The organism is Micromonospora sp. KLBMP9576, assembly GCF_050941805.1.
GTDB lineage: Bacteria > Actinomycetota > Actinomycetes > Mycobacteriales > Micromonosporaceae > Micromonospora.
This window is the reverse complement of the sequence record NZ_CP194567.1, coordinates 4,916,429-5,031,437: the sequence shown is the minus strand read 5'-3', so window position 1 is coordinate 5,031,437 and position 115,009 is coordinate 4,916,429. Positions and strand designations below refer to the sequence as shown.

Here is a 115,009-nt window from a genome sequence, read left to right as displayed (position 1 = left end):
GCAGCGGCCCGGCGTGCCGCCGATGTCATGCGGTGTCACGCCGGGCCGGCACAGGGGCGGCCCGCCACGGGGTGGGCCGCGCGCCACTGCCACGGGGAGGACCAATGCGCGACAACAGACCGCCGTACTGGCGGCAGCGGCAGGCCGTGGAGGCGCTCGGCGCGGCGCGGGGGACCCCCGCGCCGTTGATCACCGCGCCCGGCCGTCCGACCCGGCCGGACCGGTTCTTCACGGTGCATCTCGGCTTCACCGCACCCGACCTGCTGTCGGCCCGGGAGTTCGCCGTCGGATACGCGGAGGCGCTGAGCCTGCTGCGGGCGGAGCTGGCGCTGGGCGCGTCGGCGCTGTCGCCGGCGGACGCGTGGCAGCAGGCCGAGCGGCTCTTCTGCGGCGCGGGCGGCCCCGACGGCGACCGCTGCGTGGACGTCGCCGGCCATCCCGGTTTCCACCATGCCCCGGGGCCCGGCGGGCTCGGCTGGGGCGGCGGCGACTGACCCGGCCCCGGTGCCACCACGACCCCTTTTCGGAGGGTTTTAGCGGTAATGCTCGCCGTGCTGGTCACCGAAAGTCAGCCCCCAATCACCAATGCCGGAAGTGCGTCGTTTGTTCACCGGGGCAGTCGGCCGGGCGCCGAACGGGTTCACTGCGCGTGAAGGCGTGACTCCGTCGCGCTGGAAACATGGGGGAACAAACACATGCACGTGATGTTGGCCTGGTTCGCCGACGACAACCTGCCGGAGGGCGCCCGGCGAGCCGCGAGGAAGCGCTTCGAGACGGCCGTCGCCGACGTGGTGCCCGAAAGTTACATACGACACGAGTTCGGGGCCGACGACTGGGGCGTGACGGTCCTGCACCGCAGTGACGTGGGCGCCTACCGGTGGCCGACCGTCGGCACGGCCGGGCCGGTCACCGCCGTCTCGCTCGGACTGCCCGTCGGGGTGGACGTCACGGGCGGCCCGGCGGGGCTGGCCGCACGCCTGCTGGCGGGCGACGAGGTGCACCGCGAGGTGGTGCCACCGTTCGGTCTGCTGGCCCTCGACGCGGCCGGGAGCTTCGCCCTGCAGCAGGACTGGGTCGGCATGTGCCGGATCTTCACCGGCGGTGCGGGCGGCCTGACGGCCTTCTGCACCCGGCCCGGCCTGCTCGCCGCGTTCCTGCACGGCGAGCCACGGCCCGACCTGGACGGCTGGATGTCCTACACCCTCTGTGGGCACTTCGGCGGCGAGAGCTCCCCCCTGCAGGGCGCCCGACTGCTCCGTCCGGGTGAGCGGGTGACCGGCCGGCGGCGCGACGGCGGCGGGTGGGCGCTCACCAGCACGACGAAATACTCCACCGACGACGTGGTGCGCGAGGGGCTGGCGGCGCAGGAACGGCCCTTGACGGAACTGCTGGAACGGGCCGCGAGCGCCATCACGACCACCGCCGCCAGCATCCACGGCCTGTACGACGAGGACATCACCCTCGGGCTGTCCGGCGGCAAGGACTCGCGGCTCATCGCCGCGTCGCTGATCGCGGCCGGCCGGACCCCCCGGTTCCTGACCAACGAGGACACCCGGGCCGAGGGCGAGGTCGCCCGGGAGCTGGTCAGGATCCTGCGTGACAAGCGGGGACTGCGCCCGGAACACACGCTTCGGCTCGCCGGGGCGCAGGCCAACGTGCTCGAGTTCGGCCTGCACGAGCGCACCCGCCGGCTGCAACTGCGCACCGACTACCAGTTCCCCTCCAGCTATCTGGTGCGCCCCGCCGGCCCGGCACGTCTGGCGGACCATGCCACCCCGGCGACCTTCACCGGCGCCGCCGGTGAACTCGCCAACGAATACTGGTACCCGCCGACGGACGACGAAAGCGAGCCGTCCGCGCGGGAGACCGCCCTGACGCGCCTGCTCAACGCCGTGCCGGCGGGCGTGGCCGAGGCGGACGTCATCGCCGCGGAACGCGAACGGATCGGCGGGCTGCTCGACCACGGCACCCGGCTCGGCCTGCACGACCTGCGCCTGGTCGACTACATCTACCTGGTGGAGCGGGTCCGCCGCTGGTACACGTCCGCCTACGCGATCGGAATGGTCACCCCGTTCCTCGCCCCCGGTTTCGTCACCGCCACCTTCGCGCTGACTCCACAGCAGAAGCGCGAGCGGCTGCTGCACACCGGGCTGATCGCCCGCCTGGTGCCCGAGTGGGCGGACATCCCGTTCGTCAGCGTCTCCACCGGCCCGTCCACCGCCACCCGGGTGTGGGAGGGCGACGGCCTGCGGACCATGGCCGGCCTGCTGGACACCGCGCACGGCCCGCTGACCCGGCTCGTGCGCCGGCCCGTCGTGGAGAAGGCGCTGCGCACCGCGGCCCGAGGTGGCCGCCCCGACCAGCGGACGCTGCAACAGTTCACCTGGCTGGCGCTCGCCTCCGAACAGTTCGAAGCGGGCGCCACGCGCCCCGCCACCGGCGCCACGTACGCCCGGATCACCGCGCCCCCGCAGCAGCGCCAGCCGGCCGGCGGCGCGATCTCCCGCCTTCGGTGGATCAAACGGACCAGGCTCGGTGGCCAGCTCTGGTCGGCGGTGGCCCGGCGGGTGCGCCCACAGCGACCGGGCGCCTGAGAAGACCACCCCCGGTGCGCCGCCGATCGTCCGGCGGCGCACCGGGGGTGGCCGGGTCTCGCAGGCGGTCGCCGTCAGTCCAGGTCGAACTCGCCGTCCTGGGCGCCGGCGACGAAGGCGTCCCACTCCGCCTGCGTGAAGACCAGGACGGGGCCGTCGGGCTCCGCGGAGTTGCGCATGCCGATGAGGTCGTCCACGAAGGCGACCTCGACGGCGCTCTCGGAGGTGTCGCCCTCGGCCCGCTGCCAGACCGCCCGGGAGAGGTCGAAATCGCCCTTGGGGTGCGTAGCCATCGTTCATTCCTCCAGTGCCACGGGGTCATGGGGGAGACACGTACGGTTCCCCATCGGGCAGGATAAGCGGATGCCGAGCCTGACCCGTGTAGAGGCGACCGCGCGTGGCGCGGCGATCACCGTCGAGTCCTACCACGTGGACCTCGACCTGAGCGGCGACGGCGAGCACTTCCGCTCCGACGTCACCATCCGCTTCCGGGCTACCCCCGGGTCGGCCACCTTCGTCGAGGTCCGGCCCGCGAGCCTGCTGGCGGTACGCCTCAACGACCGCGACGTCGCACCGTCCGGGCTGGCGGGCGGCCGGCTGCCGCTGACCGGGCTGGCCGCGGCCAACACGCTCACCGTGCACGCCGAGATGGCGTACTCGAACACGGGTGAGGGGATGCACCGCTTCATCGACCCGGCCGACGGCGAGACCTACGTCTACGCGATGTCCTTCCTGGACAACGCGCAGCGCATCTTCGCCGCCTTCGACCAGCCCGACCTGAAGGCCCCGGTCACCCTGTCGGTCACCGCCCCGCCGCACTGGCTGGTGGCGGCCAACGGCACCCCCGCCGCCACCCCGCGCCCCGGGCGCTGGGAGTTCGCCCCGACGGCGCCGCTGGCCACGTACCTCGTCTCGGTGATCGCCGGTCCCTGGCACGTGCGGCGCGACGAGCACGACGGCATCCCGCTCGGCCTCTACTGCCGGCGCTCACAGGCGGCCCACCTGGACGCCGACGCGCAGGAGATCCTCACCGTCACGAAGCAGTGCCTGGACCGGTTCCACCAGCTCTTCGCCGAGCGCTACCCGTTCGGCAAGTACGACCAGGCGTTCGTGCCGGAGTTCAACCCCGGCGCGATGGAGAACCCCGGCCTCGTCACCCTGCGCGACGACTACGTCTTCCGCTCGGCCGTCACCGACACGGAGCGGGAACAGCGCGCCACCACCATCGCCCACGAGATGGCGCACATGTGGTTCGGCGACCTGGTCACCATGCGCTGGTGGGACGACCTGTGGCTGAACGAGTCCTTCGCGGAGTACCTCGGCACCCGGGTGACGGCGGAGGCGACCCGGTTCGACCGGGCCTGGACGACCTTCGCCCTGCGGCGCAAGGCGTGGGGCTACGCGGCCGACCAGCGCCCCTCGACGCACCCCGTGGCCCCACGGGAGGTCGCCGACGCCGCCGAGGGGCTGCTCAACTTCGACGGCATCTCGTACGCCAAGGGCGCCAGCGTGCTGCGGCAGCTCGTCGCCTGGCTGGGCGACGACGCCTTCCTCGCCGGGCTCAACGCCCACTTCGCGAAGCACCGGTTCGGCAACGCCACCCTGGCCGACCTGCTCGACAGCCTCGCCACCGCCAGCGGGCGCGACCTGTCCGACTGGGCGGCGCGCTGGCTGCGCTCGGCGCAGGTCAACACGCTGCGCGCGGAGGTCACCGTCGACGCCGACGGCCGCTACCGCGAGGTGGCTGTCGTGCAGACCGCCCCCGGGTCGCATCCGGTGCTGCGCCCGCACCGCATCGGTGTCGGCCGGTACGCCGCCGACGGCGCGGCCGTCCGGACGGAGGTCGACCTCGACCCGGATGCCGACGGCGGCCGGACGGTGCTCTCCGGGCTGGCCGGCGAGCCGGCGGCCCGGCTGCTGCTGCCCAACGACGGCGACCTGACGTTCGCGAAGGTCCGCCTCGATCCCGCGTCCGCCGACGCCGTGCCGCTGGTGCTGCCCGGCCTGGGCGACCCCCTGGCCCGGGCGCTGCTCTGGGGCGCGGTGCTGGACGCCGCCATCGACGGCGAACGGCCGGTCTCCGGGTTGGTCGCCCTGATCGCCACCGCCCTGCCCGCCGAGACGGAAGTGATCATCGCCGAGGACGTGCTCGTGCTCAGCCGCTCGTTGATCGACCGCTACCTCGACCCGCTCGCCCGCGAGGCCGCCCTGGCGCAGGTCGCCGCTGCCTGCCGGACGTCGCTCGACCGCGCCCCGGCCGGCGGGTCGTTGCAGCTCGCGGCGGCCCGGGGCTGGATCGCCGCCAGCACCGACGCGGACCGGTTGGCCGGCTGGCTCGCCGGCCGGGACGTCCCGCCGGGGTTGGCGGTCGACGCCGAGCTGCGCTGGTCGTCGCTGTTGCGGCTGGTGGTGCTCGGCGCGGCCGGGGCCGCGGAGATCGACACGGCGGCCGCGGCCGACCCGAGCGCCGCCGGTGCCGAGTGGGCCGCCCGGTGCCGGGGCGCGCTGCCCGACCCGGATGCCAAGCGGGCCGCGTGGGAGATCGTCGTGTCGAACACCACGCTGTCGAACCGGCTCGTCGAGGCGACCGCGGAGGGGTTCTGGCAGCCCGAGCAGGCGGCACTGACCGCCGGCTACGTGCCCCGCTACTTCGCCGACATGCCGGCCGCCGCGCGGTCGCGTACGCCCTCGGTGGCGGACCAGGTGGCGAAGCGGGCCTTTCCCCGGTACGCCGTGGCGCAGCCCACCCGGGAGGCGGCCGCGGCGCTGCTGGCCCGCGACGACGTGACGCCCGGCCTGCGGCGGGTGGTGACCGACGCCGACGACGATCTGCGCCGCGCACTGGTGGCCCGCACGGCGGTCGCCGCCGCCTCGGCGTGATCGCGGCGGCGGCCGGCCCCGCGCTCCGGGCGTGCCGCCGTGCGCCGTCCGGGGCGCAACCGGTGGCCCCGGGCGGTGGCCGGTTGCGCCCGGCCTAGGATCGCGGGGTGGCGGAAGACGCGAGGCGGGTCGGCATCATGGGTGGCACCTTCGACCCGATCCACCACGGGCACCTCGTCGCGGCCAGCGAGGTGGCGGACCGCTTCGGGCTGGACGAGGTGGTCTTCGTTCCGACCGGTCAGCCGTGGCAGAAGGCGGACGAGCCGGTCACCCCGGCGGAGGACCGCTACCTGATGACGGTCATCGCCACCGCCTCCAACCCCCGTTTCCAGGTGAGCCGGGTCGACATCGACCGGGGTGGGCCCACCTACACCGTCGACACGCTGCGTGACCTGCACGCCGAGTACGGGTCGAAGGTGCAGCTCTTCTTCATCACCGGTGCGGACGCGCTGGAGCGGATCCTCTCCTGGAAGGACCTGGACGAGATCTTCGAGTTGGCCCACTTCATCGGGGTGACCCGGCCGGGCTTCGAGCTGACCGCCGCGCACCTGCCGGCCGACACGGTGAGCCTGGTGCAGGTCCCGGCGATGGCCATCTCGTCGACGGACTGCCGCGCCCGGGTCGCCCGGGGGGAGCCGGTCTGGTACCTGGTGCCGGACGGTGTGGTGCAGTACATCGCCAAGCGGCGCCTCTACCAGCCGTGATTTTGGCCCGGTAAGGGGTTGTCTGGGTGGGTAACGGGCCAGAACTGACGAGTCGGGATTCCAGCGGGTGTGAGACGCTTGGTGGATCGCACGGCTGATCGAAGGAGAACGGTGACAATTTCCGAACGCGCTCACGAGTTGGCTATCGCCGCCGCCCAGGCCGCGGCCGACAAGAAGGCGCAGGACATCGTCATCATCGACGTGGGCGACCAGCTCGCCATCACCGACGCGTTCGTGCTCGCCGCGGCTCCCAACGAGCGTCAGGTGCTAGCCATCGTCGATGCCATCGAGGAGCGGCTGCTGGAGCTGCCGGAGAAGGTCAAGCCGCTCCGGCGCGAAGGCGAGCGGGGCGGCCGCTGGGTGCTGCTCGACTACGTCGACATCGTGGTGCACGTCCAGCACACCGAGGAGCGCGAGTTCTACGCCCTCGACCGGCTCTGGAAGGACTGCCCGACGATCCCGTTCGTCGACCGGGACCTCGTCGACGCCGAGCCCGGCACCGGCTCCACCGCCGCGGAATGACCCGTCTGATCATCTGGCGGCACGGCAACACCGACTGGAACGCCGCCAGCCGGGTCCAGGGGCAGACCGACGTACCCCTCAACGACCTCGGCCGTGACCAGGCCCGCGGTGCCGCGCCACTGCTCGCGGCGCTGCGGCCGGACGCCATCGTGGCCAGTGACCTGAGCCGCGCCGCGGACACCGCCGACGCGCTGGCCGCGCTGACCGGGCTGCCGGTGCGCACCGACGCGCGGCTGCGCGAGCGGCACTTCGGATCCTGGCAGGGGCTGGCCCTCACCGAGGCCGCCGAACGGTACCCCGCCGAGTTCGCCCGCTGGCGGGCCGGCGACCCGGACCCGGGCGCCGGCATCGAACCCCTCGACGACCTCGGCAAGCGGGTAGGCGCGGCACTGGCCGCCGCCGCCGACACCGTGCCCGGCGGCACCGTGGTGGTGGCCACCCACGGCGGCGCCGCCCGGCAGGGCTGCGGCCACCTGCTCGGCTGGCAGCACACCGTCCTGCGCACCATCGGCTCCCTGCAGAACTGCCACTGGACCGAGCTGCGCCACGACGACACCCGGGGCTGGCAGCTACGCGCCCACAACGCCGGCCTGACCGGTGTGCCGGCCACCACCGAGGCGGTCTGAGCCCGGTGTCGCCCGGCGGCATCGGCTAGCGTGCCGGGCATGCCCGTCGCGGTCGTCACCGACTCCACCGCCTACCTCCCACCCGAGCTGCTGCGCGCCCACCGGCTGACGGTGGTGCCGTTGGCGGTCGTGCTCAACGGCGCCGAGGGCCTGGAGGGGGTGGAGACCACCCCGGCCGACGCCACCCGTGCGCTCGGTGGGCGGCGCGTCGCGGTGAGCACCTCGCGGCCCGCGCCGGAACAGTTCGCCCGGACGTACCGGGAGCTTCTCGACGCCGGCACCGACGGCGTCGTCTCGGTGCACCTGTCGGCCGAGCTCAGCGGCACGGTGGAGGCCGCCCGGCTGGCCGCCGCCGAATTCGACGGCCGGGTCACCGTGGTCGACAGCCGCTCGACCGGAATGGGCCTCGGCTTCCCGGCGGTCGCCGCCGCGGCGGCCGCCGAGCGGGGCGCGGACCTGTCCGGGGTACGCGACGCCGCGGCGGACGCCATCGCCCGCACCAGCATCTGGTTCTACGTCGACACACTGGAGTTCCTCCGCCGGGGCGGCCGGATCGGCGCCGCCGAGGCGCTGTTCGGCACGGCCCTGTCGGTCAAGCCGATCATGCACATGCCGGACGGCGCGATCGTGCTCAGGGACAGGGTGCGCACCGCCAGCCGGGGCGTGGCGCGCCTCGTCGACCTGGCCGTCGAGGCCGCCGGGGACGCCGAGGTCGACCTGGCCGTGCACCACCTCGCCGCGCCGCAGCGGGCCGAGGCGCTCCTGGAGACGCTGAAGGCCCGGTTGGGTGACCGCCTGCGCGACTCGTACGTCTCCGAGGCCGGGGCGGTGGTCGCCGCGCACGCCGGGCCCGGCCTGGCCTGCGTCGTGGTGCACCGCCGGCCCCCGGTCACCGGCCAGGGTGCGTCCTGTCGATCATGCGGGGGAGCGCCGGCACCCGACCGGATGCCATCGTGACACCATGAAGGACGACCTGCACGGTTACCTGAAGGGCGGCCGCGACGCGCTGCTCTGGAAGCTCGACGGGCTCAGCGAGTACGATGTCCGGCGCCCGCTGACCCGGACCGCAACCAACCTGCTCGGTCTGGTGAAACACGCGGCGGCCATGGAGATCCTCTACTTCGGCGTCGTATTCGGCCGCCCGTTCGAGCAGGAGCTGCCGTACGTCGGCGACGCGGCCGAGACCAATGCCGACATGTGGGCGACCGCGGACGAGACCCGCGGAGAGATCGTCGCCCTGTACCGTCGCGCCAGCTCCCACGCCGACACCACAATCGAAGCCCTCGCGCTCGACCACGTCGGCAGGGTGCCGTGGTGGGGCGATGCGGCGGTCACGCTGCACCATGTCCTGGTCCACATCGTCGCGGAGACACAACGGCACGCCGGCCACGCGGACATCGTGCGCGAGCTGATCGACGGCGCGGCCGGGCTGCTGCCCAGGAACGACAACCTGCCACCCGCTGACGAGCCGTGGTGGCGTGACCACCGCCAGCGGGTGGAGCAGGCTGCCCTCGACGCCGGCAACCGCAGGACCTAGGTTTCCGTCGATCATGCAGCTGCGGCTTTTCGCCGCCCTAGCACATCGCTCGCATGATCAGGCGGTTGTCCACAGGCGCCAGCGTCGTCCACAGCCGGACCCCGGCCGGCCGCGCGCGCCGGGCTCGCGGACCTAGCTTCGCGTCGTGTCAGCAGACGAGGAGACGGTGGTCCGGGAACGACTGCGCCGGCTGGAGGCGGGCCGGCCGCCGAGCGCCGCACGGCCGCACCCGGGCGGGCCCGCCGATCCCCTGGAATGGCCCGGCGGAGCCGTCGGGCCGTCCGACGACCGTCAGGGGTCGGCCGGGCTGTCCGGCCATCATCGGCGGCCCGCCGGGCCTTCCGTCGACCGTCCGGGCCCGGTCGGGGTGCCGGAGCCGGTCGTGGCGCTGCCGCCCCGCACACCGGCGTCGTCGGCCGGCGCGGCGGTGCTGTCGGAGCCCGACCCACCGGCCCGCGTCCCGGGGCCGGTGTCCCGGTTGCCGGGGCCGGGGGCGTTCGACCCCGGGCGGCGGGGGACGCGCGCGTTGGCCGTCGTCGCCGTACTGGTGGTGCTGGGGGCCGGATTCTGGGCCTGGCGGTCCCGGCCGCAGGCCGAGCCGGTCCGCCCGGTGGCCGGCGCCGAGGCGTCGGGCGCGGTTGGCACCGGCCTCGCGGAGCCGACGGCGACCGCGGCCGGGGAACTGGTGGTCGCGGTAGCCGGCAAGGTGCGCCGGCCCGGGCTGGTCCGGGTGCCGGCCGGCGCGCGCGTCGCCGACGCCCTCGCGGCGGCCGGCGGGCCACTGCCCGGGGTGGACGTGGCCCTGCTCAACCCGGCCCGCAAGGTCACCGACGGTGAGCTGATCCTCGTCGGCGTCGCGGCACCGCCGGGCGCGGCGCCACCGCCGGGCGCGGCCGGCGGTGGCGTGCCGGGGGCGCCCGGCGCGGGCGGCCGGGTCAACCTCAACACCGCGACGCTCGCGCAGCTCGACGCGCTGCCCGGCGTGGGTCCGGTGCTCGCCCAGCGCATCCTCGCCCACCGTGACCAGCACGGCGGCTTCCGCTCCGTCGGCGACCTACGCCAGGTGGATGGCATCGGCGACGCCCGCTACGAGCAGCTCAAGGACCTGGTGACGGTGTGACGGGCAGCGGCGGGCTCGGCTCGTTCGGGTCCGGGTCGTCCGACGGCGAGGGCCGGGGCGAGCGGGTCGCGCCGCCAGTCGACCTGCGGCTGGCCGGCCTGGCCGTCGCCACCTGGCTCGCCGCGCTGGCCGGGTTGCACCTGACCGCCGGCGCGAGCGTGCTGCTGGCCGCTGTGGCGGCCGGAGCGGCCGGCGTCGCCGCCTTGCACCTGCTCGGCGTCCTCGGCCGTCCCTGCGGTCCGGCCCGGCGCTACGGCTGGATCGCCGTCGCCGTGCTGCTCGGCGTGGTCTGCGGCGCGGCGGCGACCGCCGCACGACTCTCCGTCCGCGACGCCGGGCCGGTTCGCGCCCTGGTCGAGGAACGGGCGGTCGTCACCGCCGAACTCGTCGTACGCGACGATCCCCGTCCCGTACGCGGCGGCACGGGACGACCGGCCACCGTGCTCGTGGCGGCCGAGCTGACCCGGTTCACCGGTCCCGACGGGCGGCGGGTCGCCGCGCCGGCGCGCGTGCTGGTCCTCGCCAGCGATCCGGGCTGGCGAGGACTGCTGCCGGGGCAGCGGCTGACCGCCGAGGGGCGGCTGACCGCCCCGCGCGGCGGCGACCTGACGGCGGCGGTGCTGAGTGCGGCCGGCCCGCCGTCGCCACAGGGGGTGGCACCGTCACCGCAGCGGGCCGCCGGATCGCTGCGCGCCGGCCTGCAACGCGCCTGCTCACCGCTCCCAGACGAGCAGGGTGGGCTGCTGCCCGGGCTGGTGGTCGGCGACACCAGCCGCCTGCCACCCGCCGTCGAGCAGGACTTCCTCGCCACGGGCATGACCCACCTCAACGCCGTATCGGGTTCCAACGTGGCCATCGTCGTCGGCGCGGTGCTGCTGCTGGCGAGGTGGGCTCGGGCCGGGCCCTGGCTGGCCGTGGGGCTCTGCGGGCTGGCCCTGGTGGGCTTCGTCATCCTGGTCCGTCCGTCGCCCAGCGTGGTGCGGGCCGCCACGATGGGCGCCATCGGGCTGGTCGGGCTGGCGGCCGGGCGCCCCCGGGCGGCACTGCCCGCCCTCTCCGCCGGGGTGACCGTGCTGGTGCTGTCCGATCCGGAGCTGGCCGGGGACGCCGGCTTCGCGCTCTCCGTACTGGCCACCGGCGGTCTGCTGCTGCTCGCCCCGAGGTGGCGCGACGGGCTGCGCAACCGGGGGGTGCCGGCCGGGTTCGCCGAGGCGCTGGCCGTTCCGGCGGCCGCGCAGCTCGCCTGCGCCCCGGTGGTGGCCGGCATCTCGGGCACGGTGAGCCTGGTCGCCGTGCCGGCGAACCTCCTCGCGGTGCCGGCCATCGCGCCCGCCACGGTGCTCGGCGTCCTGGCGGCGGCGGTGTCGCCCTGGTGGTCCGCGGGGGCGGAGTTCATCGCGTGGCTGGCGAGCTGGCCGGCCTGGTGGCTGGTCATGGTGGCTCGGCACGGGGCGCGGCTGCCGGCGGGCACGCTGCCGTGGCCGGGCGGGGTGACGGGTGCCCTGCTGCTGGCCGGGCTGACCGTCGCGTTGCTGGTGGCCGCCCGGCACCCGGTGGTCCGCCGGCTGGTGGCCGTCGTCGTGGTCGCCGTGTTGGTCGGCACCCTGCCGGTACGCCTGGCCGCCCCCGGCTGGCCCCCCGCCGGCTGGGTGGTCGCGGCCTGCGCGGTGGGGCAGGGCGACACCGTCGTGCTGCCGGTGGCGGCCGGCCGTGCGGTGGTGGTCGACGCCGGGCCGGACCCGGCAGCGGCGGACGGCTGCCTGCGCCGGCTGGGCGTACGGGAGGTCGCGCTGTTGGTGGTCAGCCACTTCCACGTCGACCACATCGGCGGCGTCGCGGGCGTGTTCCGGGGCCGGCGGGTGGGCGCGGTGCTCACCCCGCGCTGGTCGGAGCCGGCCGCCGGGCGGGAGCAGGTCCACTCCGAGGCCGCTGCGCACTCCGTGCGCGTGGTGGCGGGCGAGGCCGGTTGGCGCTACCGGGAGGGCGGGGTCGAGTTCACCATCATCGGCCCGCCCCAACCTCTGCGCGGCACCCGCTCGGATCCCAACAACAACTCCCTGATCCTGCTCGCCACCGTCGCCGGCGTGCGGATCCTGCTCGCCGGGGACGCCGAGACCGAGGAGCAGCGCGCGCTGCTGGACAGCACGCCCCGGGGAGGTCTGCGGGCCGAGGTGTTGAAGGTCGCCCACCATGGGTCGGCCTACCAGGACCCCGCCTTCCTGGACGCGGTCCGTCCCCTGGTCGCCCTCGTGCCGGTGGGGGCGGGAAACGCCTACGGGCATCCCAATCCGGCGGTGCTCGAACGGCTGTCCCGGGGTGGGGCGCGGGTGCTGCGCACCGACACGCAGGGGGACGCCGCCGCGGTGCTGCTCGGCCGGGCCGGTCTCGCGGTGGCCACCCGGGGCACCGGACCCGGCCGACAACCGTAGAAATCGATGCCGATTATCGGCTTTAGCGGTGCACTGAGGTAAATGTCTGGATTTGCACTGAGTGCGGGCTCCGCACCCGTAGTGCCGATGAGCAGGCTGGATCCGGCCGCCGGCCGTGCGAACATGGGCGACGTGACCGCCGCCAGCTTCGCCCCCATTCTGCTCGTCCTCGGCGACGAGGAGTTGCTCGCCACGCGCGCGGTCACCGAAGCCGTCGCGAAGGCCCGCAGCGTCGAGCCCGGCGTTGACGTCCGCGAGTACCAGGCAGGCACCCTGGCCGTCGGCGAGATTGCCGAGATGCTCAGCCCGTCCCTCTTCGGAGGGCGGCGGGTGCTGGTGCTGCGCGCCGGTCAGGACGCCCGCAAGGACCTGGTGGCGGCCCTGCTGGCGTACGCGAAGAACCCCGACCCGGACGTGCAGCTGATCGTGCTGCACCTGGGTGCGGCCAAGGGCAAGGCGTTCGCCGAGGGGCTGAAGGCCGCTGGCGCGACGGTGGTGCCGGCCGCCAAGCTCAAGGGGCACCGCGACCGGGTGGCCTTCGTCCGGGACGAGATCCGCCGGTCGGGCGGCAAGTGCACCGACGACGCCGCCGAGGCGCTCATCGCGGCGGTCGGTAACGACCTGCGTGAGCTGGCCGCCGCCTGCTCCCAGCTGATGGCCGACACCGACGGTCGGATCGGTGCCGACACGGTGGCCCGCTACTACCGGGGGCGGGTCGAGGTGACCGGCTTCACCGTCGCCGACGCCGTGATGGTGGGCGACGTGCCGGGGGCGCTGGAGGCGCTGCGCTGGGCGCTGCACGTGGGGGTCGACCCGGTGCCGATCGCCGACGCGATCGCCGACGGCGTCCGCACGGTGGCCCGGGTCGCCGCCGCCGGCCGGGGCGACCCCTACCAGCTGGCGAGCACCCTCGGCATGCCGGCCTGGAAGATCAGGTCGGCCCAGCAGCGGGCCCGTGGCTGGACGCCCGAGGGGCTGGTCCAGGCCATGCGGGTCGCCGCGGAGTGCAACGCGGCCGTCAAGGGCGGCGCGGACGACCGCGCGTACGCGCTGGAGCGGGCCGTCTTCTCGGTCGCCGCCGCCAGACAGGGCGGCGGCCGGTGAGCAGCGGACCGCCCCGCGTCTCCTGGGCGACGATCCCGGCCGACGAGGAGCGCTACCGGCCGTTGTACGCGCGGGTGCTCGGGCTGCGTTTCGTCAACCCGGGCGGGGTGCTCTGCTTCCTCTTCTTCGAGGGCGCCGTCGCGCTCGCCGCGCTGCTCGCCCTCGCCGAGTTGGTCACCTGGTGGGCGGTGCTCGTTCTACCCCTCACGGTGGCCGCGATGGTCAAGCTCAACGACGTGGTGGCCGCGATGGTGGTCCGCTCCGCCGCTCTCGTGCCCGAGCAGGAGCGGGACCGTTTCCGGCAGCAGGTGGAGTCCGTGGTCGGGCGGGCCCGGGTCGACCGGACCACGCACGGGGTGCCGGGCGTCGTCGTCGCGGTGTCGCCGGTGCCGCAGGCCATCCGGGCCGTACGCGAGCGGCAGGGGCGCCCGGATCCGCGCCACCGGGCGGGAGACCGGAACACCGGCCCGCAGCCCACCCGCCGTGACCCCCGAGCTGACGACTCCCGCCCCTGACCCCGCTCCCTGACCCCGGCCACCTGGTCTCCGGTCCAATGGTCTCCGGCCCCTGACCCGCAGGCGGGTCTTGGGAAACGAGCGCCCCCCCCGGGGGCCGTTTCTCGCCAAGATCGATCTGGGTCGCCTGCCTCAGGCGACCCGGAGCCGCGTCCACGACGAGATCCCGGCGGGGGATGTGCCCCGGCCGGGTGGTGATACGGAATGCGAAGGCAATGCCAGACAGCCGGAAGCCCCGGGTGGTGCCCCGGGGCTTCCGGTCAGGTCTGGGTCCGCCGCGTCAGGCGGAGAGCGACACCACGCGCTTGGCGATCGCGGACTTGCGGTTCGCGGCCTGGTTCGAGTGGATCACGCCCTTGCTGGCCGCCTTGTCCAGCTTGCGCGAGGCGTCCAGCATGAGGGTGGTGGCCTTCTCGACGTCACCAGCCTCGGCGGCCTCCTGGAACTTCCGGACGGCGGTCTTCAGCGACGACTTGACCGACTTGTTACGCAGCCGGCGCTTCTCGTTCTGCCGGTTGCGCTTGATCTGGGACTTGATGTTCGCCACGCGACAGCCTCGTCTTGATAGCTCGGGTTGGTCTGCTTCCGCACGCGAAGAGAATGCGTCATCGCTGCGCGAAGAGCCAGGCTACCAGGTCGGCCGGGACGAGCCAAAACGGCCCGATCCCGCCGCGGTGAGGTCGCCCCGGCGGTGGACGCGACCGCGCCTTGAACTTCCGCGCGCAGCCAGACCCGGCGATGCGCGGGGGATGACCGCCGCACTGCCGCTCCGGTCAGAACCCCGTCACCGAACGTGCCCTTACTCCGGGTAGTCGAATTTTCTCCTGCGGCGAGCGCTCGCCGGCTCGGCTGGCTGCGGTAAGGGCTGTCACCAGGAGTTTCACCGAAACTCGTCCCCCAGCCCGAGGCCACTCCGCCCCCTTTGCTCTGCATCCGCATGCGCACCGCTGACGCAGCGTGCCTGGTGCCGATATGGATGCAGAGCAAAGGGGGGCGGGGTGGAGAGGCGGGACAGCCGGAATCGGACACGCTCCGTAGCCGGGCGGCGTGGGGCATCGTCGGGCGGTCCGCGCTGGCCAGCGCGCGGGGTCGAGCGCAGGCCGGCGTGGGCGGACGCCCCGGTCAGGCCCAGCCCTGCCGGCGGGCCAGCCAGCCGAGGCATGCCTCGCCGCTCCACCGCTGGTGTGCGGGGAGGTGCGGCGAGGCGGTCGTGGGTGCCGAGGCGGCGGTGGTGAGGAAGTAGCCGGACAGGGCGGCGAGGGTGGCGTCGAGCGCGTCGGGGGGCGCGCCCCCCGACGCCGGGTGCCGGGCGAAGAGCGCGTCGGCGTCCAGGCCGTCGGCGTACGCGGTGAGCAGCAGGGTCGCCAGGTCGAACCAGGCCGGCCCCTGGCACAGCCACGTCCAGTCGCAGAACCAGGCCCGCCCCGCCCCGTCGATCAGCACGTTGTCCAGCCGCAGGTCGCCGTGGATCAGGCCGGTCGCGCCGGCTGCGTACGCCGGGAGCCGGGACTCCAGCGTGACCAGGTCGGGCAGGCGGTGCGCGAGTGGCGCGGGCAGCGGCGGCGCCGGCTCGCGGCCGGCGGCCACCTCGCCCCACCAGAGGATGTCGTCGCGGGCCAGGTCGGCGAGGTGGGGCAGCGCCAGCCCGAGCAGGGCGGGCGGGGCGGTGGCCAGCGCGGCGGCGACGTCGGCGTACCCGGTCAGGGTGGCGGCCAGCTCCGCCGGATCCCAGGGCAGCCGGGGGGTGTGCCCGTCGACGGCGTCGAGGCAGAGCGCGAACCAGCCGGCCTCGTGCAGCGTCCAGCGGGGCCGGGGTGCCCGCAAGCCGTCGGGGAGCCGGTCGAGGATGGCGGCCTCGCGGGCGTACCAGTCGACCAGTCGGGGTTGCTCGGCGGTGGCGGCGGCCTTGACGAAGGCCCGGCCCCCGGCGGCGGTGTGCAGCACGGCGGCGAAGCCCCGGGTGAAGCCGGCGGTGGCGGTCCTGGTCGCGACCACGGGCGCCCCGAGCCGGTCGCCGATGGCGGTGCGCAGCGCCGCCGGGAGAGTCGCCCACCGCGGCCGGCGGGCAGTCGCGTGGTACGGCACGGGCGGCGGGGACGTCGAGGTCACGCCCCCCATGCTGCCGGGCCGCGCGTCGCGACGGCGCCCGGCCCCGGGAGGTCGCCGCGGCGGGGGCGCGGGGGCGGCCCGGTCTGCCAGACTGCCAGGCCATGAGGACCGAGGACTTCTGGCAGTTGATCGACCGGGCGCGGGCGGGCGGCGGGGGAGAACCGCACGCGGTCGCCGCGCGGGCCGTCGCCCTGCTCGCCGAGCGGGACCCGGAGGACATCGTCGGGTACGCCCACCACCAGGCCCGGGTGCTGTCCGCCTCGCACCGGGTCGACCTGTGGGGTGCCGCCTACCTGATCAACGGCGGCGTGTCGGACGAGGGTTTCCACCACTTCCGGGGCTGGTTGATGACCCAGGGCCGGGAGGTGTTCGCGCGTGCGGTCGCCGAGCCGGACTCGCTGGCCGCGCTGCCGCAGGTCCGGGCGGCCTCGCTGAGCGGGGAGGAGTTCTCGGCCCCCGGGATGCTCGCGGTGCCGTGGGACGCGTACCGCCAGGCCACCGCCGCCGAGCTGCCGGCCGACCGGGAGCCGGCCCCGGTGCCCGACCTCAACGACTTCTGGGACTTCGACGACGAGGACGAGGCGAGGCGGCGGCTGCCGAAGCTCGCCGCGCTCTTCGTCGAGCCCCCCGCCGAGTAGCACCCGGGGCCGAGCCATCCGCCGGCCGGGGCGGCGCTCACGAGGCCGTCCCGGGCGGAGGGATCGCCCGCACAGCGGACGCGCGGCGGCGACGTGGGAGCATAGAGGGGGTCGGCGTCACGCCGGCCCGCTCACGTCAGCCGACCAGAACGGACCGCTGTGCCACCGACGCTCGATTCCGGCGCGAACGCTCCCGGTGCCACCGACCCGGCGCGCATCCGGAACTTCTGCATCATCGCCCACATCGACCACGGGAAGTCGACCCTGGCCGACCGGATGTTGCAGCTCACCGGCGTGGTCGACCCCCGGCAGATGCGTGCGCAGTACCTCGACCGGATGGACATCGAGCGCGAGCGCGGCATCACGATCAAGAGCCAGGCCGTCCGGATGCCCTGGACCATCAGGGAGGGCGACCGGGCCGGCGAGTCCGCCGTGCTCAACATGATCGACACTCCGGGCCATGTCGACTTCACCTACGAGGTGTCCCGGTCGCTGGCCGCCTGCGAGGGCGCGGTGCTGCTGGTCGACGCCGCGCAGGGCATCGAGGCGCAGACCCTGGCGAACCTCTACCTGGCGCTCGAGAACGACCTGCACGTCATCCCGGTGCTCAACAAGATCGACCTGCCGGCCGCCCAGCCCGAGAAGTACGCCGAGGAGTTGGCGCACCTCATCGGTGGTGACCCGGCGGACTGCATCAGGGTCTCCGGCAAGACGGGCGACGGCGTGCCGTACCTGCTCGACGAGATCGTCCGGCAGTTCAAGCCCCCGATCGGCGACGCGGAGGCGCCCGCCCGCGCCATGATCTTCGATTCGGTCTACGACGTCTACCGGGGCGTGGTGACCTACGTCCGGGTCATCGACGGGCGGATCAGCGCCCGCGACCGGATCAAGATGATGTCCACGGCCGCCGTGCACGAGCTGCTGGAGATCGGCGTCATCTCGCCGGAGATGGTGAAGGCCGGCGCGCTCGGCGTCGGCGAGGTGGGTTACCTGATCACCGGCGTGAAGGACGTCCGTCAGTCCCGGGTCGGCGACACGATCACCATCAACACCCGGCCCGCGACCGAGGCCCTGGGCGGCTACAAGGACCCGAAGCCGATGGTCTACTCGGGGCTCTACCCGATCGACGGCTCCGACTACCCCAACCTGCGCGAGGCGCTGGACAAGCTCAAGCTCAACGACGCGGCGCTCGACTACGAGCCGGAGACGTCGGGGGCGCTCGGCTTCGGTTTCCGCTGCGGCTTCCTCGGCCTGCTGCACATGGAGATCATCCGGGAGCGGCTGGAGCGCGAGTACAACCTCGACCTGATCTCCACCGCCCCGAACGTGGTCTACCGGGCCATCACCGAGGACGGCGAGGAGATCGTCGTGACGAACCCGAGCGAGTACCCCACGGGCCGGATCGCCGAGGTGTACGAGCCGGTCGTACGCGCCACGGTGCTCACGCCCAACGACTACGTCGGCGCCGTGATGGAGCTCTGCCAGGGCCGCCGGGGCAGCCTGCGCGGCATGGACTACCTCTCGGCCGACCGGGTGGAACTGCGTTACACGCTGCCCCTCGCGGAGATCATCTTTGACTTCTTCGACCAGTTGAAGAGCCGCACCAAGGGCTACGCCTCGCTGGACTACGAGCCCTCCGGCGAGCAGGCGTCCGAGCTGGTGAAGGTCGACATCCTGCTGCACGGCGAGCCGGTGGACGCGTTCAGCGCGATCGTGCACAAGGACAAGGCGTACAACTACGGCGTCACGATCGCGGCGAAGCTGCGCAAGCTGATCCCGCGCCAGCAGTTCGAGGTGCCGATCCAGGCGGCGATCGGCAGCCGGGTCATCGCCCGGGAGACAATCCGGGCGATCCGCAAGGACGTGCTCGCCAAGTGCTACGGCGGCGACATCAGCCGCAAGCGCAAGCTGCTGGAGAAGCAGAAGGAGGGCAAGAAGCGGATGAAGATGGTGGGCCGGGTGGAGGTCCCCCAGGAGGCCTTCATCGTCGCGCTCTCCTCCGACTCCGCCGAGCCGAAGGCCCCCGGCAAGAAGTGACGCGCCGCCGGCCCGCCGGCGGACGACGACGTACGACGGCCGGCGCCCCGGCCGGGTGCGGACCGCGTGTGGTCCGCACCCGACCGGCGCGCCGGCCGCTCGCGTTGAAGGAATTTTTCGGCCCGCCGCACCCCGCCCCCGCCCGTCCGGCCGGCGGGCGTCACCTGCGCCGACGACCGTCGGGGCGGCAGTCGCGGCGCGGGCCGACATTGACGCACGACGTGGTCTTGCCGGTCGAACCGGTTTGGATTTTTGGTGGGTCGGGAACTTAGCGGTCACGACAGCAACACCACAGACCGTGGTACTGATTCTTTTTGAAGGAGGAGGGCGACGTGGAGCTCACCGTTTGGGGCATCGTCACCGCGCTCATCGTTGGTCTTATTGTCGGCGCTCTGGGTCGCCTGCTCGTTCCGGGCCGCCAGAACATGCCGATGTGGCTGCACATGCTGATCGGTGTGGGCGCCGCGCTGCTGGGTACCGTGCTGGCCCGGGCGATGGGTATCGCCACCCAGACCGCCGGGATCGACTGGACCGAGCTGCTGGTGCAGGTCGTGCTGGCGGCGATCGCGGTGGCCCTGGTCGCCGGTGTGGGTCGTCGTCGCAGCGTCACTCACCGGTAGTCCCCTGTACCGCGTTCGCGGGCGTCCGACCGACAGGTCGGGCGCCCGTTTCGCGTACCCCGATCATCGCGCCTCGGCCGTGCCCCGGGCCGGGCGGCGTGCGGCGGCGGGCCGCCCGGGGGCCGTCCGCCTTCGCCGACCGAGTGCGCCGGAACGTGCGCAATGGTGCCGGCCGGGGCCGCTCGGCCCGTCCGGGCGAGGTGTCCCGAGAAAGTCGGTTTGGATTTTTGGTGGGTCGGGAACTTAGCGGTCACGACAGCAACACCACAGACCGTGGTACTGATTCTTTTTGAAGGAGGAGGGCGACGTGGAGCTCACCGTTTGGGGCATCGTCACCGCGCTCATCGTTGGTCTTATTGTCGGCGCTCTGGGTCGCCTGCTCGTTCCGGGCCGCCAGAACATGCCGATGTGGCTGCACATGCTGATCGGTGTGGGCGCCGCGCTGCTGGGTACCGTGCTGGCCCGGGCGATGGGTATCGCCACCCAGACCGCCGGGATCGACTGGACCGAGCTGCTGGTGCAGGTCGTGCTGGCGGCGATCGCGGTGGCCCTGGTCGCCGGTGTGGGTCGTCGTCGCAGCGTCACTCACCGGTAGTCCCCTGTACCGCGTTCGCGGGCGTCCGACCGACAGGTCGGGCGCCCGTTTCGCGTACCCCGATCATCCTGGTGCGTCCCGTTTCCGTCTCCACGCGCCGACGCTGCGTGATCCCTCCCCGCGGTAGGGTCGCCTCTCTTTCGCCGGACTGTCCACTGTCGTAAAGGAATTTTTCCCACTAGGGTGCCGCGCAGAAGGTAAGTGCCAGTGGCGCGAGGGAGATGTGGCGTGAACAGGTGGAAGCGGCTGGCCCCGGTCACCGCCGTCGTGGCCTCGGCCGCGATGGTCCTGGCCGGTTGTGGCGGCTCCGACGACGACAAGGCCGCCGACGACAGCAAGCTCACGGTCTGGATGATGGGCGAGGGCAGCGAGGCCCAGACGAAGTTCCTCGACGGCATCGAGACCGAGTTCCGGCAGAAGCACCCGGACACCGACGTGGTGGTCCAGTACATCCCGTGGCTCGAGGCGCCGAAGAAGTTCCAGGCCGCGCTCGCCGGCGGCGAGGGCCCGGACGTGACCGAGCTGGGCAACACCGAGACGCAGGGCTGGGCGGCGCAGGAGGCGTTGGCCGACGTGAGCGGCCGGATGGCCACCTGGACCGAGGGCAAGGACATCCTTCCCGACCTGGTGAAGAACGCCCAGCTCGACGGCAAGCAGTACGGCGTGCCGTGGTACGCGGGCGTGCGGGGGATGTACTACCGCACCGACTGGTTCGCCGAGGCGGGCGTCAAGCCGCCGACCAACTGGGACGAGCTGGTCTCCGTCGCCAAGACCGTGCAGGCCAAGAAGCCGGGCACGTACGGCATCGCCCTGCCCGGCAACTCCGAGCTGCCCTTCTACTCGTTCCTGTGGGGCGCGGGCGCGGAGATCGCGACCCAGCAGGGCGGCTCCTGGAAGTCCGGGTACAACACGCCCGAGGCGCAGAAGGCCGTCAAGTTCTGGACCGACATGGTGACCGTGCACAAGGTGGCCCCGCCGGCCGCCGCGGGCTGGAACGAGATCGACGCCCGGACCCAGTTCGCCACCGGCAAGGCGGCGATGGCCTTCGGCGGGAGCTGGCAGCAGGGCTCCATCAAGAAGGACAACCCGGAGATCGAGAAGGTCTGGGGCACGTTCCCCATCCCCGGCCCGGACGGCAAGGCGGCGCCCGGCTTCGCCGGCGGCTCCGACGTCGCGCTCTGGAAGGACAGTGAGCGGCAGGACCTCGCCTGGGACTACCTGACCGTGCTGCTGAACAAGAAGAACGACCAGGCATTCGCCGACAGTCTCGGCTTCTTCCCGGTCTACACGGACCTGGTCGGCGGCGACAAGTACGCCAGCGACAAGATCATGTCGGCGTTCGCCACCACGATGCAGAACACCAAGCTCACGCCGCTCACCCCCAAGTGGGTGGAGGTCAGCCGGACCAAGACGGTGACCCAGGCGATGAACAGCTCGGTCATGAAGGGTCAGAAGACGGTCGAGAAGGCTACCGCCGACGCGGCCGCGGAGATGGAAAGCATCCTCAACGCGCCGTGACCACGCTGACCGAGGCGCCGGAGACGGCCGCCGCGCGGGAGACCCCCGCGCGGCGGCGTCGCCGGGTGGACCGCCTGCCGTACCTGCTGCTCCTGCCCTGCCTGGTGATCATCAGCGTGCTGCTGCTCTGGCCGCTCGGCCAGGTGGTGGTGATGTCCTTCCACCAGCTCAACAACGTCCGCCAGTTGCGCGGCGACCGCGAGTGGCCGTGGGTGGGCCTGGGCAACTACGCCGAGATCCTCGGCGATCCGTTCTTCCTGACGGTGCTGCGCAACACCGTTCTCTTCGCCGTTGCCAACGTCGCGCTCACGATGATCCTCGGCACCCTGGTCGGTCTGCTGCTCAACCGGCTGGGCAGGCGGATGGCGACCTTCGTGGCGAGCTGCGTGATGCTCGCCTGGGCCACCCCGGCGCTGACCGGCACGATCGTCTGGAAGTGGATCTTCGATGACACCAGCGGCCTGGTCACCTGGCTGTTCAACGCGCTGCCCGACGGGCTGTCGCAGGGCCTCTTCGGGCGCAGCGACTGGACCGGCTACGGCTGGTTCAACTCGCCCCTGCTGTTCTTCTCGATCCTGACCCTGGTGGTGGTCTGGCACTCGTTCCCGTTCATCGCCGTCAGCGTGCTGGCCGGCCTGAAGAGCGTGCCGAGCGAGCTGCACGAGGCGGCCCGGGTCGACGGGGCCGGCCCGTGGAGGGTGTTCTGGCGGATCACCTTCCCGCTGCTGCGGCCGGTCTTCGGCATCCTCGTCGTGCTCTCCACCATCTGGGACTTCAAGGTCTTCACCCAGCAGTTCGTGCTGTCCGGCGGCACCCAGGACCGGCCGACGTTCATGCTCTCCATCTACTCGTACGCGGAGGCCTTCTCGCCCCCGCCCAAGTACGGTCTCGGCGCCGCGATCGCGGTGATCCTCACCCTGATCCTGCTGGTGGTGACCGGTCTCTACGTCCGCATGGTGCTCAAGCAGGAGGAGGACGCGTGACGCGACGCGGAGCCGGCGCGGGCGCGCGGCGGATCGCCCTCAACGGCGCGGGACTGCTGGTGGCGGCCTTCGCCGCGTTCCCGGTGTACTGGATGATCTCCACCTCGCTGAAGCCGAGCTCGGAGATCTTCTCGAGCACCCCCCGGCCGGTGCCCACCGAGCCGACCCTGGAGCACTACCGGCAGATCCTCACCGGCAACCTGATCCCGGGCGTGACCTTCGGCGACTTCTTCCTCAACAGCGCCCTGGTCGCGGTCTCCACCGTGCTGCTCAGCGGCCTGGTCGCGCTGCTGGCGGCGACCGCGGTGGCCCGGTTCCGGTTCAAGCTGCGCACCACCTTCCTGATCATGTTGCTGGTGGTGCAGATGATCCCCCTGGAGGCGCTGGTCATCCCGCTGTTCCTGATGATCCAGCGGCTCGGGCTCTACAACACCCTGCCCAGCCTGATCCTCACCTACCTCGGCTTCTCGCTGCCGTTCGCGGTGTGGATGCTGCGCGGCTTCGTCGCCGCGGTGCCCAAGGAACTGGAGGAGGCCGCGGCCATCGACGGGGCCACCCGGGCGCAGACCTTCCGGAAGATCCTCTTTCCGCTGGTGGCGCCGGGCCTCGTGGCCACCAGCATCTTCTCGTTCATCACCGCCTGGAACGAACTGATCTTCGCGCTGACCTTCATCAACGACCAGGAGAGCTACACCCTGCCGGTCGCGATGACGTTCTTCTTCGGCCGCGACGACACCGCCTGGGGACCGGTGATGGCGGCCTCCACGCTGTTCACCCTGCCGGTGATCGTCTTCTTCCTGCTGGTGCAGCGGCGGATGGTCTCCGGGCTGGTGGCCGGGGCCGTCAAGGGCTGAGCGGGCAGGCTCCCGGTGCCCCGTCGTTCCCCGTCCGGCTGTGCCGGGGCGACGGCCTGCCGGACGGGCGCGGGCGCCGGTCTCGGGGCCGGGTGGCGCCGGTCGCGCCGCTAGGCTGACCGCCATGACGGGCAGGCTGGCATCGGTGAACCTCGGCGGCGTGACCGAGGCGCAGTGGGCGGGTGACGCGAGCGGTCGCACCGGCATCGACAAACGGCCGGTCGACGTCGCGGTGCTGCTGAGCACGGACGGGGTGGCCGGCGACTTCATCGGCGAGCGCGCCCACCACGGCGGGCCGGACCAGGCGGTCTACGCGTACGCCGAGGAGGACGCCGCGTGGTGGGCGGCGGAGTTGGGCCGCAGCGTCCGCCCCGGCGGCTTCGGCGAGAACCTGACGACGTACGCCGTGGACGTGACGGGCGCGGTGGTCGGTGAGCGGTGGGCGGTCGGGTCGGCGCTGCTGCAGGTGACGAAGCCCCGGACCCCGTGCACCACCTTCGCCGGCTTCTGGGGCGTGCCCGACCTGATCAAGCGGTTCACGGCGCGGGCGATGCCCGGGGCGTACCTGCGGGTGCTGCGGGCGGGAGAGGTGGGCGCGGGCGACCCGGTCGAGGTGGTGGACCGACCCGCGCACGGGGTCACGATCGGCGAGGTGTTCCGCGCCCTGAGCCTGGAGCCGGAACTGCTGCCCCGGCTGCTCGACGTGCCGGAGCTGCCGGATGCGGTCCGGGAGAAGGCGCTCTGCCGCATCGCCGGCCGGTGCTGACCCGCCCGGCCGTCCGGGAACGCGCGACGGGCCCCGTCCCGTGGGGGAGGGGGCCCGTCCTGCGTCGCGGCCGTGGCGCCGGGTGACCGGCTCAGCGCAGCCAGGGCACGCTGCGGTCGAGCAGACCGCGCTGCTTGAGCTCCTTGCGCAGCGGGATCTCGTCGTCGACGTAGCCGTCCCAGTTGATGCCCCAGTAGTTGGCGGTGTGGGTGCCCTCACCGCAGAGCTGGCGCTGCACCGGCGTCCGGTTGGCCCACCACTCGCCGTCGGTGTCGACGTGCAGCTCGTCCAGCGGGCGGATCCACCGGTAGGTGTAACCGACGAAGAGCATCTTGCGGGTGATGGTCGACAGGTTGGTCGACCGGGAGTGCCACTGGCGGCGGTCGAAGATGAAGGCGTCACCGGGGTTGGCGGTGATCTCCACCGTGCCCTCCGGGTCCGGGTTGTGCACGGAGGTGTCGGCCGGGCGGGGCAGCGAGTTCCACAGGTGGCTGCCCGGGATCACCTTGGTGGCGCCCCGGCCCTTCTCCGACAGGTCGGACAGGACGTAGGCCACCTTCAGCGAGAACATCGGCCGGGGCAGGTTCGGGTCCATCGTCTCCGGGTCGGAGTTCTGCCGGTACCCGTCCTGGTGCCACCCCCAGTACGGCTTCTCCGGCTCCGCCGCCGGCGGGGTGACGTCCAGGTGGTTGTGGTGGCTGTAGATGTTCCAGCCGGCCAGGCCCCACATGTACGGGAAGGCGATCGGGTGGGTCAGCAGGTTACCGAAGAGCTCGTCCCGGTCCAGGAAGCCCAGCAGGTGCAGGGTGCCGTCCTTGGTGGTGCCGCCCTTCGCCTGCTCCTCGGCGTAGACGCGGTCCACCGCCGCCTCCAGCGCCGCCCGGTGGTCATCCGTCAGGACGTTGCGCAGCAGCAGGAAACCCTGCTCGTGGAATTCCTTGCGGTCGATGTCACTGATCGGTTCGTAACCGGTCCGGTCGCCGTAGTCGAACACCTCGACGTACCCCTCCCCATGACGTGAAACCATTTCTGGCACAGCGCCGCCGATCGTAACGCGCCCGTGCCGGGGCGGGGCACCGCCCGACGCCGGTCCCGCCGATGCCCCGACCGTGCGGAGTGGGACGATGGCGTGACGTAACGGGCGCGGGGGCTTATGGGGTCAACCCGGGGGAAATGCCGGTTTGTGCGGTCACTGTCGGTAGGAAGATCGAGGTCACTACGCCTCGGCGAAGACCTCCGCGACGACCCGCCCGCTCGCCGCTACGTCGCCCGTCCGGTTCCAGGTGCCGCCGCGGGCCGTCCACTCCAGGTCGCCGAAGCGCACCCGCTTCACGCCGTGGTCCTGGGCGTGGGAGACCAGCCAGTGTGCGTACCGCCAGCCCCGGCGCTCGTCGACGGCCGGAACGGTCAGGCCCGTCAGGTCCGTCGCGGCGGTCGTGCCGGCCAGGCCCCAGTCCAGCGACAGCCCACGGGTCAGCGCGTCCGCCGCCGCCGCGCCGCGCATCACCGGATCGCGACCCACCGTGCAGGCCACCGCGCCGGTGGCGTGCCCGAGCAGGGCCCGGGTCAGCACCTCGGACTCGTCCGCCCACTTCTGGTACGCCTCCGGAAAGGCCGAGCGCTGCACCTTCTGCGCCGCGTCGGTGATGCGCATCTGCTCCCAGCCGCGCACCTTCTTCAGCCCGGCGTAGAACTTCCCGGCCGCGTACCGGGGGTCGCGGATCTGCTCCGGGGTGCCCCAGCCCTGGCTCGGCCGCTGCTGGAAGAGCCCCACCGAGTCGCGGTCACCGCCCGCGAGGTTGCGCAGGCCGGATTCCTGGTATGCGGTGGCCAGCGCGACGACGACGGCCCGCTCCGGCATCTTGCGTTGGATGCCGATCGCCGAGATCGTCGCCGCGTTGGCCATCTGGTCGGCGTCCAGGCTCACCCGGCCGTCGGCCTGCACCGTGCACATCCGGCTGGCCAGGGGAAGCCGCAACTGGCCCCCCACCTTCCGGGCGACGATCCAGATGCCGACCGCGGCGAGCACGACGAGGACGACGCCGCTCGCGACTACTGCCCGAGTACGCACCCACACCCCCCTGATCGACAGTTCGACAAGCGTACGTCCCCCGTGGCGCCTTCCGGGCCGTCCCGACCGGGTTCCTCCCGACCGGCCGGGCCGGCACCGCGCCGGGCCGCCCGCGACGGCTACCGGTCGGCGCCCGCCGCGTCGTCCCCGCCGGCCGCCGGTACCCAGCGCGCCGGCCGCTTCTCCCGGAACGCCAGGACGCCCTCGCGGCCCTCCTCCGACAGGAAGTACCCCGTCGAGAGCGACGAAAGCCCGGCGATCTCCGCCCGCAGGTCCGCGGCGGAGGGCCGACGCAGCAGTTGCTTCGCCCCCGCCAGCGCGCCCGGCGCCCCCCGCACCAGAGAGTCGCAGTACCCGGCAACCGCCGCGTCCAGTCCGTCCGCCGGCACGGCGGCGGTCACCAGGCCCACCTCCGCCGCGCGCCGGCCGTCGAAGGTGTCGCCGGTCAGGTAGAGCTCGGCCGCCGCGCGGGGACGCAGCCGGGGCAGCACGGTCGCGGAGATCACCGCCGGCACCACACCGATGCGCACCTCCGTGAAGGCGAACGTCGCCTCCGACGCGCACACCGCCAGGTCGGCCGCCGCGATGAGGCCGAGTCCGCCGGCCCGCGCCGGACCGGCCACCTTCGCCACCACCGGCTTCGGGCACTCCCACAGCGCCGCGAGCACGTCGCCGAGCATCCCGGCCGGCACGGTGCCGCTGGCGTACGCGGCGGCGGTCTCCTTCAGGTCCGCCCCGGAACAGAAGACCGGGCCGGTGTGGTCGAGCACGATCACGCGTACGGCGTCGTCGGCGACCGCCTCGGCGAGGCCGGCCAGCAGCTGGGTCATCAGCGGCGTGGAGAGCGCGTTGCGGTTGTGCGGGCTGTCCAGGGTGAGGGTGGTCACCCCGCGGGCCGTGGCGGCCCGCACGAGCACGTCGGCAGAGGTCATGCCGGGCACACTAGTGGCCATGCCCGGCGTCCTTCCAGAAGGCGAAACCGTCCCCGTCGACGGGTCGCTGCCCGCCACCGCCACCCGAGCCGTCGGCGCGCGCGGCTTCGGCGTGTACGTGCACGTGCCGTTCTGCGCCAGCCGCTGCGGCTACTGCGACTTCAACACCTACACGGCCGCCGAGTTGGGCGGTGGGGCGAGCCGCGAGGACTACGCCGACACGGTGCTCGCCGAGCTGGCGCTCGCCGGCCGCGTGCTGGGCGACACGCCGCCGCCCCGGGTCGACACCGTCTTCGTCGGCGGTGGCACCCCGACCCTGCTCCCCGCCGACGACCTGGCCCGGATCCTCGACGGCATCGACCGCACCTGGGGGCTCGCGCCCGACGCCGAGGTGAGCACCGAGGCCAACCCGGAATCGGTCACGCCGGCGTCGCTGCGGGCGCTGCGGGCCGCCGGCTACACCCGGATCTCGCTGGGCATGCAGTCCGCCGCGCCGGGGGTGCTGGCGATCCTCGACCGCACGCACAGCGCCGGCCGGGCCGTCGCCGCCGCCCGCGAGGCGCGTGACGCCGGGTTCGACCACGTCAACCTGGACCTGATCTACGGCACGCCGGGGGAGACCGAGACGGACTTCGCCGCCTCCCTCGACCAGGTCGTCGCCGCCGGGGTGGACCACGTCAGCGCGTACGCCCTGATCGTCGAGGACGGCACCCGGCTGGCCGCCCGGATGCGCCGCGGCGAGCTGCCGTACCCCTCCGACGACGTCGCCGCGGACCGCTACCTCGCCGCGGAGGCCGCCCTCGACGCGGCCGGGCTGTCCTGGTACGAGGTGTCGAACTGGGCCCGCGACGAGGCGGCCCGGTGCCGGCACAACCTGCTCTACTGGACCGGCGCGGACTGGTGGGGCCTCGGCCCGGGGGCGCACAGCCACGTCGGCGGCGTGCGCTGGTGGAACGTCAAGCACCCCACGACGTACGCGAAGCGGCTGGCGGCCGGCGGGTCGCCCGGCCTGGCCCGGGAGGTGCTCACCGCCGAGGAGACGCACACGGAGGACGTCATGCTCCGGTTGCGCCTCGCGTCCGGGCTGCCGCTGGGCGCCCTCGACGACACCGGGCGGGCCGGTGCCGCGCGGGCCCTCGCCGGCGGGCTGCTGGCCCCCGGCGAGTACGCGGCCGGCCGCGCCGTGCTGACCCTGCGGGGCCGGCTGCTCGCCGACGCGGTGGTGCGCGACCTGCTGCCCTGAGCCGGTTGCCGGCGCTGCCAGCCGGGCCGGCGTGGCGGGCCGGCCGGGGGAGCGGCCGGCCCGGGTCACCGGGTGAAGCTGTAGGTCATCGGGTAGCGGTAGAGCACGCCCTCGTTGGCCTTGACCCCGCCGACGATGCCGAAGATCAGCGGTACCAGCCAGACGAGCATCGGCACGAAGAACAGCACCCCGCAGGTGATCAGCGTGAGCACCCAGCTCAGCACCCCGACGATCGTCCAGGTGAGCTGGAAGTTCAGCGCCGCGACGGCGTGCGCCCGGGCGGTCGGTGACTGCTGCCCCCGAACCATCAGCGCGATGAGCGGCGCCAGCCAGCCGAGCAGGCCGCCGCCGACGATCACGCCGGCCGCGCCGCCGAAGTGGGCGATCAGGGCCCAGTTCTTGTCGTCGTTGCTGGCGTAGCCGCCCGTCGGCGGCCCGTAGCCGCCCCCGGCCGGGTAGCCGCCCCCGGTCGGGTAGCCGCCACCGGGCGGGGGATAGCCGCCGGCCGGATAGCCGCCGGGCGGGGGATAGCCGCCACCGGGTGGTGGGTGACCGCCGTCCGGGTAGCCACCGCCCGGTTCGGGGTGACCGCCGGCTGGGTAGCCGCCGCCGGGCGGGGGGTAGCCCCCGGGCGGGGGGTAGCCGGCCGGCGGCGGTTGTTCGCCGGTGGGCGGCGGATAGCCACCGGGCGGAGGATGGCTGCCCGGGCCCGGTGCCCCGGACAGTGGTGCGGTGGGTTCCTCGGAGCCGAACGGACCGGGAACCCCCGACGAGGGGGCCGGATCCGGCGGAGAACCGGGGTCACCCGCTCCGGGAGGACGAGGTGGTTCAGTCATGCAGGTCACCGTAGGGGCACCGGGCAAGGCGGCACCAGCGTGACACCGGCCAGGACGTGCGGGAGCCCGCCGTTGACGTGCGCCGCCGGGCCGGCCCGGCCGCCGCCGGGCGATCGTCCGAGGTCGATCGTCGCGTGGGCGGCCCCGCCGACGTAGACTGGCACTCGCTACAGTCGAGTGCCAGCAGCCCACCCCGGCCCCCGCGGATGCCGGGGCCGACGTGCGACAGGAGGTGGGGAGATGGGTCTCGACGACCGCAAGCTCGCCGTGCTGCGCGCCATCGTCGAGGACTACGTCGCCACGCAGGAGCCCGTCGGCAGCAGGGCGTTGGTCGAGCGGCACCAGCTCGGGGTCTCCCCGGCGACCGTCCGCAACGACATGGCCGTGCTGGAGGAGGAGGGCTACATCCGCCAGCCGCACACCAGTGCCGGGCGGGTGCCCACCGACCGGGGCTACCGGCTCTTCGTGGACCGGCTGTCCCGGGTGAAGCCGCTCAGTCCGGCCGAGCGCCGGGCGATCGAGCGTTTCCTGGTCGGCGCCGTCGACCTCGACGACGTCGTGCACCGCACCGTCCGGCTGCTGGCGCAACTCACCCGGCAGGTCGCCGTCGTGCAGTACCCGAGCCTGGCCCGTTCCTCGGTGCGGCACCTGGAACTGGTGCCGATCTCCACCACCCGGCTGATGCTGGTCATGATCGCCGACACCGGCCGGGTCGAGCAGCGGCTGGTCGAGCTGCCCGGGCCGGTGCCCGCCGACGACGTCATGGCCCTACGCCGGCTCGTCAACGAGAAGCTGGTCGGCAGCCGGCTGTCGGAGACCCCGCCGTTGGTGCAGGCGCTGGTCGAGGAGTCGTCGCCGCACCTGCGTCCGGCCATGACCACCCTCTCCACCGTGCTGCTCGAGACGCTGATCGAGCGGCACGAGGAGCGGATCGCGCTGGCCGGCACGGCCAACCTCACCCGCGGCGGCCTGCTCGACTTCCAGGGCTCCCTGCGCCCCATCCTGGAGGCGCTGGAGGAGGAGGTCGTGATGCTCAAGCTCATCGGCGAGGCGGAGCCGAGCACGACACGGGTGCTGATCGGTGACGAGAACGAGATCGACAACCTGCGCGCCGCCTCGGTGGTCAGCACCGGCTACGGGCCGGGTTCGACCAGCGTCGGCGGCCTCGGGGTGCTCGGGCCCACCCGGATGGACTACCCCGGCACCATCGCCACGGTGCGGGCCGTGGCACGCTACGTGGGCGAGCTGCTGGCCCAGAACTGACCAGTCAGGGCCGACGGCCGGCTCCGGCCGACGACCGGCGCAACGCGAGACGAACATGAGGACACGGAACGCAGTGGCCAGGGACTACTACGGCATTCTCGGGGTGAGCCGGGAAGCCTCCGACGACGAGATCAAGCGCGCCTACCGCAAGCTGGCGCGACAGTTCCACCCGGACGTGAATCCGGATCCGGAGGCCCAGGAGAAGTTCAAGGACATCAACGCCGCGTACGAGGTCCTTTCGGACGATCGGAAGCGGCAGATCGTCGACCTGGGCGGTGACCCGCTCGCCCCCGGTGGCGGGGGCGCGGGAGGCCCCGGAGGCCCCGGCGGCGCCGGGCCGTTCGTCGGCTTCCAGGACATCATGGACGCGTTCTTCGGCGGCGCGGCCGGGGGCTCGCGTGGTCCGCGACCGCGCACCCGGCCCGGTGCCGACGCGATCCTGCGGCTGGAGCTGGACCTGCACGAGACCGCGTTCGGCGTCGAGGCGCCCATCACCGTCGACACCGCCGTGCTCTGCACCACCTGCTCCGGCGCCGGCACGGCGGCCGGCACCCACCTCGCCACCTGCGAGGCGTGCGCCGGCCGGGGCGAGGTGCAGTCCGTGCAGCGCACCTTCCTCGGCCAGGTGGTCTCCGCCCGGCCGTGCACGGTCTGCCAGGGGCACGGCACCACGATCCCGCACCCCTGCCCGACCTGCGCCGGCGACGGCCGCGTCCGCACCCGACGTTCGCTGACCGTCAAGATCCCGGCCGGCGTCGAGGACGGCATGCGCATCCGCCTCGCCCAGCAGGGCGAGGTCGGCCCGGGCGGCGGCACGGCCGGCGACCTCTACGTGGAGATCCACGAGCGGCCGCACGACGTCTACTCCCGCAAGGGCGACGACCTGCACTGCCGGGTCACCGTGCCGATGACCGCGGCGGCCCTCGGCACGCGGCTGACCATCAAGACGCTGGACAGCGAGGAGACGGTCGACGTCAAGGCCGGCACCCAGCCGGGCAGCACGCTGCGGCTGCGCGCCCGGGGCGTGCCCCACCTGCGCGGCACCGGCCGGGGTGACCTCTACGTCCACCTCGACGTCCGCACCCCCACCAAGCTCGACGCCGACCAGGAGAAGATGCTGCGCGACTTCGCCAAGACCCGGGGCGAGGAGGTCGCCGAGCTCAGCAAGCAGGGCGGCTTCTTCTCCCGGATGCGCGACGCCTTCAACGGCCACGCCTGACGGCCCGGCCGGGCCGTCGCCGGCCGCGACGGCCCGGCGGGTCCGGCATGGCCGGCGCCCGCCCGGGGCAGCGTTCGACCGGTGTCCCGTGCGGCGCGGGGCGGCGGTCGCCGAGACGGGTCGCGGGCCCGTGGGTCGTGGGTTGCGCGGGTCGTGGGGCATGGGCCGCATCGCTCGGCCGTAGGTGGTAGGTGGTCGGACGCTTTTGGAGCTGAGTCGTCTGTGACATCAGGCGGGGCGGTGGTGTCTGGGCCACCGTGGCACCAGACGGCAGGCGAATCGTCTACGACATCAGCTCGAAAGCGTCCCGGGTGCGGCCCCCACTACCCGGCACCCGCCCCGAACGGGCCGGCACCGGCCCCAACCCAGGCGGCACTGGCCGGCTCTCGGCCGAACTGGGGGCTCTCGGCCGAATCTGGGCGGCACCGGCCGGCCGGAAGCCCGGGCGGCCCGCATGCCGGTCGCGCCGGTGGGTTGCCCGGCCGACGTGCGTGAGCGAGGCATTAGCCTGACGTTGTGTCCGCTCCGCTGTTCCTGCTCGACCCGCTGCCCACCGCCGCCCGGCTGACCCTCGACGGTCCCGAGGGGCACCACGCCGCCACCGTGCAACGGCTGCGCGTCGGCGAGCAACTGCTGCTTGCCGACGGGCGGGGCGGCACGGCCGCCGCGGTGGTCACCGCCGTCGGCCGGGGCACCCTCGAGCTTGAGATCACCTCCCGTGGGTACGTCGACGCGTCCGTCCCGCGACTGGTCGTGGTGCAGGGGATAGCCAAGGGTGACCGAGGCGAGCTGGCCGTTCAGGCGATGACCGAGGTGGGCGTGGACGAGATCGTGCCCTGGGCGGCGGCCCGGTCGGTGACCCAGTGGCGCGGCGACCGGGGCGTACGGGCGCGGGAGAAGTGGGCGGCGACGGCCCGGGAGGCCGCCAAGCAGGCCCGCCGGGCCTGGTTGCCCGTCATCGCCGGGACGCCGGACGAGTCCACCACCCGGGTCGCCCACCGGATCTCGGGTGCCGCCGCCGCGTTCGTCCTGTACGAGGAGGCGCAGGAGCGGCTCACCACCGTCGAGTTGCCGGCCGCCGGGGAGGTCGTGCTGGTCGTCGGCCCCGAGGGCGGCATCGCCGACGCCGAGCTGGACGCGTTCCGCTCCGCCGGGGCCCGACCGGTCCGCCTGGGCCCGTCGGTGCTGCGCACCTCCACCGCCGGTGTGGCCGCGCTCGCCGTTCTCGCCACCCGCCTGGGCCACTGGTGACCCGCTCGCCTGACACCCCCCGGCGCACCGCCTACGGGGGTGGGGTCAGCTACGGAGGTAGGAGGCGCCGTTGAGGTCGACGATGGTGCCGGCGGCCCACTCGGCCTGCGGGGAGGCGAGCCAGTGCACGGCGGCGGCGATCTCCTCGGGGCGGGCCACCCGGTTGAACGGGCTCTGCGCCCGGATCGCGGCGCCCCGCTCCCCGCTCAGGTGCGCGGTGGTCATGTCCGTCTCCACGAAGCCCGGGGCGACCGTGGCGATCGTGATGCCGTACGGGGCGAGGGCCACCGCCAGCGACTGCCCCAGCGCGTTCAGCCCCGCCTTGCTCGCCCCGTACGCCGGCTGGTCCGGCTCGCCCCGGAACGCTCCCCGGGAGGAGACGTTGACGATCCGGCCGCCCCGCTCGCGCATGTGCTGCGCGGCGCACCAGATGACGTTGCCGGCGCCGGTCAGGTTGGTCTCCAGCACCTGGTGCCACTGCGCGCGCCACTGCTCGTAGGAGGTGCCGAAGATCGGGTGCGGGGCATCCCGCTCGCCGTACACCCCGGCGTTGTTGACCAGCACGTCGAGCCCGCCGAGCAGGCCGGCGGCCTCGTCGACCATGGCCCGTACGGCATCCGGGTCGGTGAGGTCGGCGCGGAGGACCACGTGCCCCTCACCGGGCAGCTCGGCGCGTAGCCGCTCGGCCAGCTCCGCCGAGTCCCGGTGGTGGATCGCCACCCGGTCGCCGCCCGCCGCGAACGCGGTCGCCACCGCCCGCCCGATGCCGCGCGAGGCCCCTGTCACCAGTACCGCCCGTGAAGTCACGCCGGCCATCATGCCCGGCCCCGCCACCGGCCCGTCGCCCCGCCCCGCCACCGGCCCGTCGCCCCGCCCCGCCCGGCCCGCTGCCCTGGCCGGCCCGGCGGTCCGGGCGGGCGGCCGTCGGCGACCGGTCCCCGCGCCGTGGCGGGCCTCGACGAGGTGTTCTTCCCTACACTGCCCCGATGGGAACCGACTGCCTGTTCTGCCGCATCGTCGCCGGGGAGATCCCGGCCACGATCGTCCGGGAAACCGCCACCACGCTCGCCTTCCGCGACATCGATCCGAAGGCGCCGGCACACGTGCTGGTCATCCCGAAGGAGCACTACGCCGACGTGGCGACGCTCGCCCAGGGCGACCCGGCGCTGGCCGGGGAGGTGCTCGTCACGGCCGCCGCCGTGGCCGAGGACGAGGGGTTGCTCGGCGACGGCTTCCGGCTGATGTTCAACACCGGCGCGTACGGCGGCCAGGAGGTCTTCCACGTGCACGCGCACGTCCTCGGCGGGGCGCCGCTGGGCCCGATGCTGGCCCGGAACCTGGCGTGACGGCGGTCGACGAACGCCTGTCCCGGATGGTGCGGACGGTCCAGGCGCAGGCCCGGGTGCCGGCGGTGTCGGCGGCCCTGCACCGGGCGGACCGGCCGCTCTGGACGTGCGCCGTCGGCGCGACCGGCAACGGCGCCGAGCTGGGGCCGGGCACCCGGTTGCGGATCGGGTCGGTCACGAAGACGTTCACCGCCGTGCTGACGTTGCAGTGCCGCGACGACGGCCTGCTCGACCTCGACGACCCGTTGGGCCGGCACCTGGACCTGCCGGCGCACGGCGAGCTGACCGTGCGCCGGCTGCTGTCGCACACCGCCGGCCTGCAACGGGAGCCGTACGGCGACGTCTGGGACACGCTGCGCGCGCCGGACGTCGAGGGGCTGCTCGCCGACCTGGCCCGGGCCGAGCGGGTGCTGCCGTCGGGCCGCCGCTACCACTACTCCAACCTCGGCATGGCGCTGCTCGGCCGGCTCGTCGGTCACCTGCGGGGCGGCACCTGGGCGGAGGTGCTCGCCGAGCGGGTGCTGACCCCGCTGGGGCTGGTCGAGACCTCGGCGACGCCCGGGCCGCACGCCGCGACGGGGTTCCTCGTCGACGCCTACTCCGACGAGGCGCACCCCGAGCCGCCCACCGACTTCGGGGCGGTCGGGCCGGCGGCGCAGCTCTGGAGCACCGCCTCCGACATGGCCCGCTGGGCGGCCTTCCTCGCCGACCCGGCGGCGCTGGATCCGGCCGGCGCCGTGCTGGCCCCGGCGACCCTGGACGAGATGCGCTGGCCGGTGACGGTCACCGACGAGACGCTCTGGGCCGGCGGCTTCGGGCTGGGGCTGATCCTCGTGCCGCAGGGCGAGCGGGTCGTGCACGTCGGGCACGACGGCGCGATGCCCGGGTTCCTGGCCGGCGTCTACGGCCGGCGGGGCGGGGAGGGCACCCCGGGGGCGATGGGCGTCGCGGTGCTCGGCTCCTCCGGCACCGCCGGCGAGGTCATCGGCCTGCCGCACCGGTTGCTGGCCGCCGCGGTCGAGCACGATCCTGCCGACGTCACGCCGTGGCAGCCGGGCCCGCCCGCCCCTCAGGGCGTACGCGGGCTGCTCGGCCGCTGGTGGGGGGAGGGCTTCGAGCACGTCTTCTCCTGGCACGACGGCGAGCTGCGGGCCCGGGGTGCCGACGACCCGGCGGGCAAGCCGCCCTCGGTGTTCGTCCCGCTGCCGGACCGGCCGGACGTGTTCCGCACGGTCTCCGGCCGGGAGGCGGGGGAGCTGCTCCGGCTGACCCGCGACGAGCACGGCACGGTGGTCCGGATGCACTGGGCCACCTACCGGTTCACCCGGCACCAGGAGACCTTCGAGGGGTACGACTTCCGCTCCGGCTCCTGACCGGCGGCGGGGCGGGGGGCGGGGTGGGCCGGTGGCCCCGCCCGCCCGTGTCGTGGCGGACGGAAATGGGCGGGGTGCCGCCGCTGTTGGAAAGATAAGATGCAGGCAACGTCAGCGCGCCGTGCCAGCAGGACCGGTGCCGAGATCGAGAGCAGGTGGCGCAGGGCCCTTCGGCCCGACCTATGACCGGCACCCCACCTCCCGGCACGCCCCGGGTGCAGACCAGGATCACCGTTCCGGATCCGAAGATCATGGTCAACCTGCTCGGCGCGGGTGACGAGATCCTGCGACTGGTCGAGCGCTCCGTCAGCAGCGACGTGCACGTGCGAGGCAACGAGATCACCATCACCGGCGCCCCCGCCGACAACGCCCTCACCGAGCGGATCTTCAGCGAGCTGATCGAGCTCATCGAGAAAGGCGAGACCCTGACCACTGACGCCGTCCGGCGTACCGTCGGCATGCTCGAGCAGGGCGGCGCCGAGCGGCCCGCCGAGGTCCTGACGCTCAACATCCTCTCCCGGCGCGGGCGCACCATCCGTCCCAAGACGCTGGGGCAGAAGGTCTACGTCGACGCGATCGACGCGCACACCATCGTCTTCGGTATCGGCCCCGCCGGCACCGGCAAGACCTACCTGGCGATGGCGAAGGCCGTCCAGGCGTTGCAGGCCAAGCAGGTCAGTCGGATCATCCTCACCCGGCCGGCGGTCGAGGCGGGGGAGCGACTCGGCTTCCTGCCCGGCACGCTCAACGAGAAGATCGACCCCTACCTGCGCCCGCTCTACGACGCGCTGCACGACATGCTCGACCCGGAGTCCATCCCCAAGCTGATGGCGGCGGGCACGATCGAGGTCGCGCCGCTGGCGTACATGCGGGGGCGTACGCTCAACGACGCCTTCATCATCCTCGACGAGGCGCAGAACACGACGCCCGAGCAGATGAAGATGTTCCTCACCCGGCTCGGCTTCGGGTCCAAGATCGTCGTTACCGGTGACGTCACCCAGGTGGACCTCCCCGGCGGGACGACCAGCGGTCTCCGGGTGGTCCGGGAGATCCTGGAGAATGTCGAGGACGTGCACTTCGCCCAGCTCTCCAGCTCCGACGTGGTCCGCCACCAACTGGTCGGGGAGATCGTCGACGCGTACGCCCGCTGGGACGCCGAGCGGGAGAACCAGCAGGCGCCGAGCGGGCAGACCGTGCCGGGGCGGGCCGCCCAGGGCGGCCGTGCCGGCCGGCGCCGCTAGACCGAGGGAAGACTGTTGTCCATCGAGATCGCCAACGAGTCCGGTGTCGACGTCGACACCGACGCCGTGCTCGCCGTCGCCCGGCACGCCCTCGACGAGATGGGGGTGAACCCCCTCGCCGAGTTGTCCGTGCTGCTGGTCGACATCGGCTACATGACCGAGCTCAACCACCGGTGGATGGGCGGTGACGGCCCCACCGACGTGCTCGCCTTCCCCATGGACGAGGGCAGCGTCGACCACGGGCCCGGCGAGACGACCGCCGCCGGCACGGAGCCCGCGTTGCTGGGCGACGTCGTGCTCTGCCCGGAGGTGGCGGCCAACCAGGCGACCGCCGCCGGTCACACCGCCGCGGACGAGCTGCACCTGCTCACCGTGCACGGCGTGCTGCACCTGCTCGGCTACGACCACGCCGAGCCGGAGGAGGAGCGGGAGATGTTCGGCCTGCAGGCCCGGCTGCTGGCCAGCTGGCGGTCGACCCGGTCCCGGTGATGAACATTCCGACACTCGCGGCCGGCGCCCCCGCCGGCCTGCCCGACCTGCAACTGCTGGCCTTCGCGGCCGGCCTGGTGGTGCTGGCCGGCCTGATCGCCATGACCGAGGCGGCACTGAGCGCGGTTTCGCCCGCCCGCGCCGCCGAGCTGGCCCGCGACGGCACCCGGGGCGCGCGGACGCTGCAGGCCGTCGCCGGGGACGTGGTGCGTCACCTCAACCTCCTGCTGCTGTTGCGGCTGCTCGCCGAGCTGACCGCCACCACCCTCGTGGCGCTGGTCGCGGTGGACACCTTCGGCGCGGGCTGGCGGGCGGCGCTGGTCACGGCCGGCGCGATGACCGTGGTCAGTTTCGTGGTGGTCGGGGTCGGTCCGCGCACCATCGGCCGGCAGCACGCGTACGTGGTCGGGCGCTCCGTGGCCCCGCTGGTGCGCTGGCTGGGCCGGGCGCTCAATCCGCTGGCCTCGCTGCTGATCCTGATCGGCAACGCGGTGACACCGGGTCGCGGCTTCCGCGAGGGCCCGTTCGCCACCCAGGTGGAGCTGCGTGAGCTGGTCGACCTCGCCGAGCAGCGCGGTGTCGTGGAGCACGGCGAGCGGCAGATGATCCACTCGGTCTTCGCGCTCGGCGACACCATCGCCCGGGAGGTGATGGTGCCGCGTACCGAGATGGTGTGGATCGAGGAACGCAAGACCCTCGCCCAGGCGCTGGCCCTCTTCCTGCGCTCGGGCTTCTCCCGGATCCCGGTCATCGGCGAGAGCGTCGACGACGTGCTCGGTGTGCTCTACCTCAAGGACCTGATCCGGCGCACCCAGGGCGGCGCGCCGGAGGACCGTCAGCTCCCGGTCGCCGAGCTGATGCGCCCCGCCACCTTCGTGCCCGAGTCCAAGCCCGTCGACGACCTGCTCTCGGAGATGCAGGCCGCCCGCAAGCACCTGGTCATCGTGGTCGACGAGTACGGCGGCACGGGCGGGCTGGTCACCATCGAGGACATCCTGGAGGAGATCGTCGGTGAGATCACCGACGAGTACGATGTCGAGCGTCCACCGGTCGAGCACCTGGACGACGGGGCGGTGCGGGTGACCGCGCGGCTTCCGGTGGAGAACCTGGGCGAGCTCTTCGACACCGACCTTCCCGCCGAGGAGGTGGAGACCGTCGGTGGCCTGCTCGCCCAGTCCCTGGGCCGGGTCCCGATCCCCGGGGCGCAGGTCGAGGTCGCCGGGATCCGGCTGGTCGCCGAGGGCACCACCGGCCGTCGCAACCGGATCGACACCGTGCTGGTGAGCCGCGCGGAGTCGACCGACTCAGAGCAGAACCCGGGTGGTGGCGAGCGCGCCGAGCCCCGGGACGACCCGAACCGATCCGAGGAGAGGCAAGCCGCCGATGCCTGATTCACCCGCCGTACGGGCCGCCCGGCCCACCCCGTCCGACCCGGTGGTGCTGAGCGCGGAGGACGGCAAGCTCGTCGTCCTGGCGCGGGGCGCGCGTGGCCGGGTGGGCGCGGTGGAGGGCGCGGCGGTCCGGGACCAGGACGGCCGGACGTACGCCGCCGCCAGCGTGTCGCTGCCCTCGTTGACGATCACCGCGCTCCAGCTCGCGGTGGCCTCGGCGGTGGCGGCCGGCGCGACCCGGTTGGAGGCCGCCGCCGTCGTCACCGAGGCGTCGACGCTCGACGGCGCCGGGCATGCGACGGTACGCGACCTCGCGGCCGACGCGCCGATCCACGTGGCCGCCCCGGACGGCACCGTCCTCGGCACGGTGGTCGAGTGAGCGCCCGGGACGGCGGCGTGAGCGACCTTACGCAGCGCCCCTACCGGGCGGGCTTCGCCTGTTTCGTCGGCCGCCCGAACGCCGGCAAGTCGACGCTGACCAACGCGATCATCGGGCAGAAGATCGCCATCACCTCGAACAAGCCGCAGACGACCCGGCACATCATCCGGGCGATCCTGCACCGCCCGGAGTCCCAGCTCGTGCTGGTCGACACCCCGGGGCTGCACCGCCCGCGCACGTTGCTCGGGGAGCGCCTCAACGACCTGGTCCGGCAGACCTGGAGCGAGGTCGACGTGATCGGCCTCTGCATTCCGGCCGACGAGCCGGTCGGGCGGGGCGACCGGTTCATCACCGGCGAGCTGGCGGAGCTGAAGGCCACCGTGCTGGCGGTGGTCACGAAGACCGACCTGGTGGACCGCAAGCGGCTGGCCGAGCAGTTGCTCGCGGTCAGCGAGCTGGGCGAGTTCGCCGCCGTGGTGCCGGTCAGCGCGGTCTCCGGGCATCAGCTGGACACCCTGGTCGACGTGATGACCGGCTACCTGCCGGAGTCGCCGCAGCTCTATCCGGACGACATGCTCACCGACGACCCGGAACAGGTGCTGGTCGCGGAGTTGATCCGGGAGGCCGCGCTGGAGGGTGTCCGCGACGAGCTGCCGCACTCCATCGCGGTGGTCGTCGAGGAGATGATCCCCGAGGGCAAGCTCATGCGGATCTACGCCGACGTGTACGTCGAACGACCCAGTCAAAAGGCGATCGTGATCGGTCACCAGGCCAGCCGGCTCAAGCACGTCGGCACCGTGGCCCGCCGGCAGATCGAGGAGCTGCTCGGCACCCGGGTCTACCTCGACCTGCACGTCCGGGTGGCGAAGGACTGGCAGCGGGACCCGAGGCAGCTTCGTAAGCTGGGCTTCTGAGCGTCGGGCCGGGGGCGGTCGCGCCCCCGGCCCGCCCTCGGGGCGATCGTTTCCGGTCGCGCCTATGGAGGATTTCACGTCCGGAAGGGCCGCCTGCTGTTTGCCGCAGGCGTTATGGCGGGTAGGCATAGGAGAGCCCCCGTATTCCCGGACATAGATGCAGGCTGATGCGAAACAGATACCTGGACCTGCTCCGCTTCCTGGCCATCGTTCGAGTCGTCGTCTACCACGTCACCGGTTGGGCCACGCTGACCCTCGTCTTCCCGGCGATGTCGGTGATGTTCGCGCTGGCCGGTTCGCTGATGGCGGCCTCACTGCACAAGTGGGGGCGCAGGGCGGTGGTCCGCCGGCTGCGGCGCCTGCTGCCGTCGCTCTGGGTGCTCGCCGCGATCTTCGTGCCCGCCATGCTGCTCACCGGGCTCCCGCTGAGCCCGAGGGTGCTGCTCTGGTTCTTCCCCGTCACCGACCCACCGGCCAACGACTGGGGCGCGATCGCGCTCAGCGTGATCTGGTACCTGCGCGACTACCTCTGGTTCGTGCTCGCCTCGCCGGTGGCCCTCTGGCTGTTCCGGCGGGCCCCGCTGCCCACCCTGATAGCCCCGTACGCCCTGCTCGTGGCGGCCGAGCTGGGCCTGCTCCCGGCGCTGCCGACGGCGTTGCACCAGTTCGGGCTCTACTTCGGGGCGTGGCTGCTGGGCTTCGCCCACCAGGCCGGCATGCTGCGCCGCCTGACCAACCGGGTGCTGGTGCCGGTCGCGCTGGCCCTCGCCGCCGCCGGCGCCGCCTGGATCGTCACCCATCCCGGCCCTCGCGGGTACGACCTGAACGACAACCCCCTGGGCAACGCCCTCTGGTCGGCGGCCTTCGTCCTCGTGCTGTTCGGTCGGGGGCCGGCGAGCGCGTCCTGGGTGGACCGCAGCGCCGTGTTCGGCCGCGTGGTCACCGTGTTCAACCGGCGGGCGCTCACCGTCTACCTGTGGCACATGCCGTTCGTGGTGGCGCTCACCCCACTGGTCGACGTGGTGGGCTGGTCGCACCAGGACCCGCTGGGCCTGGCGATCCGGGTGGCGCTGGTCTTCGCGCTGGTCGCCGTGGTGACCGCCCTGTTCGGGTGGGTGGAGGACGTGGCGGCCGGCCGGCCGCCGGAGCTCATCCCCGGCGGCTCCCGCCCCGACCGGGGGACCGCCGCCCGTTCCGCCGCCGCCCCGGCGACCGCCCTGGTGGCCGCCGCCAGGTCGGCCGACGGCCCGGACACCGCCCCCGTGGCCGCCGCCCGTCCGGCTGACCGCCCGGCCACCGCCCCCGTGGCCGCCGCCCGTCCGGCTGACCGCCCGGCCACCGCCGACACCGGCGACGCCCCGGGCACCGCCCACCCGCCCGGGGTCGACGTGCGCGTCGGCGACGTCGCCGCTGTGCACCGCCCGCGCCCCGCCCACCCCACCGGGGCCGACGTACGCGGCGGCGACGACCGGGCCGCCGGGCGGGCGGCGGTGCCGGTGCCCCGGGCCGCGCGGGAGCCGGAAACCGCTGAGATCAACGCTGGGTGAGGGCCACGTGGCCGCTGCCCGTGGAGAGGTCGAGCACCAGCGCGGCGGACGGGTCGTCGGGCACGCCCAACTCGGCGTCGCCGCTGCCGGTGCTGGAGCGCACCCGGTAGCGGCCCGCCGGCACGACCAGCTCGACGTTTCCGCTGCCGGCGTGCGCCCGCGCCGACGCGGGCGCCGTGAGGTCGACGGTGACGTTGCCGGAACCGGCCTCGGCGTCCACCCCGCCACCGAGGCGGCGGCCGGTGATGTTGCCCGAGGAGACGCGCAGCGTCGCCGCCGCCGCGACCTCGTCGACGTCGACGTTGCCGGACCCGGCCTCGGCGCGTACGGGGCCGCCGGCGTCGACCACCCGGATGTTGCCCGAGCCGGAAAGCACCTCCACCCGGCCGACCTTGCTGAGGTCGATGTTCCCGGATCCGACCTCGCCCTGCACACCCACCCCGGCCGGGGCGGTGACCTCGTAGGAGATGCTGCACCGGTTGCCGCAGTCGGTGTCCAGCACCAGTTCGGCACCCTTGATCTCGTACGCGGTGTCGGGCTGGCCGCCGTGGTAGCGCACGACCCGCTTGATCCGTACCTCGTCCTGCGGGCCGCTGGCGCGGACGGTCACGTCGCCGGCCCCCGGGAGCAACCGGATGCTGCTGATCCGGGCCGCCTCGGTGTTGTCGTAGTCGAGCCGGCGGGAGGACAGGTTCTCGCACCCGGCGGAGACCATCAGGGTGGCGGCCGCAGCGAGGAGCGCGACGGCGGTGCGGTGTTGAGCCATGCGAGCACGCTAAGCGGCGCGAGCCGCCCCGCACATCGGGGTTCCGCACGCGCAGACCCCGAGCTGACCCTGATTCCGCACCCCGAGAGAGAATGCTCCGGTGACCGGGTACCGCCGACAGCTCTACCGCGACGACGCGGTGGTCCTGCGTGTGCAGAAACTCGGCGAGTCCGACCGGATCATCACCCTGCTCACCCGCCGGCACGGCCGGCTGCGGGCCGTGGCCCGGGGCATCCGCCGCACCACAAGCAAGTTCGGCGCCCGGCTTGAGCCGTTCGGTCACGTCGATCTCCAGCTCGCCGGCGACCCGAAGGGCAACCTGGGCAGCTCGCTGCACACCGTCAGCCAGGTCGAGGGGATCGACCTCTACGGCAGGCGGTTCCTCGGCGACTACTCCCGCTACACGGCCGCCAGCGCGATCGCCGAGACCGCCGAGCGGCTCACCCCCGTCGAGCGGGAGCCGTCGCTGCGGTTGTTCCAGCTCACCCTGGGCGCGCTGCGGGCGCTCGCCGAGGGCAGCCACGCCACCACGCTGCTGCTCGACGCGTACCTGCTGCGCGGCATGACGCTGGCGGGCTGGGCGCCGGCGCTGACCGCCTGCGCCGTCTGCGGCACCCCGGGGCGGCACCGGGCGTTCTCCGTACCGGCGGGTGGCGCGGTCTGCCCCGACTGTCGCCCGCCCGGCGCGGCCCACCCGGCCCCGGCCACCATCGACCTGATGTCCGCGCTGACCACCGGCGACTGGCGGGTCGCCGACGCGACCGAGAGCGGCGTACGCCGGGAGTGCAGCGGCCTGGTCGCGGCACACCTGCAGTGGCACCTGGAGCGCGCGCTACGCTCGCTGCCGCTGGTCGACCGGGGCGGTCCGGCGGCCGGATCCGGCCCGCAGTCGCGCGGCGGCGGGACCGGTGCGGACGGCGTGAGCAGGGGGAGAACCGAGTGATCCGATCGATGATGGCCGGGCGTCGCGAGCCGGTGCCGCCGACTGCGCACCCGTCGGGTGCCCGGCCGCCGGCGCTGCCCGCCGGGGCGGTGCCGAAGCACGTCGCCGTGGTGATGGACGGCAACGGCCGCTGGGCCAAGGACCGTGGGCTGCCCCGCACGAAGGGCCACGAGGCGGGGGAGTTCTCCCTCTTCGACACCATCGAGGGCGCCATCGAGCTGGGCATCCCCTACCTGTCGGCGTACGCCTTCTCCACGGAGAACTGGCGGCGCTCGCCGGACGAGGTCCGGTTCCTGATGGGCTTCAACCGCGACGTCATCCGGCGCCGCCGCGACCAGCTGGTGGAGCTGGGGGTGCGGGTGGTCTGGTCCGGCCGGAGCGGCCGGCTCTGGAAGAGCGTCATCTCCGAGTTGCAGACGGCCGAGGAGATGTCCCGGGGCAACTCGACGTTGACCCTCCAGTTCTGCGTCAACTACGGCGGCCAGGCCGAGATCGCCGACGCCGCCGCCGGCATCGCCCGGGACGTCGCGGCGGGCCGGTTGGACCCGGAGAAGGTCACCGAGAAGACCATCGCGAAATACCTCTACCACCCGGAGGTCCCCGAGGTGGACCTGTTCCTGCGCCCCTCCGGCGAGGAACGGATCTCGAACTTCCTGCTCTGGCAGACCGCGTACGCCGAGTTGATCTTCCTCGACACGCTCTGGCCCGACTTCGACCGCCGGCACCTGTGGTACGCCTGCGAGCTGTACGCGCAGCGGGACCGGCGGTTCGGCGGCGCGCTGCCCAACCCGGTCGCCCCGCCGCCGGCCTGAGGCTTACCGACCGGCCGTACGGGGTACCACCTCGGTCAGCAGCCACCGACGGAGGTGAACCCACATGATCCAGAAGCGCATTGCCCAGTGGGCGATGATGGCCGTCGCCGTGCCGTTGGCGGCGGCGGGCGCGCGCCGGCTGAGCCACACGCTGGAGGCCCGCCGTGGCCCGACCGGGGTGAGCCGGCTGCTCACCCGGGGCGCCGACATGCTCCGCCCGCAGAAGGCGAAGCGTCGCCGCTTCTTCTGACCTCCGCGCCACCCCGGCCCGGCCCGCCCGCCGGTCCCGTGGTCGCGGTGCCCGCGAAACGCCCCTGCCGGGGCGGGTCGCCCACCGCGGCGTGGGGCCGGGCGTCGGGCCGGGCCGGGGCGGCCGGTCGGGGGTCAGGCCTCGACCTCGGTGCGGTCGGCGGCCCAGCGGGTGTGGAAGGTGCCCTCGCGGTCCACCCGCTGGTAGGTGTGTGCCCCGAAGTTGTCCCGCAGGCCCTGGATCAGGGCGGCGGGCAGCCGCTGTGCGCGCAGCGCGTCGAAGTACGCCAGCGACGAGGCGAACGCGGGCGCCGGCACCCCGGCCCGGGCCGCCTCGGCCACCACCCGCCGCCAGCTCGGCACGCCGTCGCGTACGGCGTCCGCGAACCACGGCGCCACCAGCAGCGTCGGCAGGTCGGGCCGCTCGTCGTACGCCTGCCGGATGCGGTCGAGGAAGCGGGCCCGGATGATGCAGCCGCCCCGCCAGATCGTCGCGGTGCCGCCCAGGTCGATGCCCCAGTCGTACTCGCGGGAGCCGGCGCTGATCTGGTCGAAGCCCTGCGCGTACGCCACGATCTTCGAGGCGAGCAGCGCGCGGCGGACGTCCTCGACGAAGGCGTCGGGGTCGTCGACCCGCCAGCCCTCACCCGCGTCCGGGAACGCCCGGCGGGCCGCCTCGCGCTGGTCCGCGTGCCCGGACAGCGACCGGGCGAAGGTCGCCTCGGCGATGCCGGTGATGGGGATGCCCAGGTCGAGTGCGCTCTGCACAGTCCAGCGGCCGGTGCCCTTCTGCTCGGCGCGGTCCAGCACGACGTCCACGAACGCCCGCCCGGTGGCCGCGTCGGTGTGCGCCAGCACGTCCGCGGTGATCTCGATCAGGAAGGACTCCAGCTCGCCGGAGTTCCAGCCGCGGAAGATCTCCGCGATCTCCGCCGGCCGCGCGCCCAGCCCGGACCGCAGCAGGTCGTACGCCTCGGCGATGAGCTGCATGTCGGCGTACTCGATGCCGTTGTGCACCATCTTCACGAAGTGCCCGGCGCCGTCCGGGCCGATGTGCCGGCAGCACGGCACCCCGTCGACCTGGGCGGCGATCTGCTCGAAGATCGGCCCGAGGGTCCGGTACGACTCCGCCGAGCCGCCCGGCATGATGCTCGGGCCGCGCAGGGCGCCCTCCTCACCGCCGGAGACGCCGGTGCCGACGAAGTGCAGGCCGTGCGCCCGCAGCGCCTCCTCGCGGCGGCGGGTGTCGGCGAAGTGGGCGTTGCCGCAGTCCACGACGATGTCGCCGGCGTCGAGCAGCGGGACCAGCTCGTCGAGCACGGCGTCGGTGGGCCCGCCCGCCTTGACCATCACGATGAGCGCCCGGGGCCGTCGCAGCGACGCCACGAAGTCGGCCATCGACTCGGCAGGCAGGAACGTGCCCTCGTCGCCGTGCTCCGCGACCAGGTCGCGGATGCGCTCCGGCGAGCGGTTGTGCACCGCCACGACGAAGCCGTTGCGGGCCAGGTTGCGGGCCAGGTTGCGGCCCATCACCGCCAGCCCCGTCACGCCGATCCGCGCCGCCGCCCGCTCCGCCATCCGCCGCCTCCGCCGTCGACACCGCCCCCTGCTGCGACCGTATCGCGGCGTGCCGGGGTCGCGCGGCGCGTCGCGGACAGCCCGACCGGGACCTGGCTGCCGGCACCGTCAGCTCCTGAGCGCCGGTGGTGCCATCGTCGTGCCCTGCCGGGCTGTCGCGCCGACCGCCGCGTCCGAGCTGCTTCGTGCCGGGCGTGGCCGCCGTCGCCCCGAAGTCGTCCGGTAATTCGGGTGCGTGCGGGGGCACCGGTGGTTAGCGTGTGGGCATGCGCATCTGACGCCCCATCTCCGAGCCGACCCCGTCGCCCTGCGACTGCGGGTCCGCGTGCTCCCGGGCGTCCGCATTCCGCACCTGCCGCCGAGGCGGTGGTGTCCTCCGTGGTCGATTCCGGGCAGCAGTCCCGATCCCCGCCCGACCGTCACGCGACGGTCACCCGACGAGGCGGGTCCCGCGCACCGGACGTCGCTCCGGTGCGCAGGGCCCGCAGACCAAGGAGGCATCGGATGCCCGCCAAGCGCAAGCCGAAGAAGCCCCGTACCACCCTGCCCACGCCGCCCGTCACGGAGCTGACGCCGGTCAACCTCGACGAGGTGGCGGTCGCGCCCGTCGTGCCGGCGCTGCCGGTCGACCGGCCGGCGGCGCCGAAGGCCGGTCCGCCGGTCTCCGGCACCGGCCGCTCCGGCGCGCTGCGCCACCAGAAGGCCGGGCAGGCCCGCCGCTACGCCTTCCGGCGCAGCTGACCGCGCCGCCGGGTGGAGTCCCGCCACCGGGCGAGGCTCCACCCGGCCGGTCGGCCACTCCTGCGCCGGTCGGCCACTCCTGCGCCGGTCGGCCACTCCTGCGCCGGTCGGCCGCTCCTGCGCCGGTCGGCGGCTGACGGGGGTCAGCCGATCAACGGGCGGAAGGTGCCGAGCAGGACGCTGACTGTCAACGCGGCCCCGGCCAGCGCCGCCGCGCCGATGATCAACAGGCCGTCGGCGAGGACGAAGCGTTGGCGTCGGGCGACGGTGCGCGGTGTTGCCGCGTCGAAGCCCCGGGCGTCCATCGCCACGGCCAACCGGGTGCCCCGACGGATCGCCCCGACCAGCAACGCGAAGGCCGTGGACACGAACAGCCGCAGCTTCGCCAGCGGGTTTCGGCCCGCCTCGATCCCCCGGGCACGACGGGCCATGGAGATCATCTGCCACTCCTGCCCGAGCAGCGGCACCAGCCGGAACGCGGCCAGCGCGCCGATGGCGAACCGGGCCGGCGCCTTCGCGTTCTGGACCAGCGCGTCCGCCAGGTCGGTGGGATCGGTGGTGGCGAAGACGATCACACCGGGCAGCGCCACCGCGAACATGCGCAGCACCAGGCCGAGCGCGGTGAGCAGCACCCCGGAGGTGACCACCGCCGGGCCGGCCTCGACCAGCACCCGGCCGGAGCGCTCGGCCGCGAAGAGCACCAGCGTCACCACCACGCCGCCCGCGCCGACGAGCAGCGGCCAGGCCCGCCGCGCCAGCACCCGCAGCCGGACCCCGAACAACGGCAGCACGGCCAGCTCCACGGCGATCGCGATGGCCGGGGCCACCGGGTCGAGGGTGGCGATCAGGATGAACGAGAACAGCAACGCGGCGGCGAGCTTGGCCACCGGGTTGCGCCGGGCCAGCGGCGCCCGCGGCGCGGCGACCGGCTCGAAACTGATCATGCCCGCCCCCGGTCCGGGCTGGTCGCGCCGGCCGCGCGGCGCGGTGACGGGCCGGTCGTGAGCCGCTGCGGGCCGGTCACGGGCGCTCCAGGGTGAGCTGACGGTCCGCCAGCGCGGCCACGAACTCCGAGTCGTGGGTGACGGCGACCAGGCCGCACCCGGCGTCGCGCAGCTCGGCGAAGAGGTCCACCAGTTCCAGCCAGGTGCGCCGGTCCTGGCCGAAGGTCGGTTCGTCGCAGACGAGCAGGCGGGGCGCGGCGGCGAGGGCGGTCGCCACGCTCAGCCGCCGCGCCTCCCCGCCGGAGAGGGTGTACGGGTTCGCCCCCGCGAGCGCCGTCAACCGCAGCCGGGCGAGCAACCCGTCCACCACGGCCCGGACCGCCGCGTCGGACCGGCCGGCCCGGCGCGGGCCGAGCGCCAGCTCGTCGTGGACGGTGTTGGTGACGAACTGGTGCTCCGGGTCCTGGAAGACCGAGCCGATCCGCCGGGCCAGCGCCGCTGCCGGCCAGCGGTGCGGTGCGGTGCGGGCGTCGGCGCCGGCCAGCGCCGGCGTGGCCTTGACGCGGCCGGTCCCCGGCTTGAGCAGGCCGCCGAGCAGCAGCGCCAGGGTCGACTTGCCGGCCCCGTTCGGCCCGAGGACGGCGAGCGCCTCGCCGGCGCGTACGGCCAGCTCGGTGGCGGCCAGCCGGGGCGGCAGGCCGAGCCGGTCGGCGGCGAGCAACACGTCGCCGGCCGGGGCGCCCGCGCGCCGGTGCGGTACCGGACGGCCCGGCACCCAGACGCCCTCGGCCGCGAGCGCGTCCCCGTGCGTGCCGAAGACGGCCTCGGGCGTGCCGTCCGCGCGGACGCCGCCGCCGGGTTCGAGCACGACCACCCGGTCGACCAGGGGCAGCGCCTCGGCGACCCGGTGCTCGACCAGGATCAACGTGGTGTCGGCGTCCAGCGCGCCGGCCACCGCCGCCCGGATCAGTGCCGCGCCGGTCGGGTCGAGGTTGGCGGTCGGCTCGTCGAGCAGCAGCAGCCCGGGGCGCAGGGCCAGCACCCCGGCCAGGGCGAGGCGCTGCTGTTCGCCGCCGGAGAGCGCGGCGGTGGGTCGGTCGCGCGGGTACGGGAAGCCGACCCGGGCCAGCGCCTCGTCGACGCGGGGCCAGATCTCCCCGGCGGGGATGCCGCGGTTCTCCAGCCCGAACGCCACGTCGTCGCCGCTGCGGGCCATCACGAGCTGGGTCTGCGGGTCCTGGAAGACGATGCCCACCCGTTCGCGGCCCTTGCGGGGGTCGAGCCCGTCGATCTCGACGGTGCCCTCCTGCTCGCCCGAGTCCTCCGGCAGCAGCCCGGCCAGCGCGGCGAGCAGGGTGCTCTTGCCGGCCCCGGACGGGCCCAACAGCAGCACCCGCTCGCCGACCTCGACGCGCAGATCGACCCCGCGTACGGCCCACGCCCGCCGCCCGGCGTGCCGCCACCCGAACCCCCTCAAGACCACACCCCCCACGCCGTCCCCCTTCAGCCCTGTCCGCAGGCGTCGATCATGAGGTTGTTGTCATTCCGCACGGCGTGTCGTGACAACAACCTCATGATCGACACGGGTGGGCGGTAGGTGGGGCGGGTCAGATCAGGGGGCGGTCGCGGGCGGCGGGGAAGCGGTCGAGGGCGCCCGTGGTGGACAGGGCGCGGGTCAGGGTCCAGGCGCCGGCGCCGGCTACGACCGTGGCGCTGACGATGGTGAGCAGGGCGTACGGGATGCGGTAACCGGCCAGCGCGTACTCGCTGTTCCACACGAAGAAGTCGAACAGGGCCGCGCCGAGGCCGGTCAGCGCACCCGCGATGAGTGCGGTGGGTAGCCGGAACGAGCGGTACCGGAACGCCGCGAAGGCCAGCTCGGCACCGAGGCCCTGGATCAGGCCCTGGACGATGGTGACGCCGCCCCACTCCGCGCCGAGCAGCGCCGAGACGGTCGCCGCGACCGCCTCGCAGAAGAGCGCCGCGCCCGGCTTGCGGATCACCAGGCCGCCGAGGACGGCCGGGACCAGCCACACGCCGTACATGATCGCCTGGCCGGCGGGGAAGAACGCGAACGCCGGGTCGACGGCCCGCCACAGCAGGCCCCAGGCCCAGAAGATGACGCCGAAGGCCACCGCGATCACCGCGGCGACGACGACGTCGACGGTGCGCCACCGGGTGGTGTTGTTGTCTCGCATGGTTGCTCCCAGTCCAGAGTTGAACCAGGAGAAGACGCACGCCGCGCCCGGATGTGCCGGACGTCGACGCGGCTGGAGGTCGACCGAACTCCCTGCGCTGGCATTACCCAGATCAGGTTCGAGGGTCTGCGGGCGGTGCCCGCACTCTCAGCGCTGTGCGCTCCCCTGTCGGATATGAAGTTGTGTCGCTGACGCTAACACCTCTGAAGATCGTCGGACAAAGTGATCCCATCGCGGTCCGGCGGCGCGAGCGAGGGTGCGAGTGACCCGCCCCGGCGCTGGGTAGGCTCACGATCATGCGGATCGAGGCCCGGGGGTTCACGTTCGACGTCCGCGCCGGCGGACCCGAGGGCGGCACGCCCGTCCTGCTGCTGCACGGCTTCCCCCAGCACGGCGGGGAGTTCGACGACGTGGTGCCCGCGCTGCACGCCGCCGGCCTGCGCACGTACGCCCCGGACCAGCGGGGCTACTCGCCGGGCGCACGCCCCGAGGCCGTCGAGGCGTACCGGCTGCCGGAGCTGGTCGCCGACGCGGTGGGCGTACTCGACGCGTTAGGCGTCGACGCGGCGCACCTGGTGGGCCACGACTGGGGCGCGATCGTGGCCTGGGCCGTCGCGGCCGGCCACCCCGAGCGGGTCCGGACGCTGACCGCCGTCTCGGTGCCGCATCCCGCCGCGATGGCGCGGGCGCTGGCCGAGGACCCGGGGCAGCGGGCGCGCTCGGCGTACATGACGCTGTTCCGCAGGCCCGGCGCGGCGGAGCGGGCGCTGCTGGCGCTGAACGCGATGGGACTGCGTCGGATGATGCACGGCGTCGGCGACGACGCGCGGGTGGGCGCGTACGCGGACCCGATGCGCGAGCCGGGCGCCCTGACGGCCGCGCTGAACTGGTACCGCGCCATGTCCCGCCGTGACCTGGCGGTCGTCGGGCCGGTGGCGGTGCCGACCACGTTCGTGTGGAGCGAGCGCGACATCGCGATCGGCCGCACCGCGGCCGAGGCCTGCGCCGGGCACGTGCGGGCCGACTACCGTCTCGTCGAGCTGCCCCGGGTGAGTCACTGGATCCCCGACGAGGCGCCCACCCCGCTGACCGAGGCGATCCTGGACCGGACGCAGGACCTGGTCTGACCCTCCCGCGACGCCGCCCGCCCCCACCCCCCTGACGGAGGTACGACATGGACGAGGCACACCTGACGGTGACCGCCGACGGCTTCCTGGCCGCGCTCACCACCACCCTGAACCGGGTGGCCGAGAGCCAACGCGAGGCGGTGGGGCGCGCCGCCGACCTGATCGCCGAGGCGGTACGCGCCGACGGGGTGGTCCACGCGTTCGGCACCGGCCACTCCGAGGCCCTGGCCATGGAGATCGCCGGGCGGGCCGGGGGACTGGTCCCGACCAACCGGATCGCCCTGCGGGACCTGGTCCTGGTCGGCGGCGCCCCGGCGGACGTGCTCGGCCCGACGCTGGAGCGCGACCCGTCGGTGGCGCACCGCCTCTACGAGCTGGCCCCCGTCGGCCCCCGGGACGTCTTCGTGCTCGCCTCCAACTCGGGGGTGAACGGCGCGATGGTCGAGTTCGCCTCGCTGGTCAAGGAGAAGGGGCACGGGCTGGTGGCGATCACCTCGGCGCGGCACTCCGGGCAGATGACCTCGCGCCACCCGTCCGGACGCAAGCTCGCCGACTTCGCCGACGTGGTGCTGGACAACGGCGCCCCGTACGGCGACGCGACGCTGCCGCTGCCCGGTGGCGGCGCGGTCGGCGCGGTCTCGTCGATCACCGCGGCGCTGCTGGCGCAGCAGATCACGGTCGAGGTGGTGGCCCGGCTGCTGGCCGCGGGCGAACGGCCCCCGGTCTACCTGTCGGCGAACATCACGGGCGGCGACGAGCACAACAACGCCCTGGAGGCCCGGTACGCGGGCCGCATCCGGCGCGGCTCCTGACGGCGGCCGGCTCACGGCGGGGGCGTCGGCCGGGCAGCTCGCGCGCACAGGTGGCCGTGGACGGCCGGATGCGACGGCTGTCGCCGCCTGCACGGGCGGCGCGTCCGGCGGTGACGTGAGTCGGTTTCGCGCGCCGGCCGGTGGGGCATCAGCGATGCTGCCGCCGGCCACCCCCGCCAGCGGCACCGTCCGACCGGAGGTGGCGCGTGACCAAGGAAACCGAGAAGCAGCGCTGGCAGCGCAACTTCGCCGACCTGCTCCAGGAGTTGCGGGTCGCGCAGACCGGTGTGCAGATTCTCTTCGCCTTCCTCCTCACCCTGCCGTTCAGCAACGGCTTCGACAAGACCAGCGCCTTCCAGAAGGACATCTACATCGTCGCGCTGCTGGCGGCCGCCGCCGCCACCGCGATGATCATTTCTCCGGTGGCGTTCCACCGCGCGCTGTTCCGGCAGGGCCGCAAGCCGGAGCTGGTCCGGTTCGCCCACCGGATGGCCAGCGGCGGTCTCGCCTTCATGCTGATCGCGATGGTCAGCGCGGTGCTGCTGATCACCGACTTCGTGCTGGACACGGGCATCGCCCTGCTGCTCAGCGGCCTCACCGCGCTGTGGTTCCTCACCTTCTGGATGTTCCTGCCGTTCTCCCGGCGCAGCTGGGGGGAGGACGACCCCGAGGAGGCCGACGACGAGCCGCAGTCCCTTAGCGACTGACCGGGCGGCCACCCCGCAGGCCGAGTTGGCGCAGCTCCAGCGCGGCGAGGGCGTCGACTGTGGCGTCGTCGCCGCGCCGCCACGCCTCGGCCACGTCGGGCGCGATCCGGGTCAGCCGCCCCAACGGCTGGGTGGCCAGCGCCCGCAGGGCGAGCAGGTCCCGGCCGGCGGGGGCGGCGGCCAGCTTCGCCGCCGAGGCGGCCCGGCGCATCCAGCGCACCCGCAGCGGGAGCCAGCCGAAGAGCACCAGGCCGAGCGGGAAGACCAGCACGGCGACGGCCAGCGCGAGGGCGAGCTGGTCCACCAGCGCCTGCTGGTCCCGCCCGGCCTCGGCCAGCGAGCGGGCGGCGCCGGCGGCCCGTTCGAAGGGCGCGGTCAGCTCGTCGCCGACCAGTGGCAGCCGGCCGACCTTGCCGCCCGCCTCGGCCAGGTTGTCGGCCAGCCCGCCGCCGGCCCCCTCCAGCTTCTGGCCGGGTACGGCGAGCTTCTGGACGAGGTCGTGCAGCCACAGCGCGCCGCGGATCGCGCCGTACACCCAGGCGACGACGAGCAGGTCGGTGATGAGCTGTCGGACGGCGGACGGAAAACGATCGGCGTAGATCTTCACGCCGGACAGCGTGCCACGCGCGGCACCGGGCGGGCCAGGGGCGGGCGTACCGCCGGGCGGGCCAGGGGCGGGCGCACCGCCGGGCGGGCCAGGGGCGGGCGCACGGCCGGGCGCACGGCCGGGTGGGTCAGCCCGCGCAGGGCGGGCAGGTGCCGAAGATCTCCAGGGTGTGGCTGACGTCGGCGTAGCCGTGCTTGGCGGCCACCCGTTCGGCCCAGCTCTCCACCGTCGGCCCCGCCACCTCCACGGTGCGGCCGCAGACCCGGCAGACCAGGTGGTGGTGGTGGCCCTCGCTGCACCGGCGGTAGAGGTGCTCGCCGCCCGGCGGGCGCATCACGTCGATCTCGCCCGCGTCGGCGAGCCCCTGCAGCGTGCGGTAGACGGTGGTCAGCCCCACCCGTTCGCCGCGCGAGCGCAGCATGGCGTGCAGCTCCTGTGCGCTGTGGAAGCCCGCCAGCTCGGCGAGCAGGGCGCTGACCGCCGAGCGCTGCCGCGTGTTGCGGACGGGGGTGCCCGTCACGGTCATGATCCCTCCCCGGCGTGGCTCACCGCGTCGGCCACGATGTGTGCGACGTGCTCGTCGACCAGCGCGTACGCGATCTCGCGCCCCCGCCGGGAGCCGCGCACCACGCCGGCGCCCCGCAGCACGCGCAGGTGCTGGGAGACCAGTGGCTGTGCGGCGCCGAGCTTGTCGACCAGCTCGTGGACGCAGCGCTCGCCGTCGGCGAGCTCGCTGACGATGGCCAGCCGGATCGGCGCGGAGAGCGCGCGCAGCAGCTCGCTGGCGCCCTCGAAGGCCTCGTAGCCCGATCCGTCGGTCACCTCGTAACGGTAACCAATCCCACCGGCGCGGCGCTGAGCAGGATCACTGGAGCACCACCTCGTGCGGCTCGGGTGCGGCGGCGGCGTCGGGGGCGCGTCGCCGGCGCAGCGCCCGCCACACCGCGCCGAGGACCGCGACCACCGCGAACGAGGCGATCGCCATCAGCACCACCGAGGCGCCGGGGGCGGTGTCGGCGTTCGCGGCCACCCAGACCCCGGAGCCGGCGGCGAAGAGCCCGAGCGCCATCGCCGCCGCCATCGTGCTGCGGAAGCCCCGGGTCACCTGCTGCGCGGTGGCCACCGGCACCACCATCAGCGCGCTGATCAGCAGTACGCCGACGGCCCGCATCGCGATGGTCACGGTGACCGCGGTGGCCACGGCGAGCAGCATGTTGAGCGTGCGCACCGGCAGGCCGGAGACCCGGGCGTACTCCTCGTCGTGGCAGACCGCGAACAGGGCCGGGCGCAGCGCCAGCATGGTCACCCCGATCGCCGCGCCGAGCACCGCGATGGTGGTCAGGTCCGGCGCGGAGATCGTGGTCAGCGACCCGAACAGGTAGGCGTTGAGGTTGGCGCTGGTGCTGTCGGAGAGCCCGACCAGCGTCACGCCGCCCGCGATGCCGCCGTAGAAGAGCAGGGCCAGGGCCAGGTCGCCGGAGGTGCGCCCCCGGGCCCGGACCACCTCGATGGTGATCGCGCCGAGCGTCGCCACGATCACCGCGACGAGCACCGGCGAGCGGTTGAGCAGCAGGCCCGCGCCGACGCCGGTGAGCGCCACGTGCCCCACCCCGTCGCCGATCAGGGCGAGCTTCCGCTGCACCAGGTAGATGCCGAGCGCCGGGGCGGCCAGGCCGATGATCAGCGCCCCGATCAGGGCCCGCTGCATGTAGGGGTACTGGAAGAGTTCCATCTCAGCTGCTCCACAGCCCGGCGGGCTCGTCGGGACCGTGCGGGTGCACGTGGTCGTGGTCGGGCTCCGCGTGGTGGCCGGCGGGCTCGGGCACCGCGCCGTCGTGGCAGATCCCACCCTCGTGGACGACCACCGCCCGGGTGATCAGCGGACGCAGCGGCCCCAGCTCGTGGGCCACCAGCAGCACCGTGCCACCGCCACCGACGAAGTCGTGCAGGGCGCCCGCGAACGCCTCCTGGCTGGCCGCGTCGACGCCGGCGGTCGGCTCGTCGAGGACCAGCAGCTCCGGCTGGCCGGCCAGCGCCCGGGCGATCAGGGTGCGCTGCTGCTGCCCGCCGGAGAGGGTGCCGACCGGGTCGCGGGCCCGGTCGGCGAGCCCGACCGCCTCCAGCGCGGCGGTGACCGCCGCCCGGTCCGCCGCGCCCGCCGGACGCAGCACCCCGCGCCGGGCGAGGCGGCCGGAGGCCACCACCTCACCCACGGTGGCCGGTACGCCGCTGCCGGCGCCGAGGCGCTGCGGGACGTACCCGATGCGGTGCCACTGCCGGAAGCGGCGCAGCGGGCGGTCGAAGAGGGTGACCGACCCGGAGCTGAGCGGCACCAGGCCGAGGGCGGCGCGGATCAGGGTGGACTTGCCGGAGCCGTTGGCGCCGAGCACCGCGACCACCTCGCCGGCGGTGACCGTCAGCGAGACGTCACGCAGCACGGGGCGGCCGTCGTAGCCGACCACCGCGTGCGCGACGGTGAGGACCGGGGTCGTCATGAGCAGCTCAACGCCGTCCGCAGGGTCTGCAGGTTGGTACGCATCACCGAAAGGTAGTCGCCGCCGTCGGTCGACAGCCCTTCCAGGGGATCCAACACCGCGGTCTTCGCGCCGACCTCGGCGGCGATGGTCTCGGCGACCTTCGGGCTGACCAGGGTCTCGAAGAAGATCGTGGTGGCCTGGTGCTCGCGGGCTTCCCGGGCGACCTCGGCCAGGCGCTGCGGGGCGGGCTCGTCCTCCGGGCTGAGCCCGGTGATGCCGACCTGCTCCAGCTCGTAGCGCTCGGCCAGGTAGCCGAAGGCGGTGTGGCTGACCACGATCTCCCGCCGCTGGCAGGTCTTCAGCCCGGCCGTGAACTCGGCGTCCAGCTTCTCCAGCTCGGTGCGCAGCGCAGCGGCGCGGGCCGTGTAGTCGGCGGCGTGGCCCGGGTCGACCTGGCCGAGCCGCTCGGCGAGCCGGTCGCCGACGGTGGCCAGCCGGGTCGGGTCCAGCCAGAGGTGCGGGTCCTTGGTGCCGCTCTCCTCGTGGCCGTGCTCCTCGCCCTCGTGGTCGTGCTCGTGGCCGCCCGCGGCGGCGTCGCGCAGCGGCTGCACTGTCGACACGTCGAACGCGCGGTCCGCGGCGTTCTGCGCGACGGCCTCGTCCAGCGCGGGCTGGAAGCCCTTGAGCAGGACGACCAGCTCAGCGCCGGCGACCTGGCCGACCTGGCCCGGGTTCAGCTCCAGGTCGTGCGGCTCCGCCCCCGGCTTGACCAGGTTGGTCGCCCGCACGGCGTCGCCGCCGATGCGTTCGGTCAGGAACTGCAGCGGGTAGAAGGCGGTCGCCACGTCGACCCGCTGCGGGTCGGCGCCGGCCGCGCCGTCGCTGGAGCAGGCCGCGAGGCCGCCCAGGGCGAGCAGGGCGGTGGTGGCGGCGGCCAGTGTTCGCGGAGCGGAGCGGATGGTCATGTCCTGAACTGTCCGTGACAACGATAATGATTGTCAAAAACGCATGATTGCATGTCAGAGCAGCTTCACCAGGCCCGCGGTGACCAGCAGGGTGAGCGCCACGAGCCGGATCACCCGGGTCTGCGGCGTCTGCACCGACCAGGTGGTGACCAGCAGCGCGGCCACGGCCGCCGCGAGCAGCAGGGTGAACAGCCCGCCGAGCGCGCCGGGCGTGAAGAACGCCACCAGCACCAGCACCAGCACCAGGGTGACCAGGAACACCGTCGTCGGGTTCGCCCGGGCCAGCCGGGTGGGCAGGGGGCTCTGCGTACGCTGCATCCCACAGACTCTACGAGGAGGAACCCCGTGCTGGTGACGAACCGGTTCGTGGTGGACGTCGATGTCGCCGACGAGTTCACCGAGCGGGCGCACGCCGCCCTCACCGCGCTCGCGGCCCGCCCCGGTTACCTGCGCGGCCAACTGGTCCGGGCGCTGGACGACCCGCGCCACTGGTGCCTGGTCACCGAATGGGAGTCGGTCGGCACCTACCGGCGGGCCCTGGGCGGGTTCGATGTCAAGATCACCGCCGTGCCGCTGCTCGCCGAGTCGGTCGACGAACCGTCGGCGTACGAGGAACTCGCCAGCGCCGCCCCGGGCGGGGACGTCGTCGTGGCCGCCAGCGATCGGGCCGCTGCTCCTTACCGCTGAGTCCGTGGGCACTAGATTGCTCTCATGAGCGCTCCCGGACCGGCGACCCCGCCGCCGTACCCTCCGCAATCCGGCCCGCAGGGCGCGCAGCCGCCCGCCGCGCCCGGCCCGCCGGGGGAGTCGGGCATACCCGCGCCGCCGCACGGGCCCGGGGTCTCCCCGCCGTTCGCGGCACCGCCCACCGAGGGCCGCAACACCCGGCTCTGGCTCGGCCTCGGCGCCGGGGCGCTCGCCGTGCTGCTCTGCTGCGGCGGAGGCGGCGCGGCAGTGGTGGGTCTGGTCGTCAGCGGGGTGCAGGCCATCCGCGAGCAGGGGCGCACCGCCTCCACCGACTACTACCGCGCGCTCGTCGAGCGCAAGTACGGCGCGGCGTACGACCAGCTCTGCGACGAGGCGAGGAAACGGGAGTCACGCGCCGAGTTCGAACGCCGGGTGGCCGCCGAGCCGCAGATCGCGGACTTCCGGGTGGGCGACGTGGACACCGTCTCCCTCACCGTCCCGGTGGACGTGACCTACCCGGGCGGCCGGCAGGCCCGGCAGCAGGTCACCCTCGGGCAGGACCAGCAGACCGGTGGCATGGAGGTCTGCGAGGTGAGCTGACTCGTCCCCGGTATTCTGCGGGGCCCGGGACGTCACCGGTCGTACCGTTGTCCGGAACTGTTCCTTCCGTCCTTCACCACGTCCCCGCCGACCGCCAGTCGGCGTAGGAGGAAACATGCCAGCCGACCGAATCGACGCCGTCGTCAGCCTCGCCAAGCGCCGAGGCTTCGTCTTCCCCTCCAGCGAGATCTACGGAGGCACCCGCTCGGCGTGGGACTACGGTCCGCTCGGCGTGGAGCTGAAGGAGAACGTCCGCCGGCAGTGGTGGAAGTCGATGGTCCAGCAGCGCGACGACGTGGTCGGCCTCGACTCCGCCGTGATCCTGTCGCGCGACGTCTGGGCCGCCTCCGGGCACCTCGACGCCTTCGTCGACCCGCTGACCGAGTGCCAGTCGTGCCACAAGCGGTTCCGGGCCGACCACCTGGAGGAGGCGTACGAGGCCAAGCACGGCAAGCCGCTGGCCTCGCTGACCGAGCTGAACTGCCCGAACTGCGGCAACAAGGGCACCTTCACCGAGCCGAAGATGTTCAACGGCCTGATGAAGACCTTCCTCGGCCCCGTCGAGAGCGAGGAGGGCATGCACTACCTGCGGCCCGAGACCGCCCAGGGCATCTTCATCAACTACAAGAACGTGGAGACGGTCGCCCGCAAGAAGCCGCCGTTCGGCATCGCCCAGACCGGCAAGTCGTTCCGCAACGAGATCACGCCGGGCAACTTCATCTTCCGTACCCGCGAGTTCGAGCAGATGGAGATGGAGTTCTTCGTCGAGCCGGGCTCGGACGAGCAGTGGCACGACTACTGGCTCTCCGAGCGCTGGAACTGGTACCTCGACCTGGGCCTGTCGGAGGAGAACCTGCGCCTGCACGAGCACCCGAAGGAGAAGCTCTCCCACTACTCGAAGCGCACCGTCGACATCGAGTACCGCTTCCAGTTCGGTGGCAGCGAGTTCGCTGAGCTGGAGGGCGTCGCCAACCGCACCGACTTCGACCTCTCCACGCACAGCAAGCACTCCGGCGTCGACCTGTCCTACTTCGACCAGGCCAAGGGCGAGCGCTGGATGCCGTACGTCATCGAGCCGGCCGCCGGCCTCACCCGCGCGGTGCTGGCGTTCCTGCTGGAGGCGTACGACGAGGACGAGGCGCCGAACACCAAGGGCGGCGTGGACAAGCGCACGGTGATGCGGTTCGACCCGCGGCTGGCCCCGGTGAAGGTGGCGGTGCTGCCGCTGTCGCGCAACGAGGCGCTCTCGCCCAAGGCGAAGGGCCTCGCCGCCGACCTGCGTAAGCGTTGGGTGGTGGAGTTCGACGACTCGCAGGCCATCGGCCGCCGCTACCGCCGCCAGGACGAGATCGGCACCCCGTTCTGCGTGACCGTCGACTTCGACACCCTCGACGACAACGCCGTTACCGTGCGCAACCGGGACACCATGGCCCAGGAGCGCATCGCGCTCGACCAGGTCGAGCGCTACCTCATCGAGCGCCTCCCCGGCTGCTGAGCTGCGGTACGGGGCCCCGGTCGGCGTGGGAGAGCGCCGGCCGGGGCCCCGTACACTTGTCCGGTGACCGCCCCGACCGTTCCCGCGCTGCGCCCGCTGACCCTCGGGTCGCATCAGGTGTGGCCTCCGGTGGTGCTCGCGCCGATGGCCGGCATCACCAACGTCGGCTTCCGGCAGCTCTGCCGGGAGCAGGGCGGCGGCATCTACGTCTGCGAGATGATCACCACCGTCGCGTTGGTCGAGCGGAACCCGAAGACGCTGCGCATGATCGCGTTCGGCGACGACGAGCGGCCCCGCAGCCTCCAGCTCTACGGCACCGACCCGGAGATCACCGCCGCCGCCGTGCGGATCGTGGTCGAGCGGGACCTCGCCGACCACATCGACCTCAACTTCGGCTGCCCGGTGCCCAAGGTCACCCGCAAGGGCGGCGGCGCGGCGCTGCCGTGGCGGCGCCGGCTCTTCGCGCGGCTGGTCAGGGCCGCGGTGGACGCCGCGTCACCCGCCGGGGTGCCGGTCACGGTCAAGATGCGCAAGGGCATCGACGACAACCACCTGACGTACGTCGAGGCGGGCCTGGCCGCCCAGGACGCCGGCGTGGCGGCGGTCGCCCTGCACGGGCGTACGGCCGCGCAGCGCTACTCCGGCACGGCGGACTGGGACGCCATCGCCACGCTCAAGCAGGCCCTCGACGTGCCGGTGCTCGGCAACGGCGACATCTGGGAGGCCGACGACGCGCTGCGGATGGTGGCGCACACGGGCGTCGACGGGGTGGTGATCGGCCGGGGCTGCCTGGGCCGCCCGTGGCTCTTCGCCGACCTGGCGGCCGCGTTCGACGGCCGCCCGGAGCGCCGCCTGCCGACCCTGGGGGAGGTGGCGCGCACCATGCGCCGGCACGCCGAGCTGCTTGTCGACCAGTTCACCGCCGGCTCCCGAAGCCCCGCCCGTGGTGAGCGGGACGGCTGCACCGACTTCCGCAAGCATGTCGCCTGGTACCTCAAGGGCTTCCCGGTCGGCAGCGAGCTGCGCCGCGAGCTGGCCATGATCGAGGGCCTGACCCAGCTCGACGACCTGCTCGGCAAGCTGGACCCGTCGCAGCCCTTCCCGGTCGCCACGCTGGGCCAGCCACGCGGGCGCACCAACTCGCCCGGCAAGGTCTTCCTGCCTGAGGGCTGGCTGGCCAGCCGCGACGACGACACCGTTCCCGAGGGTGCCGAGCTGGCCGACTCGGGCGGCTGAGCCCGACTGGGGCATGTGAGCTGGCTCGGGCGCGCCCCGATGCCGGGGCGGGCCGCGCCGCGCCCGTGTGGCGGCCGTGGGCCGGATGGATGTCGAGCCCGTCCCCACTCCGCGCTGCCCGCCGGGCGCCGGCCGGTGGGAGCCCTCGCCGGGGGCACATGCAGCGAGCCCCCTTTCGAGCTGATGTCGTAACCGACTCAGGCCCCCGGCGCGACCGGCCCGACCTGCCCGACGCGTGTCGGGTCCGTGGCCCGCCTTTGTCGCCTGGGCGCCGTCGGCTATTACGGGCCGGGTGCTCGCGCCCGAGGGGGTCGTCGAGCGCCTGTTCGACCGGGACGGAGGGGGCGTCGGCTGAATCGTCCACGACATCAGCTCCACAGGGCGGTAAGTAGCTACCCGTCCGGGCGCTCGCGCCTCCCAGGGCCGGGCAGACGGGGGAGCACTTCTGCGCGGCCGGCACGTCGGCCAAGCCTGCCGAACTCACCATGCCGCGATGTCGTCAGCCACGAACGGAGACCGGATCTGCGTGATCTTGCGCGTGGAAGCGTTCCCAAAAACCAGTACGAACACGGATAGTCGTGACGGCTGTGCCTATTGTCACCGAACGGTCCCCGGCTGCGTGATGTTCGCTTAGCCTTCGCCCACCGGCCGGTTCGCCGCCAGGATTACCGGCGGCCCGCCCCGGGGTATTGAGCAACTGAACCTTCGTTAAGTGTCGGACCGGCGCGCGTGGGAGGGCTCTGGTGTCAGTGCAAGAGACGGTGGAACACAAGTACGTCTACGACTTCGCCGAGGGCAACAGGGAACTCAAGGACCTGCTCGGTGGCAAGGGGGCCAACCTGGCCGAGATGACCAATCTCGGCCTGCCGGTCCCACCGGGCTTCACGATCACCACGGAGGCCTGCAAGGCGTACCTCGCCACCGGCGCGGAGCCCGACGGCCTGGCCGGCCAGATCGCCACGCACCTCGCGTCGCTGGAGCAGGCGATGGGCAAGCGCCTCGGCGATCCGGAGGATCCGCTGCTGGTCTCCGTCCGCTCCGGCGCCAAGTTCTCCATGCCCGGCATGATGGAGACCGTCCTCAACGTCGGCCTCAACGACCGCAGCGTCGTCGGGCTGAGCGCGCAGGCGAGCGCCGGCGGCGACCAGGCCGGCGCGGACCGGTTCGCCTGGGACTCGTACCGTCGGCTGATCCAGATGTTCGGCAAGACGGTGTGCGAGGTGCCGGGCGAGGAGTTCGAGCACGCGCTCGACGACGTCAAGCGGGCCAAGGGCACCCCGAACGACCTCGACCTCGACGCCGACGACCTGCGCGGGCTCGTCGACGCGTACAAGAAGATCTTCTTCAAGCACACCGGGCGGGAGTTCCCGCAGTCCCCGCGCGAGCAGCTCGACCTGGCCATCCGCGCGGTCTTCGAGTCGTGGAACGCGGAGCGCGCGATCCTCTACCGTCGCCAGGAGCGGATCCCGGCCGACCTCGGCACCGCGGTCAACGTCGTGGCGATGGTCTTCGGCAACCTCGGGCCGGACTCCGGCACCGGCGTCGCGTTCACCCGCGACCCCGCCAGCGGGGCACAGGGCATCTACGGCGACTACCTGGCCAACGCGCAGGGCGAGGACGTCGTCGCGGGCATCCGGAACACCGTGCCGTTGCAGGAACTGGAACGGTTGGACAAGAAGTCCTACGACGAACTGCTCGGCATCATGGCCCGGTTGGAGGGCCACTACCAGGATCTCTGCGACATCGAGTTCACCATCGAGCGCGGCAAGCTCTGGATGCTCCAGACCCGGGTCGGCAAGCGCACCGCCGCCGCGGCGTTCGTCATCGCCGGCCAACTCGTCGACGAGGGTCTGATCGACCTCGACGAGGCGCTGCACCGGGTCAACGGCGCGCAACTGGCCCAGCTGATGTTCCCGCGGTTCCGCCTCGACCACGAGTTCCAGCCCGTGGCGAAGGGCATCGGGGCGTCGCCCGGCGCGGCCTCGGGCAAGGTGGTCTTCACCTCCGCCCGCGCCGTGGAGCTGGCCGCCGAGGGGGAGTCGGTGATCCTGGTGCGCCGGGAGACCAACCCCGACGACCTGAACGGCATGATCGCCGCCCAGGGCATCCTCACCTCGCGCGGCGGCAAGACCAGCCACGCCGCCGTCGTGGCGCGGGGCATGGGCAAGACCTGCGTCTCCGGCGCCGACGAGATCGAGGTCAACGTTCCGCAGCGCAGGTTCGTCGTCGGCGGGCAGACCGTCGTCGAGGGCGACGTCGTCTCCATCGACGGCACCACCGGCAAGGTGTACCTCGGTGAGGTGCCGGTCATGCCGTCGGAGGTGGTGCAGTACTTCGAGGGCAGCCTCGACCCCGAGCACATCGACAACGCGCTGGTCCGGGCCGTACACCGGATCATGACGCACGCCGACACCCGGCGGCGCCTGGCCGTACGCACGAACGCCGACACCGGCGCGGACGCCGCCCGGGCCCGGCGCTTCGGCGCGGAGGGCATCGGCCTGTGCCGCACCGAGCACATGTTCCTCGGCGACCGTCGTGAGCTGGTCGAGCGGCTGATCCTGGCCCGCGACAACGCCGAGCGCGACGCCGCGCTGGCCGCGCTGCTGCCGCTGCAGCGGGCCGACTTCGAGGAGATCTTCCGGGAGATGGACGGGCTGCCCGTCACGGTCCGGCTGATCGACCCGCCGCTGCACGAGTTCCTGCCGCCGCTGGAACAGCTCGCGGTCAACGTGGCGGTGGCCCAGGAGCGCGGCGAGGACGTCGCCCAGGAGGAGGCGCTGCTCGCCGCCGTCCGGCGCATGCACGAGGAGAACCCGATGCTGGGTCTGCGCGGCGTCCGCCTGGGCCTGGTCATCCCCGGCCTGTTCGCCATGCAGGTCCGGGCGATCGCGGAGGCCGCGGTCAGCGTCACCCGGTCCGGTGCGGTGGCCAAACCGGAGATCATGGTCCCGCTGGTCGGGGCGGTGCAGGAGCTGGAGACGGTCCGCGCCGAGGCCGAGAAGATCATCGCCGAGGTGGTCGGGGACAGCGGCGTCGAGGTGCTGATCGGCACGATGATCGAGGTGCCCCGGGCGGCACTGACCGCCGGTCAGATCGCCGAGGCGGCGCAGTTCTTCTCCTTCGGCACCAACGACCTGACCCAGATGGCCTGGGGTTTCTCACGCGACGACGTCGAGGGCGCGTTCTTCTGGCGCTACCTGGAGTTGGGCATCTTCGGGATCTCGCCGTTCGAGTCGATCGACCGCGACGGCGTGGGCCGGCTGGTGCGTATCGCCGCCGAGGAGGGCCGGGCGGCCCGGCCGGGGCTGAAGCTCGGCGTCTGCGGTGAGCACGGGGGCGACCCGGATTCCGTGCACTTCTTCCACGAGGTCGGCCTGGACTACGTCTCCTGCTCGCCCTTCCGGGTGCCCGTCGCCCGTCTGGAGGCCGGCCGGGCCGTGGTGGAGACGGGCGGTTCCGACAGCCGCTGACGCGGACGGCACGGCAGGCCGGCGGCGGACCCGGGGAAACGGGCCCGCCGCCGGCCTGTCGTGGGTTACGCGTGCGGGCGCAGCCCGCGCGGCAGCGGCCTGACCGGTGCGGGCAGGCCGCTGCCGCGGACGCGGAGCCGGGCGCCCGGCTCCGCGTGTCGAGCCCCGGGCCGACCGCTCAGAACGGTGGGCGGCGCCAGGTGTGGGGGGTGACGCGCCGGGGGAGCCGGCCGCCGGAGGTGCGGGCCATGAACGGCACGCGCGCCTCGGGCACCGGCGTGGCCCCGATGGGGCGGCGGGCGTCCAGCATCGAGCCGGTGCGTCGGGCCACCGCCCGCGCTTCGGCGTGCAGTTCCTCCAGGTCGGCACCGGCGCCGACGACCAGGGTCAGCAGGGCGTTACGCCCGGCGGGATAGGTGACGACGGCCCCGGTCGAGGTGCGGACCACCGATTCTCGGAACTCGCCCTGCCGCACCGTGTCGGCCATCCGGTGGCCGAGGCCGAAGCTGGCCGCCGCGAGCGCGGCCAGGTGGACGGCCTCCGTCGGCGGCAGGTTGCTGGAGATCAGCAGGCCGTCGGTGCCGGCCAGCACCGTGCCCGTCACCTCGGGACGACGCCGGCGCAGCCCCCACAATTCCGTTCCCATCATCGTGTCCGCGTCCACGGGTGTCTCTCCCACCGTCGGGCCCTCAGCCTGGTCACGTTCCGCGCTGGGAACGCTACCGGCGGCCATGCGGAACCGCGATCCCGTAACCGTCGGCAATCGGTCGACAACTCTCGACTGATCGGAGGTTGCGCGCTGCCCGGCCACGCGCCGGCGGCGAGCCGCACCCGGCGGGCGGGCGTAACCTGATCGGCATGAGCAGCGCCTGGGAGAGCCTGACCGTCGACGCCCGGGACCCCGCCCGGCTCGCCCGCTGGTGGGCCGAGGCGTTGGGCTACCAGGTGGTCACCGAGCATCCGGACGAGGTGGAGATCCGCCGGTCGGCCGACCGGCTGCCGGGCCTCATCTTCGTGCCGGTCGGCAACGACAAGACCACCAAGAACCGGCTGCACATCGACCTGCGCCCCGACGACCAGGAGGCCGAGGTCGAGCGGCTGGTCGACATGGGTGCCCGGCACGTCGACGTGGGGCAGGGCGAGGTCGGGTGGACCGTGCTGGCCGACCCGGAGGGCAACGAGTTCTGCGTGCTGCGCCAGCGTGGGGACTGAGCGTCCCGGGTCCGTCGACCCGGACGCCGCCCGCCGGGTCGGCGAGGCGCCGAAGGACACCGGTGCCGGGCGGTCGGCGTACGAACGGGACCGCGCCCGGGTGCTGCACTCGGCGGCCTTCCGGCGGCTCGCCGCGAAGACCCAGGTGCACGCGGCCGGCACCGACGACTTCCTGCGTACCCGGCTGACCCACTCGCTGGAGGTCGCGCAGATCGCCCGGGAGATGGGCGCCCGGCTGGGCTGCGATCCCGACGTGGTGGACACGGCCGGGCTGGCCCACGACCTCGGGCACCCCCCGTTCGGGCACAACGGCGAAGACGCGTTGGACGACCTCGCCGCGGGGTGTGGTGGGTTCGAGGGCAACGCGCAGACGCTGCGGGTGCTGACCCGCCTGGAGGCGAAGGTGATCGCCCCGGACGGGACGTCCGCCGGCCTCAATCTGACCCGCGCCTCGCTCGACGCGGTGAGCAAGTACCCGTGGCCGCGCCGCCGGGAGCAGCGCAAGTTCGGGGTGTACGCCGACGATCTCCCGCTCTTCGCCTGGCTGCGTGCCGGCGCCCCGGCGGGCGACCGGCGCTGCCTGGAGGCGCAGGTGATGGACTGGGCCGACGACGTCGCATACTCGGTGCACGACGTCGAGGACGGCATCCACGGCGGGTACGTGACGCTGCTTCCCCTGCTGCGCGACGCGCAGGAGCGGGCCGCGCTCTGCGCCGACGTCGCCGCCACCTACTCCGGCGAGTCCCCGGCCGAGCTGGGCGACGTGCTGCTGGAGCTGCTCGACGACCCGGTGCTCGCCCCGCTGGCCGGGTACGACGGCAGCCACCGCGCGCAGGCGGCGCTGAAGGCGACCACCAGCGTGCTGACCGGCCGGTTCGTCTCGACGGCGGTGGCGGCCACGCAGCAGCGGTACGGCCCCGGCCCGCACCGCCGGTACGCCGCCGACCTGGTGGTGCCCCGGCGGACGCGGGCGCGGTGCGCGCTGCTCAAGGGCATCGCCCTGCGGTACGTGATGCGTCGCCCCGGCGCGGGGGACCGCTACGGGCGGCAGCGGGAGGTCCTGGCCGAGCTGGTGCACGCCCTGGTCGAGCGGGCGCCGGACGGGCTGGATCCCGTCTTCGCCCCGCTCTGGTCGGCCGCGCCGGACGACGCGGCCCGGCTGCGGGTGGTGATCGACCAGGTCGCCTCGCTGACCGATCCGGCGGCCGTCGCCTGGCACGCGCGGGTCGTCGGTGGGGGCGGGGGGCTGGCGGGCAGCAATACTTAGGCTAACCTAACCAGCATGACGGAGCGCCCCAAGATGGTCACGACCGCCCGGGTCCTGCGCACCCTGCGGCCCACCCCCCACCTGATCCGGCTGGTGCTGGGGGGCGAGGAGCTGGTCGGCCTGCCGGTGGGCGAGTTCACCGACCACTACATCAAGATCATATTTCCGGTGCCGGGGGTCCGCTACCCGGAACCGATGGACCTCGACGCGATCCGCCGCGAGCTGCCCCGCAACCAGTGGCCGCGCCAGCGCGCGTACACGGTGCGGGCCTGGGACGCCTCGACCGGCGAGCTGACCGTCGACCTCGTGCACCACGGCGACGTGGGCCTGGGCGGGCCGTGGGCGGCGGCGCTGCGCCCCGGCGACCCGGTGCGCTTCATCGGCCCCGGCGGGGCGTACGCCCCCAGCCCGGACGCCGACTGGCACCTGCTGGTGGGCGACGAGAGCGCGCTGCCGGCGATCGCCGCCGCCCTGGAGCGGCTGCCCGCCGGCGCCCCCGCCGTCGCGTTCGTCGAGATCGGCGACCCGGCCGACGAGTTGCCGCTGGACAGCCCGGGCGCGGTGCGCCTGACCTGGCTGCACCGGGGCGACCGCCCGGTCGGGCAGGCGCTGGTCGCGGCCGTGCGGGCCCTGGAGTTCCCGCCCGGCGACGTGCACGCCTTCGTGCACGGCGAGGCCACCTTCGTCCGGGAGTTGCGCCGCCTGCTGCGCATCGAGCGCGGTGTGCCCGGCGAGCGGCTCTCCATCTCCGGCTACTGGCGCCGGGGTCAGGACGACGAGGGCTGGCGGGCCAGCAAGTCCGACTGGAACCGGCAGGTGGAGGCCGAGGAGTCCGCCGCCCTGCCCGCCTGACCGGCCGCCGCCTCCGGCCCCCGGGGGGCGCATTCGCCGGATAACGCCGTGTGCCACCCCCCTTGCCCAGCAGGATGGGCACGGGGGTGGGCATGAGCGAGCGGGATCGGGCGCGGCCCGTGGGCCGGGTCGACCGAACGGTGTTGGGCCTCAGCGTCGGCGGCGTGCTCGCCGTGGTGGCGTGGGGCGTGCTGGCGTCGGACTCCCTGGCGGGCTTCGGGGCGTCGGGCCTGGCGTGGGTGACCCGCACCTTCGGCTGGTTCTTCGTGGTGGCCGCCGACGCCTTCCTGGTGCTCGCGGTGGTCATCGCGGCGACGAGGTTCGGCCGGATCCGCCTCGGCGCCGACGACGACGAACCGGAGTTCAGCACGCTCGCCTGGGTGGCCATGATGTTCAGCGCGGGGATGGGGATCGGGCTGGTCTTCTTCGCCGTCGCCGAGCCCATCCAGCACTACGCCACGCCCCCGCCGGCCACCGGCGTCGCGGCGCAGACCGGCGCGGCCGGCGCGACGGCGATGCAGTACACCCTCTTCCACTGGACGCTGCATCCCTGGGGGATCTACGCGGTGGTGGCGCTCGCGCTGGCGTACTCGACCTTCCGCAAGGGCCGGGAGAACCGGATCTCCGCGGCCTTCCGTCCGGTGCTCGGGGACCGGGCCGACGGGCCGATCGGCCGCGCGATCGACCTGCTGGCCGTCTTCGCCACTGTGTTCGGCTCGGCGACCAGCCTCGGCCTCGGCGCGCTCCAGGTCGCCGCCGGGCTGGACCTGGTGGCGGGTATCCGGAACACGACGACTGTGCAACTGGTGGTGATCGGCGCGCTCACCCTGGCCTTCGTGGTCTCCGCCTTCTCCGGGCTGCACCGGGGCATCAAGTGGCTCTCCACCACCAACGTGCTGCTGGCGGTGCTGCTGATGCTCTTCGTCTTCGTGGTCGGGCCGACCGTCTACACGCTGGAGGTGCTGCCGGCCTCCGTCGGTGACTACCTGAGCAACCTGGTGTTCATGGCCACCCGCACGGGAGCCTTCTCCGATCCGTCGTGGCTCGGCTCCTGGACGATCTTCTACTGGGCGTGGTGGATCTCCTGGGCGCCCTTCGTGGGCACGTTCATCGCCCGCATCTCCCGTGGTCGTACCGTCCGGCAGTTCGTCGTCGGGGTGCTGCTGGTGCCGAGCGGGGTCAGCGCGGTCTGGTTCGCGGTGATGGGCGGCAGCGCGTTGCGGGCGCAGGCCACCGGGGCCCGGGACCTGGTCGCCGACGTGGGGGCGAGCACCGAGCAGGCGCTCTTCGGCCTGCTGGAGGGGCTGCCGCTGGCGACGGTGAGCACCGTGCTGGCCATGGTGCTGATCGGGCTGTACTTCGTCACCAGCGCCGACTCGGCGTCGCTGGTGCTCGGCTCGCTGACCTCCCGGGGCACGCTGCGCCCGCACCGGGTCCTGGTGGTGCTCTGGGGCGTGCTGATCGGCGCGGTGGCCGCCGTGCTGCTGCTGGTCGGTGGGCTGGACGCGCTGCAACAGGCGACCATCCTGGTCGCCCTGCCGTTCGTCGTGGTGATGCTCGGCCTGGCCGTCGCGCTGGTCCGCGACATGGCCCGGGACCCGGCGGTCGCCCCGCCGCGGCGGGGCCGCCGCGCCGGCCTGGCCGCGGCGGTGCGCAGCGCCCGGTCGTACGACGACGAGGAGCCGCCGTCCCTGCGGCGCCACCTGCGCCGCCCGCGCTGAACCGCCTCGCCGGTGCCGCCGGCGTCACCCGCGGCGTCCCCCCGCGGCGCGGCGTCGGTGCGGCAGGGCAGGATGTACGCCGAGGGGGTGGCGGAGATGGCTGGGCGGATCCGGGACGAGGACATCGCGTTGGTCCGGGAACGCAGCTCGATCGCCGACGTCATCTCCGAGACGGTGACCCTCAGGTCGGCCGGCGGCGGCAACCTCAAGGGGCTGTGCCCGTTCCACGACGAGAAGAGCCCGTCGTTCAACGTCTCGCCCGCCCGCAACGTCTGGTACTGCTTCGGCTGCGGCGCCGGCGGCGACGCGATCAAGTTCCTGATGGACGCCGAGCATCTCAGCTTCGTCGACTCGGTCGAGCGGCTCGCCGACCGGGCCGGCCTCCAGCTGCGCTACGTCGAGGGCGACTCCGCCGCGCCGCGTGCCCGCCCGCAGCAGGGTCAGCGGCAGCGTCTCGTCGCCGCGCACGCCGCCGCCGTCGAGTTCTACCGCGCCCAGCTCACCACCGCCGGCGCCCGCGGGGCCCGGGAGTTCCTGGCCCGGCGCGGCTTCGACCGGGCCGCCGCGGAGCGCTACGGCTGCGGCTTCGCCCCGGACGCCTGGGACCTGCTCACCAAGCACCTGCGCCAGCAGGGCTTCAGCCACGACGAGCTGGTCACCGCCGGGCTGTCCCGGCCGTCGCGTTCCGGCACGCTGATCGACCGGTTCCGCCGTCGGCTGATGTGGCCGATCCGCGACCTGGCCGGCGACGTCATCGGCTTCGGCGCCCGCAAGCTCTTCGACGACGACGACGGCCCGAAATACCTGAACACCCCCGAGACGCCCATCTACAAGAAGTCGCACGTCCTCTACGGCATCGACCAGGCCAAGCGGGAGATCGCCAAGCAGGGCAAGGTGGTCGTGGTGGAGGGCTACACCGACGTGATGGCCTGTCACCTGGCCGGGGTGCCGACGGCCGTGGCGACCTGCGGCACGGCGTTCGGCGCGGACCACATCGGGGTGCTGCGCCGGCTGCTGCTCGACACCGACGCCGTGGCGGGCGAGGTCATCTTCACCTTCGACGGGGACGCCGCCGGCCAGAAGGCCGCGCTGCGCGCCTTCGAGGACGACCAGCGCTTCGTCGGGCGCACGTTCATCGCGGTCAGCCCGGACAACATGGACCCGTGCGACCTGCGCCTGGCAAAGGGCGACCTGGCGGTCCGCGACCTGGTCGCCCGCCGCGAGCCGCTCGTCGACTTCGCGCTCCGACACGTGATCAGCCGGTACGACCTCGACACCGTCGACGGCCGGGTGGAGGCGATGCGCCGGGCCGCACCGCTGGTCGCCAAGCTCAAGGACCGGGAGAAGCGTCCGGAATACGTGCGCAAGCTCGCCGGCGACCTCGGCATGGAGATCGAACCGGTGCAGCGGGCCGTGCTGGCCGCCGCGTCGGCCGCACCCGCCCCCGCCAAGGGCGCCGCCCCGGCCTCCCGACCCGCCCCGGCCGAGCCGGTCGTCGACAACCCCCAGTCGCTGGTCGAGCGGGAGGCACTGAAGCTGGCCCTCCAGGAGCCGGTACTGGCCGGGCCGATGTTCGACGCGGTCGAGGTCCCGGAATACCGTCACCCCGTGCACTCGGCGGTGCGGGCCGCCGTCGCGGCGGCCGGCGGGGCCGCCGCGGCGACCGGCGGGGCGGTCTGGATCGAGTCGGTCCGCGACGCCTGCGAGGACCTGGCCGCGCGGGCGCTCGTCGGCGAACTGGCGGTGGAGCCGCTGCGCATCGACGGTGACCCCGACCCGCGCTACGTCTCGATCACCATGGCCCGGGTGCAGTGGGGCTCGGTGACCAGCCGGATCAAGGACCTCAAGTCCCGGATCCAGCGGATCAACCCGGTCAACAACAAGGACGAGTACTTCGCCGCCTTCGGCGAGCTGCTCTCGCTGGAGCAGCACGCCCGGGCGTTACGCGAACAGGCCGCGGGAGGGCTGTAGATGGGACTGTTCCGCCGCAGGTCGAAGCTGCCGCCGGCCGACCGGCCGCCGCTGGCCGCCGACGAGCGGGTGCTCGCGTGGGCGGCCGTCGGCACGGGTGACGGCGTGGCGGTGGCCAGCAACCTCGGGCTCTGGCTGCCCGGCCGGGGGCACCGGCTGGGCTGGCACGATGTGCTGAAGGCGACCTGGTCGGGCCGGGAGCTCGCGGTGACGCCGGCGCAGCGGCTCGCCGAGCGCGACGGCTACCTGCTGGTGGCCGACGGCCCGGCCGAGACATACCTGTTGCTCGACCCGGGTGAGCTGCCGCACCAGGTGCGGGAGCGGGTCACCCGGTCGGTGGCGTACAGCCAGCACCACCCGGTGCCCGGCGGCGCCGGCCGGGTCGCGGCCCGCCGGGTGCCGGGGGTGGACGGTCTCACCTGGACGGTCCGCCTCGACCCCGGCACCCCCGCCGACGACCCCGAGGTGCTGGCCGGGGCGGACCGCCTCGTCGCGGACGCCCGCGCCGCCACCGCCCCGGCGGACACCTGACCGGCGCGGGTCAGCCGCCCTGGTAGAACCGGGCGGCCCCCGGGTGCAGGGGGATCGGGTCGGTGCCGGCGGCGCTCTGCCGGGCGAAGTTGCCGCCCTCCGGGTGCACGCTGACCAGGTCCGCCTGGTAGGCGAAGAGCAGCCGCGTCAGGTCGTACGCCAGCTGGTCGGGCATGTCGGCGCTGACCAGGATGACGTTCGCCACCGTGACCGTCGGCGTGCTGGTCTTCGTCTTGTAGACGGCCTTCGGCAGCTCCGCCGTGGTGTAGACCGACCCATGGCGGGCGGTGAGCGGCTCCATCAGGTCGGCGATCGGCAGCAGCGCGTACGTCCCCGGGGCGCTGGAGATCAGGTCGGCGATGCCCGGCGTGGGCAGGCCGCCGGAGAAGAACATCGCGTCGAGCGTGCCGGCCCGCATGCGCTGCACCGTCTCCGGCAGCGACAGCGTGGCCCGCCGGACGTCCCGGTCCGGGTCGAGCCCGGCGGCGGTCAGCAGCCGCCCGGCGATGATGTCCGTGCCGGACTTCGGCGAACCGGTGGAGACCCGCTTTCCGCGCAACTGCGACAGCTTGGTGATCTCCGCGTCGGCGCGGACGATCACATGGGTGTAGTTGCTGTAGACCCGGGCCAGGGCCCGGACCGGCTGCCGCTGGCCCTCGAAGGCGCCGCGCCCCTGGACGGCGTCCGCCGCCGTGTCGGCGAGGCTGAAGGCGATCTCCATGTCGCCGCTGGCGAGGCGGTTGATGTTCTCCACCGACGCGCCGGTCGGCTCGGCCCGCGCCTCGTAGCCGGGCAGGTTGCGGGTGATCACGTCCGCGTAGCCGCCGCCGAGCTGGTAGTAGACGCCTGTGGTGTTGCCGGTGGCGAGGAAGATCCGGCCGTCGTGCCAGGGCTGGGGCCCGGCGTCGGGCGTGCCGCAGCCGGCGGCGAGGACGGTCGCCAGCAGGGCCGCCACCCAGCGGGAGGACCGGGCGATCATGCCCGGGCCGCCGGCTCCAGGGCCTCCGCCACCCGCTGGACCAGCATCGCCGTCTCGTAGCCGATCTGACCGAGGTCGCAGCCGGGCGCGGCGAGCACCCCGACGAGCGCGCGTTCGCCGACCGCCATCACCAGCAGCACGCCCCCGTCCATGTCGATGATCTGCTGGCGTACCCGGCCGGCCGACATCAGCCGGGCGGCGCCGATGGTCAGGCTGGCCAGGCCGCTGATCACGGCGGAGAGCTGGTCCACCTGGTCGGGTGCGAGGTGCGGCGAGGCCGCCAGGCGCAGCCCGTCGCCGGAGACCGCGAGGGCGTGCGAGACGTCCGGCACCTGCTCGGCGAAGTTGGCCAGGAGCCAGTCCAGGCCGGCGCTCACGGTGGGGGTCATGGGGTTCTCCTGGGGGGTGTCGTCTGGGTACGTCGCGTCGCGGCGGCCACTCCCTCGGCGAGCGAGGACAACCGGGAGCGTACGACCTCGGGGTCGAGCAGGTCCCCGGCAGCCCGGGCCGGCGGGGCCTCCTGCAGGGTGGTCGGCAGCGCCCCGCCCCGGGTGCGGCGGGGCAGACCCACCCCGGTGACCGGTGGCGCGGCCGGCGGGGCCGGGGCGGGGCGGGGCGGCGGCCCGCCGTTGCCCGGTCCGGTCGGGCGCGCGCCGAGCACCGGGAACGCCATCGTCGGCGCGTGGTGCACGCTGGTCAGGTCGGCTGGGGCGGCGGGTCCGCCGGTCCCGGTCCGGGGCTGGAACCAGGCGGTCGGCGCGGCGGTGAGCGCCTGCGGGCGCGCCTGCGCCTGCGGGTGTGCCTGCGGGTGCGGGCGCGCCTGCGGTTGGCTGCCGGACCCGGAGCGCGGCGCCGGGATGCGTGCCTGCGGCACGACCGGTGCCGGGGTACGCGCCTCCGGGGCGGGACGTGTCACGACCGCCTCGACCCGGGTCAGCGCCGACTCCGGGATCTCCACCTGCGCGACGGTGCCGCCGGCGCCGTTGTGCAGCTGCACCCGTACCCCGTGCCGGGCCGCCAGGTGGGCCACCACGTGCAGGCCCATGGAACCGGCCGAGGCGCTGGAGAGCATCGCCGGGGCGAGCAGTCGCTCGTTGATGCTGGCGAGTCGACTGTCGCTGATGCCGATGCCCTGGTCGTGCACGCGCAGCGTGAGGCCGTCGATCGTGCGCCGGCCGTCGACGTGCACCGGCGAGTTCGGTGGGGAGTAGACGGTGGCGTTCTCCAGCAGTTCGGCGAGGAGGTGGACGAGGTTGCCCACCGCCGTGGCGTGTATCGCGGCGGTCGGCACGTCGACCTCGACCCGCGGGTAGTCCTCGATCTCCGAGGCCGCCGCCCGGACCACGTCGGCGAGCAGGTGGGCGCCGTCGTGCGTACGGCCGGGTTCCCCACCGGCGAGGACGAGGAGGTTCTCGCCGTTGCGTCGCATGCGGGCCGCGAGGTGGTCCAGCGCGAAGAGGCGGGCCAGCGCGTCCGGGTCGGTCTCCTCGCGTTCGAACTCGTCGAGCAGCCGCAACTGCCGGGTGATCAGGGTCCGGATGCGTCGGGCCAGGGCCTCCGCCATCCGGGTCACGTCCACGCGCACCTCGGCCTGTTCGCCGGCCAGGCGCAGGGCGGCCCGGTTGACCGTGTCGAAGGCCTGGGCGACCTGGGCGATCTCGTCGCGGCCCTGCCCGATGCCGGCGGTCAGCCGGGCCGCCTCGCCGTCGGGCGGGGCGTCGGCGCCGGCCGCGAGCGCGGTGATCCGCTCCGGCAGTTCGCGGTGCGCCATGGTGAGCGCCGCGAACCGGAGCCGGCGCAGCCGGCGGCTGGTGCGCACGGCGAGCAGCACGGCGGTGGTCAGCGACGCCAGCGCCACGGCGGTGGTCGCGCCACCGGTGGCGAGGGCCCGCCACTGGGCCTCGCGGGCCAGGCCGGTGGCCCGGCGGTCGAGTTCCTCGGAGAGTTCCCGGCCGAGCAGGTTGTATCGCCGGATGGCCCCGCTCTGGGCCACGTACCAGGCGTCGCCGTCGGTCTTCAGCCCGGCGGGCTCGGTTTCCGCGTTGAGCGCGCTGTCGCGGATCCGCCGGGCCGTGGAGACGTCGGTGCCGGTCACCAACCGGGTGTACGCGTCGGCTGCGGGCCGGCTGGCGATCCGGGAGAACTCGGCCTGGCGCTGCTCCTGCGCGCCGCGTAGCTGGCCGAGGCGGACCAGTTCCCCGTCCGCCAGGGTGCCCCGCACGAAGATGGTGCGCAGCAGGTCGCGTTCCACGGCGGCGAGGTGCTCCTGGGCGGCCACGGCGGCCACCTCCCGGGCCCCGTTGGCCAGTTCCCGGTCGCGTACCTGGGCCGGCAGCGCGTCGGCGACGGCGAGCAGCGACTCGACCAGCGAGAGGTAGGTCGGGTCGGCGGTGCTGCCGCCCAGTGCGGAGCCACGGGCCGGCTGGAGCTGGCCGAGCTGCGCGTCGGCGCTGGCGAGCACCTGGCGCAGGTCGGGGGCGGCCCGGCCGGCGTTGCGGCTGGAGCCGCGGTACCGCTCGACGGAGGCGTCGACCCGCCGGCGCTGCGCGTCGACGAGGGGCCGGCCGGCGGTGCCGCCGCGCTGGCGCAGGGCCGCCGTCTCGCCGAGTTCCCGTTCCAGTTCGTGCACCAGGCGCACGGTGGCGGTCGCGGTGCCGGCCAGCACCCGGGCGCGGTCCGCGTCGTCCGAGGCGTCCAGGGCGGTGGCGGTCTGGGTCGCTCCGAGCACCACCAGGCCGACCGTGGCGACGAGGATGGGCGCGAGCAACTGGGTGCGTACCGACCACAGTCGGTCGGTGCGGTCGGCGGACCGGTTGTGCCGGCGTACTCGGCCGGGGGTGGGGTGCGACACTCGGGCCTTCCGGGGGTCGGGGGGGCGGAGGCGCCGGGTCCGGGCGCGCGGCCCGGACCCGGCACCGAGGGTCAGCTGGCGCCCAGGTCCTGCAGCGACTTGGCCGCGCCGCGGTGCAGCGGTACGGGGTCGGTCTTGCGTGCGTTGTCCAGGCTGATGCCCTTGGCGGCCGGGTTGGCCTGGGCGAGGGCGTCCTTGCGGTCGAACACGGTGCGGGTGATCGCGCAGGCCACGTCCGCGTTGAGGTCCTTGCGGACCAGCAGCACGTTCGGCACCACGATGGTCGGGGTGTCCGCAGCGGTCTTGTAGACGTCCGCGCCGATGCTGCCAGCCTGGTATGCGGGGTTGAGTTCGGTGAGCTTCGGCAGCAGCGGGGTGATGTCGATGAACTTCACCTTGTCCCCGGCGGTGGTGAACAGGTCGGTCAGGCCGCCCGTGGGCACCCCGCCCGACCAGAACAGGCCGTCGACGCTGCCGTCCTTGACGCCCTCGACGCTCTTGGTGAGGTCGAGCCGCTGCGCCTGGACGTCCTTGGCCGGGTCGAGGCCGGCGGCCTCCAGCAGCCGGTTGGCGATGACCTCGGTGCCGGACTTGGGGGAGCCGGTGGAGATCTTCTTGCCCTTCATGTCGGCGACCGAGTTGATCCCCGAGTCGGCCCGGACGACGACCTGCGTGTAGTTGTCGTAGATCCGGGCGAGCGCCTCGACCGGCTGCGGGGCCGTGAAGCTGCCCTTGCCCTGCACCGCGTTGACCGCCGTGTCGAACAGGGAGAAGGCGACGTCGTACTGGCCGCCGACGAGCTGCTCGATGTTCTGCACCGACGCGCCGGTCTCGGCGGCGGTGCCGGTCAGCTTGCCCTCGGTCGCCCCGGAGAGCTGACCGGCCAGGGCGTTGCCGACCACGTAGTAGACGCCGGTGGCGTTGCCGGTGGCGATGCCGACACGCGTGCTGTCGGTGACCTTGCAGGTGATGTCACTGGCGGCGTCGTCCTTGGCCGCACCGTTCTGACGGCCACCACAACCGGCGGTGCCGGCCGCGACGAGGGCCAGTGCGCCGACTCCCGCGGCGATCCGCACGTTGATCCGTCTCACTGTTGATCCTTCCCGTGGTTCACGGATGGTTCTGCTGACGGCTCGCCGGTCGGGCCGGCGGAGCCGCGTCTGACGAGCACGCCCGCCACCATGACGGCGGCCAGGACGGCGCCGATCGTGACGGGCACGGGTTCGAGCCAGAGCAGCGTCAGCCCGGCGATCGCGCCGATGATCCGCTCCGGGGCGCCGGCCGGGCCGACGCCGGGCAGCCAGCCGCCCGCCGCCACCGCCAGCACGGCGACGCTGAGCGCGGCGATCGTCGCGGCGACGACGATCCGCTGCGGGCCACCGATGCCGAGCAGCCCGAGGCCGGTCGGGGTGACCACGAAGGCGAGGGGGATGAGGTAGGCCGGCAGGGCGTACCGCAGGGTCTGCCACATGGTCGGCACCAGCCGGCCGCCGGTGACCGCGGCGGCGGCGACCGCGGCGAGGGCGGTCGGTGGGGACGCCTCGGACAGGACCGCGAAGTAGAAGACGAACATCGCCGCGGCGGGTGCGGCGACGCCGAGGTCCAGCAGGGCCGGGCCGATGATGACCCAGCCGATCACGAACGAGGCGGTGACCGGCACGGCCAGTCCGAGCAGGGTGAGGGCGACGGCGGCGAGCAGCGCGGTGAGCGCGAGCACCACGGCCGGTTCCGAGCTGACGGCCTGGGCGGCGCTGAGCAGCAACGCGGCGGCCTGGGGACCGAGGCCGGTCTTGGTGGTGGTGGCGGTGATGATGCCGGCGGCGGCGCAGACGGCGCTGACCGCGAGCACCCCGCGTACCCCGCTGCTCAGGGCGGCGAGCAGGCGGGCGGGGGTGAGCCGGTGCCGGCGGTCCAGGTAGGACAGCGCGGCGGCCAGGATCGTGGCCAGCACCACGGCCTTCGTCGCGGAGAAGCCGACGGCGAGCAGCCCGACGATCGCGAAGAGCGAGAGGAAGTGGTAGCCGAACCGGGCCAGCAGTTGACCGGCGGAGGTCGTGTCGATCACCACGGGCCGCACCCCGGAGCGCCGGGCGTCGATCTCGACCGCGAGGAGGATGCCGAGGTAGTAGAGGACCGTCGGCACGGTGGCCCAGCCGAGCACCTGCAGGTACGACACGCCGAGGTACTCGGCGATGATGAACGCCGCCGCGCCGAGGGTGGGCGGGGAGAGGATCGCCCCGACGCCGGCCGCGGCGAGCATGCCGCCCGCCCGCTCCGGCGGGTAGCCGGCCTGCTTCAGGACGGGCCAGGTGACCGCGCCGATGCTGACGGTCGTCGCCGCGCCGGAGCCGGAGACGGTGCCGAGCAGGAACCCGGAGGCGACGGCGGTGCGCCCGGCGGCGGTGCGCGAGCGCCGGAACGCGGCGGCGGAGAGTTCCACGAAGAAGCGCCCGGCCCCGGAGAGGTCCAGCACCGCGCCGTAGATGGTGAACAGCACGATGTACGTCGCCGCCACGTCGAGCGGGGTGCCGTAGAAGCCGCTGTCGGAGTTGTAGAGGCCGTCGACGATCTGCCCGAAGTCGAGGCCGGCGTGGGCGACCGGCCAGGACTGGGGCAGCAGTCCGCCGTAGTAGCCGTAGCCGAGGAAGACCACGCAGACCGCCGGCAGGATCCACCCGGTGGTGCGCCGGCACGCCTCCAGCAGCAGGAGCAGCAGCACGGTGCCCATCGCCACGTCCAGGCCGACGAGCAGGCCCTGCCGGTCGAGGAAGGCGTCGTAGCCGCCACCGCCACCGCCGAGGCCGACGGGCAGCACCGGGTAGAGGCAGGTGACCAGCGCCGCGGCGGCCAGGACCCAGTCGACGACGGTGGGGCCCCGGTGGCCGGGGCGGCTCGGGGCCTCGGCGTCGCCCGGCCCGCCCGCGCCGCTGCGACGCAGTCGTCCGGGCAGCCGCAGCTCCGCCGGGTACGCCAGGAACACCATCGGCAGGATGCCGGCCAGGAAGATGATCAGGTAGAACTTGCTGCCCTGCGGCAGCGGGTCGAACACCTGCCAGAGGGCGAGCAGCGCAACCGCCAGGGTCGTGCCGGTGACCAGCACGCCGACCGGCCCGGCGAGTTGCCGCCCGGGCTTCTCGTCCTCGAACTGCGCGGCGAGTTCCCGCGCGTCGGGCTGGGTGTCGTCGGGGCCGCCGCGACCGTCCGGCTCGGGCGGTAACGCAACCGGCCTGCTGTCCGGGATGGACAGTTGGTCCATCGCGGACGGCTGCGAGGCGGAATCTCCGGAGAAACGCACTGCTGGCACGAGGGGGCACGATACGCGAACAAGATACTCAAAGGAATATCGCTAAACCTCATTGCGGATAGTAATTTAATGGGGTTTTCGACTACGCAGAGATACCACTTTCGAGTCCGGATTAGCCGCGTGGGCGTACGCCGTAATTGGCGGCGATTCGCGGAGCCGGCAGCCGGTTTGTAGCTGTTCCGTCCACTCTGGTCCGGTGATCTTGGACGTTCGGCCCGCCGGCCGGCGGCCCCACCGGGACCGCCGGCGCGCGCCGGCGCGATCGTTACTCAGTGTAGTTTCCGTCGCTCTCGGTAACTAGATGCGGCGTGAGCAGGGCGGTCCTGATTTTCAACATCCGGTCGCATAACCGCCCCGCGACGCCCCTGATGCCGCCCCCGGGAGCGGCCGGACGCATCCGTGCGGTGTCCGCCGCAGGGGTTATGGTCGGGCGGTGAGCACGGCTGCACCACTCATTCGGGCGCGGGCGCTGGCGAAGCGCTACGGGGACTTCGTCGCCGTCGACGGCATTGACGTCGACGTGCGCGCCGGCGAGGCCTTCGGCTTCCTCGGGCCCAACGGCGCCGGCAAGTCGTCCACCATGCGGATGATCGGGTGCACCTCCCCGCCCAGCGGCGGGGAGCTGCGCATCCTCGGCATGGATCCGCTCCGCGACGGCCCGGCGATCCGGGCCCGCCTCGGCGTCTGCCCCCAGCTCGACAACCTCGACCCCGACCTGACCGTCCAGGAGAACCTCACCACCTACGCGCGCTACTTCGGCATCTCCCGCCGGGTGGCCCGGGCGCGGGCCGCCGAGCTGCTCGACTTCGTCCAGCTCACCGAGCGGGCCGACAGCCTGGTCGAGCCCCTCTCCGGGGGGATGAAGCGGCGGTTGACGATCGCCCGCGCGCTGGTCAACGAGCCCGAGATCGTGCTGCTCGACGAGCCGACGACCGGCCTCGACCCGCAGGCCCGGCACCTGGTGTGGGAGCGGCTGTTCCGGCTCAAGCGGCAGGGCGTCACGCTGGTCCTCACCACCCACTACATGGACGAGGCGGAGCAGCTCTGCGACCGCCTGGTCGTGATGGACGGCGGGCGGATCGTCGCCGAGGGGTCGCCCCGTGCGCTGATCGACACGCACTCCACCCGGGAGGTGGTGGAGCTGCGCTTCGCCGCCGAGTCGCAGGAGGCGTTCGCCGGCAAGCTCGACGGGCTGGGGGAACGGGTCGAGGTGCTGCCCGACCGGATCCTGCTCTATGTGTCCGACGGCGACGCGGCGGTCGCCGAGGTCGGCGAGCGGGGGCTGCAACCGGCCAACGTGCTGGTCCGGCGCAGCAGCCTGGAGGACGTCTTCCTCCACCTCACCGGGCGCACCCTGGTCGACTGACGCGCCCGCCGGTCGGCGCCCTTGTCCCGGGCGGGGGCGCGGCGCGCGTCCCGTAGCATCGGCGGGCCGGCGGCGCGGCGTGCCCGCCCGGCGAACACTGGGGGTGCGATGTCCAGGTTGGAGTTCCAGTCCCGCCGCGAGGCCGGGCTCGCCGCGCTCTATCTGGGCGTCTTCGCGACGATCTGGTTCAGCGTGCCGGCCGCCGAGCAGCCGCTGCGCGCCCTGCTCGTGGTCGCCAGCGGCGCGGCGCTGGTCACGGCGGTGGTCGGTGCCGTCGTGGTGGCCCGCAGCGGGCAGGCCGCGACCCGGGACCGGGACAGCGACCGCCGTTACCTGCTGATCGTCCTCGCCGAGTTCGCCGCCGCCGGGATCGGCGCCGTCGGGCTCGCCCTTGCCGGGCTGTCCGAGTTCGTTCCGGTGCTGGTCTGTGCCGTGGTGGGGCTGCACTTCTTCCCCCTCGTCCCGGTGCTGCGCGACCCGCTGCTCTGGCCGCTCGGGGTGGCGATGTGCGTCGTCGCGCTGGCCGGGCTGGTCACGGCGCTCGCCTCGGCGGTGCCGGCGGGGTTCGTCGTCGGCATCGGCGCGGGGCTGTTGCTGCTCGGCTACGCGGTGCTGGCGCTGGTCCGCGCCGCCCGTCGGCGCTGACCGCCGGCGCGCGGTCCGCTCCGGCGCCCGATCCGTCGTAGGGTGGCGGCCTGTCGTAGCCCTGCGGTAGGAAGGCCCGGTGGACTCCGGACGGGACGGGGTGGTCGCGTGAGCGTGGCGCAGTCGGCGCGGGAGCGGGCGCGGCCGGCGCTGCCGAGGGTGCCGGCGCTGGCGGTGCTGGCGCACCACCTCGTGGCCTACCGGCGCACCTGGCGGGCCGGGCTCCTCTCGTCGTTCCTGTTGCCGGTGCTGACCGTGCTCGGGTTCGGCGTCGGCGTCGGCGCCTACATCGACCAGGGCGTCGACGGGGTGCCCTACCTCGACTGGGTCGTGCCCGGCCTGGTCGCGTCGACGGCGGTGCAGACGGCCGTCAGCGAGTCGATGTGGCCGGTGTTCGGCAAGTTCCGGTGGGCCAGGACCTACGTCGCGCAGAGCGCGGCGCCGCTTCGGGTGGGCGACATCCTCGGCGGGCACCTGGCCTTCGTGACGTTCCGGGTGATCACCACCATCGCGGCGTTCCTGCTGGTGACCGGCGTGTTCGGGGCGCTGCGACCCTCGTGGTCGGCCGCCGCGCTGCCGGTGGCGGCGCTGCTGGGGCTGGCTGTCGCCGCGCCCACCTTCGCGTACGCGTCGGTGGTCGACGTCGACAGTTGGCTGGCGATGCTGCTCCGCTTCGCGGTGCTGCCGATGACGCTCTTCGCCGGGGTGTTCTTCCCCGTCGAATCGCTGCCCACGGCGCTGCGCTGGCTGGCGTACGCGACCCCGCTCTGGCACGGCGTCGAGCTGTGTCGCGCGGCGACGCTCGGCGTCGCCGCGCAGTGGCCGGTCGCCGGCCACCTGCTCTACCTCGTGGCCTGGGCGGTCGCCGGCTGGCTGCTGGCCCGCGCCGCGTTCCGTGGCAGGCTGGTCGTCTAGGAGGCGCCGTGGTCGGTCTCGTCCTGCCCCGGTTGCTCGCCGTCCCGGCGGCGTCCCGCCGGTCGTTCTCGGTGGCCGCGCGCAACGTCGCCGCGCTGCGGACCGTCTACTGGCTGCTGCTCGCCTCCGGCTTCGTGGAGCCGCTGTTCTACCTGCTCTCCATCGGCGTCGGGGTGGGCACGCTGGTCGGTGACCTCACGCTGCCCGGTGGCGAGCTCGTCAGCTACGCGGCGTTCGTCGCGCCGGCCATGCTCGCGTCCTCGGCGATGTCGGGCGCGCTGTCGGAGACGACCTTCAACTTCTTCGGCAAGATGAAGCAGATGAGGCTGTACGACGGGGTGATCGCCACCCCCGTACGACCGTTCGAGATCGCCTTGGGTGAGCTGCTCTGGGCGATGCTGCGCGGCAGCGTCTACTCGGCGGTCTTCCTCGTGGTGATGGTGGCGATGGACCTGACCACCGTGGGGCGGGCGCTGGTCGCCCTCCCGGCCGCCGTGCTGGTCGGCTTCGCCTTCGGCGCGCTGGGCATGGCGATCACGACCTTCGCGCGGAGCTGGCACGACTTCGACCTGGTGTCGGGGGTCCAGTTCGCCCTCTTCCTCTTCTCCGGCACGTTCGTCCCCGCCGAGTCCTACCCGGCGGCGCTGCGCTGGGTGGTGGAGGTGACCCCGCTCTACCGCGCGGTGCACCTGATCCGCGACGTCTCGGTGGGCACGGCCGGCTGGGACGGGGTGCTCGACGTGCTCTACCTGCTCGCGGTGTTCGCCCTGGGTCTGCTGGTCGCCGCGCGCCGGATGGGCAGGTTGCTCTACCGCTAGGGGTTAACCGTGACCGCACCCGGGGCATGTCGGGAGGACTGACGCCGATCACAGAGGAGGGGCGATGGCCTCCGACGAGTCTTCCGCCGGCGGCCGGCCGGGCCGTACCGACCGAGGGGCCGGGCCGGGGCACGCCGGTCGGGATCCGGGACGCCGCCCGGTCGGGCCCGACGAGGGCCCCGACAGCCCCGCGCAACTGCCGGGCGCCGGCTGGAAGGCGGCCCTGCGCCGCACGGTGCGGGAGTTCCAGGACGACAGCCTGACCGACTGGGCGGCGGCCCTCACGTACTACGGGGTGCTCTCGATCTTCCCCGGCCTGCTGGTGCTGATCTCGATCCTCGGCCTGCTGGGGCCGGACGCGACGCAGGGCGTCAAGGACACCGTGAACGAGGCCGTCCCGCAGGGCGAGATCCGCCAGATCGTCGAGGGGGCGATCGACCAGGCGCAGCAGAGCGGCGGTTTCGCCGGCTTCGCCGCCATCCTCGGTCTGCTAGCGGCGTTCTGGTCGGCGTCGGGCTACATCGCCGCCTTCATGCGCGCCTCCAACACCATCTACGACGTGCCGGAGGGGCGCCCGATCTGGAAGACCCTGCCGATCCGCGTCGGCGTGACCGCGGTGATCGGCGTGATGCTGCTGGCCAGCGCGGTGATCGTGGTCTTCACCGGCGGCCTGGCCGAGCAGGTCGGGGGCGCCATCGGGCTGGGTTCCACGGCGGTGACCGTGTGGAACATCGCCAAGTGGCCGGTGCTGCTGATCCTGGTCAGCCTGATGTTCGCGATTCTCTACTGGGCGTCGCCGAACGCGAAGCACGGCGGCTTCCGCTGGGTCAGCCCCGGCGGCGTGCTGGCCGTGGTGATCTGGCTGGCGATCTCGGCCCTGTTCGCGCTGTACGTCAGCAATTTCGGGTCGTACAACAAGACGTACGGGGCGCTCGCCGGCGTGATCATCTTCCTGGTCTGGCTGTGGCTGAGCAACATCGCGATCCTGCTGGGCGCGGAGTTCGACGCCGAGCTGGAGCGCAGCCGCGCCATTGAGGCGGGTCACTCCCCGGACGAGGAGCCGTACGTCGAGCTGCGCGACGACCGGAAGCTCAAGAAGAAGCGCAACGCCACCAGGACCCGCTGAACGTCCCGCCCCGCCGCCCCGCCGACCCGTTGGTCGGCGGGGCGGCTTTTCCTGATCCGAAACAGGCTTTTGTCTTGACGGACAAAAGTTCGCGCCAAATCGGCCGAAGCTCTGGACACCCGGGGAGGGCCCTCCTACTGTGACGGGCACGACACCTCGGCACCGCGTCGATGTGTACGAGCCCGCGACGAGGTGAGTCCGCTGCGCACGGTCGACCCCCTGCACGTACGCCTGCTGCGGCTGCTCCGCGACGAGGGCGCGGTGTCCCGGGCCGAACTCGGCGACCGGCTCCAGATGCCCCGCCCGAGGCTGCTGGCGGAGCTGGAGCGGCTCGTCGCCCTCGGTTACGTCGCCGAGGCGGGGCTCGCCGCCAGCCGGGGCGGGCGCCGCTCCACCCTGGTCGAGCTGAACCCGCGCCTGCGCTTCGCCGCCGTCGACCTCGGCGCCAGCTCCATCGACGTCGAGGTGGTCAACGGCCGCCTGGAGCCCGTGGCCGCGTACGCCGAGGCGGCCGACATCCGCACCGGCCCGAAGGTGATCCTCCAGCGCGTCAACGAGCTGCTGGAGAAGGCCAGGGTGGACGGTGCCTACGACCGGCTCGACGCTGTCGGCGTCGGGGTGCCGGGCCCGGTCAGCTTCCGCGACGGCGTCCCCGTCAGCCCGCCGATCATGCCGGGCTGGGACCGGTTCCCGGTGCGCGAGCTGCTCACCCGCGAGCACGGCTGCCCGGCGGTGGTCGACAACGACGTCAACATCATGGCCATCGGAGAGCGGCACGGCGGGGTGGCCCACTCCGTGGACGACTTCCTCTTCGTGAAGATCGGCACCGGCGTGGGGTGCGGGATCTACCTCAGCGGCGAGGTCTACCGGGGCACCGACGGCTGCGCCGGGGACATCGGCCACATCCAGGTCGACGCGCACGGCCCGATGTGTTCCTGCGGCAACGTCGGCTGCCTGGAGGCCCTGTTCAGCGGGGCGGCGCTCGCCCGCGACGCCACCGCCGCGGCCCGCTCCGGCACCTCGCCGGCGTTGGCCGAGCGGCTCACCGGCAGGGGCGTGGTGACCGCCCGCGACGTGGCCGAGGGCACCGGCGAGGGGGACGTGACCTGCATCCGGCTGATCCGCGACGGGGGTCGGCGGGTTGGTGGGGTCCTGGCCGGTCTGGTCAGCTTCACCAACCCGTCGATGATTGTGATCGGCGGAGGGCTCGCCCAGCTCGGGCACATCCTGCTCGCCGAGATCCGCAGCGTGGTCTACCGCCGGTCACTGCCGTTGGCCACCGGCAACCTGCCGGTCGTCCTGTCCGAGCTGGGGCCCCGCGCCGGTGTCGCCGGGGCGGCCGTACTGGCCAGCGACGTGGCCTTCGCGGAGGCGTCATGAGCGGGCCGGCGGGCACCGCCGCCGCCGGCGAGGTGGTGCTGCGCCTCACCGACGTGGTCAAGACCTTCCCGGGCGTACGGGCCCTGGACGGGGTGCGCCTGGAGGTGCGCGCGGGGGAGGTGCACTGCCTGCTCGGGCAGAACGGCGCCGGCAAGTCCACCCTGATCAAGGTGCTGGCCGGGGTGCACCGGCCCGACTCTGGGCTCGTCGAGTGGCACGGCGAACCGGTCGACTTCGCCAACCCGCAGGCCGCCATGCGTGCCGGTGTCGCCACCATCTACCAGGAACTCGACCTGGTCGAGGACCTCTCGGTCGCGGAGAACGCCTTCCTCGGCCACGAGCCGCGCCGGCTCGGCTTCGTGCGGCGCGCCGCGATGGCGCGGCGTACCCGCCAGCTCCTCGGCCGGCTCGGGCACGCCGGGATCCCGCCGGGGCGGATGGTGCGCGCGCTGCCCGCCGCCGGCAAGCAGATCGTCAGCATGGCCCGTGCGCTGTCCCACGACGCCCGGCTGATCGTGATGGACGAGCCGAGCGCCGTGCTGGCCCACGACGAGGTGGGCAACCTGTTCCGGATCGTCCGCGAGCTGACCGCGCAGGGCATCGCCGTCATCTACATCTCGCACCGGCTGGAGGAGATCCGGGAGATCGGCGACCGGGTCACCGTACTCAAGGACGGCCGGACCACGGCGGCGAACCTGCCGGCCCGCGACACCCCGACCCGCGACCTGGTCAGCCGGATGACGGGCCGCACCATCGAGTACGTCTTCCCGGACCGCCCGACCGGCGCGACCGGCGGCGCGGAGCTGCTCGCGGTCGAGGGGCTGACCCGCGCCGGCGAGTTCGCCGACGTCTCGCTGCGGGTGCGCGCCGGGGAGATCGTCGGCATCGCCGGGCTGGTCGGCTCGGGCCGCTCCGAGCTGCTGGAGACCATCTACGGCGCCCGCCGGGCCGAGGCCGGCGTGGTGCGGATGGCCGGGCGGGCGGTGCGGGCCGGCAGCGTCGGCGCGGCGGTGCGGGCCGGCATGGGGATGGCCCCCGAGGAGCGCAAGAGCCAGGCGTTGCTGCTGGGCGAGCCGGTCTACCGCAACGTCACGCTGGCCACCTTCGCCCGCTACGCCCGCGCCGGGTTCACCGACGCCCGGCGGGAGCGGGCCGAGGCGGACCGGATCGCCGAGAGCCTGGAGCTGCGGCCCCGCGACGTCCGCCGGCCGGTGCGCACCCTCTCCGGCGGCAACCAGCAGAAGGTGGTGGTCGGGCGCTGGCTGCTCGGCGACACCCGGTTGCTGCTGCTCGACGAGCCGACCCGGGGCGTCGACGTCGGCGCCCGGGCCGAGCTCTACCAGGTCATCCGGGGGCTGGCGGCGCGCGGCGTGGGGGTGCTGCTGGTCTCCAGCGAGGTCCCCGAGGTGCTGGGCCTGGCCGACCGGGTGCTGGTGATGCGGGAGGGGCGGGTCGTCCGCGAGGCCCGGGCCGGCGAACTCGACGAGAACAGCGTGCTCGACCTCGTCATGGCGGGGTCCCTGATGGAAGGCACACCGGCTTGAGCGACGTGACCCCCACCCCCACCGCGACGCCGGCCGCGCAGTTGCCGGCGCAGTCGCCGCCGGTGGACCCGGCGCGCACCGAGGCGGGCGGCCGGCCGGGGCCCGCGGGCGGGCTCTCCTGGTGGCGGGGCGACGGTGGCGAGGGTACGCGCCGCAACCTCGCCCTGGTCGGCGTGCTGGCCGTGCTCGTCGTGATCGGCGCCCTCACCCGCTCCGACCTCTACTCCGACCCGGACTGGGTGTGGGACAACGTCCTGAGCATCCTCAAGCTGGCGGCCGTGGTCGGGGTGGTCACCGTCGGGATGACCTTCGTGATCATCGGCGGCGGCATCGACCTCTCCGTCGGCGCGATCGTCGCGCTGGCCGGGGTCTGGTGCACCACGCTCGCCACCCAGAGCTACGGTGCCGGCGGCATGATCTTCAGCGCGCTCACCGTGGGGCTGGCGGTCGGCCTGGTCAACGGGCTGCTCATCTCGTACGGCCGGTTGGTGCCGTTCATCGCCACCCTCGCCATGCTGGTGGCGGCCCGCGGCCTCGCCGCCGAGATCTCCGACAAGCAGACCCAGGTGTCGGGCAACGCCTTCATCAACGGCCTGGCCGGCGACAAGCTGCTCGGCATCCCGCTGCTGGTCTACATCCTCGCCGCCGTGGTCGCCGCCGGCTGGGTGCTGCTCAACCGCACCACCTTCGGGCGGCGCACGGTCGCCGTCGGCGGCAACCCGGAGGCCGCCCGGCTCGCCGGCATCGACGTGCGGCGGCACACCGTGCTGCTCTACGCGCTCTCCGGCCTCTGCTGCGGCATCGCCGCCATCATGCTCACCGCCCAGGCCAACTCGGCGCAGGCGGCGATGGCGAACCTCTACGAGCTGGACGCGATCGCCGCCGCGATCATCGGCGGCACGCTGCTCAGCGGCGGGCGGGGCACCATCATCGGTTCCCTGCTCGGGGTGGTCATCTTCGCCACCATCACCAACCTCTTCGCCATCAACGGCCTCTCCACGGAGGCCCAGAACATGGTCAAGGGCGGCATCATCGTCGCCGCCGTCCTCATCCAGCAGGTCCAGTTCCACAGTCTCACCCGGTTCCTGACCCGCAACCGGGCCACCACCACCTGAGCCGTACCGCACGGCGTGCGAGGCCACCCGAGCGACGGGTGGCCGGGCCCCGTGCGCCCTCTTCCGTCCCCGCACCACGGTTTTCCTCCACCACCGTCAACCCAGGAGGTCGTCATGACCCAGCACAGTCGCGACATGTCGCGCCGTCGGCTGCTCTTCGGCGGGGCCGCCGTCGGCACCGGCGTGCTGCTCGCCGGCTGCACCGGCAACGAGAGCCAGCCCACCGAGGCGCAGACCAAGGCGGCGGCCGCGCCGGGCGGCAACAACGAGCCCGGCAAGCGGGTGACGATCGGTTTCTCCGCCCCGGCCGCCGACCACGGCTGGATCGCCGCCATCACCAACAACGCCAAGGCGCAGGCCGGCGCGTACTCCGACGTGGAGTTCAAGTCGGTCGAGGCCGGCGCGGACGCGGCGGCCCAGCGCGCGGCGCTGTCCACGCTGATCTCGCAGAAGCCGGACGTGATCGTGCTGCTGCCGCACGACGGCAAGGAGCTCAACGCCTTCGGCCTGGAGGCCATGAAGGCCGGCATCCCGGTGGTCAACCTGGACCGGGGCTTCCCGGACGCGCGGGCCTACCGGCTCCAGATCAAGGGCGACAACCACGGCATGGGGGTGGCCGCGGCCACCTACCTGATCGAGCAGTTCAAGGCCAAGGGCGTGAGCAACCCGGTGATCGGCGAGATCGCCGGCATGGACGAGCTGGAGCTGACCCAGGAGCGCTCGAAGGGCTTCGCCGACACCCTCGCGGCGAGCGGCTTCAAGGTCGCCAACCGCCGGGCGGCCCGGTTCACGGCCGACTCCGGCCAGCAGGAGGCGGCGCAGCTGCTCCAGGCCCTGCCGAAGATCGACGCGATCTGGAACCACGACGACGACCAGGGCATCGGGGTGATGGCCGCCGTCGCCCAGAGCGGTCGCAAGGAGTTCTTCCTGGTCGGCGGTGCCGGCTCGAAGAAGGCGATGGAGGACATCCAGGCCGACAACACGGTCATGAAGGCCACCGTCACCTACAGCCCGTCGATGGCCTCCTCGGCCATCTCCCTGGCCCGGCTGATCGGCCAGGACAGGGGCATGTCCGACCTGGTGGAACTCCAGGTGCCCAAGGAGATCATCCTCGCCTCGGAGACGATCACCAAGGAGAACGCGGGCGACTACCTCAAGCTCGGGTTCTGACACACGGGGGGAGACCCACCTTGTCCACGACAGACAGGCAACTGCGGGTCGGCATGGTCGGCTACGCCTTCATGGGCGCCGCGCACTCACAGGCGTGGCGCACCGTGAACCGGGTGTACGACCTGCCGGCGCGGGCCCGGATGGCGCTGATCTGCGGCCGGGACGCCGGGAAGGTGGCCGACGCCGCCGACCGGCTCGGCTGGGAGGCGTACACGACCGACTGGCGTGAGCTGGTCGCCTCCGACGACATCGACGTGGTCGACGTCTGCACGCCCGGCGACAGCCACGCCGAGATCGCCCTCGCCGCGTTGGCCGCCGGTAAGCACGTGCTGTGCGAGAAGCCGCTGGCCAACACGGTCGCGCAGGCCCGGGCGATGGCCGCCGCGGCGGCCACCGCGCAGGCCGCCGGGGTGCGGTCGATGTGCGGGTTCAACTACCGGCGGGTGCCGGCGGTCGCCATGATGCGTCAGCTCGTCGCCGACGGGCGGCTCGGGGTGATCCGGCACGTCCGGGCGACGTACCTGCAGGACTGGATCGTGGATCCGCAGTACCCCCTGGTCTGGCGGTTGCAGCGGGACCGGGCCGGCTCCGGCGCGCTGGGCGACATCGGTGCGCACATCATCGACCTGACCCAGTTCGTCACCGGGCGGCGGATCACCGGGGTCAGCGCCGTCACCGAGACCTTCGTGCGGCAGCGACCGCTGCCGGGCGGGCCGGCGGACGGGGGCGCGGTGGCCGGCGGCCCGCCGGCCACCGGCGCGGTGACGGTCGACGACGCGGCGGTCTTCGTGGCCCGGCTCGACGGCGGGGTGCTGGCCACGTACGAGGCGAGCCGGTTCGCCACCGGCCGCAAGAACTCCCTCCGGGTGGAGATCAACGGTTCGCTGGGCACTGTGGCCTTCGACCTGGAACGCCTCAACGAGCTGGAGTTCTACGACGCCACCCGCCCCGCCGCCGAGCAGGGTTTCAGCCGCATCCTGGTGACCGAGGGCGAGCACCCGTACATGTCCGCCTGGTGGCCGCCCGGCCACCTGATCGGCTACGAGCACTCGTTCACCCACCAGGCGCGCGACTTCGTCGAGGCGATCGCCACCGGCGTCGATCCGGCCCCGTCCTTCGCCGACGGGTTGCAGGTCCAGTTGGTGTTGGACGCGGTGACCCGCTCCGCGCAGCTCGGTTCCTCCTGGACCGAGGTGGAGCCGGCGCTGGCCACGGTGGCTGCCTGAGCCGCCTGCGGCGCCGACCGGCGAGGGACCGGCCGCGGTTGCGCCCCGCGGCCGGGACGAGGTCGGCACCGCAGGACGTGCGGCCGGGCCGGCGTGGCCCGGTGCCGCACGAGCAGGACGGTCGTCCGGTGCGGCCGGACCGGGATTCCCCGGTCGCACCGGGGGACCGCCGCCCGCGTTCCGGCGAGGAGACCGGCATCCGGTCTGCCCGCCGGGACGCGCCGGAGGACGTCCGGCCGGCGCGTGCCGTCGTGCCGGCCGGCGGGGTGCGGGGGAGGCAGGGCCGGGACGCCGACCGACCCTGCCTGCCAGCTCCGCCCGTCCGCGTCCGCTCGGGAACCGGGCCGGGGTCGTCGCCGCCGTCCTCGATGCCGGCCCGGTGGTTTCCTCCCGTGGCGGCCGGCGGGCGGGGCCCGCCCGCGCGGGCGAGGCTCCCGTACGCGATTCCTGATATGCATGTTTCTCTATTCATGTTGCGTGCCGGGGTCGCTCGACGGGAAGGACTGCCATGTTCACGTGTGTCCAGCCAGGGGACGGGTCGTGACCGTCACCGCCGTTCCGATCGACGCGAGCGGCCTGCGGGCCCGCTTCGACGGCGCACTCGCCGAGTTCCTCGACCGGCGGGGCCGGGACTGGCCGGACGGGGTGTCCCGGGGGCTCTTCACCGCGCTGCACCGCTTCGTGCTGGCCCGGGGCAAGCGGATCCGCCCGCTCTTCTGCTACTGGGGGTGGCGGGGCGCCGGCGGGGCCGACGAGGCCCCGATCGTGGTGGCCGGGGCCGCGCTGGAGTTGTTCCACGCGTTCGCGCTGATCCACGACGACATCCTGGACGGCAGCGACCGCCGCCGGGGCGAGCCGTCGGTGCACCGGCTCTTCGCCGACCGGCACGCCCGCTCGGCCTGGCGGGGCGATCCGGAGGCGTACGGGCGCGCCGCCGCGCTGCTCTGCGGCGACCTCTGCGCCGCCTGGTCGGACCGGATGTTCCACGAGTGCGGCCTGGATGCTCAGCGGGTGCGGCGGGGGTACCGGATCTTCGCGCTGATGCGTACGGAGGTGATCTCGGGGGAGTACCTGGACCTGGTCTCCGGGGTGGGCGACGCCTCGGTGGCGAGCGCGCTCACCGTGGTCCGGATGAAGACGGCCCGCTACACGGTCACCCGGCCGTTGCAGATCGGGGCGGCGCTGGCCGGGGCCGGAGCGGCGCAGGTCGCGGCGCTGGCGGAGTTCGGCGACCCGTTGGGCGACGCGTTCCAGCTACGCGACGACGTGCTGGGCGTCTTCGGTGATCCGGTGGTCACCGGCAAGCCGGTCCTGGACGACCTGCGCGAGGGCAAGCCGACCGTGATGATGGCACTGGCCCGGGGTGCCGCCGACCGGGGGCAGGCCGCGCGGTTGGGTGAGCTGTTCGGCAATCCGGCGCTGGACGACGACGGCGCCGCCGAGCTGCGGAGGATCATCGAGGGCACCGGGGCCCGCGAGCGGATCGAGGGGATGATCCGGGGACGCACCGAGGCGGCCCTGGCGGCCCTGGCGGTGGCCCCCGTGACCGCCGAGGCCCGCGCGGCGCTGGCCGCCCTCGCCGCCAGGGCCGTCGACCGCCCGCGCTGAGTCCCGCACGAGGGCACTTTCCGCCGGATCGACGAAAGTTGACGCCGATCCGGCGGAAGGTATGGACACATCGATGCATGTCATTTAACCTCGGGCCATCACGAAGCTGTTTCGTCGAGGTGAACCGACGGCGCGGGAACCCATCGACTGGTGACCTCCGAGCGACCGGGCCCGCCCCGTCCCTCGCAGGTCGCGCCCCACCGGGCTCGGCACCCGGCGGGCCGACCGCACCCCCGCTACGGCAACCGGCGCGACGGCGCGCGCCCGCCCTGGCAGTCACTCGTCAGGAAGGGACGGCACAAGAATGTCCACCAAGGACGCCCGCACCCCCAGGACCCGACGACGGCTCTGCGCCGCCTCGGCGCTGCTGCTGGTCGCCACGGCCGGCACCGTCACCCTCGGCGCCGGCCCCGCCCCACTGGGCGGCCCCACCCCGGCCCGGGCCCACCCCGTCGTCGGCACGGACTTCCAGCAGGTCACCCTCGCCAAGGGCGTCGCCGAGGTCGGCGAACCCATGACGATCGCCGTGCTGCCGGACCGGTCGGTCCTGCACACCGCCCGCAACGGCACCGTCCGGCGTACCGACTCCGCCGGCACCACCTCCGTGCTCGGCACGCTGCCGGTCTACACCCACGACGAGGAGGGGTTGCAGGGCATCGGGGCCGACCCTGACTTCGTCACCAACCGGCACATCTACCTCTACTACGCGCCGCCGCTGGCCACCCCGGCCGGCGACGCCCCGGCCACCGGCACCGACTTCTCGGCCTGGCAGGGCGTCAACCGGCTCTCCCGGTTCACCCTCAACGCCGACTACACGATCAACACCGGCAGTCGGATCGACATCCTCGACGTGCCCGCCGACCGGGGCATGTGCTGCCACGTCGGTGGCGACATCGACTTCGACGCCGCCGGCAACCTCTACCTCTCCACCGGCGACGACAGCAACCCCTTCGACTCGGCCGGGTACGCCCCGATCGACGAGCGCGCCAACCGCAACCCCGCGTACGACGCGCAGCGCAGCGCGGCCAACACCAACGACCTGCGCGGCAAGATCCTGCGGATCAGGGTGAACGCCAACGGCACGTACTCGATCCCGGCGGGCAACATGTTCGTCGACTCCGACGCGCGCACCCGCCCCGAGATCTACGCGATGGGCTTCCGCAACCCGTTCCGGATGAGCGTCGACCGGGCCACCGGCATCGTCTACGTCGGCGACTACGGCCCGGACGCCGGCACCACCACCGCCCGGGGCCCGAGCGGCCAGGTCGAGTTCGACCGGATCACCGGGCCCGGCAACTACGGCTGGCCGTACTGCACCGGCACCAACACCGCCGTCGAGACGTACGCCGAGTGGGACTTCGCCGCCGGCACCGCCGGGGCCAAGTACAACTGTGCCGGCGGGCCGACGAACAATTCGTTGCGCAACACCGGCCTGCCCACCCTGCCGGCGGCGAAGCCCGCCTGGATCCGGTACGCCGGCGACGCCGGCAGCCCGCCCGAGTTCGGCGGCGGCTCCGAGTCGCCCATGGGCGGCCCCGTCTACCGGTACGACGCCGCGCTGAACTCCACCACCAAGTTCCCGCAGTCCTTCGACGGGCAGTTCTTCGCCGGTGAACTCGGCCGGGGCTGGGTCAAGCCGATCCACCTCGACGCCGCCGGCGCCCCGGGCGTCATCGACACGTTCCCGTGGAACGGCAAACAGATCATGGACATGGCGTTCGGGCCCGAGGGCGCGCTCTACATCCTCGACTACGGCACCGGCTACTTCAACGGCGACGCCAACTCGGCGCTCTACCGCTACGACCACATCGCCGGCGGCAACCGGGCGCCGACCGCCGTCGCCTCCGCCGACCGGACCTCCGGGACGGCCCCGCTGACCGTCAACTTCTCCTCGGCCGGGTCGGCGGACCCGGACGGTGGCGCGCTGACCTACTCCTGGGCCTTCGGCGACGGCACCACGTCCACCGCGGCCAACCCCGGCAAGACGTACACCACCAACGGCACCTACCAGGTCACGCTGACCGTACGGGACCCGCAGGGCGCCACCGGTACGGCCAACGTGCAGATCGGGGTGGGCAACACCGCGCCCACGGTCACCATCACCAGCCCGGGCAACGGCCAACTGTTCAGCTACGGCGACACCGTGCCGTTCAGCATCACCGTGACGGACCCGGAGGACGCCGCCATCGACTGCACCAAGGTCAAGATGACCTACGTGCTGGGCCACGACAGCCACGGCCACCAGATCACCTCGAAGAACGGCTGCTCGGGCTCCATCACCATCCCCGTCGACGGGGAACACGACGACGCGGCGAACATCTTCGCCATCTTCGACGCCGAGTACACCGACGCCGGCGGGCTGACCACGCACAAGCAGCACACCCTCCAGCCGCGCAAGCGCCAGGCGGAGCACTTCCGGACCTCCTCCGGCGTCGGGACCTTCGACAAGCCCACGGCCGAGGGCGGCAGGACCGTCGGCGACATCAACAACGGCGACTGGATCGCGTTCGAGCCGTACCGGCTCGCCGACGCGACCTCGTTCAGCGCCCGGGTCTCCTCCGCCGGCTCCGGCGGCACCCTCCAGGTGCGGGCCGGCTCGCCCACGGGCACCGTGCTCGGCTCCGCGACCGTCCCGGTCACCGGCGCCTGGGACACGTTCACCACGGTCAGCGGCGGCCTCTCGGGGGCGCCGGCCGGCACCACCACGCTCTACCTGACCTTCGCCGGCACGGGCACCGGCGCGCTCTACGACGTGGACACGTTCTCGTTCAGCAGCTCGCCGGTCCGCACCGGCCCGGTCGTCGGGCTCGGCGGCAAGTGCCTGGACGTACGCAACGCGGCCACCGCCGACGGCACCCAGATCCAGATCTACGGCTGCAACGGCTCCGGCGCGCAGGCGTGGACGGTGACGCCGAACTCAACGGTGAAGGCGCTGGGCAAGTGCCTGGACATCTCCGGCGGCGCCACGGCCGACGGGACGAAGATCCAGCTGTACGGCTGCAACGGCACCGGCGCGCAGAACTGGTCGGCCCAGGCGGACGGCACCCTGAAGAACCCGCAGACCGGCAAGTGCCTGGACGTCTCGGGCAACACCGCGGCCGATGGTCAGCCCGTGCACCTGTGGACCTGCCACACGGGCGCCAACCAGAAGTGGACCCTGCCCTGACCCGACGGGGAGGGGCCGCCGCGCCCCTCCCCGCCCCGGCAGGGCCCCTCGACACCTCCGGCACTGGAGAGTGACATGCGCAGATTCCTCCGACCCGTCCTCGGCGCGGCCACCGCCGTCCTCGCCGTCCTCGCCTGCACCACCCCGGCCGCGCCCGCGAGCGCCGCCGACGCCCCGTACGACGTGCTGGTCTTCTCGAAGACCGCCGGCTTCCGGCACGACTCCATCGCCGTCGGCACCCAGGCGATCCGCGACCTGGGCGCGGCCAACCAGTTCACCGTCACCGCCACCGAGGACGCCGCCACGTTCACCACCGCCAGCCTGGCCCGGTACGAGGCGGTGGTCTTCCTCAACACCACAGGCGACGTGCTCGACGCCGCCCAGCAGGGCGCCTTCGAGTCGTACATCGGCTCCGGCGGCGGCTTCGTCGGCGTGCACGCCGCCGCCGACACCGAGTACGGCTGGTCGTTCTACGGCAACCTGGTCGGGGCGTACTTCGCCTCGCACCCGGCCATCCAGCAGGCGGGCGTGAAGGTGGAGAACCGGGCGCACCCGGGCACCGCGCACCTGCCGCGCACCTGGACCCGCACCGACGAGTGGTACAACTACCAGACCAACGCCCGCTCGACCGCCCGGGTCCTGGCCACCCTCGACGAGTCGTCCTACTCGGGCGGCTCGATGGGCGCCGACCACCCGCACTCCTGGTGCAAGACCCACAGCGGCGGCCGGTCCTTCTACACCGGCGGCGGGCACACCCAGGCGTCGTACGCCGAGCCGGCGTTCCGCGCGCACCTGCTCGGCGGCATCCGGTACGCGGCCGGCCGGGCCAGGGCCGACTGCCGGCCCGAGACCGGCTACACCGCGCTCTACGACGGCGCGACCACGGGCTGGTCCCAGGCCGGCCCGGGCAGCTTCGGCAACGCCGACGCCACGCTCAGCTCCGTCGGCGGGATGGGCCTGTACTGGTACGCCGCGAAGCAGTTCACCAACTACTCGCTGAAGCTGGACTGGCGGCTCGCCGGCGACGACAACTCGGGCGTCTTCCTCGGGTTCCCGGCCTCCAGTGACCCCTGGTCGGCGGTGAACAACGGCTACGAGGTGCAGATCGACGCCACCGACGCGGCCGACCGCACCACCGGCGCGATCTACACCTTCAAGTCCGCGGACCTCGCGGCCCGGGACGCGGCGCTCAACCCGCCGGGGGAGTGGAACACCTACGAGCTGCTGGTCGAGGGCGAGCGCCTCCAGGTCTTCCTCAACGGGGTGCGGATCAACGACTTCACCAACACGGATCCGGCCCGTTCGCTCGCCGGCCACATCGGGCTGCAGAACCACGGGACCGGCGACGACGCCTCGTTCCGCAACATCCGGATCAGGGAACTCGGCGTCGACCCGCCGGGCGGGAACACCACCGTGCAGGCGGAGGCGTTCAGCTCGGCCGCCGGGGTGGCCCCGTTCGCGAAGGCCGGCGCGAACGGTGGCCAGACGCTGGGGCACATCGACCCGGGGGACTGGGCCGCGTACGACGGGCTGGACCTGACCGGGGCGACGTCGATGCGCGCGCGGGTCGTCTCCGGTGGGCCGGGGGGCACCATCCAGGTGCGGGCCGGCTCGACCACCGGCGCGCTGCTCGGCTCGGTGGCCGTGCCGAACACCGGTGGCTGGACCAATTTCGCCGAGGTCACGGCGGCGCTGTCCGCGGTCCCGGCCGGCACCGGGAACCTCTACCTGACCTTCACCGGCTCGGGTACGGGGCTCTTCGACGTGGACGACTTCACGCTGGTCAGGTCTGGCGGCGGCGGTGGCGTCGGCCCGATCCGGGGCCTGGGCGGCAAGTGCCTGGACGTGCGCAACGGGGCCACGGCCGACGGTACCCAGATCCAGATCTACGGGTGCAACGCCTCGGCGGCGCAGGTGTGGACGGTGACGCCGAACTCGACGGTGCGGGCGTTGGGCAAGTGCCTGGACGTCTCCGGTGGTGGCTCGGCGGACGGGACGAGGATCCAGTTGTACGGGTGCAACGGCACGGGTGCGCAGAGCTGGTCGGCCCAGCCGGACGGCACCCTGAGGAACGCGTCGTCGGGCAAGTGTCTTGACGTTTCGGGCAACACCGCGGCCGACGGTCAGCCCGTGCACCTGTGGACCTGCCACCCGGGCGCCAACCAGAGGTGGATCCTGCCCTGACCCGACGCCCGCCTCCCGCGGTCGTGCGGTTCGTGCCCCGGCGTTCGCGGAGGAGCCCCGCGAACGCCGGGCGCGGCGCGGGATCGCGGTGCGGGCGGTGCGGGGCTTCCGCGCGGCGGATGCCGGTCCTAGAGTGGGGTCGGCGATCCTCGGCGGTCGCCGGTGACCGGCGGGAGGCGCAACCCGGCGGGTTCAGGCGCTCTCCCGCGCCCGCCGGTGCCCCGCCGCGCACCGCCGCGCACCGGCCCGGCCGGTCAACCCTCGCCCCGGTCACGCACCCACGGAATCCCCATCAGCACAGGGGAGAAGCACCATGGCGCGACCCATCACGCTCTTCACCGGCCAGTGGGCCGACCTTCCGTTCGAGGAGGTCTGCCGGCTCGCCTCGCAGTGGGGCTACGACGGGCTGGAGATCGCCTGCTGGGGTGACCACTTCGAGGTCGACCGGGCGCTCGCGGACGACACGTACGTTGAGCGGAAGCGGGAGACCCTGGCGAAGCACCACCTGAAGGTCTTCGCGATCTCCAACCACCTGGTCGGTCAGGCCGTCTGCGACCACCCGATCGACGAGCGGCACGAGGGCATCCTGCCGGCCCGGATCTGGGGCGACGGCGAGCCCGAGGGGGTACGCCGTCGGGCCGCCGAGGAGATCAAGGACACCGCCCGGGCGGCGGCGAAGCTCGGGGTGGACACCGTCGTCGGCTTCACCGGGTCGTCGATCTGGCACACGCTGGCGATGTTCCCGCCGGTCCCGCCGTCGATGATCGAGCGCGGCTACCAGGACTTCGCCGACAGGTGGAACCCCATCCTCGACGTGTTCGACGAGGTGGGGGTGCGCTTCGCCCACGAGGTGCATCCGAGCGAGATCGCGTACGACTACTGGACGACGAAGCGGACGCTGGAGGCGGTCGGGCACCGGCGGGCGTTCGGGCTCAACTGGGACCCGTCGCACTTCGTCTGGCAGGAGCTGGACCCGGTCAACTTCATCTTCGACTTCGCCGACCGGATCTACCACGTCGACTGCAAGGACGCGAAGGTGCGCACCGGCGACGGGCGGCGGGGCCGGCTCGCCTCGCACCTGCCGTGGGCGGACATGCGGCGCGGCTGGGACTTCGTCTCCACCGGCCACGGCGACGTGCCCTGGGCGGACTGCTTCCGGGCGTTGAACGCGATCGGCTACGCCGGCCCGATCTCGATCGAGTGGGAGGACGCCGGGATGGACCGCCTGGTCGGCGCCCCGGAGGCGTTGCAGTTCGTCCGCCGGCTCGCCTTCGACGCCCCGGCCGCGGCCTTCGACGCCGCCTTCACCAGCCGGGACTGACGCCGGCACGCGCAGCGCGCAGACGAGCGGGCCGGTCACCCGAAGGTGACCGGCCCGCTCGAGGTGCGATCAGAGGGTGCTGCCGTTGGTGCCCGAGCTGGACGGCTTGCTGCGGGGCGTGGTGGTGGCCGACGTCGACCCAGGGGTCGAGGTGCTGCTCGTCGACCCGGGGGTCGAGGTGCTGCTCGTCGACCCGGGGGTCGAGGCCGTGCCCGACGACCCGGTGGAGCTCTTCGCGCCGACCGTGGCCGGCGTGCCGGCGAAGGCGTCGTCGGCGTCGCTCAGCTCCTGCTTGTTGCCGTTGGTGCTCAGCTTCTCGCCCAGCTTCGACTGGCCGATCTTGTCCTTACCCTCGCTGTAGAGGCGGGTCGCCTGGGCCTGCGCGACACCGGCCGCCTCCTGGACGGTCGGGTGGTCGAGCACCTTGCGGCCCCGGATCACCAGCTCCTCGTACTTTTCCCGACCGGCACGGGCGCCCAGGACGAATCCCGCAGCCAGCCCGCCAAGGAACATCATCTTTCCGCGCATGGCGGCTCCTTCCGTACCTGACGCGCCGTCGTCCGGCGGTGATCCGCCGGAGGCGACCAAATCGCGCCTGCCATCTCTGTCCGCAGCTAACTACCCATCCTGCTCTCCGCTCATACCTCCCTGGGCCCTGATGGCGATTTGTCTGCTTCATCACCCCGTGGGTGGGCCGTGGCCCTGAGGTTAACCCCCTGGACCAACACCCCCCGGAATCCTGTACTCTTGTCCCCGTCGCACGGCGCAGAAAGATCCGCGCCGGACGACGCAGCGGTCCCCCGTAGCTCAATTGGCAGAGCAGCCGGCTGTTAACCGGCAGGTTTTTGGTTCGAGTCCAAACGGGGGAGCTTCCATCCAGACGCCCGTCGGCCCCGCCGGCGGGGTTCGCCGTTCCATGCTGCCGGCCGACACGATCCTCCGCCACCCGCGCGGCCGCCCCGGGACTGAACGTCAGCCGACGTGACGTCTGCGCGGCCCGGCGGCGGCACGTCTCGCCGAGACGCGATCCGCCGGGTGTGCAAGATCCGCCACGATGCCGGTCGGTGGGGGACTGGTCAGGACCACGCCGACAGCCTGATCACAGGCGGCCATCACATGCCGGGCCGCGTTGTCGGTGGTGCGCGAGCCACGCAAGGTTTTGCCGTCGACGGCGATCGCTCGCCGAGACGTCGACGTGCCGGCAGCAGACCGGCCGGCAAGCCAAACGCTGACCGCCGCGGTCAGTAGCTGCGGATCCATGGCCTGCAACAGCCGGCGGATCATCGCCTCGGACGGGCGTCGACCCGGAGCCGGACGCCGCGACGGGCCCGCGGATCAGGCAGATCGGCCAGCGCTGCGAGCAGCCCGCCAGCGGCTTCGGACACGGTCAGTGCCGGTGCGCACGACACCGACGAGATCAGCGATGATGGCAGGGCGGGCATGACTCACTTCGGCGATCACACGGCGTAGGAACCTTGATGATCTTCCGAACCAGTCATGCCCGTGTTGCTGCCATCAACAACGGCGCTTCTGCTCCAGTCCACTCAAGTCGGACACCGTCACGACTTTGCCGGGGCCCTGACGCCTCAACGGCTTCGTCCCACCGCGTCACGCCCGACGGAATACGCCCGGCATTGGCCATCTGGCGACGAACATCTCAAGCCCGAGCCCGACGAGCCCACGGCCAGCGTAGGCAGGCCAAGGTGGCGTTGGAGCATTAGGATGGCGGTAACGAAAAGCTTTTCCTGCGGCCCCTGGCGCGTTTCTGTTGCGCGTATTCCGAGGCGTATTCGAGGGCGCTTTCCTGACCAGGGTCAATGCGTGCGGGGAATCACTGAGTCATGTCATGACGTTACTGAGTGCTACTTGACAGGCTGCGCCCAGCCGAACTGAGCGTCGTGCTCACCTCGCCGATGATGGCGAGCTTAGTCGATCTTGGGGTGACGGAAGTGGCGCGTAGCGGGTGGCTCGCTTACCCTCCGTTCAGGCGAATGTCGACTCCCTGACCTGCGGAAACGCATGGGCGTCCGCCTTTGACGCCGGTGCTGGGCACGCGAAGACATCAACGCATGTTTTTGGAAAAATGGTGCAAACAAGGGGCATGTGTGCGGATTGATCGTCGGCGCAGTGGTTGACGCTCCCCGCCACAGGTGGTTGACTGTGTCCCACACGGGGTTGGAATACGGGGGATTTGCACTGACTCAGATGTGATGGAATATCGCCCGCACGTCGGACGATTGATCCATCCGTTGCTGCATTCAGTTGCTTCATCACGGGGCATGCGAGCCGCTGCCTGTAGGCGCCGGTTAACGTTGCGTCCTCGCCCCCATTTCGTTTCCCGCCCCCCGGGGATACGAAAGGTGGTGATCTCTATGCGTAAGTACTCGAAGCCGGTGGCCAAGAAGGTCGTCTTCGGCACCGTTCTGGCGAACGTCGCATGATGGATGGGGATGTGCCGCACCGTTGCCGGTGCGGCACATCCCCGGCGTCAGCGGGACAGTGTGTCCCCGGGCCGGGGCTGCCCGCCAGGTTCCGCCGGCGGTGCCACGACACCGCCTGCCAATGCTGGGCACTTGCCCGCAGATCTCCAACCGCGCCGTGGACCGGACCCTCGCCCGGGCGGGTATCGACCTGTGAAGCACTTCAGTGAGGTAGTCATGTGTGGTTTGGCGGGAGTGGCGTCACTTGGCGGGCGACTGCTTGGCGCGGGCACCGATGAGTTGCTCCAGCGGATGACCGGCGCGGTCGCCCACCGGGGACCGGACGGCCGGGAGTTTCACCGCTCGGGCCCGGTGGGCCTCGGGTTCGTCCGTCTCTCCCTCGTCGACCCCGTCGGTGGCGGGCAGCCGTTGAGTACCGAAGACGGCTCGCTGGTCCTCATCGCGAATGGCGAGATATACAACCACCGGGAGTTGGCCGCCGGGCTGCCGCCCGGGACCCGGCTGCGCACCGGATCGGACTGCGAGGTGCTGCTGCATCTCTACCGGCGTGACGGGGTGCGCTTCCTCGACCGGGTCCGCGGCATGTTCTCGCTGGTCCTCTGGGACCGTGACCGCAACCGGTTGGTCTTCGCCAGGGACCGGTTTGGTATCAAGCCCCTCTACTACCACCGCAACCACGATCGGATCGTCTTTTCCTCCGAGATCAAGGCCCTCTTCGAGGATCCCGCCTGCCCTCGCAGGATCGACTGGGCCGGCGCGCTGTCGGACCAGATGATGACCGGAGCGCTGGTGTTCGACGACAGCGCACCCACCTCCTGGTTCAGCGATATCGAGTACGCGCCCGCCGCGTGCGTCGTCACCATCGACCTGGCGTCCGGCGAGACCGACACACACCGCTACTGGTCGTTCCCCCGATTCGACGGTGCCCGCACCGGCTCGGAGAAGGAACTGATCGGCGCCTACCGGGACACGCTCGCCTCGTCCGTGGCCGAGTGCGGCATGGCAGACGTGGAAGTCGGGCTCTTCCTGAGCGGAGGAATCGACTCGGCGGCGGTCGCCGCCCTCGCCGTCGAGAAACCCCGCACTTTCACGGCGCTCAACGGCAGTACCCTGCTCAACGGGGATGCCGAGTACGGACACCAGATCGCCACCCACCTCGGACTCGTCAACCACCAGGTTCTCTTCGACGCCACAGCCACCCCCGGTGTCGAGGAGTGGAAGAGGTTCGTGTGGTTGTTGGAGACACCGCTCGCCGGCCCGGAGGCGTACTACAAGTACGAGCTCTACCGCTACGTACGGGCCCACGCCCCGGAGATCAAGGCGATGCTCCTGGGCGGCGGAGCGGACGAGTTCAACGGCGGCTACTCGGTCTCCTTCGCCGGCGGGGGCGACTGGGGCGACTTCCTGTCGAACATCGACCGCATGGCCATGCGCGGTCTCCAGCACCGCCGGCCCGATCTCGGCGCGTGGTGGGAACAGTCGGACCTCTCGCTCGTCCGCGCGTCCGCGCTGCGGGACGCGGCCGGTGGCGTCGACCGTGACCCGTACGACCTGCTTTTCCGCTGGAAGTACCGGGACGTGCAGCAGTACAACTGCTGGCACGAGGATCGGACCGCCGCGGGCAACGGCATCGAGGCCCGCGTTCCGTTCCTCGACCACCGCCTCGTCGAGCTCACGGCGGCGGTACCCGAGGCCCTGCGACCGGCCCTGATCTGGGACAAGCAGATCCTCCGCCGCGGCATGGTCGACCTCCTTCCGCCGGAGGTGGTCAACCGCCCCAAGGTGCCCTTCTTCTACGGCGAAGGTGTCCTGCACACCTACCGGACGTTCATCCGCATGCTGGCTCAGCAGGGAGACGCGCTGCTGGAACAGGCGTTGTGCGGGCCGGGTGCGCGGGATTTCCTCGACGCGGGCAACATCCGGTCGTCGCTGCGTCGGCTGCGGGAGGATCCGACCTCCGGACACGTCGAGTTCCTGCTGCGCGTGGTCAATCTCGGCCTGCTCGAGCAGATGACGAACGAGCTACCCGGCCACCCGCTCGGGGCGGGTGCCGCATCGGTGCCCGAACGGATCGTGGTGCACGACTGGGACCTCCAGCTGAGCGAGACCGAGGCGTCGGTGCTGCGTCGCCCGCCAGTGGCCCCGAACGCCGTCGTCGCGCTCGCGGACAATGTCCTGCTGCTGCACTCGCCTGCGGACCCGGCCTCCTGGTACATCGTCGTCGACGGCGCCATCGAGTTTGTGGTGGACGAGACGGAGAGCCCCGTGTGGCTTGCCCTCCTGCGTGCTCTCGACGGGGTGCGCAGCATCGCCTCCCTGCTGTCGGAGCTCGACTCGGATCCGGACGAGGTACAGGAACTGCTCCTCGAGGCCATTGACGCGGGCGTGCTCGTCCACGTACGGACCGTCGGCGCCGCCGAGACCCCTGCTCCGGTCATGGCGGGACTGGGTAGCTGATGACAGCGACGAAACAGCTCGACGTCCCGGCCGCCACCGGCCCGCAGTACGCCAGCACGTTTGATCCGAAGGGCTGGGTGCTCGATGTACGACGCCTGACAGCGGTCTTCTGCGTACTGGCCTTCTGTGTCGGCCTGTGGAGCCTCGGGGGAACCGAGGCCCGGATCGTGGCCGTCCTGCTCGCGGTGGAAGTTGCCCTGATGTGCCTGCCGTGGCGGGTACCCCGGACCATGCGCAGCGGCTTGAGTTTCTGGGCCGAGACGCTGGCCGGTCTCGTCGCTCCGATCGGCGCGATCATCATGGCCGTGGTCATGGGCTCGTCGTGGCTGGTCACCGGCGCGGACTGGTGGTGGTTCGCGGTGGCGGTGGCGGTGGCGGTCGGCCTGGTCGCGCTCAGCGACATGCGGATGAAGTCCTTGTTCTCCGGCGAGCTGGCGTTCGTCTTCGGTCCCACGCCCCGCGCTCACGGCCTCGCCCGCGCCTTCGCCGGGACGGTCTGTTCGGTGGGCGAGGAGGCGGTCTTCCGGGCGCCGGTCCTGCTGGCCGGAGCCACCCTGCCGGTCGGTCTGCTCGGTGGTATCGCGTTCGTCGCCCAGCACCACATCCAGCCCGGGACCAACCGGCGGGGAAGTACCCGTTCCACCCTGGTGGAGATCAGCGCCGCGGTCGCCTGGCTGGCCCTGACAGTCCTGTCAGGATCCATCTATCCCGCGCTCGTGGCGCACGTCATCAACAACATCCCCAACGTGCTGCTCGAACTGCAGCGGGAAAACGACGACAGGGGCTGGCATGAAGCTTGATCCAGGCGACTGTCTGCAGGAACTGGAGCGCCGCTCGTTGCTGCCCGAGGACCGTCTCGCCGTCTTCGCCGTCGGCTCGGCGGCCCGAGGCTGGGCCAACGAGGGCAGCGACTTCGACTTTGTCGTGGTCTCACAGCGGCCCTACAGCACCGACGGAGCCCGGACGGTGTCCGTGCCGCTGAGCCCCGACACCGTCCTCGCTCTGGACATGTTGGTCGCCGGCCGCCGTTGGGAGGTCGCCTACTGGCTGGATGCGCAGATCGACCAGATGCTCGCGAAGGTCGGGTGGGAGCAGTTCGAGGGCGGCGTCTCCTCGCTGAAGGTGCTGACCGACCCCGAGGAGTTGCTGCTGGGGCGATTCCACACCTGCCTGCCCCTGGGGGACACCGCCTGGCTGGAGCGCCGCCGGGCCCAACTCGACGACTCCGCCTACCAGGCGTTCGTCACCACTCGATCGCTGGCGGAGGCCGACGGAAACGTCGAGGACGTGTACGGCATGCTCGCTGCCGGCGACGCCGAGAGCGCCGTGCTGGCCGCCCGAAAGGCCTTCGGCCACATGGTCGACGCCCTGTTGGAGAGCAGGCGGGACTTCGGTTCCCGGTCGCCGAAGTGGCGCGCGCGAAGGGTCAGGGAGGCGGCACTGCCGATGCTTCCCTTCGCGACGTACTGGGCCCTGGAGACGATGGCCGATCTCGATCCGGCGGAGCCGGGAGTCTGGGCCGAGCGGGTAGCCGCGCTGTGCAAGGACCTTTCCGTGGAAGTGGAGATCTGATGACGTCCGTCCAGGCGGTCACGCCCGACACCGTGCTTCGTCGTGCCCCCGCGGCCCGGTTCCGCAAGTTCCGCAGCAAGCTCTTCGTGGCCAACGCCTCACTGGCCTTTGAGCTGGACGAGGTGGCGGAGTTCATCTTTCGGCAGGTAGACGGCACCGCCACGGTCCGGCAGATCGGTGAGCGCCTGGCGGCCGAATACGACGTGGCGGTCGAGGAGGCGGTGACCGACTGCGGCGAGCTGCTGGCACACCTGGCCGAGAACGGCATGGTGGACACGGCATGACAAGGCCGAGGACGGACCGTGCCGTCGCGGCCCGGACTCCAGGGCCGGCGCGCCGGGTGCCCACCGTCTGCTCCCGGCCGGTCTCGGCCGGGAGCCGCAGGGGCAGGCCGTCTCGGCGAGCAGCAGGGACCTCCCGGCCGGACGTGGGCGGGACCCGGGCCGCTCACCATCTATCGGGGAAGAAGCGTATGTGCGGAACTGTCGGCATGTTCATCGGGTGTGCCGCGCTGTCCTACTGCCCGAAGGAACTGCTGCTGCAATCGGCCAGACCGGACGTGGGCGATCCGGACCAGCCATACCGCAGCCCGTTCCGCAACTGGCACGAGCGGGCCAGCGTGCGGCAGGCCCCCCGGCGGGTGCTGATCGACGACGAGACCTCCTTCTTCCCACCGGAGTTGGTCCCCGTGAGCCGACACCCGCTGGTCCGGGCACTGCCCGCCGCGACCTTCGAGGAGGTGCTGATCCAGCATCTGTACCGGTACCTCGACTTCACCGCCCGCCTCGAGTACCTCGTGGTGAACCGGACCGTCCTCGGCATCGCGCGGGGGTCGGTCGGCGTCGACCTGCCCGAGGAGATGCGTTTCGACGCGTACAAGATGTACTGCGACGAGGCCTACCACACGCTCTTCTCGGTGGACCTCGCACGGCAGGTGCGCGCCCGTACGGGAATCGTGCCTCGGCTGCCGGCCGAACCGTTCTTCCTCGCACGCCTGGGTCAGATCCTCGCTGAGCTCCCCGAGCGCGACCGCGCGCTGGCTGAGCTGTTGTTCGTCATCGTCTCCGAGACGCTGATCTCGGCAACTCTGGCGGACCTGCCCGACTGGAAGGAGGTGTCCACTGCCGTCCGGGGGACGATCCAGGATCACGCCCAGGACGAGGGACGGCACCACGCCTACTTCGCCGACTTTCTCCGCCACATGTGGCGGCAGCTGTCCCCGGCCGAGCGGAGGAGGGCGGGCGCGTTGGTACCCCGTCTGATCGACGCGTTCCTGCGTCCGGACCTGCCGGCGATCCGCGCGGAACTCGCTGGGTACGGGTTCGACGCGGGGGAGGTCGAGCGCATCGTCAGTGAGACCTATCCGCCGGAAGTGATCACGCTGCACACGACGACCACGTCAAGACAGACGATGCGTCACTTCGACGCGCTCGGCGCCTTCGACGGCGGCCCGGCCGCCGAGGAACTGCACCGCTACGGGTTAACACGATGAACGGACGGTCACTGGGCCTGGCGGACGACGTGCCGGCCCTTTCCACGGGGAGGCTGGGGTTGGAAGAGCACGAGAAGGATCTTGCACTGCCCGTCGAGGTGCACTGTCACGGCTTCGGCGAGGTGGACTTCTCCGAATTCGCCACCCTCGACCTGGAGCGGCTGGACCAGCGCTGTGGGGAGGAGGGGGTGCTCAGCATCCCCACGCTCTATCTGCACCGCGACCGTCTCGCGGATTTCGAGCGGTTCATGCACCGCTACCGGGACCTGCGACGGGCCGGGCGCATACCGCACGTGGCGGGAATCGCGCTGGAAGGGCCGCTGCTCGCGAGCCACGGCGGGACGCCCGCGGCTACGGTGTGGGCCCCGACGCGGCACGAGTGGGAACGCCTGGCCAAGCTCGGTCCGCTCGGACTGGCATACACGGTAATGTCCCCGGACGCCTTCACCACCGCATCGAGCCTGCACGAGAACCTCGACGGCCGCCACCCGCGCCTGGACTGGATCGTGCCACTGCTGATGGAGCATGGGGTGCGTCCCGCCCTGGGGCACTTCACCCGGACGGATCCCCGGGGCAGCGCCGAACTGGTCCACCACATCGTCGAGCTGGCCTGGCAGAGCGAGTGGGCGGGCACCGGATCCCGGGTGATCACGGATCACCTCTTCAACGACATGCCCCTGGCCATCAGGCACGCTTTCCGTACGTCGGCGGCGCGGGCTGCCCGGGCCAGCACCCTGGCCGCGTACGACCTGCCGCACTGGTCGCTCGATGAGATGGACCGGATCGCCGGGCCGGTGCCGGCGGCCATCATGCGGGAAGCTGCCGCCGGGCGGATCTCCGCCTGCATCAACTTCGACGGCGAGCACGTCGACCTGGCCATCGCCACCCGCGCGGTCGAGTTGATGGGGCACGCCAACGCGATGATGATGACGGACCGCTGCGACTCCGCGCGGATCGGCGGGCAGCGGTTGCACCAGACCGTGGACAACAGCCTCTGGTACCAGGACGGCGGCATCGTCGCCGCGGGGTCGCAGCCGTTGGCGCGCCAGATGCGCAACGCGCAGGCGAGCGGCGTGTCGGACGACCAGCTCTGGCAACTGGCGACGACGACCGCGCACCGCACGTTCGGCACCGGGGTGCGGGCGGAAGTGGCCATCGGTTCGTCCGAGCGCCGGTGACGGCTCCGGGCGGGGCCATGGCGGCGGTGCGGCCGGTGGGCCGCCCTCAACGAAAAGTAGAGGTGAAACGATGTTGGATGCATTGAACCGGATGACGGTGGACTGGTCCGACCTGCCCAGGGCCCGCGCCCAGACCAGAGACGTGCTGCTGGCGCTCGCCGAGGACAAGAGCGCCCTGCGGGAGCTGCTGGCCCGGGCCCGCGAGGAGGAGGATCTGTTCGACAAGTGCGAGCACCACCGGCTGCTGGACAAGCTCGTGGTCTACGACGCGCTTGACCGGGGCTTCCGGATCCGGGTGCACGTCTCCACGGAGGACCACCGGGATCGTCCGCACGACCACCGGTTTTCGTTCACCTCGCTGATCCTGCGCGGTCGTTACCGGCACGTCAGGCACCAGCTCGTCGGCCGTCCCGAGGGAATTCCCGAAGACGCGCAGGACGACTTCGACGCGCAGGACTGCGACCTGCGGGTGCAGCCCCGGTTCGTCACCAACGAGATCCCGGGCAACTGCTACACGTTGCACCACAGTGAGATCCACACGACGTTCACCACGCCGAACACCGTATCCCTGTTCCTGCGCGGGCCGGCCGAGAAGGAGCGCTCGCTCATCACCGAGCGCGAGACCGGCCGTGTCTGGTGGCGTTTCGGCGAGGAGAAGGAGAAGGCCGCGCGGCGCGGGAGTAAGCGCATCAGCAAGGCGTACTTCGACGACCTTGCCAGCCGGCTTCAGGCCATGGAGGTGCTGTGATGACCGAGACGATGACCGCCGGCGCGGCCACCCTCGACGAGCGGGCGGCGGTCGCATTCATGTCCTCGCTCCCGACGGTCCGCTGGGATGACATCGAGACGGCGGCGGAGGTGACCGAGCAGATTGCCCGTCGCATCGGTGACGACCGTGCATTGCTGCGTGCCCTGGTCGACCGGGTCCGCAGGACGCCGGAGCTGCGCCAGAAGTGCGAGTGCCACGCCCTCGACGACAAGATCGTGATCTGGGACGCACCCGAGAGGGGGCTGCGCATCCGGCTCCGGCTGGCCAACACCGACCAGTACGAGCGCGTGCACAACCACCGGTACAGCTTCACCGCCTACATTCTGAGCGGCGCCTACCAGCACACCCTCTATGCCACGGACCAGCCGCTGGACGAGACGGCGGACGTGTCCCGGTTCTGGCCGTACTTCATTCGCGAGGAGCCCGCCGGGCGCTGCATCACGCTCGATCACGAACAGCTGCATACGACGATCACCGAGCCCGAGACCATCTCCCTGATGATTCAGAGCCCGGCCCGTAAACAGCGAGCTTTCATGATCCGACGGTCGGACGGCCAGGTCTGGTGGCGTCAGGGCGCGGCGGACGAATCGGCCGAGCGGCGCGCCGAGGTGCAGATGTCCGACCAGCGCTTCGAGCACTGGGTGTCCCGGCTGGAAGCAATCGGAGTGCTGTGAGGATCAGCGAGGGGGTCGTGCGGTATGGCCCGTCGCCCTGGCAGCGGGTGGACACATACCTCGCCGACGAGGACCGGTCGGGTCCGCCGGTCGTGCTGCTGCACGGCGGCTTCTGGCGGCACGACCGCACGGCACGGGATCTCGAACCGCTGGCGGTGGAGCTCGTCCGCAGGGGATGCCGCATCGCGGTGGTGGAGTACCGGCCGACCTGGGACGGAGGGATGTGGCCGGCGGCCGTGCACGACTGCGTGGCCGCCCTGGAGGCGCTGGCGGCCCCGGACGGTACGTGGCGCGACGCCGTGGTTGCCGGCCACTCCGCCGGCGGCCACCTCGCGATGGCCGCGGTGGCGGGCCGGGGGGAGGGCCGGCGAATGGTGTTGCTGGCCCCCGTCGTGCACCTGGACCGTGCCGCGACGCTCGGGGTGGGGGACGGTGCGGTCGAGCACTTTCTGGCCGGGCACCTGGCCGGTGGTGGTAGCAGTACGGCGGCGGTACCCGTCGTCACCCGGGCCGACGTGGCGGCGCTGACCGTCATCGAGGCCGGGTGCGACCAGGCGGTCCCCGCCGAACTGATGGAGCATCAACTGAACCGGTGGCGCCGGGACGGGCTCGACCCGGTGCATCACCGGGTACCGGGGGCGCGTCACATGCACCTGGTCAACCCGGACCGCGCGGGCTGCGCGCAGTCCCTCGTGGCGCTGGTCCCGGAGGGCGGCACCGCTGCGGAGGGGACGGCCTGATGCGAGGCGCCGACGGGGTCCGCACACTGGGGCCGCGACACGGCGACGGGCCGTTGCGGATCGCCGTGCTGGTGTCCGCCACGGGTGCCAACCTCCACACGTTGCTGGGCATGAGCGCGCGCCGTCCGCACTCGTACCAGGTGAGCCTCGTGGCGTCGCACGCGGAGCGGGTGGCGGCGTTGGACGTCGCCCGGAACGCGGGGGTGGAGACGTGGCCGGGAGACTTCGACGCCTACTGCGGGCTCGCCTCGCAGGCTCGGGACGCGGTGGCCCGGCAGCGGTACCGGCTCCGGGCACGCGGCTGGCACGACCGGCTCGGCGAGCGAATCGGTGACTGGGAGCGGCGGAACGGCCCGCTTGATCTCGTGGTCCTGGCGTACCACCGATGGGTCGAGGGCGACCTGCTTGATCGGTTCGACGGACGGATGATCAACCAGCATCCCGGGGACCTCAGCGTCCTGGACGAAGCGGGCCATCGGCTCCTCATCGGTCGTGATCCGGTGCGGCTGGCGATGTCGCTGGGACACGACGCGACGCGGACGTCCTGTTTCCTGGTGGACGCCACTCACGACGGTGGGGCCGTGTTGTGCCTCGGGCCGCCGGTGCCCGTGGACGGACGCACCGCCGGAGAACAGGACGCCCGGCGGCAGGAACTCATACAGAAGTCGGTCAGTGACCCGGTGGCGCTGAGCTGGACGGTGCAGGCCTTCGCCGAGCGGCGCCTGGGACTCGACTCGACCGCTGCCCATCCCGACGGCAGCCCCGTGGTGCTGGTGGACGGCAAGCCCGCACCGCTGGGCGGAAGGAGGTTCGACTGATGCCGTGTCCGACAGTGACGGACGTTCCGCGCTCGGCGGTCCCGGTCACCGCACTGCGGGGACTGACCGCCGACCCCGCCAAGCGGGAGGCCTACCGCTACGACACCTACCTGCGGGAAGGGTTGCGGTGGTTTGCCCGGTCGGCCGACCCCGGCTGCCCGGAGGATGTCACCTTCGTGGTGCTCAAGCCGGACGCGGTGGCGGGTCGCCGCTGCGACCTCATCCTCGACCTGCTGCGTGAGAGGGGCTGGTCCCCGGTCGCCGCCACCGTCATGCGGTTCGATCCGCTACTCACCAGGGAACTGTGGCGGTACCAGTTCAACGCGGCCTCCGAGCAGCGCATCGCGGTGGTGGACCACCTGCTGGGCTCAGGTCCGTCCCTGCTCGTGCTGCTGCGCGACATCGTCCGCCCCGGAGGGCTGCCTGCCAGCGTGCGGCTGACCGCCGCCAAGGGGGCCGCAGAACCCCGGGCGGCCCGCGCCAGCGACCTGCGCACCCGGATCGGGCGCGTCAACGGCCTGTTCAACTTCATCCACACGGCCGACGATCCTGCCGACGTCATCCGTGAACTGCAGCTCTTCTCGTACCGGACCGGATGGGACTGGTGCCGTCGGTCGCTGGTCCGCCCGTCCGCGGCGACAACGGGGGCCGGGCAGCAGGACACCTGGCTGCGCGATCTGCTCGCCGAGGTGACGGCGGAGATCCCGGCCCACGACCTGGACCTTTCCGCCTCGCTCGGCCGGATCGCGACCCGCGACGACCGCTGGGCTCGACTGGCCCGGGACCACGGGCACCGCGAACGGATCGACCGCTGGCTGACCGAACTCGACCGGACACCCCTGCCGGACGGTCCCGCCCGGTGGGACGTGCTGACCGTGCTGACCGGATGGATCGAGTGCAATGAACCCGGGGTCGCGCCACTGCTCTCCACCGCCACGGCCGAGGCCTGGACGGACCGGATGGCGCACTCCGCCGAGGAGTCGAGGAGTGCCGCGTGTCCGCTGTGACCAGTGCGGAGCAGGTGCCAAAGTTCGCCGGGGCCGGCAACTTGATCTACCGCTCCCCCCGGGTTCCACAGTTCGTCCGTGCCGCGGGCTCGTTCCTCGAGGACACGCGGGGCCGGCGGTATCTCGACGCCGAAGCGGCGAACGGCACGGCCGCCTGGGGGTACGACCACTCCATCCTCGTCGAGGCGCTGCGCCGCTGCGCCGACCTACCCGCCCTCCCCTCGTTCTGCGAGTCTCCACTACGCCTGCGGGTGCTGGAACGCCTCGAACGACTCTTCTCGTCCTCCGTCGGCGTACCCGGGAGGGTCGAACTCGACCTCGGCGGTGCGCAGGGCATGGAAACGGCCCTGCGGATCGCCTTCAGCAACCGCGGACCGGGCACGGTCGTCGTCTTCGAAGGCGCCTTCCACGGCCGCAGCGGCGTCACCAGCATGCTCAGCTCCAGTCCCCGGTACCGCGAGCTTCTGGCAGCCTGGAACGTCGAGGTGGTCAGGCTGCCCAGCCCCGACTGCCGGTCCTGCCCGCACGCCCGGTCGTCGGGTGACTGCAGCCCCGGCTGCCACCTGGCGGTGTCACGGTGGGGGTCGGAGGTGTCCGGGGTCGGCGGCGAGGGTTTCCGCCGCGGGGTCGCCGCCCTCGTCATCGAGGCCGTGCAGAACGTGGGGGGCATGGTCCGTCCCGACGCCGCCCTGCTGCGTGCGGCGGTCGACCACGCGCACCGCCAGGGCGCGCTGGTGATCGCCGACGAGATCTTCACCGGGCTGCACCGGGTAGGCCCGCGCTGGGGCTTCGAGCTCGCCGGGGTCCGCCCCGACATCGTGGTAACCAGCAAGGGCCTGACCAACGGGGCGGCCGCGCTCAGCGCGGTCTGGGCCCGGGAGCCGCTCGCGGACGGGACGCATTACCCCCCGGGCAGCCACTCGTCGACCTACGTCGGCATTCCGCATGCCTTGGCGGTGGTGGACACGGTGCTGGACCGCTGGGAGGCGTGGCCGCGGGTCGAGCAGGATGTGGCCGAGCTGGAGGCCGCGATGCGGAGCCGCCTGGCGGAGCTGGCCGGACGGTACGGCGAACTCGTCGCGCGGGTGGACGCGCTGGGAGCGACGGCCCGGATCGTCCTCACCGGGCCCTATGCCGCTCAGTTGCGGAGCCTGTGCACGACGGTTCACCCCCGACACGGCCTGCTGGTCGCCACCACGGGTATGGCGGCGGACGTCATCAACATCCATCCGCCCCTGGTCGTGAACGAGACGGAACTGGACCTGATGGCTGAAGTCCTGGACCTGGCCCTGGAAGCGCTACGGACCGAGGTCGCCGCCCCCGGAGCGGATCGGCGGTAGCGCAATGTCTGAGCAGAGCCCCCTCATCTGCCTGTGCCAGCACGTACGCGAGGACGAGATCCTGGCTGCGATCGAGCGTGGGCACCGCGACCTGCCGGCGGTACGGCTGGAGACCGGCGCCAACAGCGGTTGCGGCGACTGCGCGATCGACATCGAAGACCTGCTCGCCACCGCCGTCTGCGGACGTGGGGCCGGCGAGCCGACGGAGAGGCGATGAACCCCATGGTGGTGAGTGAGGCTCCGGCCGTCACGCCCCGAGGCACCTTGCGTAACGGGCTACGGGTGACGTCGGTGGAGGTGAACAGGTCGGACGAGGTCGTGGCCTGCCTGGTGCTGCCGGTCAGTGCCGGCGCCCGCGATCGGGCCGACCTCGCCGTGCTGCAGTCGCTGGGCCGAATGCTGACGGCGGCTCCCGCAGCGGTCCCGGCGCCGGTTCGGCGGGGGTTCACAATCGTCGACGACTGTCTCGTCCTGTGGTGCCGCTCGACGGTGGCCGCGGCCGACGTCGCCCTTACCGGGTTCGCCGAGGCGGTCGTGCGGTTGCCGAGCGACGACGGATCCCACCGCCGCGACGTCCGGCCTCATGTGCCGGCAGTTGAGGACCCGCCAGGTGACGCCCGCGTGAGGCTACGAAGGGAGCTCTTCTCCACCGGGGAGGGGCGACGTCTGGACACTGGTGCGGGCGTGGATCCCACGGCGTCCGAGGAGACCCTGCACCGGGAACTGCTCGATGACCACCCCCGCGTCCTCGTCGTGGCAGGACCGCGTTCCTGCCTTGCCGGGGCCGTCGCCGTGCTGGACGCCGGTCCCCTCGGTGAGCTGCCGGCCGGGGCCGGCACGGCGGCGCGCGGTGCGCAGGCACCGGTGTCCTCCGTCGGTGGCGTCAACCTCCGTACGGACCCCCGCGCCGAGAGCGCATGGTTGGTGGCCGGCGGCCGTGGGTTCCCCGAGTCCGCGCCGCGCGGAGCAGCATTCGCCGTGCTCGCCGCGCTCTTCAGTGGGGACACGGACTCGGTGTTCCGCCGCACGCTGGACGACATCGGGGTCGCCGGGCACCTGCATGCGGCACAAACGGGATGCGTCGACACCCTCTGGGCGGTTGACCTGGAACTACCGGCACCGCAGGTGGCGGCCGCCGAGTCGATGCTGCGGGAGACCCTGGAACTGGTCCGGGCGGGCCGGCTGGCGGAACGCGACATCCGGGCGGCGCGGGAGTCGGTGGCCGCCCGGTACGGGGCGGAGCGGGCCGACCCGCTACGGATGGGCCACCGGGCCGCCTGCGCCCTGCTGAATCCGGAGCCGGGCACCCCCGACGACGACCCGGAGCGGTGGGTCGCGGCCGTGACCCCGGACGACCTGGCAGAGGCGGCACGACAGGTACTCGGCAGCTACGTCGTCACGGTCAGCTGACCGACCTCAACCAACCCGACTCAGGAGTGTGGACACATGGATCGTGGTCTGACCCGACTGCAACGGCTCGACTGGTCCCGCATAGAGGTTGCCGAACAGGTCGCCGGGCAGGTCACCGACGTCCTGACGGCTCCCGGTGCGCTACGTGAACTCATCGACAACGCGCTGGACGACACGCGTCTGCTGACCATGTCGGAGTGCCAGTGGTGGGGTGACCGCATCGTCCTGTTCGATGATCCGGAGAGCATGCTGCGGATCCGGCTGCACCGGTTCGACCAGGGGACCCACTTTCCGCACAGCCACCGCTGGCCGTTCCACACCCGGGTGCTCCGCGGCAGGTACGTGCATCGGCTGTACGGGCCCGAGTCCTTCGTGCGCCGCCAGCTCGAGGCCGGCGACCCACTGGTCCCCAGCACGGTCCGGACGGAGGCCGAGGGCTTCTCGTACGCGATCGACCAGCACATGGTGCATTCGGTTACGCCGTCGACCGACACGTTCTCCCTGGTCGTGCAGGGCCCGCGGCTCAAGGACCAGTCGCTGCGGACCGCCCAGGACGGTTCGATCATCTGGAAGGGCGGCCGGGCGAGCGAGGCGAAGGCTGCCGTGGCGGAGGTGACGATGGGCCAGGATCGCCTGTTGGAGGTCCGTGAGCTTGCCCGGCAGGTCGGCCTGATCGACCGCTGATCGCCTGCTCGTCGGTCGGGCGGTGGCCCGGCACCGCGCGGACGCCCCGTAGGAGTCCGCGCCGCGCCGGGCCGGCAGCACCCCGATGGGTGCGC

105 protein-coding genes, 1 tRNA gene, 2 pseudogenes and 1 riboswitch are annotated in these 115,009 nt (G+C 73.0%); of the genes and pseudogenes, 80 read left to right on the top strand and 28 right to left on the bottom strand.

The window, feature by feature from the left end; translation table 11 throughout:
- Positions 1–104 precede the first annotated feature (104 nt).
- A complete protein-coding gene (locus ACQ452_RS22110; protein ID WP_433387015.1) occupies positions 105–494 on the top strand; it encodes a hypothetical protein in 390 nt (129 codons plus the stop codon).
- A 201-nt stretch (positions 495–695) separates the two neighbouring features.
- Positions 696–2,594: a hypothetical protein gene (locus ACQ452_RS22105; protein ID WP_433387014.1), complete on the top strand. Its 1,899-nt coding sequence runs from the start codon at positions 696–698 to the stop codon at positions 2,592–2,594.
- A gap of 74 nt (positions 2,595–2,668) precedes the next feature.
- On the opposite strand, the gene ACQ452_RS22100 is transcribed toward ACQ452_RS22105, so the two are convergent.
- A complete protein-coding gene (locus tag ACQ452_RS22100) occupies positions 2,669–2,887 on the bottom strand; it encodes a DUF397 domain-containing protein (RefSeq protein WP_357872000.1) in 219 nt (72 codons plus the stop codon).
- Between the two features lie 70 nt (positions 2,888–2,957).
- Here ACQ452_RS22100 and pepN point away from each other — a divergent pair, with 70 nt between their 5' ends.
- The 10 genes from pepN (at position 2,958) to ACQ452_RS22050 (ending at position 14,031) form a co-directional block, all read left to right on the top strand.
- Entirely contained in the window at positions 2,958–5,474 is a 2,517-nt protein-coding gene (gene pepN, locus ACQ452_RS22095; RefSeq protein WP_433387013.1) for an aminopeptidase N, read from the top strand.
- Positions 5,475–5,581: 107 nt separating this feature from the next.
- Positions 5,582–6,178, top strand: coding sequence for a nicotinate-nucleotide adenylyltransferase (gene nadD / locus ACQ452_RS22090; protein ID WP_433387012.1), 597 nt, complete (start codon positions 5,582–5,584; stop codon positions 6,176–6,178).
- A 111-nt stretch (positions 6,179–6,289) separates the two neighbouring features.
- Positions 6,290–6,700 (top strand): ribosome silencing factor, encoded by a 411-nt coding sequence (gene rsfS, locus ACQ452_RS22085; RefSeq protein ID WP_433387011.1) that lies wholly within the window; start codon positions 6,290–6,292, stop codon positions 6,698–6,700.
- Positions 6,697–7,326, top strand: a complete 630-nt coding sequence (locus ACQ452_RS22080) for a histidine phosphatase family protein (protein ID WP_433387010.1) — start codon at positions 6,697–6,699, stop codon at positions 7,324–7,326. The genes rsfS and ACQ452_RS22080 overlap by 4 nt, the downstream gene beginning before the upstream one ends.
- 39 nt (positions 7,327–7,365) lie before the next feature.
- Complete coding sequence (locus ACQ452_RS22075) at positions 7,366–8,283, top strand: DegV family protein (protein WP_433387009.1); 918 nt, start codon at positions 7,366–7,368, stop codon at positions 8,281–8,283.
- A 4-nt stretch (positions 8,284–8,287) separates the two neighbouring features.
- Positions 8,288–8,863, top strand: a complete 576-nt coding sequence (locus ACQ452_RS22070) for a DinB family protein (protein WP_433387008.1) — start codon at positions 8,288–8,290, stop codon at positions 8,861–8,863.
- 367 nt (positions 8,864–9,230) lie between these two features.
- Positions 9,231–9,983, top strand: coding sequence for a ComEA family DNA-binding protein (locus ACQ452_RS22065; RefSeq protein ID WP_433394326.1), 753 nt, complete (start codon positions 9,231–9,233; stop codon positions 9,981–9,983).
- A gap of 83 nt (positions 9,984–10,066) precedes the next feature.
- Positions 10,067–12,412, top strand: coding sequence for a ComEC/Rec2 family competence protein (locus ACQ452_RS22060; RefSeq protein WP_433394324.1), 2,346 nt, complete (start codon positions 10,067–10,069; stop codon positions 12,410–12,412).
- Positions 12,413–12,535: 123 nt separating this feature from the next.
- Complete coding sequence (gene holA, locus ACQ452_RS22055; protein ID WP_433394322.1) at positions 12,536–13,516, top strand: DNA polymerase III subunit delta; 981 nt, start codon at positions 12,536–12,538, stop codon at positions 13,514–13,516.
- Positions 13,513–14,031 carry a hypothetical protein gene (locus tag ACQ452_RS22050; protein ID WP_433387007.1) on the top strand — a complete coding sequence of 173 codons (519 nt, stop codon included), beginning with the start codon at positions 13,513–13,515 and terminating at the stop codon, positions 14,029–14,031. The genes holA and ACQ452_RS22050 overlap by 4 nt, the downstream gene beginning before the upstream one ends.
- Before the next feature lie 280 nt (positions 14,032–14,311).
- Here ACQ452_RS22050 and rpsT read toward each other — a convergent pair whose 3' ends face one another.
- Together rpsT and ACQ452_RS22040 are read right to left on the bottom strand one after the other, a co-directional pair.
- Positions 14,312–14,578: a 30S ribosomal protein S20 gene (rpsT, locus tag ACQ452_RS22045; RefSeq protein ID WP_433387006.1), complete on the bottom strand. Its 267-nt coding sequence runs from the start codon at positions 14,576–14,578 to the stop codon at positions 14,312–14,314.
- A gap of 575 nt (positions 14,579–15,153) precedes the next feature.
- Positions 15,154–16,149: a phosphotransferase gene (locus ACQ452_RS22040; RefSeq protein ID WP_433387005.1), complete on the bottom strand. Its 996-nt coding sequence runs from the start codon at positions 16,147–16,149 to the stop codon at positions 15,154–15,156.
- Between the two features lie 92 nt (positions 16,150–16,241).
- Between ACQ452_RS22040 and ACQ452_RS22035 the strand changes: the two genes are divergently transcribed.
- The 8 genes from ACQ452_RS22035 to ACQ452_RS22000 all read left to right on the top strand — a co-directional run bounded on the left by ACQ452_RS22035 (position 16,242) and on the right by ACQ452_RS22000 (position 24,151).
- Entirely contained in the window at positions 16,242–16,778 is a 537-nt protein-coding gene (locus ACQ452_RS22035) for a DUF4240 domain-containing protein (RefSeq protein ID WP_433387004.1), read from the top strand.
- A 159-nt stretch (positions 16,779–16,937) separates the two neighbouring features.
- On the top strand, positions 16,938–18,815 hold the full coding sequence (lepA, locus tag ACQ452_RS22030) for a translation elongation factor 4 (protein WP_433387003.1): 1,878 nt from the start codon (positions 16,938–16,940) through the stop codon (positions 18,813–18,815).
- A gap of 332 nt (positions 18,816–19,147) precedes the next feature.
- The gene (locus tag ACQ452_RS22025; protein WP_433387002.1) at positions 19,148–19,435 is read left to right on the top strand and encodes a GlsB/YeaQ/YmgE family stress response membrane protein; all 288 of its coding nucleotides are present in this window, start codon (positions 19,148–19,150) and stop codon (positions 19,433–19,435) included.
- Between the two features lie 307 nt (positions 19,436–19,742).
- Positions 19,743–20,030, top strand: a complete 288-nt coding sequence (locus tag ACQ452_RS22020) for a GlsB/YeaQ/YmgE family stress response membrane protein (RefSeq protein WP_433387002.1) — start codon at positions 19,743–19,745, stop codon at positions 20,028–20,030.
- A 228-nt stretch (positions 20,031–20,258) separates the two neighbouring features.
- Positions 20,259–21,548 (top strand): sugar ABC transporter substrate-binding protein, encoded by a 1,290-nt coding sequence (locus ACQ452_RS22015; protein ID WP_433387001.1) that lies wholly within the window; start codon positions 20,259–20,261, stop codon positions 21,546–21,548.
- Positions 21,545–22,531 carry a carbohydrate ABC transporter permease gene (locus tag ACQ452_RS22010; protein WP_433387000.1) on the top strand — a complete coding sequence of 329 codons (987 nt, stop codon included), beginning with the start codon at positions 21,545–21,547 and terminating at the stop codon, positions 22,529–22,531. The genes ACQ452_RS22015 and ACQ452_RS22010 overlap by 4 nt, the downstream gene beginning before the upstream one ends.
- Positions 22,528–23,385, top strand: coding sequence for a carbohydrate ABC transporter permease (locus tag ACQ452_RS22005; RefSeq protein ID WP_433386999.1), 858 nt, complete (start codon positions 22,528–22,530; stop codon positions 23,383–23,385). Before ACQ452_RS22010 ends, ACQ452_RS22005 begins: the two co-directional genes overlap by 4 nt.
- Before the next feature lie 124 nt (positions 23,386–23,509).
- Positions 23,510–24,151, top strand: coding sequence for an MOSC domain-containing protein (locus ACQ452_RS22000; RefSeq protein WP_433386998.1), 642 nt, complete (start codon positions 23,510–23,512; stop codon positions 24,149–24,151).
- 91 nt (positions 24,152–24,242) lie between these two features.
- On the opposite strand, the gene ACQ452_RS21995 is transcribed toward ACQ452_RS22000, so the two are convergent.
- From ACQ452_RS21995 to ACQ452_RS21985, 3 genes are all read right to left on the bottom strand, one after another.
- Positions 24,243–25,178 (bottom strand): phytanoyl-CoA dioxygenase family protein, encoded by a 936-nt coding sequence (locus ACQ452_RS21995; protein WP_433386997.1) that lies wholly within the window; start codon positions 25,176–25,178, stop codon positions 24,243–24,245.
- A 189-nt stretch (positions 25,179–25,367) separates the two neighbouring features.
- A complete protein-coding gene (locus tag ACQ452_RS21990; RefSeq protein WP_433386996.1) occupies positions 25,368–26,228 on the bottom strand; it encodes a hypothetical protein in 861 nt (286 codons plus the stop codon).
- Positions 26,229–26,341: 113 nt separating this feature from the next.
- Entirely contained in the window at positions 26,342–27,154 is an 813-nt protein-coding gene (locus ACQ452_RS21985; RefSeq protein WP_433386995.1) for an enoyl-CoA hydratase-related protein, read from the bottom strand.
- Positions 27,155–27,173: 19 nt separating this feature from the next.
- Between ACQ452_RS21985 and hemW the strand changes: the two genes are divergently transcribed.
- On the top strand, positions 27,174–28,397 hold the full coding sequence (gene hemW / locus ACQ452_RS21980; RefSeq protein ID WP_433386994.1) for a radical SAM family heme chaperone HemW: 1,224 nt from the start codon (positions 27,174–27,176) through the stop codon (positions 28,395–28,397).
- A 65-nt stretch (positions 28,398–28,462) separates the two neighbouring features.
- On the opposite strand, the gene ACQ452_RS21975 is transcribed toward hemW, so the two are convergent.
- Positions 28,463–29,233 (bottom strand): DUF4870 domain-containing protein, encoded by a 771-nt coding sequence (locus tag ACQ452_RS21975; RefSeq protein ID WP_433386993.1) that lies wholly within the window; start codon positions 29,231–29,233, stop codon positions 28,463–28,465.
- 240 nt (positions 29,234–29,473) lie between these two features.
- Between ACQ452_RS21975 and hrcA the strand changes: the two genes are divergently transcribed.
- From hrcA to ACQ452_RS21960, 3 genes are all read left to right on the top strand, one after another.
- A complete protein-coding gene (hrcA, locus tag ACQ452_RS21970) occupies positions 29,474–30,496 on the top strand; it encodes a heat-inducible transcriptional repressor HrcA (RefSeq protein WP_433386992.1) in 1,023 nt (340 codons plus the stop codon).
- A 73-nt stretch (positions 30,497–30,569) separates the two neighbouring features.
- Positions 30,570–31,715, top strand: a complete 1,146-nt coding sequence (gene dnaJ, locus ACQ452_RS21965; protein ID WP_334608578.1) for a molecular chaperone DnaJ — start codon at positions 30,570–30,572, stop codon at positions 31,713–31,715.
- A 516-nt stretch (positions 31,716–32,231) separates the two neighbouring features.
- The gene (locus tag ACQ452_RS21960; RefSeq protein WP_433386991.1) at positions 32,232–32,966 is read left to right on the top strand and encodes a 16S rRNA (uracil(1498)-N(3))-methyltransferase; all 735 of its coding nucleotides are present in this window, start codon (positions 32,232–32,234) and stop codon (positions 32,964–32,966) included.
- Between the two features lie 45 nt (positions 32,967–33,011).
- Here ACQ452_RS21960 and ACQ452_RS21955 read toward each other — a convergent pair whose 3' ends face one another.
- A complete protein-coding gene (locus tag ACQ452_RS21955; protein WP_433386990.1) occupies positions 33,012–33,773 on the bottom strand; it encodes an SDR family NAD(P)-dependent oxidoreductase in 762 nt (253 codons plus the stop codon).
- Between the two features lie 179 nt (positions 33,774–33,952).
- Here ACQ452_RS21955 and ACQ452_RS21950 point away from each other — a divergent pair, with 179 nt between their 5' ends.
- The 8 genes and pseudogenes from ACQ452_RS21950 to ACQ452_RS21915 all read left to right on the top strand — a co-directional run.
- Positions 33,953–34,312, top strand: a complete 360-nt coding sequence (locus tag ACQ452_RS21950) for a histidine triad nucleotide-binding protein (protein ID WP_433386989.1) — start codon at positions 33,953–33,955, stop codon at positions 34,310–34,312.
- Positions 34,309–35,685 carry a serine hydrolase domain-containing protein gene (locus ACQ452_RS21945; RefSeq protein WP_433386988.1) on the top strand — a complete coding sequence of 459 codons (1,377 nt, stop codon included), beginning with the start codon at positions 34,309–34,311 and terminating at the stop codon, positions 35,683–35,685. Before ACQ452_RS21950 ends, ACQ452_RS21945 begins: the two co-directional genes overlap by 4 nt.
- 182 nt (positions 35,686–35,867) lie before the next feature.
- Entirely contained in the window at positions 35,868–36,926 is a 1,059-nt protein-coding gene (locus tag ACQ452_RS21940) for a PhoH family protein (protein ID WP_433386987.1), read from the top strand.
- Positions 36,927–36,941: 15 nt separating this feature from the next.
- Positions 36,942–37,415: an rRNA maturation RNase YbeY gene (ybeY, locus tag ACQ452_RS21935; RefSeq protein WP_433386986.1), complete on the top strand. Its 474-nt coding sequence runs from the start codon at positions 36,942–36,944 to the stop codon at positions 37,413–37,415.
- The gene (locus ACQ452_RS21930; protein ID WP_433394320.1) at positions 37,391–38,806 is read left to right on the top strand and encodes a hemolysin family protein; all 1,416 of its coding nucleotides are present in this window, start codon (positions 37,391–37,393) and stop codon (positions 38,804–38,806) included. The genes ybeY and ACQ452_RS21930 overlap by 25 nt, the downstream gene beginning before the upstream one ends.
- Entirely contained in the window at positions 38,799–39,185 is a 387-nt protein-coding gene (locus tag ACQ452_RS21925) for a cytidine deaminase (RefSeq protein ID WP_433386985.1), read from the top strand. The genes ACQ452_RS21930 and ACQ452_RS21925 overlap by 8 nt, the downstream gene beginning before the upstream one ends.
- Positions 39,186–39,202: 17 nt before the next feature.
- On the top strand, positions 39,203–40,099 hold the full coding sequence (era, locus tag ACQ452_RS21920; RefSeq protein ID WP_433386984.1) for a GTPase Era: 897 nt from the start codon (positions 39,203–39,205) through the stop codon (positions 40,097–40,099).
- A 167-nt stretch (positions 40,100–40,266) separates the two neighbouring features.
- Positions 40,267–41,268 (top strand): annotated as a pseudogene (locus ACQ452_RS21915) (acyltransferase family protein); the annotation flags it as partial.
- 364 nt (positions 41,269–41,632) lie between these two features.
- Here ACQ452_RS21915 and ACQ452_RS21910 read toward each other — a convergent pair.
- Positions 41,633–42,412: a DUF4097 family beta strand repeat-containing protein gene (locus ACQ452_RS21910; RefSeq protein WP_433386983.1), complete on the bottom strand. Its 780-nt coding sequence runs from the start codon at positions 42,410–42,412 to the stop codon at positions 41,633–41,635.
- Between the two features lie 100 nt (positions 42,413–42,512).
- Between ACQ452_RS21910 and recO the strand changes: the two genes are divergently transcribed.
- The 3 genes from recO (at position 42,513) to ACQ452_RS21895 (ending at position 44,417) form a co-directional block, all read left to right on the top strand.
- The gene (recO, locus tag ACQ452_RS21905; protein ID WP_433386982.1) at positions 42,513–43,355 is read left to right on the top strand and encodes a DNA repair protein RecO; all 843 of its coding nucleotides are present in this window, start codon (positions 42,513–42,515) and stop codon (positions 43,353–43,355) included.
- A gap of 11 nt (positions 43,356–43,366) precedes the next feature.
- Positions 43,367–44,167, top strand: a complete 801-nt coding sequence (locus ACQ452_RS21900; protein WP_433394318.1) for an isoprenyl transferase — start codon at positions 43,367–43,369, stop codon at positions 44,165–44,167.
- 64 nt (positions 44,168–44,231) lie between these two features.
- Entirely contained in the window at positions 44,232–44,417 is a 186-nt protein-coding gene (locus ACQ452_RS21895) for a hypothetical protein (protein ID WP_433386981.1), read from the top strand.
- Between the two features lie 134 nt (positions 44,418–44,551).
- Here the strand turns inward: ACQ452_RS21895 and gndA are convergent, their stop codons facing one another.
- Positions 44,552–45,994, bottom strand: coding sequence for an NADP-dependent phosphogluconate dehydrogenase (gene gndA / locus ACQ452_RS21890; protein WP_433386980.1), 1,443 nt, complete (start codon positions 45,992–45,994; stop codon positions 44,552–44,554).
- 504 nt (positions 45,995–46,498) lie between these two features.
- Between gndA and ACQ452_RS21885 the strand changes: the two genes are divergently transcribed.
- The gene (locus ACQ452_RS21885; RefSeq protein WP_433386979.1) at positions 46,499–46,735 is read left to right on the top strand and encodes a hypothetical protein; all 237 of its coding nucleotides are present in this window, start codon (positions 46,499–46,501) and stop codon (positions 46,733–46,735) included.
- Between the two features lie 143 nt (positions 46,736–46,878).
- Here the strand turns inward: ACQ452_RS21885 and ACQ452_RS21880 are convergent, their stop codons facing one another.
- From ACQ452_RS21880 to ACQ452_RS21870, 3 genes are all read right to left on the bottom strand, one after another.
- Positions 46,879–47,679 (bottom strand): energy-coupling factor transporter transmembrane component T family protein, encoded by an 801-nt coding sequence (locus ACQ452_RS21880; protein ID WP_433386978.1) that lies wholly within the window; start codon positions 47,677–47,679, stop codon positions 46,879–46,881.
- A 76-nt stretch (positions 47,680–47,755) separates the two neighbouring features.
- Positions 47,756–49,171: an ABC transporter ATP-binding protein gene (locus ACQ452_RS21875; RefSeq protein WP_433386977.1), complete on the bottom strand. Its 1,416-nt coding sequence runs from the start codon at positions 49,169–49,171 to the stop codon at positions 47,756–47,758.
- Between the two features lie 115 nt (positions 49,172–49,286).
- Positions 49,287–49,877, bottom strand: a complete 591-nt coding sequence (locus ACQ452_RS21870; RefSeq protein WP_433386976.1) for an ECF transporter S component — start codon at positions 49,875–49,877, stop codon at positions 49,287–49,289.
- A gap of 71 nt (positions 49,878–49,948) precedes the next feature.
- Positions 49,949–50,054, bottom strand: a riboswitch (TPP riboswitch).
- 119 nt (positions 50,055–50,173) lie between these two features.
- Between ACQ452_RS21870 and ACQ452_RS21865 the strand changes: the two genes are divergently transcribed.
- The 3 genes from ACQ452_RS21865 (at position 50,174) to ACQ452_RS21855 (ending at position 52,523) form a co-directional block, all read left to right on the top strand.
- Entirely contained in the window at positions 50,174–51,004 is an 831-nt protein-coding gene (locus tag ACQ452_RS21865; RefSeq protein WP_433386975.1) for an alpha/beta fold hydrolase, read from the top strand.
- Between the two features lie 62 nt (positions 51,005–51,066).
- Positions 51,067–51,816, top strand: coding sequence for a sugar isomerase domain-containing protein (locus ACQ452_RS21860; RefSeq protein WP_433394316.1), 750 nt, complete (start codon positions 51,067–51,069; stop codon positions 51,814–51,816).
- A gap of 206 nt (positions 51,817–52,022) precedes the next feature.
- Positions 52,023–52,523 carry a DUF6328 family protein gene (locus tag ACQ452_RS21855; protein WP_433386974.1) on the top strand — a complete coding sequence of 167 codons (501 nt, stop codon included), beginning with the start codon at positions 52,023–52,025 and terminating at the stop codon, positions 52,521–52,523.
- Here ACQ452_RS21855 and ACQ452_RS21850 read toward each other — a convergent pair.
- The 7 genes from ACQ452_RS21850 to ACQ452_RS21820 all read right to left on the bottom strand — a co-directional run bounded on the left by ACQ452_RS21850 (position 52,513) and on the right by ACQ452_RS21820 (position 56,890).
- Positions 52,513–53,130: a hypothetical protein gene (locus ACQ452_RS21850; RefSeq protein WP_433386973.1), complete on the bottom strand. Its 618-nt coding sequence runs from the start codon at positions 53,128–53,130 to the stop codon at positions 52,513–52,515. The genes ACQ452_RS21855 and ACQ452_RS21850 overlap by 11 nt on opposite strands.
- A 127-nt stretch (positions 53,131–53,257) precedes the next feature.
- Complete coding sequence (locus tag ACQ452_RS21845) at positions 53,258–53,656, bottom strand: Fur family transcriptional regulator (protein WP_433386972.1); 399 nt, start codon at positions 53,654–53,656, stop codon at positions 53,258–53,260.
- Positions 53,653–53,952, bottom strand: a complete 300-nt coding sequence (locus ACQ452_RS21840) for an ArsR/SmtB family transcription factor (RefSeq protein ID WP_433386971.1) — start codon at positions 53,950–53,952, stop codon at positions 53,653–53,655. The genes ACQ452_RS21845 and ACQ452_RS21840 overlap by 4 nt, the downstream gene beginning before the upstream one ends.
- A 43-nt stretch (positions 53,953–53,995) precedes the next feature.
- Positions 53,996–54,862: a metal ABC transporter permease gene (locus ACQ452_RS21835; RefSeq protein WP_433386970.1), complete on the bottom strand. Its 867-nt coding sequence runs from the start codon at positions 54,860–54,862 to the stop codon at positions 53,996–53,998.
- A 1-nt stretch (position 54,863) separates the two neighbouring features.
- Positions 54,864–55,625, bottom strand: a complete 762-nt coding sequence (locus ACQ452_RS21830; protein WP_433386969.1) for a metal ABC transporter ATP-binding protein — start codon at positions 55,623–55,625, stop codon at positions 54,864–54,866.
- Entirely contained in the window at positions 55,622–56,572 is a 951-nt protein-coding gene (locus tag ACQ452_RS21825) for a metal ABC transporter substrate-binding protein (protein ID WP_433386968.1), read from the bottom strand. The genes ACQ452_RS21830 and ACQ452_RS21825 overlap by 4 nt, the downstream gene beginning before the upstream one ends.
- A gap of 54 nt (positions 56,573–56,626) precedes the next feature.
- Complete coding sequence (locus ACQ452_RS21820; protein WP_433386967.1) at positions 56,627–56,890, bottom strand: hypothetical protein; 264 nt, start codon at positions 56,888–56,890, stop codon at positions 56,627–56,629.
- A 27-nt stretch (positions 56,891–56,917) separates the two neighbouring features.
- On the opposite strand from ACQ452_RS21820, the gene ACQ452_RS21815 reads away from it, so the two are divergent.
- The 5 genes from ACQ452_RS21815 to ppdK all read left to right on the top strand — a co-directional run bounded on the left by ACQ452_RS21815 (position 56,918) and on the right by ppdK (position 64,060).
- Positions 56,918–57,259: an antibiotic biosynthesis monooxygenase family protein gene (locus tag ACQ452_RS21815; RefSeq protein ID WP_433386966.1), complete on the top strand. Its 342-nt coding sequence runs from the start codon at positions 56,918–56,920 to the stop codon at positions 57,257–57,259.
- A gap of 126 nt (positions 57,260–57,385) precedes the next feature.
- Complete coding sequence (locus ACQ452_RS21810; RefSeq protein ID WP_433394314.1) at positions 57,386–57,859, top strand: Rv0361 family membrane protein; 474 nt, start codon at positions 57,386–57,388, stop codon at positions 57,857–57,859.
- A 115-nt stretch (positions 57,860–57,974) separates the two neighbouring features.
- Entirely contained in the window at positions 57,975–59,354 is a 1,380-nt protein-coding gene (locus ACQ452_RS21805) for a glycine--tRNA ligase (protein ID WP_433386965.1), read from the top strand.
- 144 nt (positions 59,355–59,498) lie between these two features.
- The gene (gene dusB, locus ACQ452_RS21800; protein ID WP_433394313.1) at positions 59,499–60,590 is read left to right on the top strand and encodes a tRNA dihydrouridine synthase DusB; all 1,092 of its coding nucleotides are present in this window, start codon (positions 59,499–59,501) and stop codon (positions 60,588–60,590) included.
- A gap of 743 nt (positions 60,591–61,333) precedes the next feature.
- A complete protein-coding gene (ppdK, locus tag ACQ452_RS21795) occupies positions 61,334–64,060 on the top strand; it encodes a pyruvate, phosphate dikinase (protein WP_433386964.1) in 2,727 nt (908 codons plus the stop codon).
- A 178-nt stretch (positions 64,061–64,238) separates the two neighbouring features.
- Here the strand turns inward: ppdK and ACQ452_RS21790 are convergent, their stop codons facing one another.
- Positions 64,239–64,724, bottom strand: coding sequence for a roadblock/LC7 domain-containing protein (locus ACQ452_RS21790; protein WP_433386963.1), 486 nt, complete (start codon positions 64,722–64,724; stop codon positions 64,239–64,241).
- Positions 64,725–64,918: 194 nt separating this feature from the next.
- On the opposite strand from ACQ452_RS21790, the gene ACQ452_RS21785 reads away from it, so the two are divergent.
- The 6 genes from ACQ452_RS21785 (at position 64,919) to ACQ452_RS21760 (ending at position 71,614) form a co-directional block, all read left to right on the top strand.
- Positions 64,919–65,272 (top strand): VOC family protein, encoded by a 354-nt coding sequence (locus tag ACQ452_RS21785; RefSeq protein ID WP_433386962.1) that lies wholly within the window; start codon positions 64,919–64,921, stop codon positions 65,270–65,272.
- Entirely contained in the window at positions 65,262–66,539 is a 1,278-nt protein-coding gene (locus ACQ452_RS21780; protein ID WP_433386961.1) for a deoxyguanosinetriphosphate triphosphohydrolase, read from the top strand. The genes ACQ452_RS21785 and ACQ452_RS21780 overlap by 11 nt, the downstream gene beginning before the upstream one ends.
- Positions 66,540–66,554: 15 nt before the next feature.
- The gene (locus ACQ452_RS21775; RefSeq protein ID WP_433386960.1) at positions 66,555–67,391 is read left to right on the top strand and encodes a siderophore-interacting protein; all 837 of its coding nucleotides are present in this window, start codon (positions 66,555–66,557) and stop codon (positions 67,389–67,391) included.
- Positions 67,392–67,483: 92 nt separating this feature from the next.
- A complete protein-coding gene (locus tag ACQ452_RS21770) occupies positions 67,484–69,112 on the top strand; it encodes a BCCT family transporter (protein ID WP_433386959.1) in 1,629 nt (542 codons plus the stop codon).
- Positions 69,113–69,184: 72 nt separating this feature from the next.
- Positions 69,185–71,083 carry a DNA primase gene (dnaG, locus tag ACQ452_RS21765; RefSeq protein ID WP_433394312.1) on the top strand — a complete coding sequence of 633 codons (1,899 nt, stop codon included), beginning with the start codon at positions 69,185–69,187 and terminating at the stop codon, positions 71,081–71,083.
- Positions 71,084–71,614, top strand: coding sequence for a hypothetical protein (locus tag ACQ452_RS21760; RefSeq protein WP_433386958.1), 531 nt, complete (start codon positions 71,084–71,086; stop codon positions 71,612–71,614).
- A gap of 10 nt (positions 71,615–71,624) precedes the next feature.
- On the opposite strand, the gene ACQ452_RS21755 is transcribed toward ACQ452_RS21760, so the two are convergent.
- The 5 genes from ACQ452_RS21755 to ACQ452_RS21735 all read right to left on the bottom strand — a co-directional run bounded on the left by ACQ452_RS21755 (position 71,625) and on the right by ACQ452_RS21735 (position 78,700).
- Positions 71,625–72,593, bottom strand: a complete 969-nt coding sequence (locus tag ACQ452_RS21755; RefSeq protein ID WP_433386957.1) for a TAXI family TRAP transporter solute-binding subunit — start codon at positions 72,591–72,593, stop codon at positions 71,625–71,627.
- Complete coding sequence (locus ACQ452_RS21750) at positions 72,590–72,982, bottom strand: roadblock/LC7 domain-containing protein (protein ID WP_433386956.1); 393 nt, start codon at positions 72,980–72,982, stop codon at positions 72,590–72,592. Before ACQ452_RS21750 ends, ACQ452_RS21755 begins: the two co-directional genes overlap by 4 nt.
- Positions 72,979–75,444, bottom strand: coding sequence for a nitrate- and nitrite sensing domain-containing protein (locus ACQ452_RS21745; protein WP_433386955.1), 2,466 nt, complete (start codon positions 75,442–75,444; stop codon positions 72,979–72,981). Before ACQ452_RS21745 ends, ACQ452_RS21750 begins: the two co-directional genes overlap by 4 nt.
- 71 nt (positions 75,445–75,515) lie before the next feature.
- Positions 75,516–76,535, bottom strand: a complete 1,020-nt coding sequence (locus ACQ452_RS21740) for a TAXI family TRAP transporter solute-binding subunit (RefSeq protein ID WP_433386954.1) — start codon at positions 76,533–76,535, stop codon at positions 75,516–75,518.
- The gene (locus ACQ452_RS21735) at positions 76,532–78,700 is read right to left on the bottom strand and encodes a TRAP transporter permease (RefSeq protein WP_433386953.1); all 2,169 of its coding nucleotides are present in this window, start codon (positions 78,698–78,700) and stop codon (positions 76,532–76,534) included. The genes ACQ452_RS21740 and ACQ452_RS21735 overlap by 4 nt, the downstream gene beginning before the upstream one ends.
- Positions 78,701–79,181: 481 nt before the next feature.
- On the opposite strand from ACQ452_RS21735, the gene ACQ452_RS21730 reads away from it, so the two are divergent.
- The 14 genes from ACQ452_RS21730 to ACQ452_RS21665 all read left to right on the top strand — a co-directional run bounded on the left by ACQ452_RS21730 (position 79,182) and on the right by ACQ452_RS21665 (position 98,332).
- The gene (locus tag ACQ452_RS21730) at positions 79,182–80,114 is read left to right on the top strand and encodes an ABC transporter ATP-binding protein (RefSeq protein ID WP_433386952.1); all 933 of its coding nucleotides are present in this window, start codon (positions 79,182–79,184) and stop codon (positions 80,112–80,114) included.
- Positions 80,115–80,222: 108 nt separating this feature from the next.
- A complete protein-coding gene (locus ACQ452_RS21725; protein WP_433386951.1) occupies positions 80,223–80,759 on the top strand; it encodes a hypothetical protein in 537 nt (178 codons plus the stop codon).
- 114 nt (positions 80,760–80,873) lie between these two features.
- A complete protein-coding gene (locus ACQ452_RS21720) occupies positions 80,874–81,674 on the top strand; it encodes an ABC transporter permease (RefSeq protein ID WP_433394310.1) in 801 nt (266 codons plus the stop codon).
- An 8-nt stretch (positions 81,675–81,682) separates the two neighbouring features.
- The gene (locus tag ACQ452_RS21715) at positions 81,683–82,492 is read left to right on the top strand and encodes an ABC transporter permease (RefSeq protein ID WP_433386950.1); all 810 of its coding nucleotides are present in this window, start codon (positions 81,683–81,685) and stop codon (positions 82,490–82,492) included.
- 64 nt (positions 82,493–82,556) lie between these two features.
- Complete coding sequence (locus tag ACQ452_RS21710; protein WP_433386949.1) at positions 82,557–83,618, top strand: YihY/virulence factor BrkB family protein; 1,062 nt, start codon at positions 82,557–82,559, stop codon at positions 83,616–83,618.
- A 201-nt stretch (positions 83,619–83,819) separates the two neighbouring features.
- Positions 83,820–84,998 (top strand): ROK family protein, encoded by a 1,179-nt coding sequence (locus ACQ452_RS21705; RefSeq protein WP_433394308.1) that lies wholly within the window; start codon positions 83,820–83,822, stop codon positions 84,996–84,998.
- Entirely contained in the window at positions 84,995–86,542 is a 1,548-nt protein-coding gene (locus ACQ452_RS21700) for a sugar ABC transporter ATP-binding protein (protein ID WP_433386948.1), read from the top strand. The genes ACQ452_RS21705 and ACQ452_RS21700 overlap by 4 nt, the downstream gene beginning before the upstream one ends.
- Positions 86,539–87,657: an ABC transporter permease gene (locus ACQ452_RS21695; RefSeq protein ID WP_433386947.1), complete on the top strand. Its 1,119-nt coding sequence runs from the start codon at positions 86,539–86,541 to the stop codon at positions 87,655–87,657. Before ACQ452_RS21700 ends, ACQ452_RS21695 begins: the two co-directional genes overlap by 4 nt.
- Before the next feature lie 114 nt (positions 87,658–87,771).
- Positions 87,772–88,827 carry a substrate-binding domain-containing protein gene (locus tag ACQ452_RS21690; RefSeq protein ID WP_433386946.1) on the top strand — a complete coding sequence of 352 codons (1,056 nt, stop codon included), beginning with the start codon at positions 87,772–87,774 and terminating at the stop codon, positions 88,825–88,827.
- Positions 88,828–88,880: 53 nt separating this feature from the next.
- The gene (locus tag ACQ452_RS21685; RefSeq protein WP_433394306.1) at positions 88,881–90,053 is read left to right on the top strand and encodes a Gfo/Idh/MocA family protein; all 1,173 of its coding nucleotides are present in this window, start codon (positions 88,881–88,883) and stop codon (positions 90,051–90,053) included.
- Positions 90,054–90,593: 540 nt separating this feature from the next.
- The gene (locus ACQ452_RS21680) at positions 90,594–91,661 is read left to right on the top strand and encodes a polyprenyl synthetase family protein (RefSeq protein ID WP_433386945.1); all 1,068 of its coding nucleotides are present in this window, start codon (positions 90,594–90,596) and stop codon (positions 91,659–91,661) included.
- A gap of 304 nt (positions 91,662–91,965) precedes the next feature.
- Positions 91,966–94,827: a PQQ-dependent sugar dehydrogenase gene (locus tag ACQ452_RS21675; RefSeq protein WP_433386944.1), complete on the top strand. Its 2,862-nt coding sequence runs from the start codon at positions 91,966–91,968 to the stop codon at positions 94,825–94,827.
- 75 nt (positions 94,828–94,902) lie between these two features.
- A complete protein-coding gene (locus ACQ452_RS21670; protein WP_433386943.1) occupies positions 94,903–97,011 on the top strand; it encodes a ThuA domain-containing protein in 2,109 nt (702 codons plus the stop codon).
- Positions 97,012–97,324: 313 nt separating this feature from the next.
- Positions 97,325–98,332 (top strand): sugar phosphate isomerase/epimerase family protein, encoded by a 1,008-nt coding sequence (locus ACQ452_RS21665; protein ID WP_433386942.1) that lies wholly within the window; start codon positions 97,325–97,327, stop codon positions 98,330–98,332.
- Positions 98,333–98,401: 69 nt separating this feature from the next.
- Here ACQ452_RS21665 and ACQ452_RS21660 read toward each other — a convergent pair whose 3' ends face one another.
- The gene (locus ACQ452_RS21660) at positions 98,402–98,860 is read right to left on the bottom strand and encodes a hypothetical protein (protein ID WP_433386941.1); all 459 of its coding nucleotides are present in this window, start codon (positions 98,858–98,860) and stop codon (positions 98,402–98,404) included.
- 268 nt (positions 98,861–99,128) lie between these two features.
- Here ACQ452_RS21660 and ACQ452_RS21655 point away from each other — a divergent pair.
- Positions 99,129–99,201, top strand: a tRNA-Asn gene (locus ACQ452_RS21655).
- A 103-nt stretch (positions 99,202–99,304) separates the two neighbouring features.
- Here ACQ452_RS21655 and ACQ452_RS21650 read toward each other — a convergent pair.
- The gene (locus ACQ452_RS21650) at positions 99,305–99,616 is read right to left on the bottom strand and encodes a hypothetical protein (RefSeq protein WP_433386940.1); all 312 of its coding nucleotides are present in this window, start codon (positions 99,614–99,616) and stop codon (positions 99,305–99,307) included.
- A 1,391-nt stretch (positions 99,617–101,007) separates the two neighbouring features.
- On the opposite strand from ACQ452_RS21650, the gene asnB reads away from it, so the two are divergent.
- The 15 genes and pseudogenes from asnB (at position 101,008) to ACQ452_RS21575 (ending at position 114,914) form a co-directional block, all read left to right on the top strand.
- Entirely contained in the window at positions 101,008–103,230 is a 2,223-nt protein-coding gene (gene asnB, locus ACQ452_RS21645; protein WP_433386939.1) for an asparagine synthase (glutamine-hydrolyzing), read from the top strand.
- Positions 103,230–104,030 (top strand): type II CAAX prenyl endopeptidase Rce1 family protein, encoded by an 801-nt coding sequence (locus tag ACQ452_RS21640; protein ID WP_433386938.1) that lies wholly within the window; start codon positions 103,230–103,232, stop codon positions 104,028–104,030. The genes asnB and ACQ452_RS21640 overlap by 1 nt, the downstream gene beginning before the upstream one ends.
- Positions 104,020–104,130, top strand: a pseudogene (locus ACQ452_RS21635) (hypothetical protein); the annotation flags it as partial. The gene ACQ452_RS21640 and the pseudogene ACQ452_RS21635, both read left to right, overlap by 11 nt.
- Positions 104,131–104,801: 671 nt before the next feature.
- The gene (locus ACQ452_RS21630; RefSeq protein WP_433394305.1) at positions 104,802–105,086 is read left to right on the top strand and encodes a PqqD family protein; all 285 of its coding nucleotides are present in this window, start codon (positions 104,802–104,804) and stop codon (positions 105,084–105,086) included.
- A 188-nt stretch (positions 105,087–105,274) separates the two neighbouring features.
- Complete coding sequence (locus tag ACQ452_RS21625) at positions 105,275–106,294, top strand: diiron oxygenase (RefSeq protein ID WP_433386937.1); 1,020 nt, start codon at positions 105,275–105,277, stop codon at positions 106,292–106,294.
- Positions 106,291–107,472: a hypothetical protein gene (locus tag ACQ452_RS21620; protein WP_433386936.1), complete on the top strand. Its 1,182-nt coding sequence runs from the start codon at positions 106,291–106,293 to the stop codon at positions 107,470–107,472. The genes ACQ452_RS21625 and ACQ452_RS21620 overlap by 4 nt, the downstream gene beginning before the upstream one ends.
- A gap of 70 nt (positions 107,473–107,542) precedes the next feature.
- Positions 107,543–108,220: a hypothetical protein gene (locus tag ACQ452_RS21615; RefSeq protein ID WP_433386935.1), complete on the top strand. Its 678-nt coding sequence runs from the start codon at positions 107,543–107,545 to the stop codon at positions 108,218–108,220.
- A complete protein-coding gene (locus ACQ452_RS21610) occupies positions 108,220–108,915 on the top strand; it encodes a hypothetical protein (protein ID WP_433386934.1) in 696 nt (231 codons plus the stop codon). The genes ACQ452_RS21615 and ACQ452_RS21610 overlap by 1 nt, the downstream gene beginning before the upstream one ends.
- Positions 108,912–109,655 carry an alpha/beta hydrolase gene (locus tag ACQ452_RS21605; RefSeq protein ID WP_433386933.1) on the top strand — a complete coding sequence of 248 codons (744 nt, stop codon included), beginning with the start codon at positions 108,912–108,914 and terminating at the stop codon, positions 109,653–109,655. Before ACQ452_RS21610 ends, ACQ452_RS21605 begins: the two co-directional genes overlap by 4 nt.
- Positions 109,655–110,473 carry a formyltransferase family protein gene (locus ACQ452_RS21600; protein ID WP_433386932.1) on the top strand — a complete coding sequence of 273 codons (819 nt, stop codon included), beginning with the start codon at positions 109,655–109,657 and terminating at the stop codon, positions 110,471–110,473. The genes ACQ452_RS21605 and ACQ452_RS21600 overlap by 1 nt, the downstream gene beginning before the upstream one ends.
- 14 nt (positions 110,474–110,487) lie before the next feature.
- Positions 110,488–111,480, top strand: coding sequence for a nucleoside-diphosphate kinase (locus tag ACQ452_RS21595; protein WP_433386931.1), 993 nt, complete (start codon positions 110,488–110,490; stop codon positions 111,478–111,480).
- On the top strand, positions 111,468–112,820 hold the full coding sequence (locus ACQ452_RS21590) for an aminotransferase class III-fold pyridoxal phosphate-dependent enzyme (protein ID WP_433386930.1): 1,353 nt from the start codon (positions 111,468–111,470) through the stop codon (positions 112,818–112,820). The genes ACQ452_RS21595 and ACQ452_RS21590 overlap by 13 nt, the downstream gene beginning before the upstream one ends.
- Positions 112,821–112,824: 4 nt before the next feature.
- The gene (locus ACQ452_RS21585; protein ID WP_433386929.1) at positions 112,825–113,037 is read left to right on the top strand and encodes a (2Fe-2S)-binding protein; all 213 of its coding nucleotides are present in this window, start codon (positions 112,825–112,827) and stop codon (positions 113,035–113,037) included.
- 467 nt (positions 113,038–113,504) lie between these two features.
- The gene (locus tag ACQ452_RS21580) at positions 113,505–114,230 is read left to right on the top strand and encodes a hypothetical protein (RefSeq protein WP_433386928.1); all 726 of its coding nucleotides are present in this window, start codon (positions 113,505–113,507) and stop codon (positions 114,228–114,230) included.
- 36 nt (positions 114,231–114,266) lie between these two features.
- Complete coding sequence (locus ACQ452_RS21575; protein ID WP_433386927.1) at positions 114,267–114,914, top strand: hypothetical protein; 648 nt, start codon at positions 114,267–114,269, stop codon at positions 114,912–114,914.
- The last annotated feature ends 95 nt before the right edge of the window (positions 114,915–115,009 follow it).

Coding starts and splice junctions, on each gene's coding strand:
- ACQ452_RS22105 (WP_433387014.1), top strand. CDS start 696: ATGCACGTGATGTTGGCCTGGTTCGCCGACGACAACCTGCCGGAGGGC.
- ACQ452_RS21670 (WP_433386943.1), top strand. CDS start 94,903: ATGCGCAGATTCCTCCGACCCGTCCTCGGCGCGGCCACCGCCGTCCTC.
- ACQ452_RS21675 (WP_433386944.1), top strand. CDS start 91,966: ATGTCCACCAAGGACGCCCGCACCCCCAGGACCCGACGACGGCTCTGC.
- ACQ452_RS21770 (WP_433386959.1), top strand. CDS start 67,484: ATGAGCGAGCGGGATCGGGCGCGGCCCGTGGGCCGGGTCGACCGAACG.
- ACQ452_RS22110 (WP_433387015.1), top strand. CDS start 105: ATGCGCGACAACAGACCGCCGTACTGGCGGCAGCGGCAGGCCGTGGAG.
- dusB (WP_433394313.1), top strand. CDS start 59,499: ATGGCCGGCATCACCAACGTCGGCTTCCGGCAGCTCTGCCGGGAGCAG.
- ACQ452_RS21650 (WP_433386940.1), bottom strand. CDS start 99,616: ATGATCCGCCGGCTGTTGCAGGCCATGGATCCGCAGCTACTGACCGCG.
- ACQ452_RS21775 (WP_433386960.1), top strand. CDS start 66,555: ATGACGGAGCGCCCCAAGATGGTCACGACCGCCCGGGTCCTGCGCACC.
- pepN (WP_433387013.1), top strand. CDS start 2,958: ATGCCGAGCCTGACCCGTGTAGAGGCGACCGCGCGTGGCGCGGCGATC.
- holA (WP_433394322.1), top strand. CDS start 12,536: ATGGGCGACGTGACCGCCGCCAGCTTCGCCCCCATTCTGCTCGTCCTC.
- ACQ452_RS21630 (WP_433394305.1), top strand. CDS start 104,802: ATGACGTCCGTCCAGGCGGTCACGCCCGACACCGTGCTTCGTCGTGCC.
- ACQ452_RS21820 (WP_433386967.1), bottom strand. CDS start 56,890: ATGCAGCGTACGCAGAGCCCCCTGCCCACCCGGCTGGCCCGGGCGAAC.
- ACQ452_RS21690 (WP_433386946.1), top strand. CDS start 87,772: ATGACCCAGCACAGTCGCGACATGTCGCGCCGTCGGCTGCTCTTCGGC.
- ACQ452_RS22070 (WP_433387008.1), top strand. CDS start 8,288: ATGAAGGACGACCTGCACGGTTACCTGAAGGGCGGCCGCGACGCGCTG.
- ACQ452_RS21825 (WP_433386968.1), bottom strand. CDS start 56,572: ATGACCATCCGCTCCGCTCCGCGAACACTGGCCGCCGCCACCACCGCC.
- ACQ452_RS21870 (WP_433386976.1), bottom strand. CDS start 49,877: ATGCGAGACAACAACACCACCCGGTGGCGCACCGTCGACGTCGTCGTC.
- gndA (WP_433386980.1), bottom strand. CDS start 45,994: ATGGCGGAGCGGGCGGCGGCGCGGATCGGCGTGACGGGGCTGGCGGTG.
- ACQ452_RS21710 (WP_433386949.1), top strand. CDS start 82,557: ATGGCCTCCGACGAGTCTTCCGCCGGCGGCCGGCCGGGCCGTACCGAC.
- ACQ452_RS21975 (WP_433386993.1), bottom strand. CDS start 29,233: ATGACTGAACCACCTCGTCCTCCCGGAGCGGGTGACCCCGGTTCTCCG.
- ACQ452_RS21830 (WP_433386969.1), bottom strand. CDS start 55,625: ATGACGACCCCGGTCCTCACCGTCGCGCACGCGGTGGTCGGCTACGAC.
- ACQ452_RS22075 (WP_433387009.1), top strand. CDS start 7,366: ATGCCCGTCGCGGTCGTCACCGACTCCACCGCCTACCTCCCACCCGAG.
- ACQ452_RS21660 (WP_433386941.1), bottom strand. CDS start 98,860: ATGCGCGGAAAGATGATGTTCCTTGGCGGGCTGGCTGCGGGATTCGTC.
- ACQ452_RS21700 (WP_433386948.1), top strand. CDS start 84,995: ATGAGCGGGCCGGCGGGCACCGCCGCCGCCGGCGAGGTGGTGCTGCGC.
- ACQ452_RS21845 (WP_433386972.1), bottom strand. CDS start 53,656: ATGACCGTGACGGGCACCCCCGTCCGCAACACGCGGCAGCGCTCGGCG.
- ACQ452_RS21950 (WP_433386989.1), top strand. CDS start 33,953: ATGGGAACCGACTGCCTGTTCTGCCGCATCGTCGCCGGGGAGATCCCG.
- ACQ452_RS21640 (WP_433386938.1), top strand. CDS start 103,230: ATGACAGCGACGAAACAGCTCGACGTCCCGGCCGCCACCGGCCCGCAG.
- ACQ452_RS21755 (WP_433386957.1), bottom strand. CDS start 72,593: ATGATCGCCCGGTCCTCCCGCTGGGTGGCGGCCCTGCTGGCGACCGTC.
- ACQ452_RS21610 (WP_433386934.1), top strand. CDS start 108,220: ATGACCGAGACGATGACCGCCGGCGCGGCCACCCTCGACGAGCGGGCG.
- ACQ452_RS22000 (WP_433386998.1), top strand. CDS start 23,510: ATGACGGGCAGGCTGGCATCGGTGAACCTCGGCGGCGTGACCGAGGCG.
- ACQ452_RS21585 (WP_433386929.1), top strand. CDS start 112,825: ATGTCTGAGCAGAGCCCCCTCATCTGCCTGTGCCAGCACGTACGCGAG.
- ACQ452_RS21895 (WP_433386981.1), top strand. CDS start 44,232: ATGATCCAGAAGCGCATTGCCCAGTGGGCGATGATGGCCGTCGCCGTG.
- ACQ452_RS21940 (WP_433386987.1), top strand. CDS start 35,868: ATGACCGGCACCCCACCTCCCGGCACGCCCCGGGTGCAGACCAGGATC.
- ACQ452_RS21600 (WP_433386932.1), top strand. CDS start 109,655: ATGCGAGGCGCCGACGGGGTCCGCACACTGGGGCCGCGACACGGCGAC.
- ACQ452_RS21805 (WP_433386965.1), top strand. CDS start 57,975: ATGCCAGCCGACCGAATCGACGCCGTCGTCAGCCTCGCCAAGCGCCGA.
- ACQ452_RS21880 (WP_433386978.1), bottom strand. CDS start 47,679: ATGATCAGTTTCGAGCCGGTCGCCGCGCCGCGGGCGCCGCTGGCCCGG.
- hrcA (WP_433386992.1), top strand. CDS start 29,474: ATGGGTCTCGACGACCGCAAGCTCGCCGTGCTGCGCGCCATCGTCGAG.
- ACQ452_RS21985 (WP_433386995.1), bottom strand. CDS start 27,154: ATGACCTCTGCCGACGTGCTCGTGCGGGCCGCCACGGCCCGCGGGGTG.
- ACQ452_RS21900 (WP_433394318.1), top strand. CDS start 43,367: ATGGCCGGGCGTCGCGAGCCGGTGCCGCCGACTGCGCACCCGTCGGGT.
- ACQ452_RS21910 (WP_433386983.1), bottom strand. CDS start 42,412: ATGGCTCAACACCGCACCGCCGTCGCGCTCCTCGCTGCGGCCGCCACC.
- ACQ452_RS22080 (WP_433387010.1), top strand. CDS start 6,697: ATGACCCGTCTGATCATCTGGCGGCACGGCAACACCGACTGGAACGCC.
- ACQ452_RS21865 (WP_433386975.1), top strand. CDS start 50,174: ATGCGGATCGAGGCCCGGGGGTTCACGTTCGACGTCCGCGCCGGCGGA.
- dnaG (WP_433394312.1), top strand. CDS start 69,185: ATGTACGCCGAGGGGGTGGCGGAGATGGCTGGGCGGATCCGGGACGAG.
- ACQ452_RS21925 (WP_433386985.1), top strand. CDS start 38,799: ATGCCTGATTCACCCGCCGTACGGGCCGCCCGGCCCACCCCGTCCGAC.
- ACQ452_RS21750 (WP_433386956.1), bottom strand. CDS start 72,982: ATGACCCCCACCGTGAGCGCCGGCCTGGACTGGCTCCTGGCCAACTTC.
- ACQ452_RS21665 (WP_433386942.1), top strand. CDS start 97,325: ATGGCGCGACCCATCACGCTCTTCACCGGCCAGTGGGCCGACCTTCCG.
- ACQ452_RS22100 (WP_357872000.1), bottom strand. CDS start 2,887: ATGGCTACGCACCCCAAGGGCGATTTCGACCTCTCCCGGGCGGTCTGG.
- ACQ452_RS22040 (WP_433387005.1), bottom strand. CDS start 16,149: ATGGGGGGCGTGACCTCGACGTCCCCGCCGCCCGTGCCGTACCACGCG.
- ACQ452_RS21835 (WP_433386970.1), bottom strand. CDS start 54,862: ATGGAACTCTTCCAGTACCCCTACATGCAGCGGGCCCTGATCGGGGCG.
- ACQ452_RS21785 (WP_433386962.1), top strand. CDS start 64,919: ATGAGCAGCGCCTGGGAGAGCCTGACCGTCGACGCCCGGGACCCCGCC.
- ACQ452_RS21685 (WP_433394306.1), top strand. CDS start 88,881: ATGGTCGGCTACGCCTTCATGGGCGCCGCGCACTCACAGGCGTGGCGC.
- ACQ452_RS21735 (WP_433386953.1), bottom strand. CDS start 78,700: ATGGACCAACTGTCCATCCCGGACAGCAGGCCGGTTGCGTTACCGCCC.
- ACQ452_RS21575 (WP_433386927.1), top strand. CDS start 114,267: ATGGATCGTGGTCTGACCCGACTGCAACGGCTCGACTGGTCCCGCATA.
- ACQ452_RS21995 (WP_433386997.1), bottom strand. CDS start 25,178: ATGGTTTCACGTCATGGGGAGGGGTACGTCGAGGTGTTCGACTACGGC.
- ACQ452_RS21620 (WP_433386936.1), top strand. CDS start 106,291: ATGAACGGACGGTCACTGGGCCTGGCGGACGACGTGCCGGCCCTTTCC.
- ACQ452_RS21885 (WP_433386979.1), top strand. CDS start 46,499: ATGCCCGCCAAGCGCAAGCCGAAGAAGCCCCGTACCACCCTGCCCACG.
- ACQ452_RS21725 (WP_433386951.1), top strand. CDS start 80,223: ATGTCCAGGTTGGAGTTCCAGTCCCGCCGCGAGGCCGGGCTCGCCGCG.
- ACQ452_RS22035 (WP_433387004.1), top strand. CDS start 16,242: ATGAGGACCGAGGACTTCTGGCAGTTGATCGACCGGGCGCGGGCGGGC.
- ACQ452_RS21625 (WP_433386937.1), top strand. CDS start 105,275: ATGTGCGGAACTGTCGGCATGTTCATCGGGTGTGCCGCGCTGTCCTAC.
- hemW (WP_433386994.1), top strand. CDS start 27,174: ATGCCCGGCGTCCTTCCAGAAGGCGAAACCGTCCCCGTCGACGGGTCG.
- ACQ452_RS21615 (WP_433386935.1), top strand. CDS start 107,543: ATGTTGGATGCATTGAACCGGATGACGGTGGACTGGTCCGACCTGCCC.
- ACQ452_RS21760 (WP_433386958.1), top strand. CDS start 71,084: ATGGGACTGTTCCGCCGCAGGTCGAAGCTGCCGCCGGCCGACCGGCCG.